Annotated in this window: 101 protein-coding genes, 9 tRNA genes, 1 other RNA gene and 1 pseudogene (2 of these 112 running past the window's edge); 61 read left to right on the top strand and 51 right to left on the bottom strand. The window is 71.9% G+C overall.

What is annotated here, in order from left to right; all coding sequences use genetic code 11:
* The 3 genes in view from purL to purS are tightly spaced (each overlapping or abutting the next) and all read right to left on the bottom strand, a layout consistent with a single transcriptional unit that may run on beyond the window.
* Positions 1 to 1916 carry the 5' portion of a phosphoribosylformylglycinamidine synthase subunit PurL gene (gene purL, locus ACFVTC_RS23905; RefSeq protein ID WP_390130114.1) on the bottom strand. Its footprint begins 361 nt before the window's first position, so 1916 of the gene's 2277 nt are visible here — the first part of the coding sequence; it begins with the start codon at positions 1914 to 1916; its stop codon lies beyond the left edge, outside the window.
* Positions 1913 to 2593: a phosphoribosylformylglycinamidine synthase subunit PurQ gene (gene purQ / locus ACFVTC_RS23900; protein WP_390130111.1), complete on the bottom strand. Its 681-nt coding sequence runs from the start codon at positions 2591 to 2593 to the stop codon at positions 1913 to 1915. Before purQ ends, purL begins: the two co-directional genes overlap by 4 nt.
* Positions 2590 to 2856: a phosphoribosylformylglycinamidine synthase subunit PurS gene (gene purS / locus ACFVTC_RS23895; RefSeq protein ID WP_153289764.1), complete on the bottom strand. Its 267-nt coding sequence runs from the start codon at positions 2854 to 2856 to the stop codon at positions 2590 to 2592. The genes purQ and purS overlap by 4 nt, the downstream gene beginning before the upstream one ends.
* A 361-nt stretch (positions 2857 to 3217) precedes the next feature.
* Between purS and ACFVTC_RS23890 the strand changes: the two genes are divergently transcribed.
* The 8 genes from ACFVTC_RS23890 to ACFVTC_RS23855 all read left to right on the top strand — a co-directional run bounded on the left by ACFVTC_RS23890 (position 3218) and on the right by ACFVTC_RS23855 (position 8103).
* Entirely contained in the window at positions 3218 to 3535 is a 318-nt protein-coding gene (locus ACFVTC_RS23890; RefSeq protein ID WP_266700146.1) for an Lsr2 family protein, read from the top strand.
* 167 nt (positions 3536 to 3702) lie between these two features.
* Positions 3703 to 3774, top strand: a tRNA-Gly gene (locus ACFVTC_RS23885).
* A gap of 67 nt (positions 3775 to 3841) precedes the next feature.
* Positions 3842 to 3917: transfer RNA gene (locus ACFVTC_RS23880), tRNA-Gly, on the top strand.
* A 237-nt stretch (positions 3918 to 4154) separates the two neighbouring features.
* Complete coding sequence (locus ACFVTC_RS23875; protein WP_390130108.1) at positions 4155 to 5159, top strand: ABC transporter ATP-binding protein; 1005 nt, start codon at positions 4155 to 4157, stop codon at positions 5157 to 5159.
* Positions 5156 to 5953 (top strand): ABC transporter permease, encoded by a 798-nt coding sequence (locus tag ACFVTC_RS23870; protein WP_390130106.1) that lies wholly within the window; start codon positions 5156 to 5158, stop codon positions 5951 to 5953. The genes ACFVTC_RS23875 and ACFVTC_RS23870 overlap by 4 nt, the downstream gene beginning before the upstream one ends.
* Before the next feature lie 22 nt (positions 5954 to 5975).
* The gene (locus ACFVTC_RS23865; protein ID WP_390130104.1) at positions 5976 to 7334 is read left to right on the top strand and encodes a sensor histidine kinase; all 1359 of its coding nucleotides are present in this window, start codon (positions 5976 to 5978) and stop codon (positions 7332 to 7334) included.
* On the top strand, positions 7331 to 8005 hold the full coding sequence (locus ACFVTC_RS23860) for a response regulator (protein WP_390130101.1): 675 nt from the start codon (positions 7331 to 7333) through the stop codon (positions 8003 to 8005). Before ACFVTC_RS23865 ends, ACFVTC_RS23860 begins: the two co-directional genes overlap by 4 nt.
* Positions 8006 to 8027: 22 nt before the next feature.
* Positions 8028 to 8103, top strand: a tRNA-Gly gene (locus ACFVTC_RS23855).
* 55 nt (positions 8104 to 8158) lie between these two features.
* Here the strand turns inward: ACFVTC_RS23855 and ACFVTC_RS23850 are convergent.
* The 6 genes from ACFVTC_RS23850 to ffs form a co-directional block, all read right to left on the bottom strand.
* Positions 8159 to 9058 carry a phosphoribosylaminoimidazolesuccinocarboxamide synthase gene (locus ACFVTC_RS23850; protein WP_390130099.1) on the bottom strand — a complete coding sequence of 300 codons (900 nt, stop codon included), beginning with the start codon at positions 9056 to 9058 and terminating at the stop codon, positions 8159 to 8161.
* A 134-nt stretch (positions 9059 to 9192) separates the two neighbouring features.
* Entirely contained in the window at positions 9193 to 10701 is a 1509-nt protein-coding gene (locus ACFVTC_RS23845; RefSeq protein WP_390130096.1) for a N,N-dimethylformamidase beta subunit family domain-containing protein, read from the bottom strand.
* 257 nt (positions 10702 to 10958) lie between these two features.
* On the bottom strand, positions 10959 to 12809 hold the full coding sequence (locus ACFVTC_RS23840) for a hypothetical protein (RefSeq protein ID WP_390130181.1): 1851 nt from the start codon (positions 12807 to 12809) through the stop codon (positions 10959 to 10961).
* Positions 12810 to 13118: 309 nt separating this feature from the next.
* Entirely contained in the window at positions 13119 to 14396 is a 1278-nt protein-coding gene (gene purD, locus ACFVTC_RS23835; protein WP_390130094.1) for a phosphoribosylamine--glycine ligase, read from the bottom strand.
* A gap of 200 nt (positions 14397 to 14596) precedes the next feature.
* A complete protein-coding gene (locus ACFVTC_RS23830) occupies positions 14597 to 16972 on the bottom strand; it encodes a DNA polymerase III subunit gamma and tau (RefSeq protein ID WP_390130092.1) in 2376 nt (791 codons plus the stop codon).
* Positions 16973 to 17075: 103 nt separating this feature from the next.
* Positions 17076 to 17174, bottom strand: an RNA gene (gene ffs / locus ACFVTC_RS23825) — signal recognition particle sRNA small type.
* Between the two features lie 71 nt (positions 17175 to 17245).
* On the opposite strand from ffs, the gene ACFVTC_RS23820 reads away from it, so the two are divergent.
* From ACFVTC_RS23820 to ACFVTC_RS23805, 4 genes and pseudogenes are all read left to right on the top strand, one after another.
* Positions 17246 to 17333: transfer RNA gene (locus tag ACFVTC_RS23820), tRNA-Ser, on the top strand.
* Between the two features lie 336 nt (positions 17334 to 17669).
* A complete protein-coding gene (locus ACFVTC_RS23815) occupies positions 17670 to 19091 on the top strand; it encodes an ATP-binding protein (protein WP_390130090.1) in 1422 nt (473 codons plus the stop codon).
* A gap of 338 nt (positions 19092 to 19429) precedes the next feature.
* Entirely contained in the window at positions 19430 to 20119 is a 690-nt protein-coding gene (locus ACFVTC_RS23810; RefSeq protein WP_390130088.1) for an LAETG motif-containing sortase-dependent surface protein, read from the top strand.
* A gap of 158 nt (positions 20120 to 20277) precedes the next feature.
* Positions 20278 to 20505, top strand: a pseudogene (locus tag ACFVTC_RS23805) (VapC toxin family PIN domain ribonuclease); the annotation flags it as partial.
* 144 nt (positions 20506 to 20649) lie between these two features.
* Here the strand turns inward: ACFVTC_RS23805 and ACFVTC_RS23800 are convergent.
* A complete protein-coding gene (locus ACFVTC_RS23800) occupies positions 20650 to 21189 on the bottom strand; it encodes an HAD domain-containing protein (protein ID WP_390130085.1) in 540 nt (179 codons plus the stop codon).
* Positions 21190 to 21427: 238 nt separating this feature from the next.
* Here ACFVTC_RS23800 and ACFVTC_RS23795 point away from each other — a divergent pair, with 238 nt between their 5' ends.
* The 4 genes from ACFVTC_RS23795 to ACFVTC_RS23780 all read left to right on the top strand — a co-directional run bounded on the left by ACFVTC_RS23795 (position 21428) and on the right by ACFVTC_RS23780 (position 24847).
* Positions 21428 to 21595, top strand: a complete 168-nt coding sequence (locus ACFVTC_RS23795; RefSeq protein ID WP_390130179.1) for a hypothetical protein — start codon at positions 21428 to 21430, stop codon at positions 21593 to 21595.
* A gap of 262 nt (positions 21596 to 21857) precedes the next feature.
* Positions 21858 to 22259: a hypothetical protein gene (locus ACFVTC_RS23790; RefSeq protein WP_390130083.1), complete on the top strand. Its 402-nt coding sequence runs from the start codon at positions 21858 to 21860 to the stop codon at positions 22257 to 22259.
* 216 nt (positions 22260 to 22475) lie between these two features.
* Positions 22476 to 23930: a wax ester/triacylglycerol synthase domain-containing protein gene (locus ACFVTC_RS23785; RefSeq protein ID WP_390130081.1), complete on the top strand. Its 1455-nt coding sequence runs from the start codon at positions 22476 to 22478 to the stop codon at positions 23928 to 23930.
* Positions 23927 to 24847, top strand: a complete 921-nt coding sequence (locus ACFVTC_RS23780) for an SDR family NAD(P)-dependent oxidoreductase (protein ID WP_390130079.1) — start codon at positions 23927 to 23929, stop codon at positions 24845 to 24847. Before ACFVTC_RS23785 ends, ACFVTC_RS23780 begins: the two co-directional genes overlap by 4 nt.
* Here the strand turns inward: ACFVTC_RS23780 and ACFVTC_RS23775 are convergent.
* Positions 24776 to 25996 (bottom strand): beta-ketoacyl-[acyl-carrier-protein] synthase family protein, encoded by a 1221-nt coding sequence (locus ACFVTC_RS23775; protein WP_390130077.1) that lies wholly within the window; start codon positions 25994 to 25996, stop codon positions 24776 to 24778. The genes ACFVTC_RS23780 and ACFVTC_RS23775 overlap by 72 nt on opposite strands.
* 7 nt (positions 25997 to 26003) lie before the next feature.
* Positions 26004 to 26222, bottom strand: a complete 219-nt coding sequence (locus ACFVTC_RS23770; RefSeq protein WP_168528911.1) for an acyl carrier protein — start codon at positions 26220 to 26222, stop codon at positions 26004 to 26006.
* 111 nt (positions 26223 to 26333) lie between these two features.
* On the opposite strand from ACFVTC_RS23770, the gene ACFVTC_RS23765 reads away from it, so the two are divergent.
* Positions 26334 to 27665, top strand: coding sequence for an aminotransferase class I/II-fold pyridoxal phosphate-dependent enzyme (locus ACFVTC_RS23765; RefSeq protein ID WP_390130075.1), 1332 nt, complete (start codon positions 26334 to 26336; stop codon positions 27663 to 27665).
* Between the two features lie 37 nt (positions 27666 to 27702).
* Here ACFVTC_RS23765 and ACFVTC_RS23760 read toward each other — a convergent pair whose 3' ends face one another.
* The 3 genes from ACFVTC_RS23760 to ACFVTC_RS23750 all read right to left on the bottom strand — a co-directional run bounded on the left by ACFVTC_RS23760 (position 27703) and on the right by ACFVTC_RS23750 (position 32715).
* On the bottom strand, positions 27703 to 29649 hold the full coding sequence (locus ACFVTC_RS23760; protein ID WP_390130073.1) for a copper resistance CopC/CopD family protein: 1947 nt from the start codon (positions 29647 to 29649) through the stop codon (positions 27703 to 27705).
* An 80-nt stretch (positions 29650 to 29729) separates the two neighbouring features.
* Entirely contained in the window at positions 29730 to 30398 is a 669-nt protein-coding gene (locus ACFVTC_RS23755; protein ID WP_390130071.1) for a GNAT family N-acetyltransferase, read from the bottom strand.
* On the bottom strand, positions 30388 to 32715 hold the full coding sequence (locus ACFVTC_RS23750) for a penicillin acylase family protein (RefSeq protein ID WP_390130176.1): 2328 nt from the start codon (positions 32713 to 32715) through the stop codon (positions 30388 to 30390). Before ACFVTC_RS23750 ends, ACFVTC_RS23755 begins: the two co-directional genes overlap by 11 nt.
* 77 nt (positions 32716 to 32792) lie before the next feature.
* Here ACFVTC_RS23750 and ACFVTC_RS23745 point away from each other — a divergent pair, with 77 nt between their 5' ends.
* From ACFVTC_RS23745 to ACFVTC_RS23730, 4 genes are all read left to right on the top strand, one after another.
* Complete coding sequence (locus ACFVTC_RS23745; protein WP_390130069.1) at positions 32793 to 33521, top strand: siderophore-interacting protein; 729 nt, start codon at positions 32793 to 32795, stop codon at positions 33519 to 33521.
* Between the two features lie 71 nt (positions 33522 to 33592).
* The gene (locus tag ACFVTC_RS23740; protein ID WP_390130067.1) at positions 33593 to 34177 is read left to right on the top strand and encodes an HhH-GPD-type base excision DNA repair protein; all 585 of its coding nucleotides are present in this window, start codon (positions 33593 to 33595) and stop codon (positions 34175 to 34177) included.
* Between the two features lie 737 nt (positions 34178 to 34914).
* The gene (locus ACFVTC_RS23735; protein ID WP_390130066.1) at positions 34915 to 35265 is read left to right on the top strand and encodes a hypothetical protein; all 351 of its coding nucleotides are present in this window, start codon (positions 34915 to 34917) and stop codon (positions 35263 to 35265) included.
* 51 nt (positions 35266 to 35316) lie between these two features.
* Positions 35317 to 35496, top strand: coding sequence for a hypothetical protein (locus tag ACFVTC_RS23730; protein WP_390130183.1), 180 nt, complete (start codon positions 35317 to 35319; stop codon positions 35494 to 35496).
* An 85-nt stretch (positions 35497 to 35581) separates the two neighbouring features.
* Here the strand turns inward: ACFVTC_RS23730 and ACFVTC_RS23725 are convergent, their stop codons facing one another.
* Complete coding sequence (locus ACFVTC_RS23725) at positions 35582 to 37225, bottom strand: helicase HerA-like domain-containing protein (RefSeq protein WP_390130064.1); 1644 nt, start codon at positions 37223 to 37225, stop codon at positions 35582 to 35584.
* Between the two features lie 162 nt (positions 37226 to 37387).
* Here ACFVTC_RS23725 and ACFVTC_RS23720 point away from each other — a divergent pair, with 162 nt between their 5' ends.
* Positions 37388 to 37684 (top strand): type II toxin-antitoxin system VapB family antitoxin, encoded by a 297-nt coding sequence (locus ACFVTC_RS23720; protein ID WP_003955420.1) that lies wholly within the window; start codon positions 37388 to 37390, stop codon positions 37682 to 37684.
* A gap of 122 nt (positions 37685 to 37806) precedes the next feature.
* Positions 37807 to 38472: a LytR C-terminal domain-containing protein gene (locus tag ACFVTC_RS23715; RefSeq protein WP_390130062.1), complete on the top strand. Its 666-nt coding sequence runs from the start codon at positions 37807 to 37809 to the stop codon at positions 38470 to 38472.
* A gap of 286 nt (positions 38473 to 38758) precedes the next feature.
* Here ACFVTC_RS23715 and upp read toward each other — a convergent pair whose 3' ends face one another.
* The gene (gene upp / locus ACFVTC_RS23710; protein ID WP_390130060.1) at positions 38759 to 39394 is read right to left on the bottom strand and encodes a uracil phosphoribosyltransferase; all 636 of its coding nucleotides are present in this window, start codon (positions 39392 to 39394) and stop codon (positions 38759 to 38761) included.
* A gap of 132 nt (positions 39395 to 39526) precedes the next feature.
* Between upp and ACFVTC_RS23705 the strand changes: the two genes are divergently transcribed.
* The 9 genes from ACFVTC_RS23705 (at position 39527) to ACFVTC_RS23665 (ending at position 45284) form a co-directional block, all read left to right on the top strand.
* Positions 39527 to 39775: a hypothetical protein gene (locus ACFVTC_RS23705; RefSeq protein ID WP_390130174.1), complete on the top strand. Its 249-nt coding sequence runs from the start codon at positions 39527 to 39529 to the stop codon at positions 39773 to 39775.
* A 238-nt stretch (positions 39776 to 40013) separates the two neighbouring features.
* Entirely contained in the window at positions 40014 to 40559 is a 546-nt protein-coding gene (locus tag ACFVTC_RS23700; RefSeq protein ID WP_390130172.1) for a hypothetical protein, read from the top strand.
* Positions 40560 to 40641: 82 nt separating this feature from the next.
* Entirely contained in the window at positions 40642 to 41073 is a 432-nt protein-coding gene (gene tadA, locus ACFVTC_RS23695; RefSeq protein WP_385437706.1) for a tRNA adenosine(34) deaminase TadA, read from the top strand.
* Between the two features lie 63 nt (positions 41074 to 41136).
* Positions 41137 to 41221, top strand: a tRNA-Ser gene (locus ACFVTC_RS23690).
* Between the two features lie 348 nt (positions 41222 to 41569).
* Positions 41570 to 41749, top strand: a complete 180-nt coding sequence (locus tag ACFVTC_RS23685; protein WP_153289734.1) for a hypothetical protein — start codon at positions 41570 to 41572, stop codon at positions 41747 to 41749.
* 34 nt (positions 41750 to 41783) lie between these two features.
* Positions 41784 to 42077 (top strand): Dabb family protein, encoded by a 294-nt coding sequence (locus ACFVTC_RS23680; protein ID WP_390130059.1) that lies wholly within the window; start codon positions 41784 to 41786, stop codon positions 42075 to 42077.
* A 172-nt stretch (positions 42078 to 42249) separates the two neighbouring features.
* Complete coding sequence (locus ACFVTC_RS23675; protein WP_390130058.1) at positions 42250 to 43275, top strand: SigB/SigF/SigG family RNA polymerase sigma factor; 1026 nt, start codon at positions 42250 to 42252, stop codon at positions 43273 to 43275.
* A gap of 244 nt (positions 43276 to 43519) precedes the next feature.
* Positions 43520 to 44449 (top strand): RNA polymerase sigma factor SigF, encoded by a 930-nt coding sequence (locus ACFVTC_RS23670; RefSeq protein ID WP_390130055.1) that lies wholly within the window; start codon positions 43520 to 43522, stop codon positions 44447 to 44449.
* A 118-nt stretch (positions 44450 to 44567) separates the two neighbouring features.
* Positions 44568 to 45284, top strand: a complete 717-nt coding sequence (locus ACFVTC_RS23665) for a hypothetical protein (RefSeq protein WP_390130053.1) — start codon at positions 44568 to 44570, stop codon at positions 45282 to 45284.
* A gap of 25 nt (positions 45285 to 45309) precedes the next feature.
* On the opposite strand, the gene ACFVTC_RS23660 is transcribed toward ACFVTC_RS23665, so the two are convergent.
* Complete coding sequence (locus ACFVTC_RS23660) at positions 45310 to 45510, bottom strand: hypothetical protein (RefSeq protein ID WP_153289730.1); 201 nt, start codon at positions 45508 to 45510, stop codon at positions 45310 to 45312.
* 226 nt (positions 45511 to 45736) lie between these two features.
* Between ACFVTC_RS23660 and ACFVTC_RS23655 the strand changes: the two genes are divergently transcribed.
* The 4 genes from ACFVTC_RS23655 to ACFVTC_RS23640 all read left to right on the top strand — a co-directional run bounded on the left by ACFVTC_RS23655 (position 45737) and on the right by ACFVTC_RS23640 (position 50247).
* Positions 45737 to 46246, top strand: a complete 510-nt coding sequence (locus tag ACFVTC_RS23655) for a MarR family winged helix-turn-helix transcriptional regulator (protein WP_390130051.1) — start codon at positions 45737 to 45739, stop codon at positions 46244 to 46246.
* Positions 46247 to 46274: 28 nt separating this feature from the next.
* Positions 46275 to 48806, top strand: coding sequence for an MFS transporter (locus ACFVTC_RS23650; RefSeq protein ID WP_390130050.1), 2532 nt, complete (start codon positions 46275 to 46277; stop codon positions 48804 to 48806).
* A gap of 90 nt (positions 48807 to 48896) precedes the next feature.
* Positions 48897 to 49718 (top strand): YceI family protein, encoded by an 822-nt coding sequence (locus ACFVTC_RS23645; protein WP_390130048.1) that lies wholly within the window; start codon positions 48897 to 48899, stop codon positions 49716 to 49718.
* A gap of 58 nt (positions 49719 to 49776) precedes the next feature.
* Positions 49777 to 50247, top strand: a complete 471-nt coding sequence (locus ACFVTC_RS23640; RefSeq protein ID WP_390130046.1) for a PPOX class F420-dependent oxidoreductase — start codon at positions 49777 to 49779, stop codon at positions 50245 to 50247.
* A 121-nt stretch (positions 50248 to 50368) separates the two neighbouring features.
* Here ACFVTC_RS23640 and ACFVTC_RS23635 read toward each other — a convergent pair whose 3' ends face one another.
* From ACFVTC_RS23635 to ACFVTC_RS23595, 9 genes are all read right to left on the bottom strand, one after another.
* A complete protein-coding gene (locus tag ACFVTC_RS23635; RefSeq protein ID WP_390130044.1) occupies positions 50369 to 51154 on the bottom strand; it encodes a TetR/AcrR family transcriptional regulator in 786 nt (261 codons plus the stop codon).
* Positions 51155 to 51440: 286 nt separating this feature from the next.
* Complete coding sequence (locus ACFVTC_RS23630; protein WP_390130041.1) at positions 51441 to 53714, bottom strand: ArnT family glycosyltransferase; 2274 nt, start codon at positions 53712 to 53714, stop codon at positions 51441 to 51443.
* Positions 53711 to 55282, bottom strand: a complete 1572-nt coding sequence (locus ACFVTC_RS23625) for a glycosyltransferase (protein ID WP_390130039.1) — start codon at positions 55280 to 55282, stop codon at positions 53711 to 53713. The genes ACFVTC_RS23630 and ACFVTC_RS23625 overlap by 4 nt, the downstream gene beginning before the upstream one ends.
* 14 nt (positions 55283 to 55296) lie before the next feature.
* The gene (locus tag ACFVTC_RS23620; protein ID WP_390130037.1) at positions 55297 to 56952 is read right to left on the bottom strand and encodes a sensor histidine kinase; all 1656 of its coding nucleotides are present in this window, start codon (positions 56950 to 56952) and stop codon (positions 55297 to 55299) included.
* Complete coding sequence (locus ACFVTC_RS23615) at positions 56949 to 57689, bottom strand: response regulator transcription factor (protein ID WP_390130035.1); 741 nt, start codon at positions 57687 to 57689, stop codon at positions 56949 to 56951. Before ACFVTC_RS23615 ends, ACFVTC_RS23620 begins: the two co-directional genes overlap by 4 nt.
* Positions 57690 to 57787: 98 nt before the next feature.
* Entirely contained in the window at positions 57788 to 58780 is a 993-nt protein-coding gene (locus ACFVTC_RS23610; protein ID WP_390130033.1) for an amidohydrolase family protein, read from the bottom strand.
* Positions 58781 to 58887: 107 nt separating this feature from the next.
* Positions 58888 to 59760, bottom strand: coding sequence for a DUF2797 domain-containing protein (locus ACFVTC_RS23605; RefSeq protein ID WP_390130032.1), 873 nt, complete (start codon positions 59758 to 59760; stop codon positions 58888 to 58890).
* Positions 59761 to 59878: 118 nt separating this feature from the next.
* Positions 59879 to 60703 carry a BRO family protein gene (locus tag ACFVTC_RS23600; RefSeq protein WP_390130029.1) on the bottom strand — a complete coding sequence of 275 codons (825 nt, stop codon included), beginning with the start codon at positions 60701 to 60703 and terminating at the stop codon, positions 59879 to 59881.
* Between the two features lie 224 nt (positions 60704 to 60927).
* Complete coding sequence (locus tag ACFVTC_RS23595) at positions 60928 to 61380, bottom strand: MarR family winged helix-turn-helix transcriptional regulator (RefSeq protein WP_390130027.1); 453 nt, start codon at positions 61378 to 61380, stop codon at positions 60928 to 60930.
* 96 nt (positions 61381 to 61476) lie between these two features.
* Here ACFVTC_RS23595 and ACFVTC_RS23590 point away from each other — a divergent pair, with 96 nt between their 5' ends.
* On the top strand, positions 61477 to 61890 hold the full coding sequence (locus ACFVTC_RS23590) for a DUF1398 family protein (RefSeq protein WP_390130025.1): 414 nt from the start codon (positions 61477 to 61479) through the stop codon (positions 61888 to 61890).
* A 151-nt stretch (positions 61891 to 62041) separates the two neighbouring features.
* Here ACFVTC_RS23590 and ACFVTC_RS23585 read toward each other — a convergent pair whose 3' ends face one another.
* On the bottom strand, positions 62042 to 62638 hold the full coding sequence (locus ACFVTC_RS23585; protein ID WP_390130022.1) for a TetR/AcrR family transcriptional regulator: 597 nt from the start codon (positions 62636 to 62638) through the stop codon (positions 62042 to 62044).
* Between the two features lie 174 nt (positions 62639 to 62812).
* Between ACFVTC_RS23585 and ACFVTC_RS23580 the strand changes: the two genes are divergently transcribed.
* Both ACFVTC_RS23580 and ACFVTC_RS23575 read left to right on the top strand, forming a co-directional pair.
* Positions 62813 to 63451 (top strand): RNA polymerase sigma factor, encoded by a 639-nt coding sequence (locus ACFVTC_RS23580; RefSeq protein ID WP_390130021.1) that lies wholly within the window; start codon positions 62813 to 62815, stop codon positions 63449 to 63451.
* Positions 63448 to 64509, top strand: coding sequence for a CU044_5270 family protein (locus tag ACFVTC_RS23575; protein ID WP_390130019.1), 1062 nt, complete (start codon positions 63448 to 63450; stop codon positions 64507 to 64509). Before ACFVTC_RS23580 ends, ACFVTC_RS23575 begins: the two co-directional genes overlap by 4 nt.
* A gap of 273 nt (positions 64510 to 64782) precedes the next feature.
* On the opposite strand, the gene ACFVTC_RS23570 is transcribed toward ACFVTC_RS23575, so the two are convergent.
* The 3 genes from ACFVTC_RS23570 to ACFVTC_RS23560 form a co-directional block, all read right to left on the bottom strand.
* Positions 64783 to 65280 carry a YcxB family protein gene (locus ACFVTC_RS23570; protein ID WP_390130018.1) on the bottom strand — a complete coding sequence of 166 codons (498 nt, stop codon included), beginning with the start codon at positions 65278 to 65280 and terminating at the stop codon, positions 64783 to 64785.
* Positions 65281 to 65573: 293 nt separating this feature from the next.
* Positions 65574 to 65646, bottom strand: a tRNA-Arg gene (locus ACFVTC_RS23565).
* 192 nt (positions 65647 to 65838) lie between these two features.
* A tRNA-Ser gene (locus ACFVTC_RS23560) sits at positions 65839 to 65929 on the bottom strand.
* A gap of 232 nt (positions 65930 to 66161) precedes the next feature.
* Here ACFVTC_RS23560 and ACFVTC_RS23555 point away from each other — a divergent pair.
* A complete protein-coding gene (locus ACFVTC_RS23555) occupies positions 66162 to 66791 on the top strand; it encodes an SSI family serine proteinase inhibitor (protein WP_390130015.1) in 630 nt (209 codons plus the stop codon).
* A gap of 250 nt (positions 66792 to 67041) precedes the next feature.
* Complete coding sequence (locus tag ACFVTC_RS23550) at positions 67042 to 71274, top strand: PAS domain-containing protein (RefSeq protein ID WP_390130013.1); 4233 nt, start codon at positions 67042 to 67044, stop codon at positions 71272 to 71274.
* A 129-nt stretch (positions 71275 to 71403) separates the two neighbouring features.
* Here the strand turns inward: ACFVTC_RS23550 and ACFVTC_RS23545 are convergent, their stop codons facing one another.
* The 8 genes from ACFVTC_RS23545 to ACFVTC_RS23510 form a co-directional block, all read right to left on the bottom strand.
* A complete protein-coding gene (locus ACFVTC_RS23545) occupies positions 71404 to 73080 on the bottom strand; it encodes a long-chain fatty acid--CoA ligase (protein ID WP_390130010.1) in 1677 nt (558 codons plus the stop codon).
* A 215-nt stretch (positions 73081 to 73295) separates the two neighbouring features.
* Entirely contained in the window at positions 73296 to 73859 is a 564-nt protein-coding gene (locus ACFVTC_RS23540; RefSeq protein ID WP_390130008.1) for a SigE family RNA polymerase sigma factor, read from the bottom strand.
* Positions 73860 to 74055: 196 nt separating this feature from the next.
* Positions 74056 to 75246 (bottom strand): lipid-transfer protein, encoded by a 1191-nt coding sequence (locus ACFVTC_RS23535; RefSeq protein ID WP_390130007.1) that lies wholly within the window; start codon positions 75244 to 75246, stop codon positions 74056 to 74058.
* On the bottom strand, positions 75243 to 75746 hold the full coding sequence (locus ACFVTC_RS23530) for a MaoC family dehydratase (protein WP_390130005.1): 504 nt from the start codon (positions 75744 to 75746) through the stop codon (positions 75243 to 75245). The genes ACFVTC_RS23535 and ACFVTC_RS23530 overlap by 4 nt, the downstream gene beginning before the upstream one ends.
* Entirely contained in the window at positions 75743 to 76816 is a 1074-nt protein-coding gene (locus ACFVTC_RS23525; RefSeq protein ID WP_390130004.1) for an acyl-CoA dehydrogenase family protein, read from the bottom strand. Before ACFVTC_RS23525 ends, ACFVTC_RS23530 begins: the two co-directional genes overlap by 4 nt.
* 1 nt (position 76817) lies before the next feature.
* A complete protein-coding gene (locus ACFVTC_RS23520) occupies positions 76818 to 77735 on the bottom strand; it encodes a bifunctional MaoC family dehydratase N-terminal/OB-fold nucleic acid binding domain-containing protein (protein ID WP_390130003.1) in 918 nt (305 codons plus the stop codon).
* Positions 77732 to 78895: an acyl-CoA dehydrogenase family protein gene (locus ACFVTC_RS23515; protein ID WP_390130002.1), complete on the bottom strand. Its 1164-nt coding sequence runs from the start codon at positions 78893 to 78895 to the stop codon at positions 77732 to 77734. The genes ACFVTC_RS23520 and ACFVTC_RS23515 overlap by 4 nt, the downstream gene beginning before the upstream one ends.
* Before the next feature lie 319 nt (positions 78896 to 79214).
* A complete protein-coding gene (locus ACFVTC_RS23510; protein ID WP_390130000.1) occupies positions 79215 to 79520 on the bottom strand; it encodes a hypothetical protein in 306 nt (101 codons plus the stop codon).
* Between the two features lie 372 nt (positions 79521 to 79892).
* Here ACFVTC_RS23510 and ACFVTC_RS23505 point away from each other — a divergent pair, with 372 nt between their 5' ends.
* Positions 79893 to 80792 carry a bifunctional DNA primase/polymerase gene (locus ACFVTC_RS23505; RefSeq protein ID WP_390129998.1) on the top strand — a complete coding sequence of 300 codons (900 nt, stop codon included), beginning with the start codon at positions 79893 to 79895 and terminating at the stop codon, positions 80790 to 80792.
* Positions 80793 to 80936: 144 nt separating this feature from the next.
* Here the strand turns inward: ACFVTC_RS23505 and ACFVTC_RS23500 are convergent, their stop codons facing one another.
* The 3 genes from ACFVTC_RS23500 to ACFVTC_RS23490 form a co-directional block, all read right to left on the bottom strand.
* Positions 80937 to 81443 carry a hypothetical protein gene (locus tag ACFVTC_RS23500; protein ID WP_390129997.1) on the bottom strand — a complete coding sequence of 169 codons (507 nt, stop codon included), beginning with the start codon at positions 81441 to 81443 and terminating at the stop codon, positions 80937 to 80939.
* Positions 81444 to 81631: 188 nt separating this feature from the next.
* Positions 81632 to 81718: transfer RNA gene (locus tag ACFVTC_RS23495), tRNA-Ser, on the bottom strand.
* A 235-nt stretch (positions 81719 to 81953) separates the two neighbouring features.
* Complete coding sequence (locus ACFVTC_RS23490; protein ID WP_390129996.1) at positions 81954 to 83459, bottom strand: trypsin-like peptidase domain-containing protein; 1506 nt, start codon at positions 83457 to 83459, stop codon at positions 81954 to 81956.
* Positions 83460 to 83727: 268 nt separating this feature from the next.
* Here ACFVTC_RS23490 and ACFVTC_RS23485 point away from each other — a divergent pair, with 268 nt between their 5' ends.
* From ACFVTC_RS23485 to ACFVTC_RS23475, 3 genes are all read left to right on the top strand, one after another.
* Positions 83728 to 84537 carry a glycerophosphodiester phosphodiesterase gene (locus ACFVTC_RS23485; RefSeq protein ID WP_390129994.1) on the top strand — a complete coding sequence of 270 codons (810 nt, stop codon included), beginning with the start codon at positions 83728 to 83730 and terminating at the stop codon, positions 84535 to 84537.
* Positions 84538 to 84653: 116 nt separating this feature from the next.
* Positions 84654 to 85292: an ATP-binding protein gene (locus tag ACFVTC_RS23480; protein WP_390129992.1), complete on the top strand. Its 639-nt coding sequence runs from the start codon at positions 84654 to 84656 to the stop codon at positions 85290 to 85292.
* 125 nt (positions 85293 to 85417) lie between these two features.
* The gene (locus ACFVTC_RS23475; RefSeq protein WP_390129991.1) at positions 85418 to 86383 is read left to right on the top strand and encodes a DUF5926 family protein; all 966 of its coding nucleotides are present in this window, start codon (positions 85418 to 85420) and stop codon (positions 86381 to 86383) included.
* A gap of 250 nt (positions 86384 to 86633) precedes the next feature.
* On the opposite strand, the gene ACFVTC_RS23470 is transcribed toward ACFVTC_RS23475, so the two are convergent.
* The gene (locus tag ACFVTC_RS23470; protein WP_390129989.1) at positions 86634 to 87227 is read right to left on the bottom strand and encodes a hypothetical protein; all 594 of its coding nucleotides are present in this window, start codon (positions 87225 to 87227) and stop codon (positions 86634 to 86636) included.
* A gap of 56 nt (positions 87228 to 87283) precedes the next feature.
* Complete coding sequence (locus tag ACFVTC_RS23465; RefSeq protein WP_390129987.1) at positions 87284 to 87949, bottom strand: bifunctional DNA primase/polymerase; 666 nt, start codon at positions 87947 to 87949, stop codon at positions 87284 to 87286.
* Positions 87950 to 88430: 481 nt separating this feature from the next.
* Between ACFVTC_RS23465 and ACFVTC_RS23460 the strand changes: the two genes are divergently transcribed.
* The 4 genes from ACFVTC_RS23460 to ACFVTC_RS23445 all read left to right on the top strand — a co-directional run bounded on the left by ACFVTC_RS23460 (position 88431) and on the right by ACFVTC_RS23445 (position 94901).
* Positions 88431 to 90002 carry a PP2C family protein-serine/threonine phosphatase gene (locus tag ACFVTC_RS23460; RefSeq protein ID WP_390130170.1) on the top strand — a complete coding sequence of 524 codons (1572 nt, stop codon included), beginning with the start codon at positions 88431 to 88433 and terminating at the stop codon, positions 90000 to 90002.
* A 240-nt stretch (positions 90003 to 90242) separates the two neighbouring features.
* Positions 90243 to 91730 (top strand): aminopeptidase P family protein, encoded by a 1488-nt coding sequence (locus ACFVTC_RS23455; RefSeq protein WP_390129985.1) that lies wholly within the window; start codon positions 90243 to 90245, stop codon positions 91728 to 91730.
* A 192-nt stretch (positions 91731 to 91922) separates the two neighbouring features.
* On the top strand, positions 91923 to 93296 hold the full coding sequence (locus ACFVTC_RS23450; RefSeq protein WP_390129983.1) for a PLP-dependent aminotransferase family protein: 1374 nt from the start codon (positions 91923 to 91925) through the stop codon (positions 93294 to 93296).
* 300 nt (positions 93297 to 93596) lie between these two features.
* Positions 93597 to 94901, top strand: coding sequence for an MFS transporter (locus tag ACFVTC_RS23445; RefSeq protein WP_390129982.1), 1305 nt, complete (start codon positions 93597 to 93599; stop codon positions 94899 to 94901).
* On the opposite strand, the gene ACFVTC_RS23440 is transcribed toward ACFVTC_RS23445, so the two are convergent.
* Complete coding sequence (locus ACFVTC_RS23440; RefSeq protein ID WP_356273479.1) at positions 94864 to 95319, bottom strand: ATP-binding protein; 456 nt, start codon at positions 95317 to 95319, stop codon at positions 94864 to 94866. The genes ACFVTC_RS23445 and ACFVTC_RS23440 overlap by 38 nt on opposite strands.
* A 233-nt stretch (positions 95320 to 95552) precedes the next feature.
* Here ACFVTC_RS23440 and ACFVTC_RS23435 point away from each other — a divergent pair, with 233 nt between their 5' ends.
* The 9 genes from ACFVTC_RS23435 (at position 95553) to ACFVTC_RS23395 (ending at position 105677) form a co-directional block, all read left to right on the top strand.
* Positions 95553 to 96431, top strand: a complete 879-nt coding sequence (locus tag ACFVTC_RS23435) for a hypothetical protein (RefSeq protein WP_390129980.1) — start codon at positions 95553 to 95555, stop codon at positions 96429 to 96431.
* A 146-nt stretch (positions 96432 to 96577) separates the two neighbouring features.
* Positions 96578 to 97312, top strand: a complete 735-nt coding sequence (locus ACFVTC_RS23430; RefSeq protein ID WP_390129978.1) for a YcnI family protein — start codon at positions 96578 to 96580, stop codon at positions 97310 to 97312.
* A 106-nt stretch (positions 97313 to 97418) separates the two neighbouring features.
* Positions 97419 to 98072 (top strand): SCO family protein, encoded by a 654-nt coding sequence (locus ACFVTC_RS23425; protein ID WP_390129976.1) that lies wholly within the window; start codon positions 97419 to 97421, stop codon positions 98070 to 98072.
* Positions 98069 to 98539 (top strand): copper chaperone PCu(A)C, encoded by a 471-nt coding sequence (locus ACFVTC_RS23420; RefSeq protein ID WP_390129974.1) that lies wholly within the window; start codon positions 98069 to 98071, stop codon positions 98537 to 98539. Before ACFVTC_RS23425 ends, ACFVTC_RS23420 begins: the two co-directional genes overlap by 4 nt.
* A 13-nt stretch (positions 98540 to 98552) precedes the next feature.
* A complete protein-coding gene (locus ACFVTC_RS23415) occupies positions 98553 to 100673 on the top strand; it encodes a copper resistance CopC/CopD family protein (RefSeq protein ID WP_390129972.1) in 2121 nt (706 codons plus the stop codon).
* A gap of 8 nt (positions 100674 to 100681) precedes the next feature.
* Positions 100682 to 101995: an iron uptake transporter deferrochelatase/peroxidase subunit gene (gene efeB, locus ACFVTC_RS23410; protein WP_390129970.1), complete on the top strand. Its 1314-nt coding sequence runs from the start codon at positions 100682 to 100684 to the stop codon at positions 101993 to 101995.
* A gap of 68 nt (positions 101996 to 102063) precedes the next feature.
* Entirely contained in the window at positions 102064 to 102996 is a 933-nt protein-coding gene (pheA, locus tag ACFVTC_RS23405) for a prephenate dehydratase (RefSeq protein WP_390129968.1), read from the top strand.
* A gap of 573 nt (positions 102997 to 103569) precedes the next feature.
* Positions 103570 to 104847, top strand: coding sequence for a serine--tRNA ligase (serS, locus tag ACFVTC_RS23400; protein WP_390129966.1), 1278 nt, complete (start codon positions 103570 to 103572; stop codon positions 104845 to 104847).
* Positions 104844 to 105677, top strand: coding sequence for an HAD family hydrolase (locus tag ACFVTC_RS23395; RefSeq protein WP_390129964.1), 834 nt, complete (start codon positions 104844 to 104846; stop codon positions 105675 to 105677). The genes serS and ACFVTC_RS23395 overlap by 4 nt, the downstream gene beginning before the upstream one ends.
* 85 nt (positions 105678 to 105762) lie before the next feature.
* Here ACFVTC_RS23395 and ACFVTC_RS23390 read toward each other — a convergent pair.
* The 6 genes from ACFVTC_RS23390 to ACFVTC_RS23365 all read right to left on the bottom strand — a co-directional run bounded on the left by ACFVTC_RS23390 (position 105763) and on the right by ACFVTC_RS23365 (position 110104).
* Positions 105763 to 105850, bottom strand: a tRNA-Ser gene (locus ACFVTC_RS23390).
* 379 nt (positions 105851 to 106229) lie between these two features.
* On the bottom strand, positions 106230 to 106493 hold the full coding sequence (locus ACFVTC_RS23385) for a hypothetical protein (RefSeq protein ID WP_390129962.1): 264 nt from the start codon (positions 106491 to 106493) through the stop codon (positions 106230 to 106232).
* Between the two features lie 103 nt (positions 106494 to 106596).
* Complete coding sequence (locus ACFVTC_RS23380; protein WP_390129960.1) at positions 106597 to 107316, bottom strand: ABC transporter permease; 720 nt, start codon at positions 107314 to 107316, stop codon at positions 106597 to 106599.
* A gap of 10 nt (positions 107317 to 107326) precedes the next feature.
* Positions 107327 to 108238 (bottom strand): ABC transporter ATP-binding protein, encoded by a 912-nt coding sequence (locus ACFVTC_RS23375; RefSeq protein ID WP_168528977.1) that lies wholly within the window; start codon positions 108236 to 108238, stop codon positions 107327 to 107329.
* Complete coding sequence (locus tag ACFVTC_RS23370) at positions 108235 to 109140, bottom strand: ABC transporter permease (protein WP_168528978.1); 906 nt, start codon at positions 109138 to 109140, stop codon at positions 108235 to 108237. The genes ACFVTC_RS23375 and ACFVTC_RS23370 overlap by 4 nt, the downstream gene beginning before the upstream one ends.
* Positions 109130 to 110104: an ABC transporter ATP-binding protein gene (locus ACFVTC_RS23365; protein WP_390130167.1), complete on the bottom strand. Its 975-nt coding sequence runs from the start codon at positions 110102 to 110104 to the stop codon at positions 109130 to 109132. The genes ACFVTC_RS23370 and ACFVTC_RS23365 overlap by 11 nt, the downstream gene beginning before the upstream one ends.
* 258 nt (positions 110105 to 110362) lie before the next feature.
* Here ACFVTC_RS23365 and ACFVTC_RS23360 point away from each other — a divergent pair, with 258 nt between their 5' ends.
* The 3 genes in view from ACFVTC_RS23360 to ACFVTC_RS23350 are tightly spaced (each overlapping or abutting the next) and all read left to right on the top strand, a layout consistent with a single transcriptional unit that may run on beyond the window.
* On the top strand, positions 110363 to 111205 hold the full coding sequence (locus ACFVTC_RS23360; protein ID WP_390129957.1) for a M24 family metallopeptidase: 843 nt from the start codon (positions 110363 to 110365) through the stop codon (positions 111203 to 111205).
* Positions 111202 to 112962, top strand: coding sequence for an SDR family oxidoreductase (locus ACFVTC_RS23355; protein WP_390129955.1), 1761 nt, complete (start codon positions 111202 to 111204; stop codon positions 112960 to 112962). Before ACFVTC_RS23360 ends, ACFVTC_RS23355 begins: the two co-directional genes overlap by 4 nt.
* Positions 112959 to 113736, top strand: the 5' portion of a protein-coding gene (locus ACFVTC_RS23350) for a metal-dependent hydrolase (RefSeq protein ID WP_390129953.1). The gene runs 125 nt beyond the window's last position; the window shows 778 of its 903 coding nt (coding positions 1–778); it begins with the start codon at positions 112959 to 112961; the stop codon falls past the right edge of the window. The genes ACFVTC_RS23355 and ACFVTC_RS23350 overlap by 4 nt, the downstream gene beginning before the upstream one ends.

The following is a 113736-nucleotide window of genomic DNA, read 5'->3' as shown; positions in this document are numbered from 1 at the left end:
GAGGCGGAGATGAGGATCTCGCCGAGCAGCCGCTCGCGCTCCAGGTCGACCCGCGGAGGCAGCCCGCCGAGGTGGTCGTGAATGACCTGCGACCAGGCCGAACCGCCGAATTCCTCACGGGTGTCGCCGAGCAGGTAGAGGAGCTGTCCCTCTTCCTGGAAGGCGACCGGCGTGCGGCGGGCGACGTCGTCGATGACGCCCAGCACGGCCACGACCGGGGTCGGGTGGATGGCGGCCTCGCCCGTCTGGTTGTAGAGCGAGACGTTGCCGCCGGTCACCGGGGTGCCCAGCTGCAGGCAGCCGTCGGCGAGACCGCGGACGGCCTCGGCGAACTGCCACATGACGGCCGGGTCCTCCGGCGAGCCGAAGTTCAGGCAGTCGGAGACGGCGAGCGGCTTCGCACCGGTCGTCGCGACGTTGCGGTAGGCCTCGGCGAGCGCGAGCTGCGCACCCGTGTACGGGTCGAGCTTCGCGTACCTGCCGTTGCCGTCCGTGGCGATGGCGACGCCGAGTCCGGTCTCCTCGTCGACGCGGATCATGCCCGAGTCCTCGGGCTGCGCCAGCACCGTGTTGCCCTGCACGAAGTGGTCGTACTGCGAGGTGATCCAGGACTTGGAGGCCTGGTTGGGGGAGCTCACGAGCTTGAGGACCTGGTCCTTGAGCTCCTCGCCGGTCGCCGGACGCGGCAGCTTGTTCGCGTCGTCGGCCTGGAGGGCGTCCTGCCACTCGGGGCGGGCGTAGGGGCGCTCGTAGACCGGGCCGTCGTGCGCGACCGTGCGCGGGTCTACGTCGACGATCTTGCCGCCGTGCCAGTAGATCTCCAGCCGGTCGCCGTCGGTGACCTCACCGATGACGGTGGCGATGACGTCCCACTTGTCGCAGATCTCCAGGAACCGGGCGACCTTCTCCGGTTCGACGACCGCGCACATGCGCTCCTGCGACTCGCTCATGAGGATTTCCTCGGGAGAGAGCGTCGAGTCCCGCAGGGGTACGTCGTCCAGGGTCACGCGCATGCCGCCGGAGCCGTTCGAGGCGAGCTCGGAGGTGGCGCAGGACAGTCCGGCCGCGCCGAGGTCCTGGATGCCGACGACCAGCTTCTCGGCGAAGGCCTCCAGGGTGCACTCGATGAGGAGCTTCTCCTGGAAGGGGTCGCCGACCTGGACGGCCGGGCGCTTCGAGGGCTTGGCGTCGTCGAAGGTCTCGGAGGCCAGGATGGAGGCGCCGCCGATGCCGTCGCCGCCGGTGCGGGCCCCGTAGAGGATGACCTTGTTGCCCGCGCCGGACGCCTTGGCGAGGTGGATGTCCTCGTGCCGCATGACGCCGATGGCACCCGCGTTGACGAGGGGGTTGCCCTGGTAGCAGGAGTCGAAGACGACCTCGCCGCCGATGTTCGGCAGGCCCAGGCAGTTGCCGTAGCCGCCGATGCCCGCGACGACGCCCGGCAGGACGCGCTTGGTGTCGGGGTGGTCGGCCGCGCCGAACCGCAGCGGGTCGACGACGGCGACCGGGCGGGCGCCCATCGCGATGATGTCGCGCACGATGCCGCCGACGCCGGTGGCCGCGCCCTGGTAGGGCTCGACGTACGACGGGTGGTTGTGCGACTCGACCTTGAAGGTGACGGCGTAGCCCTGGCCGACGTCGACGACACCGGCGTTCTCGCCGATGCCCACGAGGAGCGCGTCGGACTGCGGGGCCTTCTCGCCGAACTGGCGCAGGTGCACCTTCGAGGACTTGTACGAGCAGTGCTCGGACCACATCACGGAGTACATGGCCAGCTCGGCGCCGGTCGGGCGGCGGCCGAGGATCTCGACGACGCGCTCGTACTCGTCCTTCTTCAGGCCCAGTTCGGCCCAGGGCAGCTCGACGTCGGGGGTCGCGGCCGCGTTCTCGACCGTGTCCAGAGGCGTGCGGCTCATGCGGTGACCAGCTTCTTGAGGATCGAGGTGAAGAAGGGGAGGCCGTCGGTGCGGCCGGAGCCGACGAGGGGCTCGACGGCGTGCTCCGGGTGCGGCATCAGACCGACGACGTTGCCCGCCTCGTTCGTGATGCCGGCGATGTCGCGCTGCGAGCCGTTCGGGTTGACGTCCACGTAGCGGAACGCGACCCGGCCCTCCGCCTCCAGCATGTCGAGCGTGCGCTCGTCGGCGACGTACCGCCCGTCCATGTTCTTCAGCGGGATGTGGATCTCCTGGCCGGACGCGTAGTCGGCGGTCCAGGAGGTCTCCGCGTTCTCCACCCGCAGCTTCTGGTCACGGCAGATGAAGTGGAGGTGGTTGTTGCCGAGCATCGCGCCGGGGAGCAGGTGCGCCTCGGTGAGGACCTGGAAGCCGTTGCAGATGCCGAGAACCGGCATTCCGGCCTTGGCCTGCCCGATCACGGTCTCCATCACGGGCGAGAAGCGCGAGATGGCGCCGGCCCGCAGATAGTCCCCGTACGAGAAACCGCCGGGCAGCACCACGGCGTCGACCTGCTTGAGGTCCTTGTCCTTGTGCCAGAGGGCGACGGGTTCGGCGCCCGCGAGCCGGATGGCGCGCTGGGTGTCACGGTCGTCGAGGCTGCCCGGAAAAGTGACGACTCCAATACGAGCGGTCACTTTCCTGCCTCCACCTTCTCGTCCTCCACCTTCACGGTGAAGTCCTCGATCACGGTGTTGGCGAGGAAGGATTCCGCCAGTTCGTGGATGCGGGCGAGCGCGGCGTCGTCGACCGGTCCGTCCACTTCCAGTTCGAATCGCTTTCCCTGACGTACGTCGGAGACGCCTTCGAAACCGAGACGCGGCAGTGCACGCTGCACCGCCTGGCCCTGGGGGTCGAGGATCTCCGGCTTGAGCATGACGTCGACTACGACGCGTGCCACTGGCACTCCCGGTGTGTGGTGCTGAGCAGGTCCCTTCAGACTACCCGTACAAAATTTCTACCCGCGTAGATTTGTAGAATCCTACGTGACCCCGATCACGATCCCGCATCGACGCGGGGGCCTGCACGGAAAATCCTGGGAAAAACCGCAGAAGAACGGTGGGACCCCATTGCCTCCTGACACGCGGAAGGATTTAGTCGGGCTTCACAATGCAATGCCCGGCACTGTACAAAGGAATTGGCAATAGCCGATACTTTGCCCAATAACAGCCGGACAGTCGGCATCTCCCCGACAACTCCGTGACGTCCGCGCACGTCATGGGGTGTGATCGCAGAGGTGCCGCGCGAAGGGACCGATATTCGTGGCGCAGCGTGTCGTGGTCACTCTCTTCGACGACATCGACGGCTCGGAAGCGGCGGAAACGATCGCCTTCGGACTCGACGGCAAGTCGTACGAGATCGACCTCAATCCAACCAATGCCAAGAAACTGCGTAAGGTCCTCGCCCCCTACGTCGAGGCCGGCCGCAAGCAGTCGAAGTCCGGGAAGGCCTACACGCACACCGCGTTGACGCCCGACCCGGCCGCCGTCCGCGCCTGGGCACGCTCCAACAAGCTGGACGTGCCGCCGCGCGGCCGCATCCCGAAGAAGGTCTACGAGGCCTTCGCCGAAGCGCACTGAGGCCCGCGCTCGCCTCCGCTCCGGGGCGCCCCCACCGCCGGGGGCGCCCGCGAGGGGCCGTCAGCGGGCCTTGGCGTCAACCGACTTGCGCAGACCCCCAGGAGATCAGCTAGAGTCTGGAACACGCCGAGGGGCAAGGCCGAAAGGCCCGAACCCCGAGGAGTCACGCGGGTGTAGTTCAGTAGCAGAACATCCCCCTTCCAGGGGGAAGGCGCAGTGTGCAATTCCTGTCACCCGCTCTGCAGCCCTTACCGATCAGGTAAGGTGGTGCTCGCACCGATCGGTGAAAGCCGGTCGGGGGCAAATGCGGACGTAGCTCAGTTGGTAGAGCGCAACCTTGCCAAGGTTGAGGTCGCCAGTTCGAACCTGGTCGTCCGCTCCAGCAGGCAAAGGCCCCGGTCAGTCGACCGGGGCCTTTCTCGTATGCCCACGCTCGTATCCCGTCCCGCCCGCCTCTCCACCCCGCTCGTGGTCCGTCGCACCACTGACGCACGTGCCGAAGGCGTGTGTCGGTTGACCCCGGCGGGAACGCACCGGCACGCGGGCGTCTGACATTTGTCATGCGGAGTCATGACACCGCGCACTGCTGCCGCGTCCGGTCCCCGGGGACGCTGATTCCATGAACACGAACGAGCACGATGACGTGATTGAGGTCACCGATCTGCGGCGCGTGTACGGGGGAGATTTCGAAGCCGTGCGCGGAGTCACCTTCTCCGTGGGCCGCGGTGAGCTCTTCGCCCTGCTGGGAACGAACGGCGCGGGCAAGACCTCCACGGTCGAGCTGCTCGAAGGCCTCGCCCCGCCGGCCGGCGGACGCGTCCGGGTCCTCGGGCACGATCCCTACCAGGAGCGCGCCGCCGTCCGGCCCCGGATCGGCGTGATGCTGCAGGAAGGCGGCTTCCCCTCCGAACTGACGGTCGCGGAGACCGTACGGATGTGGGCGGGCTGCACCAGCGGAGCCCGGCCCACGGCCGAGGCACTGGACCTGGTGGGGCTCACCCGGCGGTCCCGCGTACGGGTGAAGCAGCTGTCCGGAGGCGAGAAGCGGCGCCTGGACCTGGCGCTCGCCCTCCTCGGCCGCCCCGAGGTCCTCTTCCTCGACGAACCGACGACCGGGCTGGACGCCGAAGGACGCCGGGAGACCTGGGAGTTGGTAAGGGAACTGCGCGAAACCGGCACGACCGTCCTGCTGACCACGCACTACCTCGAGGAGGCGGAGCAACTGGCCGACCGGCTCGCGGTCCTCCACGAAGGACGCATCGCGGCCTCCGGCACCCCCGCCGAGGTGACCGCGTCCCAGCCGTCCCGGATCTCCTTCGAACTGCCCGCCGGCTACTTCCCCGGGGACCTCCCACCGCTCGCCGCGCTCGGCGTGAGCGGCCACGAGACGGTGGGCCGCACCGTGAGGCTGCGTACCGCCGAACTCCAGCGGACCGCGACCGGGCTGCTGCTGTGGGCCCGGGACGAACAGGTCGAACTGCGGGCACTCGACGTGCGGTCGGCCTCACTGGAGGAGGCGTTCCTGCGGATCGCGCGGGACGCCGCCGGTGCCGACGCGGACTCCGGGGCCGGTTCCGGTGACCGTGCAACGGGGACGACGACGGAGAAGGAGGCCGTGGCATGAGCGCGACGACCGTGACCGGCCCCCGTACGGGCACCACCGCGGCGGGACGGATGGCGGCGCTGGCGCGCGCCGAGCTGACCCTCCTGAGCCGTACGAAGGCGACGCTCGCCGCCGCCGTGTTCGTGCCGCTGGCCCTGCCGTTCAGCCTGCGCTCGACCGTCGGCCAGATGGATCTGAAGGGCACCGGACTCTCGGCCGGCTCGGTCGTCCTGCCGTCCTCCGTCGGCTTCTCCCTCCTCTTCGCGGTCTACAGCTCGCTGGTGAGCGTGTACGCGGCACGCCGCGAGGAGCTCGTCCTCAAGCGGCTGCGCACCGGGGAGCCGCGGGACGCGGAGATCCTCGCGGGCGCGGCCCTGCCCTCGGTCGCGATCGGTCTCGTACAGTGCCTGGCCCTGACCGTCGCGTGTACCGCCCTGCTGGACGTCGGGGCACCCCAAGCCCCCCATCTCGCCGTCCTCGGCCTGCTCCTGGGCCTGGCCATGTGGCCTCCGCTCGCGGCCGTCACCGCGAGCCTCAGCAGGAGTGTGGAAGGCGCCCAGGTGGCCGCCATGCCCCTGATGCTGCTGTCCCTGCTCGGTTCGGGCACCTTCGTTCCCCTCCAGGTGATGCCCGGCGCGCTGGCCTCGGCCTGTGAACTGCTGCCCCTCACCCCGGTGATCACCCTGGTCCGCGGCGGCTGGACCGGCGGCCTGTCCGCGCACGACACCGTGGGCGCCGTCGGGACGGCGGTGGCCTGGATCGTGTTCGCGGTGTTTGCTGTACGGCGGTGGTTCCGCTGGGAGCCGCGGCGGTGACCACGGACCTGCGGAGGTCGGCATGAGCAGGCCGGGTGGCTGGTGGCGGGGCAAGAGCACGCCGGCGAAGGTCGAGACCTACACGCGGTGGTCGTTCCACTTCTTCGCCCTGATCGAGATCGCCACGATCGGACTGCCCCTGTTCGCGAACGTGCCCGACACGCTGTCCTGGTGCCTGTTCCCGCTGGTGTGCGGGCACTCCGCGCTCTGCGCGGTGACCGCGTCGAGGACGCTGGACTGGACCCGCGGCACCCGTGACCGCCCCCGGCGGATGCTGACCGCGCTGGCGGTCACCACCGCTCTGGTGGCCGTGGTCGCCCTCACCCTCTCGGGCACGGACTGGCGTCCGGCGACCGACGACGAGGTGCGCCTGGGCGCCTCGATGTTCGTCGGCGTCATCGCCTTCGGCACCGGGACTCTCGCCCTCGGCACGCGGGACCGACGCCGGATGGCGCACGTGGTGGTCGGCGCGACGGTGGGTGCCGGAGCGGCGTCGTTCCCGCTGGGCTTCCCCGGCCCCGCCACGCTGATCATCACCGGCACGGTCCTGCTCACCGCCGGATTCCTCGCCTTCACGGCCGCCTTCTCCGTCTGGCTGCTCAACGCCGTGTACGAACTCGACGCGGCCCGCGAGACCCGGGCCCGCCTCGCGGTCGCCGAGGAACGGCTGCGCTTCGGACGCGATCTGCACGACGTGATGGGCCGGAACCTCGCGGTGATCGCGCTGAAGAGCGAACTCGCCGTCCAGCTGGCCCGGCGCGGGCGGCCCGAGGCCGTGGACCAGATGACCGAGGTGCAGCGGATCGCCCGGGAATCCCAGCGCGAGGTGCGCGAGGTCGTACGCGGCTACCGCGAGGCCGACCTCACCGTCGAACTCGCGGGCGCCCAGGGTGTGCTGACGGCCGCCGGCATCGCCTGCGAGGTGACCGGTTCCGCGCCGGGACTTCCCGCGCGGGTTCAGTCGGCGCTCGGCTGGGTCGTACGGGAAGCGACCACGAACGTGCTGCGGCACGGGGACGCGCGGCGGTGCGGGGTCTCCCTGCGGGTGGCGGACGGGAAGGTCACCCTCACGGTGGAGAACGACGGGGTACCGGACACGGTCGCCGCCGGCCCCGGAGCGGGAAAAGGCTCCGGGCCGGGCGGGGGCACCGGGCTCGTGGGCCTGCGGGAGCGGCTGGCCCAACTGGACGGCACCTTGCTGGCCGGACCGGCCGACGGCGGCACGTTCCGTCTGACGGCCGAGATACCGATGCCGGAGCGGCCGATGGCGGAGCGGCCGGTGCCGCATCCGTCGGAGGCCGATCCCCTGCAGGCGGATCCGTCCGAGCCGTATCCGTCGGCGGTACCCGTGCCGCCTGGAGCGAACGAGGTCAGACCATGACGCACGTACCTTCCCCCTCACCCGCATCACCCGTACCGCCCGCACCACCCGCACCACCCGCACCACCCGTGCGTCTGCTGCTCGCCGACGACGAGCATCTGATCCGGGGAGCGCTCGCCGCGCTGCTGGCGCTGGAGGACGATCTCGTGGTGGTCGCCGAGGCGGCGACCGGACCCGAGGCGCTGGCGATGGCACGGGCGCACGCTCCCGACGTCGCCGTGCTCGATCTCCAGATGCCAGGGGCCGACGGTGTGAGCGTGGCCACATCGCTGCGCGCCGAACTGCCCGGCTGCCGGGTGCTGATCGTGACGAGTCACGGGCGGCCCGGCCATCTGAAGCGGGCGCTCGCGGCAGGTGTACGCGGCTTTGTCCCGAAGACGGTCAGCGCGCGACGGCTCGCCGAGATCATCCGCACCGTGCACGCGGGAAACCGTTACGTTGACCCGGAGTTGGCCGCCGACGCGATCTCCGCCGGGGACTCCCCGCTGACCGCGCGGGAGGCCGAGGTCCTCGAGTTCGCCGCCGACGGGGCGCCCGTCGCGGAGATCGCGGAGCGGGCCGCGCTGTCACAGGGGACGGTACGGAACTATCTGTCGTCCGCCGTCTCCAAACTCGGCGCGGAGAACCGCCACGCGGCGGTGCGTCTCGCACGGCAGCGAGGTTGGGTATAGTTGCTCTCGCACCACAGCGCGTGCGGACGTAGCTCAGTTGGTAGAGCGCAACCTTGCCAAGGTTGAGGTCGCCAGTTCGAACCTGGTCGTCCGCTCCAGTGAAGAAGCCCCCGGCCTCAGGCCGGGGGCTTCTTCGTGTGCTCGTCGGCGCCTTCAGCTCCAGCTGGTACCGGTCAGCCGCTCGAACGCCTCGATGTACTTGGCGCTGGTCGCCTCCACGACATGCGCCGGGAGCGCGGGCGGCGGCTGTTCGCTCCTGCGGTCCCAGCCCGACTCGCCGGACGTCAGCCAGTCGCGGACGAACTGCTTGTCGAAGGACGGCTGGGCACGGCCCGGCTCCCACGCGTCGGCCGGCCAGAAACGGGACGAGTCCGGGGTCAGCACCTCGTCGGCCAGGACGAGGGTCCCGTCCTCGTAGCCGAACTCGAACTTGGTGTCGGCGAGGATGATCCCGCGTTCACGCGCGATGTCGCGGGCGCGGCCGTAGACGGCGAGGGTCGTCTGGCGCAGCCGGGCCGCGGCCTCGGCGCCCACCTGGCGGGCGACCTCCTCGTAGGAGACGTTCTCGTCGTGCTCACCGACCTCGGCCTTGGCGGCGGGCGTGAAGATCGGCGCGGGGAGTTCCGAGCCGTCGACGAGCCCCTCCGGGAGGGCGAGACCGCAGACCGTGCGGGAGGCCTCGTACTCCACCAGTCCGGAACCGGTGAGGTAACCGCGTGCGACGCACTCGACCGGGACCATCCGCAGCGACTTGCAGATCAGGGTGCGGCCGGCCCAGTCGGCGGGGGCACCGGGCGGGAGTTCGGTGCTCAGGACGTGATGAGGGACCAGGTCGGCGAGCTTGTCGAACCACCACAGGGAGAGCTGGGTGAGGACCCGGCCCTTGTCGGGGATCTCGGTGGGCAGCACCCAGTCGTAGGCGGAAAGTCGGTCACTGGCGATCATCACGAGGTCGCCCGCCTCGTTCCGGTACAGGTCGCGCACCTTGCCGGTGTGCAGGTGCACCAGACCCGGAACCTGGAGGGGCTCGGGCTTTTCGACGAATCCGGACACGGTTCCTCCCCGTATTTCTGTCCAAGTGGCTCGATTCTCCCGTATGCGGGGAGCGGCTCCGGCCACGGGGTGCCCGGACGGGCGCGGGGAGGTACCGCACGGGGTGCGCGGCGGGTGCGCGCCGAGCCGCCTGCTCAGTCGCGTTTGCAGATGCGGTCGAGCAGGTTGGCCGTGGCCCGCTGGACACGGGTGTCGACGTGGCCCGGCCGGTCCAGGGCCGGGGACCAGGCGAACGTCCCGGATGCGAAGACCAGCGCGCCGGAGGGCGCCCGGTAGAGGGAGGTCTCCTGGTGGCGGACGGCGCCCTCGCTGTCCCGGTACGGGGAGTGGGCGAGAAGGATGCGGCCGTGGTGCTCCGGCAGCGGGGCCCGGGGGAAGTAGCGGTCGGCCTCGCCCGCGACCATGCCCTCGAGTTCGTCGCCCTCGTGCGCGCCGGTGGCGTCCCACAGCCAGTGGTCGGAGTTGCGCACGACCAGGGGGTGGGGGTCGGGGACCCGGCCCGCGTACTGGATGCCGATGAGCTGCTGCTCGGGCCGGTCGATCTCCCGCCACAGCGACGGCTTTCCGGGGCCCCTGCGTTTGCGGCAGGTCAGCAGACGGTCCGCGACACCGGACGGTGAGGGACCCAACTCGACCTGCCAGTACATGGTGTTGGCGGAGAGGAAGACCAGCGAGGTGCCGTGTGCGCTGGCGAGTTCCGCGGTGCGGCGCATGGCCGGCGACCAGTATTCGTCGTGGCCCGGGAAGACCAGGCCGCGGTATCGGGTGGGGTCGACGCGGCCGGCGTGCAGGTCGCGGGCGTCGGCGTAGGCGAGGTCGTAGCCGTAGCGCTCGGCCCAGCGGATGAAGTCGTAGGCGTGGCCGACGTGCAGGGGGAGGCCCGCGCCGGCGTACGGGCGGTCGAAGGAGACCGTCGTCGCCGCGTCCGCCTCGCCGAGGAGCCGGCCGCTCTCGTCCCACGCGTGATACAGGCTGGCGCCCGTTCGGCCGTCCTCCGGGTAGAGGTTGTACGCCTGCCAGGTGACGTCCGGGAGCAGGAGCAGCAGGTCGGCGGGGTGGTTGTCGCGGACCGTGAAGGGGACGTGGGAGCGGTAGCCGTCGGCGGTGGTCAGTACGGCCACGTACGCGCCGATGTTCCAGTAGCTCGGGATCTGCAGGCGCCAGGACAGCCACCAGTGGTGGCAGGAAACGGTTCTGTCGGCGGTGAGCGGCGGGGGCTGGACGATCCCGGAGAGGCGGGGGCTGGTGGTGATCTTGCTGGCGCCGTCGCCTCCGTAGTGCCCGATGCGGTAGATGTCGACGCTGAATTCCTGCGGCGGGTCGACGGTGACGTGGAAGTCGATGGCCTCGCCCGGGGCGGCCGCGCCGTTGGAGGCGAAGCCCTTGATCTGCCGGTGCACGTCGTCCGCGGAGCGGGGACCGCCGATCCTGGGCTGCGGAATGGCACCCTTCACCGGCTTCGAGGCGTCCCGCAGGAGGGTGGCGCCCGGAGCGTGGTCGATGTACCAGGGGACGACGTGCCCGGTGTCGTCGAAGTACTGCTCGTCGCCGCGGAGCCAGGGAACGGGCCCCTGTCCGAAGGGGTCCGTCACGGCGTGCGCGAGAGCTCCCGACTCCCAGCGGCGGATCTGCTCCGATCCCATGCCTGCTCCCCTCCCTCGGTGCCCCCGTCGGTTCTGTAAGTCCCTGTTCTGCGCGCGAGCCTCTGCCCTGCGCGCGATCGGTCCCAGCACATCACATTACGCACGCACTCCGTCACCGTTCGTCGCGAATTGACGTGAACGGAACGGAGGAATCCGGACCCGGGCGGAAGAATCCGGACCGGGGTGAATGGGAAGGGTCCCACCCACCCCGCGCCGGGCCCGGTACTCGGCTCGGCACCGGCGCGTCGCCGTCGTGCTCAGACCAGCCGGACCGGCTTCTCCGGGCGGACCCCGAGGCGGCGGAGCCAGTCCCGGAGAGGAGCCGGGTCCCCGTCCTCGACCAGGGTCAGGACGCGCGGGCCGAGATCCGCGGCGCGCTCGCCGCCGACCAGGAGGGACGGTCCGTCGAGCCAGTCGAGCCCCGGCGCCGCGCCCGCGGTGTCCATCGCGGCGCAGCAGACCATCGCGGTGACGTGGTCGGCCAGCAGCTCGCGTCCGGTGCGCGGCGGCTGGAGCGGGAAGAGCGGCAGCATCCCGTCCTCCCAGAACGCCAGGTCGGGACCCGGCTGCTCCGCGCCGCCACTCGGTACGAAGACCGGCACCGACGCCTCGTCCCGGGCCAGCTCCGCGCTGAGCCCGGCCGCGAGCGCCGCCGTCCGTTCGCTGCCGAGGCCCAGGGCGCCGTCGTCCTCGTCGGCGCCCATCCGTTCGTACGCTCCGCACCGCTTGGCGACGAAGGGGACGGGATCCGGCTCCGGGGCCGCCCCGGAGGCGGCGCGTGTACCGGCGCCGGTGGCTGTGTCGGCGCCGGCTTCGGTTTCGGTCGGCGGCGCGGTCAGATGGTCCAGGACGCGTGCCAGTGTCGGGCCGCCACGGTCGGGCACCGTCGGGTCCGGGGAGTGGCGGACGCCCAGCGCGTCCAGGACCCGGTGCAGGCGGGCCGCGTCGGCCCGCCAGGTCCGGTCGACGACCTCGTCCGGGTACTCCTGCCAGTCCACCGGAGCCCAGTCGGGCCCGGTCTCCGCGGGCCCGCCGTGGAAGAGCCGGGCGGCGAGCAGCGAGGCCGCCTCGTCCACCGTGCCGGGCTCTTCGAGCAGGTCGCAGGCGGGGCGCTCACCGAGGCGCGAGGTGAAGCCCTCGGCCAGCCGGTCGCGGCGGGAGAGCTCGGTGAGGGCCGCGACGACCCCCGCGTCCAGCCGGGACGGCCAGCGGCCCATCCGCCAGGCGGGCAGCGCGACCCGGTTCAGCAGCCGGTCCCAGCCCGCGTAGGCCAGGCCCACCTGTTCCTGGGCGACGATCCGCAGACCGTAGTCCACGGCCTGCGCGCGCTCGGCCGCGGCGGCCGCCACTCCCCGCTCCATCTCGGCCGCGTGCCCCCGGCAGCTGCGCAGCAGCAGGCGGGTCACCCAGCCGACACCGGTCAGCACCGTGCGGACCACCGGGCCGTGGGCGGGCGCCGAGGTCACGGCCACGGCCGCGTCCAGCCCCCGTACGAAACGGCGGGCGGCGGCTATGTCGGGGTGCGCGGAGGGACCCGTACCGGCGACGACCGGGGCGAGGACCGCGCGCAGCTCGCCGACGCGCATCCACCACAGGAAGGGCGAGCCGATGACGAGGACCGGAGCGGCGGAGGCCCGGCGGACGTGCGCCGAGGACCCTCGGACACCCGCTATCTCGTCCCTGGCCTCGGTCGGCGGGGGGCCGTGCGCGGGGTGCGTACGGTCCTCCAGCCAGCTGTCGCAGTCCGGGGTGAGCGCTATCGCGGAGGGGGGCGGGACGTCGAGGCGGTCGGCCAGGTCCCGGACCATGCGGTACAGGTCGGGGGCGGACTCCTCCGCGATCGGGACCGTGGGGCTCACGGCGGGCCGGGCGCGGGCGACCACGAGGGCGATACCCGCGGCCGCGAGGAGGACGAGGCCGGCGAGGACCGTCACGACCCAGCATGTGACGGGCCAGGGTCCGCCGGTGATGTGACCGGTCGAGCCGCCGACCAGCAGCACGACGGCGACAGCCGCGGGCAGCAGGGCTACGGCCAGCGCCCGGCTGCGGATCCGCAGCACGGCGAGAGCCCGGGAACGCGCGGCCTGCGCGCCCACCTCCACACCCATACCGGTCACGACCGGAGGTCACCCCCTACTGTCCGCTCGTACGGGGCTGTTCTACAGCCCGCGCCCGCGGATGCCCTGGCTTTGCTCACTCCCCCACTGTGGCACCCGCCACCGACATCGCAATGCCGGTGGGCCAAGTGCCGGAATGCTTTCGCCGCACCCTAGTTGGGGCCTCGGTCCCCGTCAGGCGGTTGGGGCATCGCTCACTCGATGGAATGGCTTTGGGGAAAGGTGGATGACCGTGGGCAATGATCAGGCCCCGGATTCCGTACAGAATCCGGGGCCCGGGGGCAGGTCGTGGACCGGGTTCTACGCCGTCGCCGCGGCTCCCGCCGAGGAGTCCGCCGCGGCCTTCGCGGCGATGTCCGTGCGGTGCTGGGAACCGTCGAGGCCGATACGGGCGACCGCCGTGTACGCGCGGGCACGCGCCTCGGTGAGGCCGGTGCCGGTCGCCGTGACGGACAGCACGCGGCCCCCGGCGCTCACGACCGCGTCACCGTCGTGCTTCGTCCCGGCGTGCAGGACGTACGCGTGCGGGGCGTCCTGGGCCGCCACCTCGTCGAGCCCGGTGATGGGATCGCCGGTTCGCGGGGTGTCCGGGTAGTTGTGCGAGGCCACGACCACGGTGACCGCCGCGTCGTCGCTCCAGCGCAGCGGCGGCAGGTCGATGAGGGTGCCGTCGGCGGCGGCGAGCAGGACGCCGGCCAGCGGGGTCCTCAGACGGGCGAGGACCACCTGTGTCTCGGGGTCGCCGAAGCGGGCGTTGAACTCGATCACCCGTACGCCGCGGCTGGTGATCGCCAGGCCCGCGTAGAGAAGGCCGGAGAACGGGGTGCCGCGGCGGCGCAGTTCGTCGACGGTGGGCTGGAGAACGGTCTCCATGACCTCCTCCACGAGCTTGGGGTCCGCCCACGGGAGGGGCGAGTACGCGCCCATGCCGCCGGTGTTCGGGCCCTGGTCGCCGTCGAGCGCGCGCTTGAAGTCCTGGGCGGGCTGCAGCGGGACGACCGTCACGCCGTCGGTGATCGCGAAGAGGGAGACCTCGGGGCCGTCGAGGAACTCCTCGATGACGACGCGTTCGCAGGCGTTTGCGTGCTCCCGGGCCTTCGCGAGGTCGTCGGTCACCACGACGCCCTTGCCCGCCGCGAGGCCGTCGTCCTTCACCACGTAGGGGGCACCGAAGGCGTCCAGCGCCTCTTCGACCTCTTCGGGGGTCGTGCAGACGTAGGAGCGGGCGGTCGGAACGCCCGCTCTGGCCATCACGTCCTTGGCGAAGGCCTTGGAGCCCTCCAGCTGCGCGGCCTCCTCGGAGGGGCCGAAGCAGGGGATGCCCGCGGCGCGCACGGCATCGGCGACCCCGGCGACGAGCGGTGCCTCCGGGCCCACGACGACCAGCTCGGCACCGAGCTCCGTGGCCAGCGCGGCCACCGCGGCGCCGTCGAGCGCGTCGACCGCGCGCAGCTCGGCCACGTCCGCGATGCCTGCGTTCCCGGGGGCGCAGTGCAGGGCGGTGACGGCGGGATCGAGGGACAGGGAACGGCACAGGGCGTGTTCGCGGGCGCCGCCGCCGATGACAAGGACCTTCACGGGGTCAGCCTAACCGCCGGAGGCGAGTGCCTTTGTGGGGGCTTCCGAAGCGGGGGGCCGGCGGAGTTGGTGGGATCCTCCAAGCGGCTTGGGGTGCAGGTTGCTCGGGCGCCGGTTCCTCAGGGCCGGTTCCTCCGGGCCGGTTCCTCCGGGCCGGTTCCTCCGGCACCCACCGGTTCCTCAGGCGCCGGAGGCCCGGACTACTCGTTCGAGAACTCCTCGACCACCGTCGCGCCCAGTTCGCGGACGATCAGGTCGTGGCCCGAGAGGGCGGACTCGTCGAGGTCGGGGTCGTCGTCCTCGGGAATGTCGTCCTCGGGGGCCACGGGGGGCGGCGGCTCGGGCGCGGGAGGTCCGCCGGGTCTCGACGCGGGCGCGGACGGTCCCTGGCCCGCGGACGCCCCCTGCGGCGCGGCGGGGCGCGAAGCCGGGGCCGGCGACTGCGGGGCCGCGGGACGCGGTGCGGCCGGCGCCCCGCCGTATCCGGCACCGCCACCGCCACCGCCGTACCCGCCACCGCCGCCGTATCCGCCGCCCGCACCGCCACCGCCGCCGAACCCGGGGCCGGGTGCCGTCATCGGTGGCGGTGCCGAGCCGCCCGAGGTGTCGACGATCGCCTCGATCTTCCACTGGATGTTGAACTGCTCGGCCAGAGCCTGCTTGAGAACGTCCTCGCTGCCGCTGCTCGCGAAGTTGTCCCGCGCGCCCGCGTTGACGAAGCCGATCTGCAGCGTCGTGCCGTCGTACCCGGTCACCTGGGCGTTCTGGCTGAGCAGGATCCAGGTGAAGCGGCGGCGGTTCTTGACCGCCTCCAGGATGTTCGGCCACAGCACGCGCGGGTCGGGGCCGCCGGCGGCGGGCGCCTGCACCGGTGCGGCGGCGGGTGCCGCCGGGGTGGCGGGGGTGGCGGGAGCCGAAGGCGTCCGGGGTGCCGCGGGCGCGGCCGGGGCCTGCCCGCCGCCCGCGGAAGCCGGCGTCGGCCAGCCGCCGGGCCGCCTGCCGCTGCCGGCGGCCGTCGCGGCGGGCCACGCACCGGGCGCGGGCTCCGACGGGGGAGCCGGCGCGGCGGCCGGAGCCGGCGCGGGCTCGGCCGCCTGGGCGAGGGCCGTCGGTACGGGGGCCGGGAGCGCCGGGGACGCGGCGGCGGGTGCGGCCGGGGCGGGAGCACCCACACCCTGCACCGGAGCACCGGCACCAGCACCAGCACCAGCACCAGCACCAGCGGTGTCGTACCCCCCGTACCCCTCGGCGCCGGCGCCACCGGGACCCTGCGCCCGTACGGCGGCCCGTGCCGCGGCGGGTCCGCCGCCCGGCGGGACCCCGGGGCCACCGGGGGCCGGAGCCGCCGCGGCCGCTCCGTGCACTTCGGGACCGGGCACGTATCCCATGGCCGGGGCGCCACCACCGCCGGAGAAGTTCACCCCGCGCTCGATACGGTCCAGCCGGGCCATGAGGGCCCGCTCGTCCCCGTAGGCGGCGGGCAGGAGCACGCGCGCGCAGATGAGTTCGAGCTGGAGCCGCGGCGAGGTGGCGCCGCGCATCTCCGTCAGCCCCTCGTTGACGAGATCGGCGGCGCGGCTGAGCTCGGCGGCGCCGAAGACTCCGGCCTGGGCCTGCATACGCTCCACCACATCGGACGGCGCGTCGATGAGTCCCTTCTCGGCGGCGTCGGGCACGGCCGCCAGGATCACCAGGTCACGCAGCCGCTCCAGCAGGTCGGCGACGAACCGCCGCGGATCGTTGCCCCCTTCGATCACGCGGTCCACGACCTCGAAGGCCGCGGCGCCGTCCCCCGAGGCGAATGCCTCGACCGTCGAGTCGAGCAGCGACCCGTCCGTGTAGCCCAGGAGCGAGGTGGCCATGGCGTATGTCACACCGGCGTCGGCCGCTCCCGCGAGGAGCTGGTCCATGACGGACATGGAGTCACGCACGGACCCCGCGCCGGAGCGCACGACCAGCGGCAGCACGCCGTCCTCGATGGGAATGCCCTCGCGCCCGCAGACCTCTCCGAGGTACTCGCGCAGGGTCCCCGGGGGGACCAGCCGGAACGGGTAGTGGTGCGTACGGGACCGGATCGTCCCGATGACCTTCTCGGGCTCGGTGGTGGCGAAGATGAACTTGAGGTGCTCCGGCGGCTCCTCGACGACCTTCAGCAGCGCGTTGAATCCCGCCGGCGTGACCATGTGGGCCTCGTCGATGATGTAGATCTTGTAGCGGCTGCTCGCGGGGCCGAAGAACGCCTTCTCTCGCAGGTCACGGGCGTCGTCGACGCCACCGTGCGAAGCGGCGTCGATCTCGATGACGTCGATGGATCCCGGGCCGTTGCGTGCGAGGTCCCGACAGGACTGGCACTCCCCGCAGGGCGTCGGCGTGGGTCCCTGCTCGCAGTTGAGACACCTGGCCAGGATGCGCGCGCTGGTGGTCTTGCCGCACCCGCGCGGACCGCTGAACAGGTACGCGTGATTGACCCGGTTGTTCCGCAGCGCCTGCTGCAACGGGTCGGTGACATGCTCCTGCCCGATGACCTCGGCGAACGACTCCGGGCGATAGCGGCGGTACAGCGCGAGAGACGACACACATACGAGGTTATAGGCGCCCACTGACAACAAGGACCGCCCGCGATGACAGTGCGATGACGACGGACGGCGACGGGGACGGCTCACTCTCACATCCCCGGCAGACGCAAGCGCCCCCCACGCACCCGCCAGAGCCGACCTACCCTTGCTGCCTTCCGGCCCTGGGGGAGTTCAGTCAGATAGCGCCACGTGAGGGGCTGCGCTCACAGTACCCGATCCCGGCGGGGGGAACGAGTTCGCGAGCACTCCTCAACGTCTTGTATTGTTTGCCGCGGAGGATTCGCCTAGAGGCCTAGGGCGCACGCTTGGAAAGCGTGTTGGGGGCAACCCCTCACGAGTTCGAATCTCGTATCCTCCGCCAGTGCCTCACCGGGCACGACTCGAAGGGCCCCACCGCGAGGTGGGGCCCTTCGACGTTGTCCTAAGCCCGGATGTCCGGACCGGCGCCGGGCTCACTTGTCATGCGGCCCGTTCAGGACGTGGGACCGCTGACCTCCCCCTCTTGTTGCACTGCCGCGTCGTCCGGCTCGGGGCGAACCGCGTCGTCGAGTCGCCGCCGCCTCCGGAGACCGGACCGCGCACACCCTCAGCCGCCGCGCACTCGCCCCGCCCTGCCCTGCCCTGCCCGAAGGGAGGGAAAGATGGTATCGGGCAAGATACTATCTTCATCGATACCATCTTCGGCGGGAGGCTTACCGTGCGTCGCTTCATCGGACGGGACCACGAGCTGAACGTGCTCAGCAACGAATTGCGGGCGGTTCATGACGCCGTCGGGTCGGCGAAACCGGGCCGGTGCGTCCTCGTGCGCGGTCGGCGGCGGGTCGGCAAGTCCAGCCTCGTCGAGGAATTTCTCCGGCGCGCGGAGACGCCGTCCCTCTTCTTCACCGCAGCGGGCGGCACGGCGGACGACGAGCTGACGGAGTTGCTCGACGCCGTCGCCCGATCAACCCTCCCGGAGCGGCAACTGTTCTCGGAGGAGACCCCGGGGCAGTGGAATGCCGCGTTCAGGCTGCTTGCGGAGATCCTGCCCGACGACAGTCCGAGCGTGGTCGTCATCGATGAGGTTCCGTATCTCATGGACCGCCTCGACGCATTCGAGGGCATGCTCCAGCGGGCATGGGACCGCCTGCTCAGCCGCAAGCCCGTACTCCTCCTCCTGGTCGGATCCGACCTGTCGATGATGGAGGCGCTGAACAGCTACGACCGCCCCTTCCACCAGCGCGGCCGGGAAATGGTCGTGGGGCCGCTGAACGCGGCCGACATCGGGGAGATGCTCGGCCTTCCGTCGGCGGCCGCCTTCGATGCCGCGCTGATCACGGGCGGTCTCCCGCTGATCTGTGCGGAGTGGCGGCCCGGAGCGGATGTCTGGGAATTTCTCCGCGACTCACTCGACAACCCGATCTCGGCGCTGCTGGTCTCCGCCGAACGCTCACTGGCCGCGGAGTTCCCACCGCAGGCGATGAGCGGGGAAGTCCTGCGGGCCATCGGAAGCGGGGAGCGAACCTTCACCAACATCGCGCGCGCCGCCGGCGGCATCGCCCACACCACCCTCACCCGAGCCACGGATGTCCTGACCCGGAAACGGGTGGTGGCAGCCGAACTGCCCCTCTCCCTGCGGCCGTCGAAGGAACGCCGCTACCGAGTGGCAGACCCCTACCTGCGGTTCTGGCTCGCGTTTCTGGATCCGCACATGGCGGAGATCGAGCGGATGCGAGGAGATCTCACTCTGGGCCGGATCAAGGAACGGTGGACGAGCTGGCGGGGCCGCGCGATCGAGCCCCTCGTCCGGGAATCCCTCGCCCGCCTCCTGCCGGACGGGCTCCTGCCCGCCACCGCGGCGATCGGCGGGTACTGGACCCGGAGCAACGACGTCGAAATCGACCTGGTGGGCGCCGACAGGCAGCCTGTGGCCAAGCAGTTGCTCTTCCTCGGCTCGGTCAAGTGGCTGGAGAACTCCGCGTTCGACAGCCACGACCTCGCCGCGCTGCAGAAGCACCGGGCGGCGATCACCGACGAGCCGCTACCGCTCGTGGCGGTCTCCCGCAGCGGGACCAGTTGTTCCGGCCTGCAGGCGGCGTACGGCCCCGAGGAACTGCTCGCCGCCTGGCGCCGACCGTGAACAGGCACGAACCCCGAGCGACAGGAGTCGCGGCGATCGCCGACGGCAGCCCTGATCCGATCGATCAGCCGACCGGCCTGCTTCGCATCTCGTATCCTCCGCAATGCCCTGTCACCACTCGTTCCGGAACGCCGGGGACCCCGACGGCCCGTACGACCATCCCTTGACCGATCGCAGGCACGGTCATGACCACCCATTCATCGCGTCTTCACCTGTGGTGAAGCGTCTTTGACAGGATTCTCAACGGGCTTGTGGACGTTGGGGGTTTCGAGCTTCCGGGCTCGCTCGCCGACCCAGCGGATCCACATCGCCTCCCCCATCGACCGAAAAGGACACGAGTGTTCCCCTCCCGTCACACCGGCAGAGCGGCACGCCTCATGGGCACCCTGGGCGCCGCGGCCGCACTTTCCCTCGGTATCGCCGGCACGGCGTCGGCGTGCAGTATCCGCGACTTCTCGGCAGCGGCCGTCTGCGACGCGAGCGGCAACGGTGTCATCCGCGTCACCGACAAGGACGCGTCCGGCACCCCGGCCACCGTCAAGCTGTACCTGCAGCTCAACATGCCCGGCGGTGAAAGGCTCGTCGACACGAAGACGATCGAGCACCCGACCGCGCAGGGCGTATCCGTCGATCTCGTTCCCGGGAGCTGGGCCCCGGGACACGCCTTTCGGGTTCACGTCACGGCAAGCGACAAGGTCGACGACGACATCCAGCCGATGACCGTCATACCCGATGAAACCTGCGCGCCCTCCACCCCTTCCTCCTCGGCGCCCGCCACTTCGCCCGCGCATCCCTCCTCGCCGTCCTCCGCCACCCCGACCACGACACCGAGCCCGGCACAGAGCAGCAGCGCGGCCGCCGCACCCGGTGCGAGCAGCGCCCCGACCCCCGCGGGCGGCAGCAGCCACCTCGCCGAGACCGGCGCGGGCAACGGCACCACCGTGATCGCCGGCACCGCCGCGGCCCTGGTCGTGACCGGCGGCGGCATGGTCGTCGCGCTGCGCCGCCGAGCGGCACACCGCTCCTGACACCGACAGTGGACCGGCGGAGCCGGAACCCGCGTCGGGGCAACCCCTCACAAGAGCTCGAATCTCGTCTCCTCCGCCGGTGCCTCACCGGGCACGACTCGAAGGGCCCCACCGTTCGCGGCGGGGCCCCCGCGCCTCCCGCCCCTGAGCACTGCGAGCTGTTCTCCTGGGCACCGGTCGACGACCGCGCCTACGACCGCGCCTGGGAGGTCCAGGACGCACTGACCTCGCGAGGCCGGCATCGCAGCGCCGGAGCCGTCGATCTGGTCGTTGCCGCCACGGCGGAGCTCCAGGGTCTGACCCTGCCGCACCGTGACCAGGCTTTCGAGTGCATTGCGGCGGTCACCGGTCAGGCACTTCAGTTGTTCGGGCCGGTCACTGGCAAGCGACCGGCTCCGGTCTCCACCGGGTTCCGGTTAACCGTTGTCCGCCGAAGTCCGCGATCTCCGCAGGCCGCCCCTTCGCCCCCGGTCAGGACCTTCCCGAACGTACGGGAACCGTGGAATTCCGCGTTGCGGCTCCCTGCATCCCTAGCCGGGCGTTCCAGAGGCGAGGTCCGGCACTTCAGTACGTAGCCACCGCCCGAGCGCGGAGAAGTCCCCGTCCGTGAGGCCCTCGGCAGGATCGACACGGTGGAGCAGTGCGGGTTCCCGGTGCTGCGCGGCGACCCACAGTCGGTCCACGGCGTCGATCTCGTCGTCGACCCAGATGAAGGGGCGGTGGCCGGCCCACTCCACGAGGGGGCGCGTCTTCCAGTGCAGGCCGCGCGGGCCGTCGGCCGCGGAGACCTCGGGCCACTCCACCACCGGCAGCCTGGGCAGCCCGATCCGCGGGGCGACGCACTCGTTGGCCTCCTCCATCCATGTCGAGGCCCACACCAGTTCGCACCCGAGCTCCATCAGACGCGGCCCGACCGCGCGGTCGAGCCGTCCGAGCAACGGGTTTCCCACGTCGGGGAACACTCCGGAGCGGGAAGCGGGTGCCTGAAACCGACCGGGCGCCGGTCCGAAGGGGATGAGCGGTCCGTCGACGTCGAGGAAGAGGATGGGGCGCTCCACCGAGTGGGTCACGGCGGCACGATAGCCCCGCGTCGCGATGATTTCCGCCGCCGCACTACGCTCTCCGTCACGTCGCACCCCGCCGGCGGCTACGACCTGCTGAAACTCTTCGAGACGTCGCCGGCCAACGCCCGGCCCGCGCCCCAGAGCCAGATCCGCACCGAGCTGACCAAGCTGGCGGACGCCGGCCTGATCTCGGTGGCGGCCGAGGGTCCCCGGGGCCGCAAGGGAACACCCTCACCGCCCAGGGATCGAGCGGGCCGACGAGGGTCACCAGGGTCTGCGTCAGCTGGAGGAGTCCATCGACTGGACCGACGACAACCTCGCGGTCTACGGCCGGATCGCTCTGGAATACGGCCTGCGGCTCCACACCATGCACCGCGAGTGGGCCGAGTGGGCGTCCGGCCGGATCACCTGACAGCCGGTCGGCCGAAGGGAGTTCAGGGGAGACTCCCCCGGAGGAGTCCCGCGGAGGATTTCCCCCGCGAACTTCCAGGAGGAACCCGCCTCCCGTCAACTCCCTGCCCCGCGAGCGCATCCGCGGTGCCCCTCGGCGGCGAAAGAGCCCGAGCACGTATGTGCTCGCGTCCGTCCCGACCACGAGAACGGCCCGCTCACTCAGCCATGTACGACGAGAACACGCGCCAACTGTCCGTGACCTGGCCGCCGGGGGCGCCTCGATGAAGGAGATCGTCCGCGGCTACTGGTGCGAGTGCCGGACCGAGGACCTCGCCGGGGGCGGTCCGCCGGCGCTGCTCGCGTCGATGGACGCGTACTCGGCCGCACAGGCCGACCGGTGGATAGCGGTCGCCCTGCGCACCATCACACCGGCGCTCGGCCCCACCGCGGCGGACGAGGCCTGGGACTGGCTGTACGACGGCCGCATCGAGATGAGACAGGCCCTGCTGCGCTCGGAACCGTGTTCGGTGTCGGTCGACAACAAGACCACCCGGCTCACCTGGACCGCCCGCCCCGTCCTCTTCCTGCCCCTCGCGCGCCGGGAGGACGCCGGCCCGCCCGACTGCGCGGACAGGGGCATCCCCGGCACCGGCCGTCCCCGTCCCCGTCCCCATCCCCTGTGAGGGACCTGTCTTGAAGGACCCATAAGGACCGGTAGGGACCGGTAGGGACCCGTAGAGACCTGTGAGGACCGCCCCCGCGCGGGACCGGCACCGTCGGGTACGCGCAGGGCACGCGTGACCTTTCCGGCGCGTGCCCTGTTAGCGACTCTGCCCGCCGCCCATCTGCGCCAGGGAAGCCCTCATGACGATGACCAGGCCGCGTCCGGCGGTGCACCCGTGACCACGACGGTTCCGAACCCCAACGCGGTCGACGGCTGCTTCCTCGCCTACGAGCGGGACGAGCCCCGGTTCCGGCCCTATGTCGGAGCGGTCCTGGAGGTGACCGGCTCCTGCCCGGGTCCGGGTCCGGTGCGCGAGCAGATCGCCGACCGTGTGGCCCGCATGCCGAGCCTCGCCTGCACGGTGACCCGGCAGGGCCGCCGGACGGTCTGGGAGCTCGATCCCGCCTTCGACCCGCGCCGCCATGTGCACGAGATCCCCGTGCAGGACGGCCGGGCCTCGCTCGACCGGGCCGTGGACGCGCTGCTCGGCGAACCGATCGGCGCCGGCGCGCCACGCTGGGGGGTCTGGCTCATCCACGGCTACTCCCCCGACAGGTACGCGCTGTTCTACCGCGCCCACCACGCCGCCCAGGACGGGCAGGCGGTGCTGGACGCCCTCACGGCGCTGTTCGGGGTGGGTCCCGCCGTTCCTCCCCGGCAGGCCGCGGAGGAAGCACCCGGCGCCCGTGACACCGGCGGGGACCGGGATCCGCTCACGTGGGTGCGGAACATCCCGGCGCGGGCACTCGCGCAGAACGCGGCCGACACCGTACGCGGCCTGCGGTCCACCCTGACCTGGACACCGCACCGCCCCCTCACCGGCCGGACGCGGCTGCTGTCGGCGGCCGTGCCGGTGGCCTGGCCCCGGGATGTCGCGAAGGCCCTCGGGGCCACGCCCAACGACGTCTGCCTGGCCGCGCTGGCGGAGGCGGTACGGGACTGGGTGCCCGCGGAGTGGCGGGCCCGCCCCGGACGCGGGCGGGAGCTGCACGTGGGACTGCCGGTCAGTCTCCGTCTTCCGGAGGAGCGGTTCGCGGTGGGCAACAGGGTCTCGGCCGTGCGCGTCCCGCTGTCCTACTGGACGAAGTCCCCGGCCGGGCGGGTGGCGGCCGTCGCCCGCGCGACCCGCCGGGTCAGGACCGAGGGGATGCGCCGGGTGCTGCGGGCGCAGCTGGAGTGCCTTCCGGAGTGGCTGGTCTACCGCTTCGTCCGGCAGTCCTGCGCGGCGAGCAGCGCGGTGGACACCTCCGGACTGCTGCGTGTTCCCCGCCGGCTGGCGGTCGGGGCCGATCCGGTCGAGCGGGTCGTGCCCACGTTGTTCCTGCACGGCGACCACCTCTTCGCGGTGTCGTTCCTCTCCTACCAGGGACAGGTGCGGGTGAGCTTCACCGTCGACCGGGCGCTGGACGACGTCGGTGATCTCGCCGCCCTGTGGGCCGATGCCGTCGAGCGGCTGTGGCGCGGCATCACCCCCCTCAGCCCCGCCAGCCCTGCCAGCACCGCCAGCCCTGCCAGCACCGCCAGCACCGTCAGCACCGCCAGCACCGCCAGCCCTGCCAGCACCGCCAGCACCGTCAGCACCGCCAGCACCAGAGATTCGCACGCGTCCCGTTCCGGGGAGAACTCATGAGCACGACCGGCCCGGAAGGGTCCACCGCCCTGATCACGGGAGCCAGTTACGGCATCGGCGCCGACATCGCCCGCGCCCTCGCCGCCCGCGGCCACCACCTCGTCCTGGTGGCCCGTAGCGCCGAGCCGCTGGACCGGCTCGCGGCCGCCCTGGAAGCCGAGTACGGGATCAGCGCCCGCCCGCTGGCCGCCGACCTGAGCACCGAGGCCGGCATGGATTCGGCCGCCGCGCGCGCGTGCGACGCCGACATCCTCGTCAACAACGCCGGTGCCGGACTCGGTCTGTCCTTCGAGCGCACGGCGTGGGAGGAGGAGCGGCGGATGCTCGCCCTCAACGTCGTCGCTCCCTCCCGGCTCGTCCACGCGGCGCTGCCCGGAATGCTCCGCCGGGGCCGCGGGCGCATCCTGAACGTCTCCTCGGTGGCCGCCACCGCGCCGGTCTGGCAGGGCACTTCGTACGGCGCCTCGAAGGCGTACGCCCTGGCGCTGACCGAGTCGCTGGCCCACACGCGCCGTGTCCGCACCTCACCCGTCGCGCTGACCGCCCTCGTACTGGGGCACACCGTCTCGGAGTTCCACGAGCGGGCCGGCATCCCGCCGTCCCCTCCGTCGCTCACCCTCGCGTCGCCGTACGTCGCCGAGCGGGCGGTGCGGGCCATCCTCCGGCGCCGCCCGCCCGTCGTCTGCGTACCGAGCGTCCGCTACAAACTGCTGGCCGGGCTGCTGCGCCATCTCCCGCACCGGGTCGCCGCCCTGCCCTTCCTCGCCGACGACTTCACCCTCACCTCGTACGAGGCGCCACGGCCGCCGTACGGAGCCGGGGTGCCGGGGACCGGCGGGCGGGAGTCAGTCGGGAGTGACGGCCAGGACGGCGTTCTGCCCGCCGAAGCCCATGGACAGCGAGAGCGCCAGCCCTAGCTTGCCCCGGCGGCTCTCGGCCGGGATGTCGAGGTCGATCGCCGGATCGGTTTCCTCGAGGTTGGCGGTGGGCGGAACGAGCCCCTGCTCGACGGCGAGGACGGTGAACGCCGCCTCCACCGCGCCCGCCGCTCCCAGCAGGTGCCCGGTCACCGGCTTGGTGGACGTCACCGGCGGGCGGTGCGGGAAGAGCCCGGCCAGCACCGCGGCCTCCGCCCGGTCGCCGGCCGGGGTCCCGGTGCCGTGGGCGTTGACGTGGGTCACGTCGCGCGCGCTCGCGCCGGCCTGCGCGAGCGCCTCGCGGACGGCCGTGCCGAGCCCGGTGCCGTCCGGGTGGGGGCGCACCACATGGTGCGCGTCCGAGGAGGCTCCGAAGCCACTGATCCGTGCGCGGGTGCGGGCGCCACGGGCACGGGCGTCGGCACCGCGCTCCAGGACCAGCATCCCGGCCCCCTCGCCGATGACGAAGCCGTCCCGACGCCGGTCGAAGGCGCGCGGCGCTCCGGTGGGGTCGTCGAAGCGGTGGGACAGCGCGCCGATCCGGTCGAACCCGGCGACGTAGAACGGTGTGATGGCGGCGTCCGCGCCACCGGCCAGCGCGATGTCGCACCGGTCCAGGGCCAGCAGGTCCCGTGCCATGCCCAGGGCGGTCGCGCCCGACGCGCAGGCGGTGTTGACCGTGCAACTGGCGCCCGAGACACCGAACTCGATGGTCAGCTGGGCGGCCAGGGAGTTGCCCAGCGCGGCGGGCACCGCGTACGGCGACATGTCCTGCGGGCCGGCCGTCAGCAGCGCGCGGTGCTCGGATTCCAGGGTCTGGGCACCGCCGGTGCCGGAACCCACGATCACCGCGACGCGCGCGCCGTCCCACCGTGCCGGGTCCAGGCGCGCGTCGGCCAGCGCCTCCCGCGCGGCGAGCAGCGCCAGTTGCGCACTGCGGTCGGGTCTGCGCGCCCGCGCCCCGCCGAGCCGGGCCGGGTCGAAGCCGCCCACCCGGCAGGCCAGGTGCGCCGGAACCGTCTCCTGCTCCCACGCCAGTACAGCGGTGGGCAGCCCCTTGCAGACGCGCTCCCAGCCGGGGGCCCAGCCGTCACCGGCCGGGGTCACCAGTCCGAGGCCCGTGACGCAGACGTCCTGTCGGCCGGTCATACGGAGGTCACCTGGCTCCGACGAGGGCGGCCACGTCCGCGACGGTGAGGGTGGCGCCGATCTCCTCCTCCGTCACCGCCACCCCTTTCTCGCGGCGCAGGACCAGGGCCAGTTCGACGACGGCGATGGAGTCCAGGCCCGCTTCCTCGCGCGTGGCGTCCGGGCTGATGTCATCCTCGGAAAGCCCAAGAGAAACAAGAACGTTTTTGAGTTCTTCGTATGACACTTTTTCTCCGTCGCATGGATAGCAGGGCAGACACCTCAAAGTACCATCTCCAAGGGAACCGAATTCTCCGAGAGAATTAATGCGACAGGCGAGCGATGGGCGAACGCGGGCATGGATATTCTGGAAAAGTGCCGGCCGTGGACCGCGGAGCATCTGCGGGCGACGGGACGGGACTGCTACTTCCGGGCGATCGGCGATACGTTCGACGGCACGGAGGCCGATTTCGAGGGCCGTCGGGTGGTGGTCGCCGCCTCCCACGACTACCTGGGCCTCTCCGCGGAACCACGGGTGCGTGAGGCCGCCGTCGCCGCGGTACGGCGCTTCGGCACCTCGCTGGGAGGGTCCCGGGCGGTGAGCGGCTCGCTGGAACTGCACGAGGAGCTGGAGAACGGGCTGGCTGCGTTCCTGGGCCACGAGGCGGCCGCCGTTCTTCCCTCCGGATATCAGGCGAATTTGATGCTCGCCCCGCTCCTCGGTGACGGGGACATGGTATTCAGCGACTTTTCCAATCATGTTTCACTGGAAGAGGCCGTCCGTCTCGGCAGGGCGAAGGAACGTAAATTCCTGCACGGCAACCTTGATCACCTCGAGGAATTGCTCCGCGGCGCCGACGGAAACGGAATCGGAGGCGACGGGACCCGTACCGGCGGAAAGCTGATCCTCACGGACGGGGTCTTCTCGGTGGACGGGGACGTCTGCGACCTTCCCGGCCTCATGGAGCTGGCGGGCGCGCACGGGGCGCGGGTCGTCGTCGACAGTTCGCACGACCTCGGAGTGCTCGGCCCGACCGGAGCGGGCGCCGGCGAGCACTTCGGACTGCGTCCCGACCTCGTCACCAGCGCCCTGTCCAAGAGCCTGGCCTCGGTGGGCGGGGTGATCGCCGGTCCCGCCGAAGTGATCCGCTATCTGCGGTTCCACGCGCGGACGTCGCTGTTCACCGCGGCCGCCTCACCGGCCAACGTCGCCGCCGCGCTGGCCGCGCTGCGGATCCTGCGCGCCGAACCCGAACGGCGCGTACGGGTCCTGGATCTCGCCGAGCGGCTGCACAACGGCCTGCGCGCGCTCGGCTTCGACACCGGGGCGTCCGTCACGCCGGTGGTGCCGGTGCTGGTCACGGGACGCGAGCGGTGCATGCGCGTGTGGCGGGAGCTGTTCGAGGCGGGAGTGTTCGCCGCGCCCATGGTCCACCCGGTCGTCAGGACCGGCCGCGAGGTGCTGCGCGTCACTCTCACCGCCGCCCACACCGATGCCCAACTGGATCGGGTCCTGGCCGCGTTCGAGCACGTGGGCCGCGCCGAGGGGGTCATCCCCGGCTCCGCGCCGGCCGTGCACACCCCGGTACGGATCGCCCGCCCGCGCGGCCCCCTGACCGCCGCGCACGACGGCGGGTCCAGCGGTGCGGGAAGGCGGCGGGCCACCGCTCAGGGCCGGGGCCGTACCTGACCGGGACCGTGTCCCGTGCTGCTCCCGGTGCCGCGGATCAGCCGATCCTCACGGTCTTCGAGACCGTGACCTGGTCGATGTCGGTGGTGCGGACCGTCGCCTTCATCGTCCAGGTGCCGGCCACCGGGAGGGTGACGCCGTCGGCCCCCCAGTAGCCGCCCCGGTTCGCCAGCTCCGCGTCGATCGGGCCGATCCGCTGGGACTCCAGGGTGAAGGTGAGGCGTAGTTCGGGCACGGTCGCGATCCCTCCGTCGGGGCCGAAGATCACGGCCTGCACGGAGTTCTCGCCCACCCGGCCCGGCGTCAGTTCGACCTGTACCTTGCCGTGACCGCCCGGTGTGCCCACGTCGAACGGGATGATCGTCGTGGACCCCGCCTGCTGCCCCGCGGCCGCGGACGCGGAGGCCGCGGCGGCCTCGGTGGCCGCACGGCCCGGCTGGGTCCCGGTGAGCAGGGTGGTGATCACCAGGACGACGATGCCGACGGTGACCTCGGCCAGCACCGAGCCCCGCAGGGCCCGCCGGTAGCGGGCGGTCTCGTCGGAAGGAGGCGGGTCCGCGTCCGGGCCCGAACCGCCGCCGGAGATGTCGGAGGCCGACGCGGACGCACCGGCCGAATCGGCGTCATCGGCGTCATCGGCAGACGGGTCACCCGTCGTCGAAGCACCGGACACGACCCCGGAGACGGCCCCGCTCCTGTCCACGACGGCCGGTGTCCCGCCCACGACCGCCGCCGCCGCGACGGGCTGCGGCACGCGCTCCGCCACCGCCACCGCGGCGCGCTCCTGCGCCGCCACCATCAGCCGCCCCGCCCAGCGTCGCGAGTACGCCGCCCCCGCGAGCAGGCACAGCACCGCGATCAGCTTGGCGAGGAGGAGGCGTCCGTACGCGGTCGAGGTGAGGGCGTCCCAGGAGCCGAGGCCGCGCCAGGACTGGTAGACGCCGGTGACGACCAGGACGGCGACGGAGGCGAGGGCGAGCCGGGAGAAACGGTTGACGGTGGCCGCGGGGAGCGGTTCGGCCGACCGGTACAGCGCGGTCAGCAGCGCCGTCAGTCCGCCCAGCCACACCGCCATGGACAGCAGGTGCAGGACGGAGGACGCCATCGCGACGGGTACCTGGATACCGGCGGACGCGTGCTCGGCGGCGGCCCAGGTGACGGCGAGGGAGACGGTGAGCAGCGCGCCGAGCGCGAGGACGGCGCGCTCCCGCCGGTCCGCGCGCACCGGGTAGAAGGCCACCGCCGCCAGCAGCACCAGCCGGGCCAGCAGGGTGAGGCCCGGCCGGCCGGCCAGTGTCTCGTTCAGGACGGACGGGTCGAGGGCGTCCGCGGGGCCGCTGCCGCGTTCGTAGGGTCCCCGCAACAGGAGCAGTGCGAAGGTCGACAGGAACAGCGTCCACCAGCCCGCGAGGAGCAGTCGCCGTACCGGGCCCGGGAATCCGCAGACCAGGACGAAGGCGGCGGTCCCGATGAGCAGGGCGAGACCGCCGTACGCGACGTAGCGCGCGATGTCGTAGAGCGTGGCGGAGACGGTGTCCCCGGCGGGGTCGACCGGGACCGGCGCGACGGACGCGGAGGGCTTGCCGATGGAGAAGGTGAAGGCGCCGGAGACCGGGTGGCTGTCCGCCGAGACGACCCGCCAGGCCACGGTGAAGGTGCCGGTGCCGAGGCCCTTGGGCAGGGTCACGCTGGCGGTGTCGGACCGTCCGTCCGCGTGCCCCGGCTCGCCGGTGTGAACACGCCGGTTGCCCGGGTCGAGCACACGGAAGGAGTCGTCGAGGAGCCCGATCGACTCGGTGAACGTCAGGGTCACCTGGCGGGGAGCCGTCTTCAGCACGCTGCCGTCCTGGGGATCGGCGCCGGTCAGTGCCGCGTGGGCGGACGCGCCGCCCACACCGCCGAAGAGGACCAGCACCAGCACCGTGCCCAGCAGGGCCAGGCCCCGGGCCACGCGCCGCCGCTCCCGCTGGCTTCGTCCGCTCACACGCCGTCTCCGTCTCCGTGTTTCCAGAGTCTCCGCGTTTCCAGAGTCACGGATACGTACGGACGAATCCGGCGCCGTGCTCACTCCACCGGTGAAGCGCGCGGTGCGGCCGGGGCGCCCGGGGTGCCGGGCGCACCGGTCCCGAACACCGCCTCCCGGCTCAGGAAGGCGAGTCGGGCGCGCTTCTCGGGCAAGTAGACCCCGGGAAGGTCGATTTCGGGAAGCACGATCTCCGGGCCCGGTTCGAAGCCCTGCCGGACCAGGCGGGAGAGCGCCTTCGCGTTGCGTGCGTCGGGTTCGACCACCACCCGTCGCCGGTCGAGGCCGATCAGCACGTAGGTGGTGAACGCGGTCAGCAGCTTCGAGGACCAGCCGGGCCGGGGGCCCTCGGCTCCCGCGGGGCCGATCAGCAGATGGACCCCGATGTCGCCGGGCTCGGCCGCGTAGCACTCGCTGACCCGGTCGGCCTCGGGTTCGTACGTCTGGAAGAGCGCGGCGGGCTCGCCGTCCTTGACCACGAGGAAGGCGTGGTGGGTGTCGAGCGAGTCGAGATGGAGGTAGGTCTCCAGGACCTGTTCCCTGGTGAACCCGGTCATGCCCCAGAAGCCGGCGCGCTCCTGTGTCACCCATCGGTGGATGACGTCCAGATCGGCGCCAGGGTCGACGGGCAGGACCCGGACGGTGCCGAAGCCGGCGATCTCCTGTTCGTGGACGGCCTCACGGTCGGGGGCGTACGGCTCAGTGGTCATGGTTCTCCTCCTTGTTCCGGTCATCCCGGTCGTTCCGGTCTTTCCAGTTGTTTCGGTTGTTCCGGTCGTTCCGGTTGTTCCGGCTTTCCCGGTTGTTCCGCTTGTTTCGGTTGTTCCGGATGTCCGGGGTGTCCCGGACGGATTCCGGGCTGTCCCGGACGGAATCCGCGGTGTCGTGCGTGGCCGCTTCCGGCTCCTCGGTCAGCCGGTTCCAGTCGGTGCGGACGGGGACCAGCCGTCCCTCGAGCCACAGGGGGAGTTGGTCGCGGTGATGGGCCGAGCCGGGAACCCCGGAGGCGCCGAACGGCACCACCCAGAGGCTGTTGTCGCGATCGGCGAGGTCCCAGACGTAGCGGGCGGCCGGACCGCGCGCGCTCAGGTCGGTGAGGCCGGGGACGGCCGAGGTGCACAGCACGCAGTCGTGGTCGCCGGCGAGCCCCGGTTCGTCGTACGCGTCGCCGGCCAGCGCCCGCCAGGGCGCGAGGCGGTGGCCGTCGCCCCAGACGCCGGGCGGCCGCGCGGCCGCCTCCTCGACGGCCGCGCGCACGAGCCCGGTGCGGTCGATGCCGTACAACTCCTCGGCCCTGAGCAGGTTTTCGAGGGCGAGGCCGATGCGGGGGAGGAGGGCGAGCCAGGGACGGAGGACCTCGGGGTACTCGGGCGGGTCGGCCAGTGCGGCGAAGACGGGGTGGGCGGCGAGGCGTCGTGCGACTCCGCCGCGGACCGCCGCGTAGGCAGCCGCCTCCGTGCTGTCGGCCTCCATGCGGCGGTCCCAGAGCAGCAGCCGGTCACGCAGGGCCGCCGCCCGCGGAGTCAGTCCGTCCAGGGTGGCGAGGTGGTCCAACAGGGGTGCGGCCGAGGCGAGATGGGTGTCCATGTGGACGGCCGCCATGTCCGCGGCCGGCCAGGCCGTCCTGGAGACGAGCAGGTCGCGGATGCGCGCGGCGCGGTGCGGCGGGGCGAACTCGACGCCGAGCGGGGTCGCGGGGCCGCGCTGGTTGGCCATCACGGCGATGCCGTCCTCGACGGTTCCGTACGGCATCTCGTGCCAGCCCCGCCACTCGTGTCCGGGCTCCCAGGCGGCGACGATCCGGGTGCGGTTGTCCTCGCCGCGGACCGGGACCCGGCCCGCGACCCGGTGCAGCACCCCGCCCGCGGTGTCGGCGGCCTGGACGACGTTGACGGGCTCGGCCCAGAGGTCGAACGCCCGTTCCACGTCCGCGACTTCGCGGGCGCGCAGCAGCGGGAGCAGGGCGCTGAAGCCGAGGTCGCCGGTGACGCGGGGCGGGTAGCGGAGGCTGATGGGGCCGACCGCGCCGCGGCCGTCCGGGTCCTCTTCGCCCTCCCCGGCTCCCGCGTCGCGCCCTTCGGCCGTGCCGTGGTCCGTGTCGCTGCCTCCTATGACGACCGGTCCCCGCGCGGTCTCGATCACCTCGACCTCGACCGGGGTGCCGCCCGCGACCTCGACCGTCTCCACGTGCCGGGTCGCCGCGCGCCACCGACCGTCCGGGTCCAGTGCCTCCAGGGACTCCCCTCCCTCCCCGGTCCGGCGCAGCCGCTCCCGGTACAGGTCCTGGTAGTCGGCCATCGCGTTGGTGATGGCCCAGGCGACGGTGCCGGTGTGGGCGAAGTGGGCGATGCCCGGGACGCCGGGGACGGCGAGGCCGACGACGTCGAACTCGTGGCAGGCGAGGTGGATCTGCTGGTAGACGCCGGGGTCCTCGATGAAGCGGTGGGGGTCGCCCGCGATGACCGGCCGGCCGGTGACGGTCCGTTCGCCGGTGACGAGCCAGCCGTTGCTGCCGGAGGTGCCCGGTCCGTCGGTGGCGAAGAGCCCCACGGCGTCGGCGCCCAGCCGCCGGACGACCTCCTCGCGCCAGAGTTTCGCGGGGAAACCGGCGAACAGGATGTGGGTGGTCAGCCAGACTCCGAGCGGGGTCCAGGGCTCCCAACGGCCCGGCACGAGTCCGGACCGGGCGAACTCCGGTGTGCGGCGGGCGCCTTCGGCGAGCCCGTCGTTGACTCCGTCGACGTACGAGACGACCCACTCGGCGGTCTCCGGGTCCTTGCCCTCCAGGGCGGCGAAGCAACGTCTCGCGGTGTCGTCGAGCCGGGCCCGGCGGGCGAACACGTCCCAGGCGGCCTCCCCTGCGCCGAGGAACGCGGCGGAAGTGCCCTGCGAGCGGTGCCGTTCGACCTCCAGCTGCCACGCGCGGTCGACGGCGGTGGTACGGCCCTGGGCGCGGGCGAGTTCCAGTGCGCTCCCGGCGCGCAGATGGGGGATCCCCCAGGGGTCACGGTAGAGCTCGGCGGTCACGGCCATCCCCACTTTCCTCAGGTTAGGCTAACCTAACTTCAGTTGGGGCGAAATCGTACGCGAGGGGTGGAGACAGGATGGGTCAGGGGCACGGCTGGGAGGGCGCGGTACTCAAGCTGCTGCGCGGCAAGGACTTCACGTTCACCGTGACCCGGGCCGAGGACGTGACCCCGCACTACCGGCGGCTGCGGTTCACCGACGGCGGCATGCTCGCGGCGACCGGGGTGCACCCCACGCTGTGGGTCCGGCTGTGGTTCGACAACGCGGGCAAGCCGCATCAGCGGGCGTACACGCTGGTCGACCCCGATCCGGCGGCCGGCACCTTCGGCCTGGAGTTCGCGCTGCACGAGGGCCGCGCCTCGGAGTGGGCACGGGCGGCCGGTCCCGGGGACACCATCGAGGCCACGGTCCACGGCACCGCGTTCACCGATCCGGACCCGGCCCCCTCCCATGTCTTCGCCGTCGCCGACCCGGCCTCGCTCCCCGCCCTCAACTCCCTCCTGGACGCGATGGGGCAGGCTCCGGCGACGATCTGGTTCGAGACGGAACACGGCGTGGACGGACTCCCCTTCCGCACCGCTTCCGCCCGCCACAGCGTGCGCCCGGTGCCCCGCCGCGACCAGGGCGCCCACCTCGTCACCGAGGTCAAGGCGGACCTCCCCGGCCTGCTGGAGGGCGAGTCGGACCCTTACGTCTGGATCGCCTGCGACACCGCCACGACCCGCTCCCTGACGACGTACGTCCGTAAGGAGCTCGCCCTCCCGAAGCAGCGGGTCAACGCCATGGGCTACTGGCGTACGACCTGACCGGTGTCCCCCACGACGACCGTGCCCCGTGCGAAGAGGCGGCGGGGCCGTCCGCGCCGGATCATCTACGCATGGACATCAGCCTTCACATCGCCCAGGATCCCGACGCCGACGAACTGCTCGGCCGCAGCCCGCTCGCCGCCCTGGTCGGGATGCTGCTCGACCAGCAGGTACCGATGGAATGGGCGTTCAAGGGACCCCGCACGATCGCCGAGCGCCTCGGCACGGACGACCTGGACGCGCACGAGATCGCGGCGTACGACCCGGAGAAGTTCACCGCGCTGCTCTCCGCGAAACCGGCCGTGCACCGTTACCCCGGCTCGATGGCCAAGCGGATCCAGCAGCTGTGCCAGTACCTCGTGGAGCACTACAGCGGAGACGCCGCCGCCGTCTGGAAGGACACCGGCACGGGCGCGGAGCTCCTCCGGCGCCTCGACGAGCTGCCCGGTTTCGGCGCCCAGAAGGCCCAGATCTTCCTCGCCCTCCTCGGCAAGCAGTTCGGGGTGCGCCCCAAGGGCTGGCGCGAGGCGGCGGGCGCCTACGGCGAACCGAAGGCGTTCCGCTCGGTCGCCGACATCACCGGCCCCGAGTCCCTGGCGAAGGTCCGGGCCCACAAACAGGAACTCAAGGCCGCCGCCAAGGCCTCCGGCAGGTGACCGGTACGCCGCGGTCGGCCCGCGCCGCCTCCCCGGGGGCTGCCGCCCCCGGACCCCCGCTTTCGGCCTGAACGGCCTCGTCCTCAAACGCCGGACGGGCTGAAGGACATGCCCCCGCCCGGAACCACCCAGAGCCGACCGACGCAAGCCCGCACCCCTCCGGCGCGGGCCCGCACCCCTCCAGCCCGTCCCCGACCCTCCGGCACGGCCCGCATCTCCAGCCCCTCCGCACCCCTCCGGCGCGGGCCCGCGCCTCCACCCCGTCCGCAACCCTCCGGCCCGTCCGCAACCCTCCAGCGCGGGCCCCCCTCTCCAGCCCGTCCGCAACCCTCCGGCACGGCCCGCATCTCCAGCCCGTCCCCGACCCTCCGGCGCGGGCCCGCATATCCAGCCCCTCCCCAACCTTCCAGCGCGGGCCCGCATATCCAGCCCGTCCCCGACCCTCCAGCGCAGGCCCCCATCTCCAGCCCGTCCGGCGTTTGAGGACGAGCCCTTCGGGCGATGCGGGGGTCCAGGGGGCGCAGCCCCTTGGCGGGGGCCGGGGCGGAGCCCCGGGAACGGGGTCCGCCGGGTGGGCCACCCGGCTGGCGGGGTGGCCCCTACAGCCGAAGCATGAAACACGGCCGCGGCACCCCACACCGCCCCCACCGTCAACCACACGCCCCATCCGTACGCCATGAGGGCGGATCTCCCCGCCCCCCGATGAACACCCTCCCGCTGAGGGGACATGACCTGACATGAGTCCCGCCCCACCGCACCCCGCCCCGCACCCGCGGAGCCGGCACGCGTGGATGCGGGTACTGGCCCTGCTCGTCGTCGCGCTCCTCGCCGCGGGCGCGCAGGCCGAGGCACTCGCCGCCGCGGCCCCCACGACGGTCGCCGACGCCCCGAGCCACGGCGCCGAACACGACGTACTCGACACAGCACTCCGACCGCCCGGCCGCCCCGCACACGGCCACGTCGCCCACCCCCGCCCCGCGCCCCACAGCGCCCCCGGACACCCGGACCCCGCGTCCCGGCTCCACGCCGCGGCGACCTCGCCCTCCCCCGCCCCGGACACCCCGCGCTCGGTGGTCCTGCGCTGCTGACGGATCCGGTCGATCACCGGACCAGGTACCAGCGAACGCAAGGACACAGTCATGCCCAACGACCCGTACGCGGTCCTGCGCGCCCTGCTGCGCGCGGAAGGCGCACGCAACGCGCCCAAGCCGAACCCGGACGCCGTCCGGCCGCCCGGACCGGACGAGGGCCGGGACACCGCGTCCTCCTCGGCCCTGACATCCCCGGCGGTCGCACCGAGGAGGCGCGAGCGCGGCTAGGCGCCCACGGGGACGAGGCGGCCGTCCCGCACCGGGACGGCCGCCTCGGGACGCGCGGCGGACGGCGCGAAGGGGCGGACACGTCCTACCGTCTGCGGCGGGCCGTCCCGAAGAGTGAGCGGGTGATCTCCCGCCCGATCTGCGTCCCCACCGACCGCGCCAGGGACTTGAACACACCGCTGGCGAAGACCTGCTGGACGACCGACGTCTCCTCCTCGGGACGGCCCTTCGCGGGCGTCCTCCCCGGCGAGGGCTCGGCTTCCCCGGCAGCCCTCGCGCGCGCCGCCTCCTGAGCGGTGAGCCTCTCGTACGCGGACTCGCGATCGACCGCCTGCGCGTACCGCCCGTACAGCGAGGACGCCCGCACCGCCCGGTCCAGCGCGTCCGCGTCGACCGGACCCATCAGGGACCCCGGCGCCCGCAGCCGGGTCACCGCGACCGGTGTCGGCGCGCCCTTCTCGCTCAGCACGGTCACCACGGCCTCACCGATGCCGAGCGCGGTGAGGACCTCCTCCAGGTCGTACCCGGAGTCCGGGAAGGTCCTCACCGTCGCCTTCAGCGCCTTCTGGTCGTCCGGTGTGAAGGCGCGCAGCGCGTGCTGGACACGGTTGCCGAGCTGCGCGAGGACATCGGCCGGCACGTCCTTCGGGGTCTGGGTCACGAAGAAGACGCCGACCCCTTTCGAGCGAATGAGACGGACCGTCTGCGTGATGGACTCCAGGAAGGCCTTCGACGCGCCGGTGAAGAGCAGATGGGCCTCGTCGAAGAAGAAGACCAGCTTCGGCCTGTCGGCGTCGCCGACCTCCGGGAGGTCGTGGAAGAGGTCCGCGAGCATCCACATCAGGAAGGTCGAGAAGAGCTGCGGTCTGTCCTGGACCTCGGGGAGTTCGAGGACGGAGACCAGGCCGCGCCCGTCCGGCGCCGTCCGCAGCAGCTCGCCGGTGTCGAACTCCGGTTCCCCGAAGAACGGGCTCATGCCCTGCGCCTCGAACGCGGTGAGGGAGCGCAGGATCACCCCGGCCGTCGCCGACGAGAGCCCGCCGATCCCCTTCAGCTCCTGTTTGCCCTCGTCCGAGCTCAGGAACGCGACGACCGCGCGCAGGTCCTTGAGGTCGACCAGTTCGAGGCCCTTCTGGTCGGCGTAGTGGAAGATCAGGCCGAGGGACTGCTCCTGGGTCTGGTTGAGCCGGAGCACCTTCGACAGCAGTACCGGGCCGAAGCTGGTGACCGTGGCCCGTACGGGGATGCCGTGACCCAGACCCCCCAGCGCCAGGAACTCGGCCGGGCAGCCGGCCGGCGTCCACGTCTGCTGGACCTCCTCGGCCCGCGCCCGCACCTTCTCCCGCTCCGCGCCGGGCTCCGAGATCCCGGACATGTCGCCCTTGACGTCGGCCAGGAACACGGGCACGCCCTGGGCGGACAGCTGTTCGGCGATCAGCTGCAGCGTCTTGGTCTTGCCGGTACCGGTGGCACCCGCGACCAGTCCGTGCCGGTTGAGCATGGGCAGCGGGATACGGATCTGCGCGTCCGGCAGACACCGCCCGTCCCACAGCAGGGCGCCCAGGTCGAGAGCGGGTCCGGCGAAGGCGTATCCGGCGGCGATCCTCAGGGCCTCGGCGGGCAGCGCGGCTCCCCCGCTCACCGCTTCCGGCCCGGTGGCCGCTTCGCCGCTCACCCGTTCAGGTGCGGCTGTCGGAGGCGTCCCCGACCCGGTGTCACTGTCACTCATGTCAGGCCCCTGTTCCCCGTTGCTCGCCGGTCCGGGTGTGCCCGGCAGGTTCCGGGCGGACAGGGAGAGTTACCGGTTCGCCCGGATTTACAACGTCTTTTCCAGCGTCGCACTCCGTCGCCATGGCTGCGCCCGGAAGGTCTGGGCCGGTAGGCTTTCCGTGTGATCTTCAAGCGCATCGGCAACGGCCGGCCATACCCCGACCACGGCCGGGAAAGCACCCGGCAGTGGGCGGACGTCGCACCGCGCCCGGTCCGCCTCGATCAGCTCGTGACGACCAAGGGCCAGCTGGATCTGGAGACCCTCCTCGCGGAGGACTCCACCTTCTACGGCGACCTCTTCGCGCACGTCGTGAAGTGGCAGGGCGATCTGTACCTCGAGGACGGTCTGCACCGCGCCGTCCGCGCCGCGCTGCAGCAGCGCCAGGTGCTCCACGCCCGCGTCCTCGAGCTGGGCTAGCACCCTCCGGACCGGGGTCCCGCCCGCTCGAGCGGGGGAAGGTTGACCCTTTTGGGTTGGACTGGGTGCGGGTCAATGATCATTTAGTAGGCATCGCCGCCGCGGCACACTACGCTGCGCCCATGAGCATGCTCACTCCCCCTGGCATGGGCGGCCAGTACCGGATCACGGGGGACAAGTACCCACGGATGCGCCGGCCCCGAGGGCGCCGCAGGCTCGTGTTCCTGGTCGTCGTCTGCGTCACCGCGCTCGGGCTGATCGGGTGGGGAACCCTGCAGCTCATCGACGTCTTCACGGGCGGCGGTGACAAGGCGACGGCGGCCGGCACCAAGGCGCACTGCGCGACCGGTCCCGGTCCGTCGGCCAAGGCGTCCACGGCCGCGGTGTCCACCGCCGTCGGCGCCCTGCCCCAGCCCGGCAAGATCACGGTCAACGTCCTGAACGCCACGCCCCGCAGCGGGCTCGCCAAGGACACCGCCGACGAGCTGAAGAAGCGCGGATTCCGCATCGGTGACGTGGGCAACGCGCCGAAGGCGTACGACAAGAAGGTCGCCGGCCCCGGGCTGCTCCTCGGCTCCACGGCGGCCGTCAAGGCCGCGCTGCCGGTCCTGGGCACCCAGCTCTCCGGCGCCCAGCTGAAGGCCGACGGCCGGACGCAGGCGGACCGGGTCGACCTCATCATCGGCACCGGCTTCACGTCGCTCACGAAGAAGGAGGACGCCGACAAGGCGCTGGCCGTGCTGGCCGAGCCGAAACCGGACTCCTCCACCGAGCCGAAGAACTGCTGACCGCCGGACGGCGCGACACGCGCCGCCGACGGAACCGCACACCCGAACACACCGAGCACCCCGCACGAACCGAAGGTCCCGCGCCGGACGCGGGACCTTCGACGACTTCTCGGGCCGGTGGGTGCGCGGACTCAGGCCGTCCCCGGGGCCTTGCCCTGCCGTCGGTACCGGGCCGAGGCAGCGTCCTGGGGCGGGCACCGTCGCACCCGCGCGGGGCGGCGAGCGGTCCGGCGGACGCGGCAGACCGCGCCTGCGGCGGACCGGCCGACCGGCCGACCGGCAGGTCCTACTCGGCGGCCCCGTACATCCGGTCGCCGGCGTCGCCCAGGCCGGGCACGATGTAGCCGCTCTCGTTCAGACGTTCGTCGACCGACGCCGTGACGACGGTGACGGGCGTCCCCGCGAGCTCGCGCTCCATTACCTCGACGCCCTCAGGGGCGGCGAGCAGCACGACGGCGGTGACGTCGTCGGCGCCGCGCTTGATCAGTTCCTGGATCGCCGCGACGAGCGTGCCGCCGGTGGCCAGCATCGGGTCCAGGACGTAGACCTGGCGCCCGGAGAGGTCGTCCGGCATCCGGGTCGCGTACGTGGACGCCTGGAGGGTCTCCTCGTCGCGCACCATGCCCAGGAAGCCCACCTCGGCGGTCGGCAGCAGCCGCACCATGCCGTCGAGCATGCCGAGACCCGCGCGCAGGATCGGCACGACCAGCGGGCGCGGATAGGACAGCTTGACGCCCGTCGTGGAGGCCACCGGGGTCACGATGTCGACCCGCTCGGTGCGCACGTCCCTGGTGGCCTCGTAGGCGAGCAGGGTGACCAGCTCGTCGGCGAGCCGCCGGAAGGTCGCGGAGTCGGTGCGCCGGTCGCGCAGGGTGGTGAGCTTATGGGCGACCAGGGGGTGGTCGACGACGTGGAGACGCATGCCGACAACAGTAGCCGGGCCCCCGTGTCGCTCGCGCTGGCATCAAACCGGCCGTCCGAGGGAAGGCGGGAAGGACGAACCTGGGGTGGTGTGCGTATGCCGGACCGGGAAGAGAAGTCCCCGGAGCAGTCCATGCAGCCGAAGCAGCCGAAACGCCCGGCGCGATCCGATCGGACCGAGCGGCCCGAGCCGCCGGCGCGGTGGCCGGAGCGGCCCGTCCAGCGGCCGGAGCAGGAGACGGACGCCCAGCGCAGGCGGCGCCGGGCCCAGTTCCTCCGTGAACTCACCGAGGCGCGCGAACTGCGCGACCGCGTCCAGCCACGCCGCGCCAAGGTCGCCCGCCTGCGCCACGCCATGCGCATGCGCACCTTCCGCTGGTAGCTCGCGGGGATCGCCCACGCCGTGAGGGCGTAGACATGCACGCGCGACGCCAAGGGCCGCGTACGATCCGCTGGTAGCGATCAAAAGAGGCAGACACAGCAGGCCGAAGACATCCCCTGAGCGCTCTGTTTCTGCCACGATTCCGAGTGGGTGGGGTCTCGGAGCAGCACTCCCCGCCCATCAACCTCCGCCGGGGGGACCCCCAACCGGCACGCCTATGACCAGTGGGAGAGTCACGGTGTACTTCGCCGCACTGCTCGCGCGCACCGAAGACGGGTGGGAAGCGAGCGACACAGAGCTCGACGATGTGGAGACCCTGTCGGATCTGACCGACCTGGCCCGTGAAGCCTCGGAGGAGGACACGGTGCTCGTACTCATCGAGCAGGAGGACGCGTGGTTCGGCGTCGTCCGCGTGGACGGCGAGGAGGACCCTCGTATCTACGTATCGGACGCCGCAGCCGCCGCCCGCAGCTCGTACGGCGAGATCCTGCTCACGGACGAACTACTAGGACGGGATCCGGGCGACGACGACGCCGACCTGGACTCCCTCGACCTGGACGGCACCGAGGACGGTGAGCCCGACGACGCACACGACTCCGACGACGACGACGAGGACGAGACCGTGGCCGGCGAGGCCGTCTCGCACAGCCCCGTCGGGGACCGCGAGATCCTCGCCGACCTCGGGGTGAGCGAGAAGGAACTGCTCGCCCTGGACGAAGGCGACGCGCTCAGCACGATCGCCGACGCCCTGGGGGCGGCGGAGGTCCTGGAGACCGTCCGCTAGTTCCCCGGGTTAGGTTTCCCGGGTGAGCGGCACGACAGAGACCTTTCCACAAGATCCGGTACGCGACCGCTGGCGGGCCGCGATGCGGCTCGCCCTGGACGAGGCCGACCGGGCCGTCCAGGGCGGGGACGTCCCCGTCGGCGCCGTCGTGCTGTCCACGGACGGTACGACGGTGCTCGCCGCCGGACACAACGAGCGTGAGGCGACCGGTGATCCGACGGCGCACGCCGAGGTGCTCGCGATCCGCGGGGCCGCCCAGCGGCTCGGCGAGTGGCGGCTGTCCGGCTGCACGCTCGTCGTCACTCTGGAGCCCTGCGCGATGTGCGCGGGGGCGCTGGTGCAGTCCCGGGTGGACCGGGTGGTCTTCGGTGCCCGGGACGAGAAGGCGGGCGCGGTCGGCTCCGTCTGGGACCTCGTACGCGACCGCCGGCTCAACCACCGGCCCGAGGTGATCGGCGGTGTGCTCGACGAGGAGTGCGGCCGTCTCCTCACCGGATTCTTCCGCTCCCGCTGACCCCCCGGGGGGTGCGGGAAACGGATTTCGGACCACGGCCCACCTTGGGGTAGGGTCTCTCTCGGTAGCGTGTCCGAGCGGCCGAAGGAGCTCGCCTCGAAAGCGAGTGTGGCGCAAGTCACCGAGGGTTCAAATCCCTCCGCTACCGCTTGATGAGGGCCCCGTCGAAAGACGGGGCCCTTTGTGCGTGTCCCGCCACTGGGGGCCGGGGGAAGCGACGTGCGGGACACGCCGCCGCCCCGGCGGGGGCGGGCCTCAAGCCCGCGCCGCGGGTTCGGAGGAATCCCGTGGCGTGGACCCCGCAGTGAGGTCCGTCCCCGGCCCTGCGGGCTCCCGACCGCCGGGCTCGGCTCCATCGTGCGCCTGGGCGGCCGTGTGCGGGACCGGCAAAAGGCCCCGGTCAGCAGGCCGTTGGTCCATAAAAAGGGCGTGAAGGTTACACTCACCGCCGGCAACAGGGGGCCCACCGGGCGCAGCAGTCACAGGGGAGGCCGCGATGGCGGTGAATTCGAAGAAGATCGCCGTCTATGTGCTCGTGGTCTTCGCGCTGTACGTGATCATCACGGATCCGGCGAAGGCGGCCGACTACGTCCAGATAGGGTTTGAGGGCATTTCGACCGCCGCTCGGTCCGTCGGCGACTTCATGACGTGGATCGCCGACGGAGCGAAGAACTGAGCGGAGACCCGCGCCGCACCACCAGGGAGTGTCCGTGATCCGCCATCTGGTCCTCTTCAAGCTCAACGAGGGCGTCGAGCGCGACGACCCGCGGGTCGTCGAGGGTGTGGCCGCCTTCCGCGCGCTCGGCGGCCTGATCCCCGATCTGCGGTTCTGGGAATGCGACTGGAACATCACCGACCGGCCCATCGCGTACGACTTCGCGATCAACTCCGCGGTCGACGACGCGGACGCCCTGCAGCGGTACTTGGAGCATCCGGCGCATCAGGCCGGCGTCGCGCTGTGGCGCGAGTTCGCGACCTGGGTGATCGCCGACTACCCGTTCTGAGCCACGCGCCCCGGAGCCCCTCGCCGGCGACCGGCGGGGGGCTTCTCCGCGTCACGGGCCCCCAACTCTCCACAATTCCCGCTCAACACGGCTTTATGCGGTGCTTGCACACAGTGCACATGTCTTGTGATGCTATGACCGCTTTTGACGGATGAGTTGACGGATCTGACGGATGATAGAGGTGGAGTTGACCGTGCCGGCCAGTACTGCGCCTCAAGCACCGCCCCAGGAACCGACGGCGCCCGTGGAGCGGGCTCCGCTCCACGAACAGGCGGCTCCCCAGGAGCGGGCCCCCCTCCAGGAACAGCCGGCACCTCCCCAGGAGCGGGCCCAGGTCCTGGAACAGCCGTCACCACCCCAGGACCGGCCCCCGGAGCAGGAGCGCGCCCCTGAGGAGGAGCAGACGCCGTTCCCGGCAGCCGCCCCCGAGCGCCGCCGCGGTGCCGACACGCGGGCCCTCACCCAGGTGCTCTTCGGCCGCCTCAAGACGCTGGAGCCGGGCACCGCGGAGCACGACCGCGTACGCGGGGCACTCATCGAGGCGAACCTCCCGCTCGTCCGTTACGCCGCCGCCCGCTTCCGCAGCCGCAACGAACCCATGGAGGACGTGGTCCAGGTCGGGACCATCGGCCTGATCAACGCGATCGACCGCTTCGACCCGGAGCGGGGTGTGCAGTTCCCGACCTTCGCGATGCCGACGGTCGTCGGCGAGATCAAGCGGTACTTCCGCGACAACGTCCGCACCGTCCACGTGCCCCGTCGGCTGCACGAGCTGTGGGTGCAGGTGAACAGCGCCACCGAGGACCTGACGACGGCCTTCGGGCGCACGCCCACGACCGCCGAGATCGCCGAGCGGCTGCGCATCACCGAGGAGGAGGTGCTGTCCTGCATCGAGGCCGGGCGCTCGTACCACGCGACCTCCCTGGAGGCGGCCCAGGAGGGCGACGGACTGCCGGGACTGCTCGACCGGCTCGGCTACGAGGACCCCGCGCTCGACGGGGTGGAACACCGCGACCTCGTACGCCACCTGCTCGTGCAACTGCCCGAACGCGAACAGCGGATCCTTCTGCTGCGCTACTACAGCAACCTGACGCAGTCACAGATCAGCGCCGAGCTGGGTGTTTCCCAGATGCATGTGTCAAGACTCCTCGCCCGCAGCTTCGCACGACTTCGATCCGCAAACAGGATCGAGGCGTAACCGGAAAGAGCGAATCGCTCAGAGGTTCTTTTTCCGTCAGTTCAGCCGTGAAAAGCCGTCAGACCCCCTTTTTCCAGGGCCTATTCACCCTCTCCATGTCGACATGTCACTACAGCGTGTTGCCGACATGTGACATTCTGCCGGAAGCGCGTTTGCCGCGGCCTCCCGACCGGTATTCAGGTGGAGGCTGCGTTCCTCCGACGGGAGCGTCCGCCGCGACCGTCCGCGACCCAAAGGGGGTGGCATGTCCGCAGACCAGGGCAGCTCGAAGGTGCTCACGCTCACGAAGAGCGACTCGGAGCCCGACGCGCTTCACGCAGTCGACGTCGTCGACATGGTCGACGTATCGGCCCTTCCGGCCCCGGACGCCGTCCCGGCCGCTCCGGCCGCCCAGGCCGCTCCGACCTCGGAAGCCATCGACACCCGCACCCTGTCCCGCTCCCTGTTCCTGCGGCTCGCCGCACTCGGTGAGAACAGCCCGGAGCGCGGCTACGTACGGGACACACTCATCGAGCTGAACCTCCCGCTCGTCCGGTACGCGGCGGCCCGCTTCCGCTCCCGCAACGAGCCGATGGAGGACATCGTCCAGGTCGGCACCATCGGCCTGATCAAGGCGATCGACCGCTTCGACTGCGAACGCGGGGTGGAGTTCCCGACGTTCGCGATGCCCACCGTCGTGGGCGAGATCAAGCGCTTCTTCCGCGACACGTCGTGGTCGGTCCGGGTGCCGCGCCGCCTCCAGGAGCTGCGGCTCGCCCTCACCAAGGCCAGCGACGAGCTCTCCCAGAAGCTCGACCGCTCCCCGACGGTCGCCGAACTCGCCTCCGTACTGGGCGTGTCCGAGGAGGACGTGGTCGACGGCCTGGCCGTGGGCAACGCGTACACGGCGTCCTCGCTGGACTCGCCGGCCCCCGAGGACGACGGCGGCGAGGGCTCCCTCGCGGACCGCCTCGGCTACGAGGACACGGCCCTGGAGGGCGTCGAGTACCGCGAGTCGCTGAAGCCGCTGCTCGCCAAGCTCCCGCCCCGCGAGCGCCGCATCATCATGCTGCGCTTCTTCGCGAACATGACCCAGTCGCAGATCGGCGAGGAGGTCGGCATCTCCCAGATGCACGTCTCCCGGCTGCTCACCCGGACCCTCGCCCAGCTGCGCGAAGGACTCATCTCCGACTGAGGCGCCGGCACGGGAGAACGACCTCCCGAGCCTTCATAATTGACGCACCGTCAGTCACACTGGCGCGATGCGTCGAGCGGGTCGAGCGACTTGTAATCCTGGCCGTCGAGGCGCCCTGGTGGGCGCCTCGACGGCTTTGGTGTGTCTGGGCGCCGTGCTGACCGCCTGCGGGAGCGGCGGGGGCGGCGGCCGTGTCGCGGCGGGAGTGCCCGGGGCGTCCGGGAGAGCCGTGGCCCCCACCGGGGACGTCTCCCTGGCCCCACTGGCCGGGGAGGGCGCTCCGCACCCCGGGAAGGGCCCCCGCGACGGCACCGGGGCGGCCGGCGACCCGACTGCCCCGGCCGCCGGGGGTCCGGGTTCGCCGGCACCGTCCTCGGGCCTCGCGGGAAAGGACCCGGGCGGTGGCGCCGGGGACGGCGGACCTCCGGCACCTCCCTCCGCGGGGGGCGGTCCGGGGCACGCAGGGGCGAGTGCCGGCAGCACGCCGACGCCCGCCCCGCCGACACGCTCGGCACCGTCCACGCCGGCGCCCGCCGCCGTCGAGGTGGACGCGCCCGAGCGGGAGGCCACCGGTCAGCGCTGGTGCGAGAAGGTGACCCTCTCCTTCCGCAACACCGGCGGCACCGCGGTGCGTTCGGGCACGGTGACCCTCGGGACGCACATCATCGGGGCGCTCGGGATCGACTGGGCCACCATCGGGTCGACCCGGGACCTTCCCGCGCCGATCGCCCCGGGAGCGGGCACCAGGAAGTCCTGGACGGTGTGCGTCGACGCGTGGCGTGTGCCGTGGGGCATGCACATCGAGACGCGGGACGTGTCCGTCCAGTGGAAGTGACCCCGCCGCTACCGGCGGGGCGTGCTCACGACAGAGCGAGCCATGCCACGGCGGCCACGACCGCCACGGCGACGACGATGCCGATGATGAGGCCGATGCGGGGACCCGCCGGGGCGGCCACCTGCTGCTGCTGACGGGCCTGGGGGCCCTCGTCGACGAAAGCGCGGAACATCTGGGTGCTACCCGCGGGGTCGTAGTTGCCCTCGGGGCCCTGGGTGTTTGCCATGGCCCAGGACCCTAGCGAATAGCCGCGGCCCGCCCAAGTGCGGGGCCCCTCCGGTACGCGACCGGGCCTCACAGCCGACTCTCAGTCTGGCACCGCCCTCACCAGCAAGTTTACTTTCGCCAATACGTGCCTTTGCCATGTTTTTATCCCAGCGGGGACCACTTCGTTTGCCTGCAGCAACCAACTGGATTTATGGTTGCCCCAAGCAACGAATAACGGAGGGGCGATGGCCGAGCGGGCGCAGTACGAGGAGTTGGCTCGTCAGCTCAGTGCCATCGGCGCCGTGAAGAGGGAGCTGGCGCGGATCCTGCCGCACGACTGCCCGGCGGGTTCCGCCGCCGTGCTGACGCTGCTGGGCCGCCACGGCGACATGCGGATGAGCAGGCTCGCCGAGCTGCTCGCCGTGGACATGTCCGTGACCAGCCGCCATGTCGCGCACGTCGCCGACCGGGGCTGGATCGAACGCCTCCCCGACCCGGCCGACAAGCGCTCGCGCATCCTGCGTCTCACCGGCGCCGGGCTCGCGCGGCTCGACGAGCTCTCCCAGCGCTCCTCGCAGCTCTTCGCCGACCGGCTCAGCGACTGGTCCGACCAGGAGGTCGGGCTGCTCAGCCACCTGATGGGCCGGCTGCGCGAGAGCTTCGGCGACTGCCGCGCCACCCAGCGGCCGCCCGGTCCCCCCGAAGCACAGGCAGTTCACGCAACAGAACCGACCACCACCCGTACACCCGCGTAAGCACACGCAGCACTAGAGAAGGAAGCCCATGGCAACGACCACACCAGCCGGTGTGCGGGCTCACGCCAAGCACGGAGGTGGGTCCTCCGACGGCGCTCCGATGACACACCGGCAGATCATGGAGGCGCTCTCCGGGCTGCTCCTGGGCATGTTCGTCGCGATCCTGTCGTCGACGATCGTCACCAACGCCCTGCCCGAGATCGTCGGCGACCTGGGCGGCGGCCAGTCCGCCTACACCTGGGTCGTCACCGCCGCGCTGCTCTCCATGACCGCGGCCACGCCCCTGTGGGGCAAGCTCTCCGACCTGTACAGCAAGAAGGCGCTCGTACAGATAGCGCTGGTCATCTACGTCCTCGGGTCCGCCGCCGCGGGTCTGTCGCAGAACGCCGGCATGCTGATCGCCTGCCGTGTGGTCCAGGGCGTCGGCGTCGGCGGTCTGTCCGCCCTCGCCCAGATCGTCATGGCGGCGATGATCTCCCCGCGCGAGCGCGGCCGCTACTCCGGCTACCTCGGCGCGACCTTCGCCGTCGCAACCGTCGGCGGTCCGCTGCTCGGCGGCGTCATCACCGACACCTCGTGGCTCGGCTGGCGCTGGTGCTTCTACGTCGGTGTGCCCTTCGCGGTCATCGCGCTCATCGTGCTGCAGAAGACCCTGCACCTGCCCGTCGTGAAGCGGGAAGTGAAGGTGGACTGGGGCGGCGCGTTCTTCATCTCGGCCGCGGTCTCGCTGCTGCTGGTCTGGGTCACCTTCGCCGGTGACAAGTACGACTGGATGTCGTGGCAGACCGCCGCCATGATCGGCGGCGCGGTCCTGCTCGGCGCGGTCTTCGTGCTCGTCGAGTCCAAGGCGAGCGAGCCGATCATCCCGCTGCGGCTGTTCCGCAACCGCACCATCACCCTCTCCTCCCTCGCCTCGCTCTTCGTGGGCGTCGCGATGTTCACCGGCACGGTCTTCTTCAGCCAGTACTTCCAGCTGGCCCGTGACAAGTCCCCGACGATGTCGGGCGTCATGACCATCCCGATGATCGGCGGCCTGTTCGTCGCCTCCACGGTCTCCGGCCAGGTCATCACCAAGACCGGCCGGTGGAAGTACTGGCTGGTCAGCGGCGGCGCCCTGATCACCGCGGGCCTGGGCCTGCTGGGCACCATCCGCTACGACACGACCTACTGGCACGTCGCGATCTTCATGGCACTGCTGGGCCTCGGCATCGGCATGACGATGCAGAACCTGGTGCTGTCCACGCAGAACCAGGTGGCACCGTCCGACCTCGGCTCCGCCAGCTCCACGGTGACGTTCTTCCGTTCCCTCGGCGGCGCGATCGGCGTCTCCGCGCTGGGCGCGATCATGTCCACCCGGATCACCGACTACGTCAAGGACGGCCTCGCCGGCCTCGACCCCAAGTACGCGGCCGCGGCGGCCTCTTCCGGCACCGGCACCATCCCGGACATGGATGCCCTGCCCGCCCCGCTGCGCACCCTCCTGGAGAGCGCGTACGGCCACGGCATCGCGGACGTCTTCATGATCGCCTCCGCGCTGGCGCTGCTCGCCTTCTTCGTCATGCTGTTCATCAAGGAGGTCCCGCTGCGGACCTCGGGCGCGCTGGCACAGGCGGCCCAGGCCGCGCAGGCCGACGCGGGGGTTCCCGCCGTCGCCGCCGAGGAGGAGGCCCCGGGCCGGGCCGTCCCCGCGACGAGCGCCCTGACGAACACCTCGACGGACACCGAGTCCGCGCCGGAGGGCACCCAGCGACTCGCCGCCGTCGCCACGGCGACGAGGGAGAACGCCCCGGCGCCCGCCGGCGGGATCCCGGTCCGCGGTCACGTCCGCGGCGCCGAGAGCGCGCCGGTGCCGCGGGCCGCGGTCACGCTGATCTCGCTCGCGGGACGGCAGCTGGGCCGGTCGGTCGCACAGGCCGACGGCTCCTACGCGGTGGACGCGCCCGGCACGGGTTCGTACGTCCTGATCGCCTCCGCCGACGGCTTCCAGCCGCAGGCCTCGACGATCGTCGTGAACGGCGAGCCGGTGGAGTACGACATCCTGCTGAGCGGCACGAGCGGGCTGAGCGGGCTCGTGCGGGCCGCCGGCACCGGGACCCCGGTCAAGGACGCCATGGTCATCGTGACCGATGTGCGCGGCGACGTGCTGGCCACCGGGACCACCGGTGAGCAGGGCGAGTTCGCCTTCGCCGAGCTGGTGCCCGGACCGGTGACCGTCGCCGTGAACACGGCGGGTCACCGTCCGCAGGCGCTGCCCGTCGAGGTCGGCGGCGCCGGGGTCACCCGGGTCGAGGTCGAACTCCGCGCGGGCGCCGAGCTCCAGGGTGTCGTGAGGGCGCCCGGCGGCCCGCTGCCGGACGCGCGGGTCACGCTGGTCGACGCGGCCGGCAACGTGATCGGTACGGCGCGCACCGGCACGGACGGCGCGTACGCCTTCGCCGACCTGGACGGCGGCGAGTACACGGTCATCGCGACGGGCTACCCGCCGGTGGCCACCGCGCTGACCGTCGGCGGGCGCGGTGTCGACGACCACGACATCGAACTCGCCCACCCCGGCGAGTAACAGGAAACCCCGGCCCGTGGGACGCGCGCTCCGAGCGGAGGCCGTGCTCCCACGGGCCGGTTCATGTGCAAGACAGGCAGGAGAAACGGGATGGGACTGACCGCACGGATCCGTACGCGGGACGGATGGGCCGTGTCGCACGCGGTCGTCACGGTGACCGACATGACCGGGACACAGGTGCTGCGGGCGGAGGCGGACGCCGAGGGCGCCGTACGGGACGCGGGTGCGCTGACGCCCGGCGCGTACACCGTGATCGTCACCGCGGTCGGGTACGCGCCCGCCGCCTCCAGCGCGATCGTCACGGCCGGCGGACGGGCCGAGGTCGGCACCGTGGTCCTCGCCCGGCAGGGCGGCACCGAGCTGCCGCCGCCCGGCCCGTGGACCGTCGACCCCGCCCATTCCTCGGTGGGGGCCGTCGCCCAGCACCTGGGAATCTCCAGCGTGCACGGCCGGTTCACCGACTTCTCGGCCACCATCGAGATCGCCCCGGACGAGGTGGCCGAGTCCCGGGTGGAGGCGGTGATCCAGGCGGCCTCCATCGACACCGGCAACGGGATGCGCGACGGCCATCTGAGGTCCCCCGACTTCCTGGACGTCGAGACGTACCCGCTGATCACCTACCGGTCCACCGGCCTGACCCCGGCCGGCTCCGACCGCTGGACCGTCCACGGCGAACTCACCCTGCACGGCGTCGTGCGCCCGGTGGACCTGGACCTCGCCTACCTGGGCACGGGCGCGGACCCGTGGGGCGGCACCCGCGCGGCCTTCCGGGCGACGGCACAACTCCACCGCGAGGACTTCGCGATGAACTACAACCAGGTCGTCCAGGCGGGCATCTCCGCGATCGGCACCACGCTGAAGGTGGAGCTGGACGTGCAGGCGGTACAGGGCGGGACGCTGCCCCAGATGTGAGGTGACACCCCCCGCGGCGCCCCGTTCCCGGGCGCGGGACAGCCCTTAGGCTGCCCCCATGGCACCGAACATCGCGACGAACACCTCCGTATCCCGCGACGAACTGCTCGACTTCGTCCGCCCCCGCCACCGCGCCGTCCTGCTCACCCGACGGGCCGACGGCAGCCCCCAGGGCTCGCCGTTGACCTGCGGGGTCGACGACGCGGGCCGCGTAGTCGTCTCGACGTACCCCGAGCGCGCCAAGACCCGCAACGCCAAGCGGGACGAGCGGGTCAGCCTGATCGTGCTGAGCGACGAGTGGGACGGGCCGTGGGTCCAGATCGACGGCACCGCCGAGGTCATCGGCCCGCCGGACTCAGTGGAACCGCTCGTCGAGTACTACCGGAACATCGCGGGCGAGCACCCGGACTGGGACGAGTACCGCGCGGCGATGCTCAAGCAGGGGAAGTCGATCATCCGGATCACCCCCGAGAAGTGGGGCCCGGTCGCGACGGGCGGTTTCCCGGCGCGTCTCGCGTCCCCGGAGTAGCCGGGGAGCGCCCCCGGGCCACCGGGGCCGCCGGGGCCGCGGCGGGCGACATCCGCCCCGGACGGAACGACCAGGGTGTGTTGCGGAAGTCGCGAGGCAGACGCGGCTTTCGCAACACGCCCTACGGCGTGTCCGCGCCGCGGGCCACCATGGTCTCGATGCCCGCGATCAGTGTCTCCAGGGCGAACGTGAAGTCCCGTTCGCGCATCTCCTCGACCGTGTCACCGCCGCGGGCCTCCATCAGGTCCGCGGCGCTCTCGAGGTTGACCGAGAACTGCGGCTGTTCGCTGATCGTGCTCATGGCCTGGCGGAAGTACTCCTCCTGGCTCATGCCCGCCGAGGCGCAGCGCTGCACGAAGTGGCCCTCGATGGTGCCGAAGCCGTACACGAACTGGAAGACCGCCGAGAGCGCGCCCATCTGCCCGTGCGGGGGCAGGCCCGTACTGCGGACCACCTTCTGGACGCAGAGCGAGAAGGCCATGGAGTGCGGGCCGATGTTCAGGAACGTGCCGATGAGCGGTGACACCCAGGGGTGCCGGACCAGCAGCGCGCGGTAGCCGGTGGCCACGGACCGCAGCTGGTCGCGCCAGTCCTCGCCCGACTCGGCGTCGGGCAGGTCGAGTTCACCGAATACCGCGTCGAGGGCGAGTTCGAGCAGGTCGTCCTTGGTGTCCACGTACCAGTACACGGACATCGCGGTGACGTTCAGTTCGGCGGCCAGCCGTCGCATGGAGAACCGCGCCATCCCCTCGGCGTCCAGCAGCCCTACCGTGACCTCGGTGATCCGGTCCCGGTCGAGCCCCGAGGGCTGACCACCGCCGCGTGCCGCCCCGCCCCGGGGGGCCTTTCCCTCCAGCCAGACACTGGTCCGCGCCGGACGCTCGGCCCGGCCGGCTGCCCTCACCATGGCGTACCTTCCTCGGAGCGGGGGACTGCGGTCACTCGCGACGGAGGGCCGGAACGTTCCGGTCCGTCCTCCCCGATGCTAAGCGCGCGTCACGCGGAAACCGCCCTCGCGGAGTCCGCCCTCTCCGCACGTCGTGGCAACGCCGCGGCCGGGCGGTCCGCCGATCCCCGTGCCGTCGGCGCGGCGAGGCACGCAACGGCGTGGAACCGCGGGGAAGGGAACGGACGGTGGCCCGGAGCTCGATCGCTCCGGGCCACCGCCCGGTCAGGGCCTCGGGGTCGGTCCGTCAGCCCGTCGGCCGCGTCAGGTCGTAGAAGGTGGCCGAACCGACGCTCACCTTCTTGAAGTTGGCCGTGACCCACGAGCTGATCCGGGAGGAGGCGGAGGCGTTGCCCGAGGCGCCGCCGCCCATACCGCCGCCCGAGATGAAGTAGTGGATCCTGCCGTCGGCCACGTATTTCTTGAACTGGGCCAGAGTGGGGGACGGGTCGGTGCCGTTGAAGCCTCCGATCGCCATCACGGGTTTCCCGGTGGCCAGTTGGTAGCTCGCCGAGTTCTGGGAGCCGACGGCCGCGGCCGCCCAGGTGTAGTCGTCGGCGTTCTTCGACAGCAGCGTCCTGGCCGCGGAGCCGACGGTCGCGCCGTTCAGCAGACCGCCGGCGCCGCCTGCGCCCATGCGGCCGTCACCCGCGCCGGCGCCGGGCATGCCGCCCTGCCGGTTCTGGCCCTGGGTACCGCCATTGCCCTGGGTGTTCCCGTTGCCCTGCTGGTTCCCGCCGGGGAAGCCACCGGTGCCGCCCGTCGGGGGACCGCCCGTGCCACCGCCCTGCTGCCCGTTCTGCTGGGTGCCGTTGCCGTTCGGCTGGTTCCGGCCGCCGCCGGGGAAGCCGCCCCGCACACCGCCGCCGGGACCACCGCGACCGCCCATCGTGCTCGCCCCGGACGGACCGGCCGTCACGATCGAGCCGGAGTGCCCGGCGTCCACCGTGGAGAGCGTGTACGCCGTCGGGCCCGCGACCGCGGCCGCGAAGCCCAACCCCGCGGCCGCGAGCGCCAGATGGCGGCCGAGCCGGGTCACGAAGATCAGGCCGAGCGCGCCCGTCAGACCGCCGAGGAGGACCAGCCACTTGAGCCAGGGCAGGTAGTCGGGGGTGCGGTTGAGGAGGACGTACCCCCAGACCGCGGACGCGGTGACCGCGCCGGCCAGGGTGAGCGACGCCCACACCTTGCCCCGCTCCTCCCACAGCACCGTCGCGCCCATGCCGACGACGGCCGCGATGTAGGGGGCCAGGGCCACCGTGTAGTACTGGTGGAAGATCCCGGCCATGTAGCTGAAGACGGCCATGGTCATCAACAGCGATCCGCCCCAGGCCAGGAACGAGCCGCGGGTCAGGTCGGTCCGGCCCGCCTTCCGGGTGAGGACGAGGCCGGCCACCAGCAGGATCAGGGCCGCCGGGAGCAGCCACGAGATCTGGCCGCCGATCTCGGAGTCGAACATCCGGTTCCAGCCGGTCTCGCCCCACATCCCGGTGCCACCGCCGCCACCTCCACCTCCACCGCCGACGCTGCCGGTCTCGTCGCCGTTGATGCGGCCGAGACCGTTGTAGCCGAAGGTCAGCTCCAGGAACGAGTTGTTCTGCGAGCCGCCGATGTACGGGCGCGAGGACGCGGGCCACAGCTCGACGATCGCGACCCACCAACCGCCTGCGACGAGCATCGCCCCCGCCGAGAGGCCGATCTGCGCGCACCTCTTCCGCACGCCCACCGGCGCGCAGACCGCGTACAGCACGGCCAGCGGCGGCAGGATCAGGAACGCCTGGAGCGTCTTGGCGAGGAACGCGAAGCCCACCGCGACGCCCGCCCACACGAGCCACTTCGTCCGGCCGTCCTCCAGAGCGCGGATCACGCAGTAGACCGTGACGGTCATCAGCAGCGCGAGCATCGCGTCCGGGTTGTTGAACCGGAACATCAGCGCGGCGACGGGGGTCAGCGCGCAGACCGCGCCCGCGATCAGGCCGGCCGCCGGGCCGAACCGGCGGCGCAGGGCCGCGTACAGGACACCGACCGTGGCGACGCCCATGAGCGCTTGGGGGACGAGGATCGCCCACGAGCCGAGGCCGAAGATCCGCACCGACAGGGCCATCGGCCACAGCGAGGCCGGGGGCTTGTCGACGGTGATGGCGTTGGCCGAGTCGAGCGAGCCGAAGAAAAAGGCCTTCCAGCTCTGGCTGCCGGCCTGGACGGCCGCCGAATAGAAGGAGTTGGCGTAGCCGGAGGCGCTCAGGCCGTAGAGGTAGAGCAGCGTGGTGGCGACGAGCAGTCCGGCGAAGGCGGGGCGCACCCAGCGCGGGTCCTCGGGCCGACCTCGCCGGACGCGGTGGAGGAAGGGCCGCCGGGGTTCACCGGGCCAGGCAAGGGCGCCGGGCGCGGAGGGCTCTCGCGGAGGCGTATCACCCTGGCCGGTCGGCGGACGCGGCACGGGAGCCGGCTCCGCGGAGGGATGCGCGTCGGGCTGACGGCTCGTGTCGGGCTGACGGCTCATGTCGGGCTGAGTGGTCATCGTGCGTCCCTCGGGTCGTGATCGTGCGGGCGCACCGGTTGCAGTCGCATGGTGGCGTCCCCCCGGGCGCGGTCCGCGGCGTCACGGGCGCGGAACTCGTCGGTGTCCCGGGTGTTGTCGTGGGTGTCGTTGTCGTAGGCGTTGCCGTACGCGCCGTCGTGCGCGCTGCCGTACGCGTTGCCGTGCCGGGGTCGCGTCGCCGCCGGGAGAGGGGACCCCTGTGGACGCCGGGGGCCCTGCCGGGCGGGGGCCGTCGCGTACGGGGGCGGGGCCGGGGCCGGGGTGTGCGACGCCACCACCGTGGACGACGTACCGTCGCTCGCGCCGTCGCGCCGGTCCGGGAAGACCCAGGCGCGGAAGAGCAGGAACCGCAGCACGGTGGCCGCCAGGTTCGCGGCGATCAGTACCGCCAGCTCGGTGGAGTGCGCCGGGCTGCTCGTGGCCGCGTTCAGAGCGGCGAGCGATCCGCTGGTGAGCGCGAGGCCGATCCCGAAGACGACCAGGCCCTGCGCCTGGTGGCGGACCGCGCCGCCACGGCCGCGGACCCCGAAGGTCAGCCGCCGGTTGGCGGCGGTGTTGGCGACCGCCGAGACCAGCAGGGCGAGCGCGTTGGCGGCCTGTGAGCCGCAGAAGGACCGGAAGCCGCTGTAGAGCAACAGGTAGAAGAGCGTCGACAGGGCGCCCACCACACAGAAGCCGACCAGTTGGCGGGCGAGGCCCCCCGGCACGTCGGTGAGGTCGCGGTCGCGCGGGTCGTCCCCGAAGGGCCGCGCGAGCCGGTCCAGCGGCAGCGATCCGGTGCCGAGGGCGCGCCCCACGCGCCACACGCCCTTCAGGTCGTCGGTCGCCGTCCGCACGATGCGCACCGTCGAGTCCGGGTCGTCGACCCAGTCGACCGGCACCTCGTGGATACGCAGTCCGGCACGCTCGGCGAGCACCAGCATCTCGGTGTCGAAGAACCAGCCGGTGTCCTCGACCAGCGGCAGCAGCACCTGCGCGACATCACGGCGGATCGCCTTGAACCCGCACTGCGCGTCCGAGAAGCGGGCCTGCAGCGAGCCGCGCAGGATCAGGTTGTAGCCGCGGCTGATGAACTCCCGCTTGGCGCCGCGCACCACGCGTGAACTCCGGGCGAGCCGGGAGCCGATGGCGAGGTCGGAGTGGCCCGAGATCAGCGGGGCCACCAGCGGCAGCAGGGCGTTGAGATCGGTGGACAGGTCCACGTCCATGTAGGCGAGGACCGGGGCGTCCGAGGCCGACCACACGGTGTGCAGCGCGCGTCCTCGGCCCTTCTGTTCGAGCCGGCGGGACCGGACCTCCGGTATCCGTGACTCCAGGCGGGCGGCCACCCGGGGAGTGGTGTCCGTCGACGCGTTGTCCGCGACCGTGATGCGGAACGGGTACGGGAAGGTGCGCTCGAGATGCTCGTGGAGTCTCATCACACACCGCTGGAGGTCCTTCTCCTCGTTGTAGACGGGGATCACTACGTCCAGGACAGGCGTACCGGCGGACCCGGCCGGGAGGTGCTCCCGCGCCGGCAGGGTGCCGGGAGAAGAGTCGGTTCGCATGGGAACGACTCTGGTCAGACGCCCTGTCGCACCCATGTGGTGGCGCTGTGCTGTGGCTGTGAGTGCCGTCGCGCCTTTGTCTCCACGGTTGTTCGCGGGGTCGTTGCCGCGATCGGGTCGTCGGTGAGCGCCGGCAGGTGCAGGGTGAACACCGTCCTGCCCGGCACGCTGTCGACGGTGACGGCGCCCCCGTGCGCGGAGGCGACGGCCTGCACGATGGCGAGCCCGAGACCGGTCGAGCCGGAGGCGCGGGAGCGCGAGGAGTCGCCGCGCGCGAAGCGTTCGAAGACGCGGGGCAGCAGTCCGGGCGGGATGCCGGGTCCGTCGTCCTGGACGTCCACGCACAGCCACGGTCCGTGCCGGTGCACGCGTGCGGTCACGGTCGTACCGGGCGGGGTGTGCGTTCTGGCGTTCGCGAACAGGTTGACCATGACCTGTTGCAGACGGGCGGCGTCCGCGAGGACCAGCGCGGGCTCCTCCGGAAGTTCGAGCCGCCAGTCGTGGTCGCGGCCGGCCGCCCGTGCGTCGCTCACGGCGTCGATGACGAGCGGTACGAGGTCGGTGCCGTCGTACTGGAGCGGGCGTCCGGCGTCGAGGCGTGCGAGCAGCAGCAGGTCCTCCACCAGTCCCGTCATCCGGCCGGCCTCGGACTCGATCCGGCCGAGGGCGTGCCGGGTGTCGGGCCCGGTCTCCTCGCGGCCGCGTCTGGTCAGCTCGGCGTAACCCCGGATCGACGCCAGCGGTGTACGCAGCTCATGACTCGCGTCCGCGACGAACTGCCTGACGCGCGTCTCGCTCTGCTGACGTGCGTGCAGGGCGCTGTGGATGTGGTCGAGCATGCGGTTGAGCGCGGCGCCGACCTGCCCGACCTCGGTGTGCGGGTCGGCCTCCGACTCCGGGACCCGTTCGTAGAGGGTGACCTCGCCTGTGTGCAGGGGGAGTTCGGAGACGCGGGTGGCGGTGGAGGCGACCTTGCGCAGGGGGCGCAGGGCGAGCCCGACGAGGACGCTGCCGGCGATACCCGCGGCGATGAGACCGGCGGCGGTGACGCTGACCTCGACGAGGATCAGGGTGTTGACGGTGTTGGTGACGGTCCTTGTGGGGATGGCGACGTAGTAGGCGCCCCGGGGGCCTTCCTGGTACTTGACGCGGTACTCGCCGAGGCCCGGGACGTCCACGTTGTGCGTGCCGGTCCTCGGCGCGGTGGCGAGCGCGGCCTTCTGGGCGGCGCCGAGATCCTTGGTGTCCATGCCCGGGACGCTGCCGACGGTGGTGGTGTCCTGCTGCTCGGAGACGACCGCCCGGGTGATCACGCCGTTCGACACGGCGGCACCGATGGTGTCCTCCTGGTTCGGCCCCCTGGTGAGGAAGTCGAAGACGTCGGTCGACACGGTGCCGGCGCCGTCGGACCGGGCGTTCGGGGGTATCCCGGTGCCATCGGCCTGGTTCCCGCCCCCCGGTTTGAACGGGCCGGTGGCTCGCTTGCCGACCTCCCCCAGCGTGTCGTCCAACTGCTGGTAGAGATAAGAGCGCAGGGCGAGGGTCGTCACCGTACCGATCACCGCGCACACCACCGCGATCAACGTCACCGCGGAGACGACGAGCCGCGTCCGCAGGGTGCGCGGCTGTCGTCCCCGCACCTGCGCACGCGGCCGTCGTCGTCCGCTCATGACACCGCGGGCTTGATCAGGTAACCGGCTCCGCGCCGGGTGTGGATCATCGGCTCGCGCCCCGCGTCTATCTTGCGGCGCAGATACGAGATGTACAGCTCGACGACGTTGGCCTGGCCACCGAAGTCGTAGGACCACACGCGGTCGAGTATCTGCGCCTTGCTGAGCACGCGCCGGGGGTTGCGCATGAGGAAACGGAGCAGTTCGAACTCGGTCGCGGTGAGGTGGATGCCGTCCCCGGCCCGGAACACCTCGTGGCTGTCCTCGTCCAGGGTGAGATCCCCGACGACCAGCGTCGAGTCGGAGCGCCGGTCGGCGGCACCGGAGCGGCGGATCAGTCCGCGCAGCCTCGCCACGACCTCTTCCAGGCTGAACGGCTTGGTGACGTAGTCGTCACCGCCGGCCGTCAGACCGGCGATGCGGTCCTCGACGGCGTCCTTCGCGGTGAGGAAGAGGACGGGCACGTCCGGCAGTTCACGGCGCAGCCGCCCCAGGACCGCGAGCCCGTCCATGTCGGGCAGCATCATGTCCAGCACCACGGCGTCGGGGCGGAACTCGCGCGCGCTCTGCACCGCGCCCTGTCCGTCACCCGCGCTGCGGATCTGCCACCCTTCGTAACGAAGGGCCATGGACAGGAGTTCGGTGATCGACAGCTCGTCGTCCACCACCAGGACTCGGACGGGGCTCCCGTCCGGCCTCAGCAGTTCGGTACGCCCCTGGGGCGAGGTCGTGGTCATAGCGGACACCTTGCTGGGCGCCGCTGAGAACATCCTTTCGGAGACCTGTGATTTTTCTGAGAAACACACAGGTGCCTCTCAGGGAACCCCTGAGGGGATCACGCGGTTCCCGGGGCGCCCGCGGACGGGGGTGCGATGCCGTCCGCGCGCGGGGGCGCGATCCCGAAGAGACGCGCCCCGTTCTCGTAGCAGACCGCCCGCAGCCAGTCGTCCCCCAGCTCGAGCCGTTCCAGGGCGTGCAGTTGATGGGCGTAGGGATGCGGGATGTTCGGGAAGTCGGTCCCGAGCAGGATCCGGTCGCCGAGGGCGGCGAGCAGGGCCGACGCCTCCCGTGGGAACGGCGCGAGCCGCTCGCTGAAGTCCGTGAACGCCATCGTCGTGTCGAACCGCACCTCGGCGTACCGCTCGGCGAGACGGAGGAACTCCTCGTACTCGGGCATCCCCAGGTGCGCGACGATCAGCCGCAGCCGGGGGTGCCGGGCGAGGACCCGGCCGGCCGGCTCGGGCCCGGTGTACTTGCCGGGTGCGGGTCCGGACCCGCAGTGCATCACCACGGGGATCCCGGCCTCGGCGAGCAGCCCCCAACTGGAGTCGAGGAGCGGGTCGGCCGGGTCGTACGCGCCCACCTGGACGTGTGCCTTGAAGACGCGGGCGCCCTGTTCCACCGCCTCCCGCACGTACGCCTCGGCGTCCGGCTCGGGGAAGAGGGTGGAGGTGTGGAGGCAGTCGGGCGTGCGGCGCGCGAAGCCGACGGCCCAGGAGTTGAGCCATCGCGCCATGCCGGGCTTGTGCGGATAGAGCATCGCGGTGAAGGCCCGTACACCGAACTCCCGGATCAGCGCCAGCCGTTCGTCCTCGTCGCCGCGGTAGGTGATGGGCCATTCGATGCCGCCGGTCAGCGGGCCGAGCCCGTCGAAGTAGTCCCACACCTTGCGCAGGACCCGCTCGGGCATGAAATGGGTGTGGACGTCGACGAGACCCGGGAGACCGAGCCGCTCCCAGAACCTCCGTACGTCCTCCCCGTCAGCCGTGCGCAGGTCGGACCCCCCGCCGCGCTGGACGTCCACCGGTGTCCGGGGTTGATCGCTCATGTCACCCACCATGGTCGTCGGTGTCACCGCCGGTCCACCCCCTTTCCCAAAAGAACCCCGAGGAGGCCGGCTCCTGGCCTCACGCTCCCGGCCGCCCGAGCGCCCTCTCAGAACAGGCCGTCCTGCACCACGGCGGCCTCCGCCTCTCGGAACTCCCGTACGGGTACGGTGAATCCGCCCGCCCCCGCGGCCAGGTCCCACCCGGTCATGAGCCGGGTGTCGAGTACGACCACTCCCCTCGCGGTCGCCAGATGCAGATCGGGGCCGGCGGCGGCCACCAGCTCACCGCTCACCGCGCCGCCTCCGGTCAGCTCGCTCACCGCGCCCACGGCTGCCGGGACTCCGTCGAGCCCGAACACCTCCACGTGGTCGACTGCCCGGAACGGCGCCCGATCCAGGGAGTCGGGCCAGCCGTCGAGCTCCGCGACGCGCGCGTGCAGTTCCCGGATCTCCTCCAGCCGCCCAGCCGCGTCCGGCAGCGCCGCCCGCGCCCTTCGCTTGTCGGCGTACCGGATCCGGTCCGGCACCCCCAGCGCGGCCCGCAGCAACTCCTCGGTCCGCCGCGCGGCCATCAACGGTCCCTCTCCCAGCCAGCTGAAACAGAGGGCTCCCTGCTCCAGCAGCCGCGCCGATCCGCGTGCCGAGCCGGTGATGCCGACCTTCACCATCCCCGGTCCGAACCAGGCGAGATACACGCGGTACGGACGCGGGTCGTCGGCCATCGTGTCGGCCGCCACCGAGTGCGCACGGTCCAGGCGCGCGCACTCCTCGCACCGCGCCCCCGTACTCCGCCCCGGCACGGCCGCCCGCACGGGGCACGCGTTGCCCCGGGCCCCCACGCACGTCCGCCCGCCGCCGCCCGCCACCGTGAAGGCGACACTCCTGCCCGTGGTCAGCGCACTCTCCCGCCCGCCACCCCACACCAGCACGGGACCGGCCGCCGACCACCGCAGACCCGAACATCTCCACGTCTGTGCCATCACTGACGAGCCTAGGCGCTGCCACTGACAACGCGCCCGGTCCACCCGCGCCGCGCCCGCCCACGCCCACGCCCACCCTCGAACGCCTCCGCGCGTACGCACCGCTCCCGCGGAGTCGTCACCGGCGGCTTCTCGCCCCGGCCCCCGCCCCCATCCGCCCGGCGATCCGGTCCAACGACTCGGCCATGCGTCCCAGGGCGGCCGCCATCACGTCCTGGCTCCGGGCGATCATCTCCTGTCTGCGCCTGATCACCTCCTGGCTTCGCGCGAGCGCGTCCTGGCCCCGGGCCACCGCACGCCGGCCACGGCCGGACTCCCGCGGCGGCCGGTTCGGCTCCGCCGCCGGCCGCTCACGCCGGGCCGCCGGCCGGTCGCCCTCGGCCGGCGCCGCCGCGCGCCCGGTCACCAGGGCGTCGCGCGCCGCCGCCCGCGCCGCGAGTACCTCGTCCGCCAGGATGTTCCGCTCCTCGAACCGTACGAGGGCATCGGCGACCTGTTGAGGCACTGCGTAGGCGACGCCCCCGTCGGAGGCGGGTTGCACGGGCGCCGGTTCGAGGGCGTAGCAGCCGTCGCGCTGGATGCTCACGACGGCCTCGGCCGCCCACGCCTTGAAGGGATCGCACTCGGGCTTGGCACACCCGTTGACGAGCCTGACGAGCCCCTGCAGATTCACCATCGTCATCGACTTCTTGAATCTGTGACCCGCGATCCCGCTGAAGGCGTCCGCGCCGCGGACGCTTCGCGCGAGATCCTCCAGACTCTGCCGGCACTCTGCCGCGACATGCCGGAGAAGGGCCTGGCGGGTGTTCGTGTACCCGAGGACCCTGGCCACGTCCGCCGCCGGAAACCAGTGCTCCCCGTCCGGCAACGTCACCCTCCGGACCCGCGCCCCGGTCGCCGCGAACACGAAGTCGTTGATGTCGATCGCGTCCTGCTCGTACATCGAGCATCACCTCCACGCCGGAAATTAGGCGAGGAAGCATGCAACTCCCGTAGAAATCAATGACGTTCACCCGATAGGCGACAGAAGGATCGATTCGTCGCAAGTACCCCACCCCGAAGACCCGCCGACCGGACCGGGCCGGCGCGCCGGGTGGGCCGGGTGGGCCGGAGACCCCGGCCGGGCGGCAGGGGTCCGAGGCCGGACGTCACGTCCGAGGCCGGACGTCACGCACCCGGCGCCCGGCCGCCGGCTTCGTGTCGGCGCACCTGCTCGATGAGACGGCGCAGCGACGCGCGGGCACCGGCGATCTCTCCCGGCGGAATGTCGGCGGCGAGTGTGCGGTGGACCTCGTCGGCGCGGGCCGTGATCCCGTCCAGCACGCGACGGCCGTCGGGCGTGAGGGCGAGGAGCGGCGAACCGCGGTGATCGGGATTGGGCCCGAAGGCTGCGAGGCCCTCGGCCACCAGATCGTTCGCGACGCGCTGGACCCCTTGCCGGGTGACGCCGAGGCGGCGGGCCGCTTGTGCCACGGTCTGCGAACTCCCGGAGACAGCGCTCAGGAGCTGCCAGCGGGCTTGCGTCTGCCCCTCGGTCGCGGCGATCGCCTCACCTGACCTGCGCAGGAGTCCGGCCGCCTCGAACACGTCCGCCACCAGCAACGCGATCTCGTCCGGCATGCCACACCCTCCTCAATTGACAACATGTTGTCACTCTGTGAACTTACTGTCAGTATAGGAAGCGAAAGCCCGCCGATCACCCTCCCCGGAGACGCCATGAACACCGCGACCGACCGCCTGCGGGCCGCCCTGGACCGCGCCGCCGCCATCCGCCCCGAGGAGGGCGGGTTCCCTTACCTCGCGGAAGCCCTTCGGCAGGCCGGGGTCACCCACTGCCGGATGACCGTGCCGTCGAACACCATGCTCTACCTCACCGACGCCGGAGCCGTCGCCGTCCAGAGCGAGCCCCTGGTCGCCGGCATGGTCGACGTCACGCCGTTCGACCGCCCGGCGCTCCTCGCCGCACTCCGTGCCGATCAGGCGGGCGACAGCACGTTTCCCGAGTTCGTCCAGGGCTGCTGGAAGGCCGGCGTCGTCCGGTACGACGTCGACCTCGACGCGCGACGGTGCGTCTACTACGGAGCCGACGGCGACAGCTACACCGAGACCTACCCGGCCGTCGAGATCTGACGGGCCGCGTCCCGGACGCCCCCGTCCGTACGGCCCGGAAGTATCCGTACGGCCCGCACAGGTGAGAGGCCCCGGATCGCTCCGGGGCCTCTCACCTGTGCGCACTCGGCAGGATTCGAGCCCACGGCCCTCTGATCCGCAGGACCGACCGTCAGTCCGTGGGGCGGGGCAGTACGGCGAGGGCGGTGCTGGCGATGTCCGTCAGCGTCTCCTCGTCGGTCCCGGCCTTGCCCAGTGCTTCGATGCCGCGCAGTACGGCGAGCACCAGCGCGGCCAGCTTTCCGGGGTCCGCGTCCGGGGCGAGGTCGCCGTTGCGCTGGCAGGCGGCGATGTCGTCCTCCAGCAGCGCGCTCAGTGCCTCGACGGCCGCGTGTGCCCGCTCGGCCACGGTCTTGTCGTGTTCGGCCAGCTCGGCGGTGCCCTTGGCCAGCAGGCACCCGCGCTGGGCGGTGTCCGCGGCCGTGGCCGCGGCCACCGCGTGGAGGTGCGCGGACAGCCGTGCGTACGCGTGCTCGTCGTCGCCGCGCAGCTGCTGGGCGGTGGCATCGACGACCGACCTGCAGTAGTCGTCGAACACGCGGTGGAAGAGATCCTGCTTGCCGCCGAACGCGCCGTACAGGCTGCCCTTGCCGAGGCCCGTCGCCGCCGCGATGTCGTCCATGCGCGTGGCGGCGTATCCACCCGCCCAGAACTGCTCCCGGGCCGTGTCCAGTACCTGCTGCTCGTCGAACTTCCGAGGTCGCCCCATGGTGGCGAGCATACGCTTACTTGACCCATTCGTCCATAAAGGCTAACTTTGTTGACGAAAGAGTCAAGAACTGAGACCGAGGGTCGGTTCACCAGCCTCTCCCGCTCCAGCCGCGGTCCCGTCCGAGTGACCTACCTCACGGGAACTGCCCCGGTTCACCTGACAGGTACCCGTGTGAAGCAATCCTTGCGAGCTCGCCTGCGAGCCGGCGATCCAGAAGCCTTCCGCCAGCTGTACCAGGATCTGGGCCAGGCGATCTACGCGCACGCCTACCGCGCCACGGGCGACTGGTCGGCCGCCGAGGACGCCGTGTCACTGACGTTCCTGGAAGTGTGGCGGCTGCGGGAGCGACTGCGGGACGGTGACGAGAGCGTCCGCCCCTGGGTCTACGGCATCGCCACCAACGTCCTGCGCAACCGCGGCCGTGCAGCGCGCAGACACCAGCAGACCCTGGCCCGCTTCCCGGCATCCGAGACGGTCCCGGACTTCGCCGACGAGGTCGCCGAGCGCATCGACGACAGCGAAAGGCTCGCGGCCGCCCGAGCGGCGGTGGGCAGGCTGCGCCGCGGGGACCGCGACGTGTTCATGCTGTGCGTCTGGTCCGACCTCAGCTACAACGCGGCCGCCGAGGCCCTGGGCATCCCGGTCGGCACCGTCCGCTCCCGTCTGTCACGCGCACGGGGGCGTCTGCTCAAACTGACCGAGCAGGAACTGAAGCGCGTGAAAAAGACAGTGGAACCCCCTGCGCCCGTCCGACAGATACAGGGCGACCGCACACCCGCGGTCCGGTCGATACAGGAGAAAGCCCGATGAACGCTCCGACGCATGGTGACGAGGTCGAACGCCAGGAGCTGTCGCACCTGCTGCCGCGCCCCGGCACGCCTGGCCTCTCTCCCGCCCGGTCTCAACGTCTCGAGGAATATCTGATGCAGGAAGTCACCCGGACCGGCACGCAGGTACAGCCGTCTCCCGCCGCGAAGCGCGGCATGCCGCGCTGGACCCTGATCGCCGCGCCTGCCGCCGCACTGGCGGTCGCCGCGGCCGTCGCGGTCAGCGTCACCGGCTCCGGCACGGGGACCGCTGATGACAGTGTGGCGATGGCGTCGGTCATCACCGTGCAGCCCGCCTCGGCCCACGGCGCCACGGCTTTCCTGAGCCAGGTCGCGGACGCGGCGAGCAAGCAGAAGACCCCGTCCGTGGGCGCCCACCAGTTCATCTACGTCAAGAGCAAGGTCGGTTTCACCCACCAGGTCAAGCAGCGCACCATCGGCGGCGCGGCCAAGCTCGACGCCGTCCACCAGCGCCAGGTGTGGCTGGCCGCCGACCCCTCCAAGAACGGCCTCATCCACGAGGGCGGCCAGAACATCACGATCCACAACAGCGGCGCGGGCGTGGTCAACCCCGGCGCGGCGTCCGAGCCCCCGAGGCCGGGCACCGTCCCCCAGATCGCCTCGCTGTCCACCGACCCCGACACCCTGCTGAAGCAGATCTACTCCGCCACCCGCGGCCAGGCCCCCGGCAAGGACGCGGCCGCGTTCAACTGGGTCGGCGACACCGTGTCCGAGTCGATCGTCCCCGCGAACACGACCGCCGCCATCTGGCGGGCCGCCGCGAAGATCCCCGGCGTCGTCCTCGTCAAGGACGCCACCGACGCGGCCGGCCGGCACGGCGAGGCCATCGCCCACGTCTCCGGCGGCGAACGCACCGAGTACATCTTCGACCGCGACACCCACCTGTTCCTCGGCGAGCGCAGCTACCTCGTCAAGGACACCCCGATGGGCAAGGCGGGCATGCTCACCGGCACCAGCGCGGTCCTCTCCCGCGCCGTCGTGAACAAGATGGGCGACCTCCCCGCAGGCGCCCGCGCCTGACCCCCGCACCGACCAACCGCCCGGCCGCTGCCCCTCACCCAGCAGCCGGGCGGACGCGTCCCCCGTCCGGAGCCATTGCGGGCGACTGCCCGAGAGCCACGCCTCCCGTTCCGCGGCGCCTCCCTGCTCATCTCCGCCACCGACCACGGACATCCGCACCTCCGTCCGCCTCGACTCGCGGCACTCGGCGTTCGGTCGAGTCGGGGATGCGCTGAGGGGTGACGGCCACGGCCCGGACGATGATGAACGTACGGCCGGTGTCCATGCCGCCGTCTAAAGCCGTTTCAGGTTCCGGTCCAAGATCGCCCGAAGCCGGTCCACGTCCGCGTGCTCCCGGGCCCCCCTCTTGGGCAGCACCGCGACACCGGCCGCGCGGTCACCGCCCAGCAGCACAAAGAGTCCGGGCGTCTCCAGATACTCCCGGAACACCGTCCAGTCCACAGTGAAGGACGCTCGCTCACCGGTGCTGACCGCGCCGCGCTCGTCGGCCACCATGCGGCACCGCCCGTACGGCTCCACGACACTGAACATCCGCCGTGCCATGGTCCGCAGCCCTCGTACAGTGCCCCAGCACGCGGCCGTCACGGAGAGCACCAGCGAGATGATCCACACCGGCAGCGGGGCGTCCTGGAGGACGGAGAAGACGGTCACGGCGGCTGCCGCCACCAGCGGTGCCGTGAGCGCCTGCGCCCGGCCCGCCGTCGACCGACGGGCCCGCGCGCGGAGCGCCTCCTCGAAGTCCCCGGCCGTCGGCCGGTAGATGAGCTCCACGGCCGCACTACGGTCCGTTTCCTGATCCGAAGAATCCCCGCCCCTGGTGTCCATGAGCCGGATCCTAATCAGCGGGTCTCAGGCAGATCAGGGGCGTCATAACAAGATCCACCAGACACCGACGATCCACGCCGGAGCCCGGTCGCCGTCCATCGGCAGGCGGGGCGAACGCGTCCTTGTGGACCCGAAGTGCCGCCTGTATGAACGTCATTGACCGATCCGTCCAGAGCCCTGTCGTCAAAGCAAAAAGCCAGAGGCCCTGCGGATCTCTCCACAGGGCCTCTGGTCTGCTGTGCACTCGGCAGGATTCGAACCTGCAACCTTCTGATCCGTAGTCAGATGCTCTATCCGTTAAGCTACGAGTGCTTGTTCTCTTGTTGTGCTGGTGTCTCGCTTCCGGGCTTTCGACCCGCTCGCGGCGACAGGAAGAACATTACATGACTGCCGCCGCCATGTGAAATCCATTGGCCGCACCCCTTGTGAGCTGGGCAAACGCACTTCTGTGGGCCGTAACGCCGAAGCCCCGGTCCAGAAGGACCGGGGCTTCGGATCTTGCTGCGGAGGCGGAGGGATTTGAACCCTCGATGGGCTTTAAGGCCCAAACCGCATTAGCAGTGCGGCGCCATAGACCGGACTAGGCGACGCCTCCAGCACTACCGCCCGCGCGAGCGCGAGTGGTGCGTTGCAGATGATGACACAGCCGGGTGGGCTGTCACCAATCGGCTCCTACGGTACTAGGCAGGCGGGCCGCAGAGCAAAGTCCCCCAAGCCCACGGGGCGTCGCGCAACCGCGTGGGGCGCGGGGCGTTAGTCAGGTCATGTCGCGTCGCTCCGCCCCCACCCCTCGGTCCTCTCCCGTCTCTCCTTCTTCCCTGTTCCCTGTGTTCTCTCTGTCCTCCCTGTTCCGCCTGTCTCCCCTGTCTCCCCTGTCCTCCTTCGCCTCTCTGTTCTCTCCCGGCCCTCCCTCCTCCTCTTCCGTCCCGCGGCCTCTCCTCACCTCCCGGCTCGCGCTGGCCACCGCCGTGTCCGTCTCCGCCGTGCTGTCCGCCGTGCCCGCCGCCGCGCACGCGGACGCCACGTCGGGAGAAGGCCCGCACACGGAGGCCACGCGCCCACAGGAACCGCGTACCGCCCTCGCCCCCGCCGTCCTGATGCCCCCGCCGGTCCGCGCGGAGGACTCCGGGGACCGGCTGACCGTCACCGTCCGCCACGTGGGAGACACCGGCGGCCGGACGTACGAGCTGCGGTGTCATCCGGCCGGGGGCAGTCACCCCACCCCCGAGCAGGCGTGCGAGGCGCTCGACCGGCGGACGACCTGGGGGAAGGACCCCTTCGCCCCCGTCGCGCCCGGCACCCTCTGCACGATGCTCTACGGCGGGCCGGCCACCGCCCATGTGACCGGGACCTGGGCCGGCCGGCCCGTCGACGCCCGGTTCGACCGCGCCGACGGATGCCAGATCGCCCGCTGGGACGCCCTGGTGCCGCTGCTGCCGGACACCGGCGGGCAGTGACACGGTGGCCGCTGCCGGACCGCACCGGCGCCCGGCGGCGGGGCACAGCGGGTTCATGGTCGGGGGAGGGCGAAATGCGCGCTCACAGGTTCTACGTCTCATCCGCGTCGGTTCTGCGTGCGACCTCCCTCTCATCCGGCATCGCGAGCGCAGCCTCTGCCCGTAGACTCCCTCGCGTGACACGCTGCGGGCAGGTTGGCAAGATGGCCCTCGCGGTCGGCAAGGTGCGGTAACAGGGAGGAAGCGTCTCGTGAGCAGCAGGCCATCCCGAGGCGCTGCTCGCCTCGCAGCCATACTGGACGCCCTGCCCGATGCGTTGGTGCTGGTCAACGCCAATGGGACCGTCGTCAACGCCAACACCATCGCCCTGGAGGCCTTCGAGGCCCCCGGCACCGCTCTGGTGGGACGGGGCCTGCTCGATCTGCTCCCGCAGTTCGACTCGCGGCTGATCCCCGGATCCATGCGCAGGCCCGACACCATCGACGAGCGCGGGCGGACCAAGCCGACCCGGATGGTCGCGCGGCGGACCGACGGGAGCGAGTTCCCGGTCGAGGTCACCAGCGCGAACCTCGAGAACGGCCAGCAGGCCTACGACAGTCACGGCTACACCGCCGACGAACTGCTCATGCTCGTCGTACGCGACCTCTCGGGCACCGTCGACACCGAGGCCGAACTCGCGCGCTCACAGCGCCAGACCGAGATGATCCTGCGGGCCGCGGCCGAGGGCGTCGTCGGGACGGACACGGACGGGCGGGTCGTCCTGGTCAATCCGGCGGCCGCCCAGATACTCGGATACCGGGCCAGCGACCTCGGCGGCAAGGACCTGCACTCCCTCATCCTGCACTCGCGCGCCGACGGTGAGACCTTCGCGTACGAGGAGTCCCCGCTCGCCGACACCCTGCGCTCCGGGCGCAAGCACCGGGTGCGCGGGCAGGTGCTGTGGTCCAAGTCCGGCGACAAGGTTCCGGTCGACCTCACGACCGCTCCGGTCCGGGACGGGGACCAGCTCGTCGGCGCCGTGATGACCTTCACCGACCGCCGGCCGTACGACACCCTCGTCGAGGAGAAGGACACCGAGGCCACCCGGCACGCCGAGGAGCTCGCACGGATCGGTGAGGAGCACGCCGAGGAACTCGACGCGCTGCGCGAGCGGCACGCGGCCGAGCTGGCCGAGGTGGGCGAGCGGCACGAGGAGGAACTCGCCGCGGGCGACGACCGGTACGCGGCGCTCGGTGAGCGCGAGAAGGACCGCTACGAGGCGCTGGCCGCCCGGCACGACCAGCTGCTCGCCGTGCTCGGGCAGTCCCTGCGCGGGCCGCTCGACCAGCTGCGCGGCGAGCTGTCGAAGCTCGCCGCCGACGACGCCGGTCAACTGTGGCCCGAGGCCAACCAGGTCCTGCACCACCTCGCCGCCGGCTACTCGCGGATCACGACACTGGTCGACAACGTGCTCGGCTACCAGCGGCTCGACTCCGGCGCCGAGCAGATCGTCCGTACGAACGTCATGCTCGACGCGGTCGTCGCGGCCGGTGTCGACGGCGCCGTCGAACTGATCGGGCCCGGCCGCGTGCAGTTCGCCGTGCACGCGCCTCCCATCGAGGCCCAGGTCGACGCCGGGCTGCTGGCGAGGGCCCTCGCGCACCTCGTCGCGGACGTCGCGGGCGTCGACGCGACCGGCAACACGCCGGTGTCCGCGGGCGGGTACATGGACAACACCGTCGTGGTCGCGGCGGCGCAGCGCGGCGAGGTCGTACGGATCGAGGTGCGCGGGCCGTACGCCGGGGGAGACCCGGTGCACGAGCCGATCGTGCGCGGGATCGTGCGCGCGCACGGCGGTGTGCTGCAGACGCACGAGGTGCCCGGCATGAGCGGCAGCGCGTTCGTACTGGAAGTGCCCATCGGCACCGGCGCCGGGTCGGTCGTGCCCCCCGTCACGGCGATGCCGCAGATCGAGGCCCCGGCCTCCACCGGCGCAGAGGTGGCGCTGCCCGAGCAGGCCTCGCACCAGGGTGGCGGCAGGCGGCGGGCCCGGCGGTCCTCCGTGGACGCCTTCCTGGAGAGCGAGGTCGCCGCCGCGGAGCCTGTGGCGCCCGAGAGCGGCGCGGTCGCGCCCACCGGACGGCGCCGTCGGCGCGCGGCCGGTGAGCAGGACACCGGCGAGGCGTCCGTGCCCGCGCAAGGGTCGGGCGCCGAGCTCTCCGGTGACGACGGCTCCGGTGGTACCGGCCGCCGGCGCGGGCGGCCGAGTGCCGTCGAGGACACGGGTGACGGCGGGACCGACGCCGTCTCCGAGGGCGCGGTCGTCATGGCGGGAGAGCACGGGGCGGGAACCGCGGCCGTGGGTACGGGGCTGGGCGGGACGGTGCCTCCGCGGGGAGTGCCTGTGCCGTCCGGGTCGTCCGGAGCCGGGTCGTCCGGGCGGCGTGCCCGGCGCGACGGCGAACAGCACGCGCTGCCGCCCGCGCTGCCCGTGGCCGCCGGCACCCCGGGCACGCAGGTCGCGACTAGCGCACCGGGCGCACCGGGCGCACCGGGCGACCAGGGGCTTCGCGAGGCCGGCGGGTCCGCCGAGGGTTCCGGTACGCAGGCCGGCGGGCGGCGCCGGCGCGCGCTGGCCGCCGCGGCCGAACGCGCCGCGGCCGCCCAGGAGACCGGTGCCCGTCCCGTGTTCGCGCTGCCGCCCGCGGACGCGGACCGCTCACCCGAGTACATCCAGGCCCAGCAGGCACAGCAGGCCCAACTCGCCCAGCAGCGGCTCCTGGAGCAGGGCGGCGACGCGGGCGCCGGGTACGACCACGGCGACGCAGGCCGTCACGACGTGATGTCCACCGGCTCCGCCGACGAGCACACCCCGCCCCAGCCGCATCCCCTTTCCGGACCGTCGGGCCGGCGCCACGCACAGCAGGCACCGGCTCAGGCTCAGGCTCAGCCGGGCACGATCCCGCCGGGTGCCATCCCGTCGCCGCAGGTCCAGCCCGCTCAGGTCCAGCGCGGTGCCGTCCCGCCCGGTCCGACGGGCGCACCCGCGCAAGGCGGCGTCCCGGTCCAGTCGCCCCCCGTGCCGGGATTCCCCGCGCAGGCCCGGCCCGCCGCTGCCGCCGCGCCCGCGGCCCCCCGAACCTGGCCGGCCCCGAACACCGAGGACACCTCCGGTGCCGGGATCCCCGCCGCCGTACAGCCGGGCGCCCCCGTGGCCCCCGTACCTCCCGCCGTGGCCGCCCCCCGGCCGGAGAGCCCCGCGCCGGGCACCCCCCTCCCGCCCGAACTGCCCGCGCAGCCCCAGGCCCAGCCTCCGCTGCGACCCCAGCCGCAGGCGCAGGCACGGATCGCCCAGCCGCTGCCCGCCGAGGCCGCCGCGCCCGTCGACCCCAACTCCACGCAGGGCCGGGCGATCAGCGTGCGGACGCTGGGGCAGGGTGTCCCGTTCGCCCGCCAGGCCGCCGCGAACGGAGCGCAGGCACCGGCGCAGGCGCAGTCCGCCACGCCTCCCCCGCACCAGACGAACGGCTCCGGCCGCCGCCGCAAGCTCGGCACGCCCCCGGAGCCCGTCGTCGAGCGCCCTGAGACCGCGGCCCGTGCGCACCCGACGGCCGGTCAGGCCCCCGGGGCCCGGCTGCCCGGCGCCACCGACGGTGCCGGACGTTCGTACGCCATAGGAGCGCCGGACAAGAACGCCGACGAGGGCCCCGAACCGCTGGACGGTCCCGGGGGCGCCGTCGAGGTCGCCGACCAGCCGCACCCGCGGCCCGTGGACGACGAGCTGCCGCCCGAGCCGCTGGACAATCCACGCCGGCTGCTCGTGTGGCCCGCGCCGGACGTGACGACCCAGCAGGCGCTCAGCGACCGCGGGTACCGGCCCGTCATCGTGCACTCGCGCGAGGAGGTCGACGCGCAGATCGCCGCGTTCCCGGCCGCGCTCTTCGTCGACCCGCTGACCGGTCCGATCACCCGCACGGCGCTCCAGTCGCTGCGCCAGGCCGCCGTCGCCGCCGAGGTGCCGGTGCTGGTGACGGCGGGTCTCGGGCAGGCGACACGCGAGGCGGCGTACGGCGCCGATCCCGCCGTGCTCCTGAAGGCGCTGGCGCCGCGCGACTCCGAGCAGCACCCGCCGCGTGTGCTGCTCATCGAGGAGCACGCGGAGATCGCGCTCGCGCTGACCTCGACCCTGGAGCGGCGCGGCATGCAGGTCGCGCGGGCGTCCACGGACGAGGACGCGGTGACGCTGGCCTCGCAGCTGCGGCCGAACCTGGTCGTGATGGACCTGATGCAGGTACGGCGCCGGCGTGCCGGGATCGTCGACTGGCTTCGGGCGAACGGGCAGTTGAACCGCACCCCGCTCGTCGTCTACACCGCCGCCGTCGACCAGGCCGAACTGCCGCGGCTCGCCGCGGGGGAGACGGTGCTGTTCCTCGCCGAGCGTTCGACCAGCGCCGAGGTCCAGGACCGGATCGTCGACCTGCTGGCCCGGATCGGCACCAACTGACCCCGCGCGCGGGGCTCCGGCGTCCGCGGGGGGCCGCCGCGTCCGTACCGGACCGCCGCGTCCGTACGGTGACGGCCGGTGCGTATGCCGGGCGGGGAGCCGTGCGGGCGCCCGGCATACGCACGGGGGTCAGAGCCTGGTCACGTCCAGCTCGCCCTCGGCGTACTGCCTGCGCAGCACCTTCTTGTCGAACTTGCCGACGCTCGTCTTGGGGACCGCCCCGATGATCGTCCAGCGCTCGGGGAGCTGCCACTTGGCGATCCTGCCCTCGGCGGCGAGGAAGGCGCGCAGCGTCGCGAAGTCGGCGGTGGAGCCCTCCCTGAGGACGACGGTGGCGAGGGGGCGCTCGCCCCACTTGTCGTCGGGGACGGCGACGACGGCGGCCTCGGCGACGTCCGGGTGGGACATCAGCGCGTTCTCCAGGTCGACCGACGAGATCCACTCGCCGCCCGACTTGATGACGTCCTTGGCCCGGTCGGTGAGGGTCAGGAAGCCGTCGTGGCTGATGGTGCCGACGTCACCGGTCTTGAGCCAGCCGTCCTCGCTGAACTTGTCGGCGGGCCGGAGAGGCTCGGTGCCCTGGCCGCCGTAGTACGCGCCGGCGATCCACGGACCGCGCACCTCCAGCTCACCCGCGGACTCGCCGTCCCAGGGCAGCCGTTCGCCGCCGGGGCCGGTGAGACGGGCCTCGACACCGGCCGGGAATCGGCCCTGGGTGAGGCGGTAGACCAACTCCTCCGCGGTGCCCACGGCACTGGCCGGCGGCCGGGCGACGGTGCCCAGCGGGGACGTCTCCGTCATGCCCCAGGCGTGGCAGACCCGCATCCCCAGCTTGTCGAAGGCATCCATGAGCGAGGGCGGACAGGCCGAGCCGCCGATCGTGACCTGGGTGAGGGAGGAGACGTCCCGGGGCTTGGCGATGAGTTCGCCGAGCAGTCCCTGCCAGATGGTGGGGACGGCCGCGGCGTGCGTCGGCCGCTCGGCCTCGATCATCTCGGCGAGCGGCGCGGGCTGCAGGAAGCGGTCCGGCATGAGGAGGTTCACGCCGGTCATGAACGTGGCGTGCGGCAGCCCCCACGCGTTGACGTGGAACTGCGGGACCACCACGAGCGAGGTGTCCTCGTCGGTGAGGCCCATCGACTGCGTCATGTTGACCTGCATGGAGTGCAGGTAGATCGAGCGGTGGGAGTAGACGACGCCCTTGGGGTCGCCGGTCGTGCCGGAGGTGTAGCACATGGCCGCGGCGGCTCGTTCGTCCAGTTCGGGCCAGTCGTACGCGGTCGGCTTCCCCGCGATGAGCTCCTCGTACTCGTGCACCCGCACGCTCGCTCCGGCGAGCAGGGAACGGTCGCCGGGACCCGACACGACGACGTGCTCCACCGTCGGCAGCTGGGGGAGCAGTGGTGCGAGCAGGGGCAGCAGGGAGCCGTTGGCGATGATCACGCGGTCGGCGGCGTGCTGGACGATGAACACCAACTGCTCGGCGGGGAGCCGGAGGTTGAGGGTGTGCAGGACCGCGCCCATGGAGGGGATCGCGAAGTACGCCTCGACATGTTCGGCGTTGTTCCACATGAGGGTCGCGACACGGTCGTCGTCCGCGACTGCGAGATCCTCGCGCAGCGCGTGCGCCAGCTGGGCCGCGCGGGCACCGATCTCGGCGTAGGAACGGCGCTGCGGCTCTCCCTCACCCGTCCAGGTGATCACCTGTGATGTGCCGTGGATGGCCGACCCGTGGGTCAGGATCCTCGAGATCAGCAGTGGTACGTCCTGCATCGTGCTCAGCACGGCGTCCTCCCGGGGCGACATTGCCTACGCGGTGGTAAGGGTTGCGCTGATTCTGCTCACATACCGCGTGGTATGTCACTAGGTCCGGGTGATCGATCAAGTCACAGGGGTCGGACGGCCGTGCAGACAGCCGCGAGGGGACCGCAGGAGGCACCGCAGGAGGCACCGCAGGAGGCACCGCAGGAGGGACCCGGAGGAGGTGTCGGAGGGGAGGACCGCAGAGCTGCGGTCCGGAGTCAGCGCACGGGCTCCAGTTCGGGATCCTCACGCAGCTTGCCCAGCGCCCGCGACACGGCCGACTTCACCGTCCCGATGGAGACGCCGAGCACCTCGGCCGTCTGTGCCTCGCTCAGGTCCTCGTAGTACCGCAGGACGACCATGGCCCGCTGCCGCGCCGGCAGCTTCATGATCGCGCGCCACATCGCGTCGCGCAGCGCCTGCTGCTCGGCGGGGTCCCCGGCCGGCACCCCCTCGGGCTCCGGCAGCTCGTCGCACGCGAACTCGTCGACCTTGCGCTTGCGCCACTGCGACGTACGCGTGTTCAGCAGCGCCCGCCGTACGTAACCGTCGAGCGCCCGGTGGTCCTCGATCCGCTCCCACGCGACATACGTCTTGGTCAGCGCGGTCTGCAGCAGATCCTCCGCGTCGCTCGGGTTGGGGGTCAGTGACCGGGCGGTACGCAGCAGCACCGGCTGACGAGCCTTCATGTACGACGCGAACGACGGGTAGGACGGGTACGACGGGTACGGGAAGGTCCGCGTCGCGACGTTCGCACCGCTGGTGCAGACGGGTGTGGTCATGACTCCACGCTAGGAGTGACCCCTACTCCTTCGGATCGGCCGGAGGTCCCGAAGCGATGTCCCCCTCAGGTTGTAGGAGGGGGGTCGGCTCCACCTCCTGAGGGTGGACGAGCGGCACCCACACCCTGAGGGTTCACCCCTGAGAGACCCGTACGGCGGTGGCACGGCGGCCGCCGCAGCGGCCTCCGCGGTGTCCTCACGCGACCCCGGGCGCCCGTTCCTCCCCGTCCGTCCCCAGGATCAGCCCCGAGGTGGGAACCCCCGTCCCCGCGGTGACCAGGGTGCGGCGGGCACCCCGTATCTGGTTCACGGACGTGCCCCGCAGCTGCCGCACCGCTTCCGCCACCCCGTTCATCCCGTGCAGATACGCCTCCCCGAGCTGCCCACCGTGGGTGTTCAGCGGCAGGCTCTCCGCGGCGACGAAGTCCGTGGCCTCCCCCGGTCCGCAGAACCCGAACTCCTCCAGCTGCATCAGCACGAACGGCGTGAAGTGGTCGTACAGGATCGCCACGTCGATGTCCGCGGGGGTCAGCCCCGAGGTCCGCCACAGCTGCCGGGCCACCACTCCCATCTCCGGAAGCCCGGTCAGATCGTCCCGGTAGAAGCTCGTCATCTGCTCCTGCGCCCGGCCGGCGCCCTGGGCGGCCGCCGTGATCACCGCGGGCGGGCGCGGCAGATCCCGGGCCCGCTCCACCGAGGTGACCACCAGCGCCTGCCCGCCGTCCGTCTCCTGGCAGCAGTCCAGCAGTCTCAGCGGCTCGACGATCCACCGCGAGGCGGCGTGCTCGGCGAGGGTGATCGGTCTGCCGTGGAAGTACGCCGCCGGGTTCGTCGCCGCGTACTTCCGGTCCACCACCGCGACCGGGCCGAAGGCCTCGGGTGTCAGCCCGTACCTGTGCAGATACCGCTGGGCCGCCATCGCCACCCAGGAGGCGGGGGTGAGCAGCCCGAACGGGAGGGCCCAGCCGAGCGCCACCCCCTCGGCCGACGGCTCCCGCTGCCGCACACCGGCGCCGAATCTCCGTCCCGACCGTTCGTTGAACGCCCGGTAGCAGACCACCACCTCGGCCACGCCCGCCGCCACCGCGAGCGCCGCCTGCTGGACGGTCGCGCAGGCCGCGCCGCCCCCGTAGTGGATCCGTGAGAAGAAGGACAGCTCGCCGATCCCGGCCGCCTGGGCGACGGTGATCTCCGGGCTGGTGTCCATCGTGAACGTCACCATCCCGTCCACGTCCGCGGGCGTCAGACCCGCGTCGTCGAGCGCCGCCCGCACCGCCTCCACGGCGAGCCGCAGCTCGCTGCGCCCGGAGTCCTTGGAGAACTCGGTGGCCCCGATCCCGACGATCGCCGCCCGTCCGCCGAGGCGGTCCCTCGTCCGTACGCTCATGCCGCGCCCCCGGCCGGGAGGGTGACCGTCACCGTCGCGGTCACATGTCTGCCGATGCCGTTCGCACCGACGACCCGGACCGTCGCCGTGTCGCCCGAGACCTCCTCGACCGTGCCGGTCAACACCATGGTGTCGCCCGGGTAGTTGGGGGCTCCGAGCCGTATGGCGACCTTGCGCAGGACGGCGCGCGGTCCGAAGTGGTCCGTGATGTACCTGCCGACCAGGCCGTTGGTGGTCAGGATGTTCATGAAGATGTCGGGGGATCCCTTCCGCCGCGCCAGCTCCGGGTCGTGGTGCACGTCCTGGTAGTCCCGCGAGGCGATGGCGCCGGCCACGATCAGCGTGCGCGTGACCTCGATCTCCAGCGGCGGCAGTTCGTCACCGGGCTTCGTTCCCGGCAGTTCGTCATCGGGCTCGGTCGTCGGCAGATCACCACCGGGCTTCGCCCTCGGTGCTTCGTCGGCGCGCTCCGTCCTGGGCGCGTCCTCGTCGGCCGTCATGCCCCTCCCTCGTCGCGCACGAGCAACTCCCCCAGTTCCTGGAGCACTTCGTCCCCGCATCCCAGACAGGCGTCCAGTTGCCGGCCCCACAGGAAGTGCCGGTGCACGGGGTGCTCCAGATCGGCTCCGGTGCCGCCGTGCAGATGCTGACCCGTGTGCACCACCCGTCGCCCCGCCTCGGAGGCCCACCATGCGGCCGTCAGGGCGTGCGTCACGTAGGGCAGCCCCTCGTCACGCCGCCAGGCCGCCTCGTACGCCGTCACCCGGATCGCCTCGGTGTCCAAGTACGCGTCGGCCGACCTGAGTTGCACCGCCTGGTTGGTGGCGAGCGGGCGCCCGAACTGCTCGCGCGTGTTCGTGTGCTCCACCGCGCGCGCCAGCGACCCCGCGCACACTCCGGCCTGCAGCCCGGCGAAGGCGGTCCGGGCGGTGGCGAGCACGTCCGCGTGGACGCGCTCGGCGTACCCGTCCCGTTCCCGTACCGTCCCTGCGCCCGGCCGCTCGCCCAGCCGCTCGGCCGGCGTGCCGTCGAGGGTGAGCCGTCCCGCCGACCAGGGCGCCGTCAGCTCGACCGGCTCGCACCGCGCGTCGGCGGTCCGCACCAGCCACAGCCGACGGCGGTCGTCGGCGACGAGCGCATGGGCGGCGTCCCGCAACCACGGCACCACCGGGACGGCGCCGCTCAGCCGCCCCGAATCCGTCGCGCGGACCGGTGACGGCGGAAAGACCGCGCCGCACACCACCACCGTCCCGTCCGCGATCCCGGGCAGCAGCCGCTCCCGCTGCTCCGGCGAACCGTGCGCCGCCACCGCCAGCAGTCCGTACACACAGCTCGCCGCGAACGGCACCTGGGCCGTGGTCCGCCCCTGCTCCTCCAGAAGGAGCACCAGACCGAGGAGCCCGGTCTCCGCCACGGCGCCCACCAGTCCGGCCGCGCACAGCGCTTTCCACAACTCGGCGTCGCTGCCGGTCCCGGCGGCGGACAGCCGCTGGTGCGTGGCGAGGTCCCCGAAGATCCGGGCGGCCAGGTCGCGAGCCGCCGCCTGCTCCTGCGTGGGCGTGAAGTCCATGTCAGCGCCCGCCCCCCGCGGTGTCGTCCGCGGCCCGGAAGACGGGCAGGACCACCTCCTCGTCGTACCGCTCGAACCCCAGGCGCACCGGCATCCCGATCCGCACCTTGTCGTACGGCACCCCCGTCACGTTGCTCACGATCCGCACGCCCTCGGACAGCTCGATCAGACCGACCGCGTAGGGCGGATCGAAGGCCGGGAAGGGCGGGTGGTGCATGACGACGTACGAGTAAACGGTCCCCTCACCGCTCGCCCCGACGGTGTCCCACTCCGGGCAGCCGCAGGCACCGCACCCCGGCAGCCAGGGGAGGCGCAGCGTCCCGCAGGCGGCGCACCGCTGGATCAGCAGCTCGTGCCGGTTCACGCCTTCCCAGAACCCGGCGTTGTCCCGGTTGACGACCGGTCGTGGTCGGGCGCTCCTCGGCCCGCTCCCCGCCGGGGCGTACTTGAGGATCCGGAAGCGGTGCGTGCCCACGAGTTCGCCGGCCGACCGCACCTCCATCCGGGTCGTGACGAAGTACCCCGTGCCGAGCCGGGTCTTCTTACGTTCGGAGACGGTTTCGATGACGGTGTCGTAGGTGATCTCGTCCCCGGGCCGCAGCGGCCGCAGGTACTCCTGCTCGCAGTCGGTGGCGACCACCGAGGTGCACCCGGCGTCGTCGAGCAGTCCGAGCAGATCGTCGAACGGGCCCGCGCGCCTCACCTGTCCGGAGAGGCCCCCCATCGTCCACGCCTGGAGCATCGTGGGCGGAGCGATGGCGTCGGGTCCCTCGTACGCCGGATTGGTGTCGTCCATCGCCTCGCACCAGTGCCGGATCATCGGCCGGTTGACCGGGTCCCTGCCGACGCCCGCGACGGTGGCCACCCGGCCCTCGTACTCCTTGAGCCGCGCCGTCGGCCCGGCCGGTGCGCCGCTCACCGCCGCCCCCTCGTCATCCCCAGCCGCATGGTCGCCACGATCTCCCGCTGCACCTCGCTCACCCCGCCCCCGAACGTGTTGATCTGCGCCGCTCTGTTCATCCGCTCCAGCTCGCCGTCCCCGAACACCCCCGGTGAACCGGAACGCACCAGGGCGTCGGCACCCACGATGTGCTGACATATGCGATACGTCTCGACGGCCGATTCCGTTCCCGCGACCTTCACGCCGGCGGCGTCGCCCGGCGCCAGGCGACCGGCCCCCACATCCGCCACCAGCCGCCAGCTGAGCAGGCGCGACGCCGCCAGCCGCGCGTGCGCCTCGGCCAGCCGCGAACGCACCCAGGGCTCGTCGGTCCGACGCCGCCCCGTCACCGGATCGGGTGTGCGCGCCGCTTCCAGCGCGGCCGTGTAGAAGTCCTCGGCCTGCATGCCGATGGCGGCGAGGGCGACGCGCTCGTGGTTGAGCTGGTTGGTGATCAGCTGCCAGCCGCGGTTCTCCTCGCCGACGAGCCGGGAGGCGGGGACGCGGATGCCGTCGTAGTACGTGGCCGTGGTGGTCAGGCCGCCGACCGTCTCGATCGGCGTCCAGGAGAACCCGGGATCGTCCGTGGGGACGAGGAGGATGGAGATGCCCCGGTGCCGGGGCGCGTCGGGGTCGGTGCGGCAGGCGAGCCAGATCCAGTCGGCGTGCTGGGCGTTGGAGGTGAAGATCTTCTGCCCGTGGACCAGGAAGTCCGTGCCGTCCCGCCGCGCGCGCGTGCGCAGCGCGGCCAGGTCCGTTCCGGCCGAGGGCTCCGAGTAGCCGATCGCGAAGACGAGGTCGCCGCTCAGGATGCGCGGCAGGAAGTACTTCTTCTGCTCCTCGTCGCCGTACTTGATGAGGGTCGGACCGACGGTGTTCAGCGTGACCATCGACACCGGCGCGCCGGCCCGGTACGCCTCGTCGAAGAACACGAACTGCTCGTCGGCGCCGCGCCCTTGTCCCCCGTACGCGGTCGGCCAGCCGATGCCGAGCAGTCCGTCGGCACCGATGCGGCGCAGCAGCGCGCGCTGCCGGTCGGGCTCGCACGCGGGCGGGGGCCCGTCGGGCATCAGGTCCCGGAAGTACGCGCGCAGCTCGGCGCGCAGCCGTCGCTGGCGCTCGGTGGGGGCGAGGTGCACGGCGGCGGCCCTCCCGGACCTCGTACGGACAGGGGTTTCTGACTGTCCGTCAGATGCAGCGCGCTGTCAAGGTCGACGGAAGGGGAGGCCGTCCGGCCCGCGGGAGCCGTCCGCCGGACGCGCGCCGTCCGTGCGCGACGCGCGCGCGGGACGTGCCGCGAGGTGAGGGGACGGAGGTGACGGACGTGCGCGGGAACGCCGAAACGCCCGCGCGACGGCGCCGAAGCACCGTCGCGCAGACGCGTTACGACCCCAGGAAGCACGCCCCCGCGAGGGGAGGCCGGACCGATGAGCTCGACAGGGGCTCATCGGCCGGCGCTCACCAGAGCTTGGTGAAGTGGACGACGGTGGGCGACTGATTGACGGCTGTGAACGCGGAGCCGTTGACCTGCGCGGTATTGCTCTGGTTCGAGGCGCCGGAGCCCACCGCCTGTTGCTGGGTCGTCGAGTTGTTTCCACTGTTGTCGCGTCCGACCCCGCTGCCGCTGACGGTTGCCACGCCGGCGTTCGATCCGTTGTCCGAGATCGCGCCGTTGTCCGCCGCCGCGACACCCGTGAACAGGGCGGCGACGAGGGGCAGGGCCGAGACGGCGGCGAGAACGCGGGCGGTGCGGATGCTTGCCATGTGAGTTCCTCCATGAACCGGATGTACGGACCGGCGGTGAGCCGGGTGGTACGTGGGATACGGCTTGCTCCGAGGTGGCCGGCCGACCGCCCCGTCGCTGTTCACGACGTCGCGAGTCCAGAGTTGCCCACCGAATCCGCGGCGAACCACCCCGGAAGCCGCTATTCCCCCTCAAGCGTGAGGACAAGTCGATAAACCCTCTTCACGACATCAAAGCCGCAGCTCAGCGTGGATCGGACGACTCGAAACCGGGCGCCGCAAGGGCTGAAGCGTTTCGCCACATTTCCACCCCAGGCCGCCCAGAAGCTCCACTCCGCACTCCCCGGCGGGCGCGCTCTTCCCTTTTTCGAACACTCGTACGAACATGGAGCCATGGCCACCATCGACCGGCAGGCCACGACCGTGGCCCTGGCCCATGCCCTGTCCGCCGCCGAGCGCGGCCTCGCGGTGATCCCGCTGTCCCGCACGAAACTCCCGGCCCTGCGCTCACCCCACCGCGCCGACCCCGACCCCGACCCCGACCCGACGATCCCGCCCTGCCACGGCGAATGCGGCCGCTTCGGGCACGGCGTGTACGACGCCTCCACCGACCCCCGACGCATCCGCGCGCTCTTCGCCGCCGCCCCCTGGTCCACCGGCTACGGCATCGCCTGCGGCCTCGAACCGCACCACCTCATCGGCATCGACCTCGACACCAAGGCCGGCACGGACTCCTCCACCGCCCTGCGTGAACTGGCCCTGCGCCACCTGTTCACCATCCCCGACACCGTCGTCGTCGTGACCCCGAGCGGCGGCCGCCACATCTGGCTGACCGGGCCACCGGACGTGGTCGTCCCCAACTCGGCGAGCCGGCTGGCTCCCGGCATCGACATCCGCGGCGCCGGCGGCTACCTGGTCGGCCCCGGCTCACGCACCGAACACGGCGTGTACGGCACGGCGCCGGGCACCGCCCACCTCGCGCCCGCGCCCTGCCCGGGTGAACTCCTGCGCCTGCTCACGCCCCCACCCCGTACGCGCCACCGCGCGCCTCCCGCAACCGGCCATCAGGGCGAGGGGCTGGTCCAGTTCGTCCTCGCCGCCCACGCGGGCCAGCGCAACACCCGCCTGTTCTGGGCCGCTTGCCGGGCCTACGAGAACGGCATCGGTCCCGACCTGACCCCCGCCCTCGTGGAGGCCGCCGTCCGCACCGGCCTCACCGCACGCGAGGCCCGCTCGACGATCGCGTCGGCGTCCCGGATGTCGTTCCGGCAACCCGGGCTCCCACGGAACTGAGACGCGCGCCAGGGATCACGCGTCCCTGGGGCGCCGTCGCGCCGGCGTGGAGGTGACATCGCCGCCACGACGGTTTTCAAGACCTCCCAGCGATCGTGACGGACGGCATCTCCCCTGCAGGTCAGACGGACACGGGCACACGAGTCAGCCCTCGAAGACCCCGCCGGACCAAGACCATCGCTTGATGATCGTTGGCGCAGACTCCGGGGCCGCCCACACCTGGATACGGATCTTCTCGATGGTCTCGGGGCTCTCGTCGGAGTCGACGTCGGCCTGGGCCGCCCGCGCCAGGTCGCCCCGGGACACGCGGACGCGGTTCCAGCCCGACGCGACCTCGAACGTAGCCGCATCGGGGGCGTAATCCGTGCAGCCCAGGACCACCAGGCGACCCGACGGCACATCGAGGCCGGCCTCAACAACGTGATCGAATTCCGAGCTGTCGTCACTCGGCTCCTGAGGCAGGACGATCACGGTGACGGATACGTTGACGTTGACCACCGTGCCGATACCCAGCGCATCCGGTGCAACCGCGAGGTGGTCGGAAACGGCCTGGTCCGTCCACGCGTCGCTCAGATCGCCGTCCGAATCCGCATCGGACACGTGTATCTGGAAGTAGTCGGCGAAGAGGGTGAGCTCCGTCGTTGTCGCCATGGCGGCAGAGTGCCATGCGGCACCGACAGCCGAAGACGCGACAGCCGCCCGCGCAACGCATCGAACGGCGCCCGTGCCCCGGCGTGCCCGATCGAGCGGGGAGCACCGGGGAATCACGGTCACCCACGGGCAGCGCGCATGACGAAGGCCCCCGACCGATGTTCCTGGTCGGGGGCCTTCAACCTGCGCGGTGGGTGTGGGATTTGAACCCACGGTGACATCGCTGCCACGACGGTTTTCAAGACCGTTCCCTTAGGCCGCTCGGGCAACCCACCTGCGCCCCGGCCCACCTGGGGCGAGGCGGCTACAGCCTACCCGGCCCCGGGAGTCTCGCGAGGGCAGGTCCACACGGCGTACGGAAGCCTGGAACCCCGGTGCCGCAGAAGAACCGCGACAGAGCCGGATCGAGGTGGGACGGACCCCATGCGGAAGGGGTGCCCCTCGATGAGAGGCACCCCTTCCGTACAGAACGTCCACGGTCGTCGGTGGCGCGGGGACAAGGCCGATCGGTCAGCTGTCGCCGTCGCGCTGGCCCAGGGTGACGTCGGTGGTGCGGACCTTGCCGTCACGCGTGTACGTGAGCTTGACGGTGTCGCCGGGCTGGTGGGTCCAGATCTCGCCGATGAGGGTCGGACCGCTGTCGATCACCTGGTCGTCGAGCTTGGTGATGACGTCGCCGGGCTTGAGGCCGGCCTTGTCGGCGGGGCCGCCCGAGGTCACCGCCGCGGAGCCGCTCGCACCCTGCTCGGTGATCTTCGCGCCGCTGGTGCCCTCTTCCAGGGAGACGGACGCGCCGATCACCGGGTAGACCGGCTTGCCGGTCTTGATGAGCTGCTGGGCGACGTGCTTCGCCTGGTTGATCGGGATCGCGAAGCCGAGACCGATGGAACCGGACTGGCTGCTGCCGCCCAGGCCCCCGCCGCTCGTCGACTGGATCGCGGAGTTGATGCCGATGACGGAGCCCTGGGCGTCCAGAAGCGGACCGCCGGAGTTGCCCGGGTTGATCGAGGCGTCCGTCTGCAGGGCGCTCATGTAGGAGGCCTTGCTGCTGGAGCTGCCGTCGCTGGAGGCCACCGGGCGGTTCTTGGCGCTGATGATGCCCGTGGTCACCGTGTTGGACAGCCCGAAGGGGGCGCCGATCGCGATCGTCGAGTCGCCGACGGCCACCTTGTCGGAGTTGCCGAGGGCCAGCGGCTGGAGGTCGGACGGCGCGTTCTTGAGCTTGATGACCGCGACGTCGTAACCCTGGGCGTGGCCGACCACCTCGGCGTTGTACTTCTTGCCGTCGGGGAAGGTCGCGGTGAGCTTGCCGCCGTCGACCGCGTCCGCCACGACGTGGTTGTTGGTGAGGATGTGGCCCTGCTTGTCGAAGACGAAGCCCGTGCCGGTGCCGCCCTCGCCGTTGGTGCTCTCGGCCTCGATGGTGACGGTGCTCGGCAGCGCCTTGGCCGCCACACCCGCGACCGTGCCCGAGGCGCGCTTGACGTCGCCGCTGTTGCTCGGGGCGGAGACCGTCGTCGAGCCGGTGGAGCTGTCGTTGCCCCTGGCCAGCGAGTAACCGATACCGCCGCCGACTCCGCCCGCGACGAGCGCGGCCACCAGGATGGCGGCGACCAGGCCGCCACGTCCGTTCTTCGGCTTCGGCGCGGGCTGCCCGTAGCTGGAACCCCATCCGCCGGCGCCGCCACCGTCCGCGTACGCGGGGGTGGCGGGCGGCGGGGGCGGCCAGCCCGCCTCGGCCGCGGGGACGGCCCCCGGGGTCCCGGAACCGTAGCCCGGCGCACCGGGGGTCCCCGCGCCGTGCCCGTACGGGTCGGGCGTCCCGGGACTCATGGACGCGTACGCCGGTGACTGCTCCGGTGCGCCGGGAGCGCCCGGAGGCACCGACGGGATCTGAGCGGTCGGCGCGCCCCCCTCGGGCGCAGCGTTCTGCGCGGAAGCAGCGGGAGATTCCACCGGCACGGGAGGTGCGGACGGGGCCGGGGGTACTGCGGTGCCCTCGTTCTCGGTGCTCACAGCTCTTCTCCTCGATCCACGGCTGTTGTTCTCGGTCGCACTCGGTCACGCTCGCTCATGCTCGTCGACGCGTCCGGCACGATTCAGCTGTGCTGGTGTGCATGTGCTTTTTTGTACGCCGTCAGCTTTTCCCACAGGACGTCAGAGCACCATAAGCGGTGGCTGTGGGTCCAGGTCCATTCTTTACATAGGTCTTTTCTGGCGCAATGGTTTCATTTGTGGCGTATCCGACCCGGCGGCCGCCCCGCAGCGGTGGCACCATGACGCGGTGACCCACGCACGACAGCACCCGATCCAGGTCGTCGCCCATCGCGGAGCCTCCGAAGAGGCCCCCGAGCACACCCTGGCCGCTTACAAGAAGGCGATCGAGGACGGTGCCGACGCCCTCGAGTGCGATGTACGGCTGACCGCGGACGGACATCTCGTCTGCGTCCACGACCGTCGCGTCAACCGTACGTCCAACGGCCGCGGGGCGGTCTCCGCCCTGGAACTCGCCGAACTGGCCGCACTGGACTTCGGCGCCTGGAGGAACCGCGACGAGTCCCCCGACTGGGAGTACGGCCCCGGGGACCCGCAGGACACGTCCGTCCTCACCCTGGAGCGACTGCTCGAACTCGTCGCCGACGCGGGCCGCCGCGTGGAGCTGGCCATCGAGACCAAGCACCCCACACGCTGGGCCGGACAGGTCGAGGACCGGCTGCTGCTGCTCCTGAAGCGTTTCGGGCTGGACTCCCCGGCGGGCGCCACGACCTCACCCGTCCGCGTCATGAGCTTCTCGGCCCGCTCCCTGCACCGCGTCCGGGCCGCCTCCCCGACCATGCCGACGGTCTATCTGCTGCAGTTCGTCTCGCCCCGGCTGCGCGACGGACGGCTGCCCGCCGGTGTCCGGATCGCAGGCCCCTCGATGCGGATCGTACGCAGCCACCCCGGCTACATCGAACGGCTGAAACGAGCCGGGCACCAGGTGCACGTCTGGACGGTGAACGAGCCCGAGGACGTCGACCTCTGCGCTGAGCTGGGCATTGACGCCATCATCACCAACCGGCCGCGCGCGGTCCTGCGCCAGCTCGGCCGCTGACCTCGCGCGCACCACTCCGGAAGGCACCGCTCGAACCCCCGAAATCGCCGTCGAGATCCAGCCACGCGGTGACAGGGAGTGCACCGGCGCGTTCTTTCCGTATTCGATCGTTACGAGTGCGTCAGCAGACGTGGATTGGCCGGTTTCCGGCTCAGTCCAGTGGGGCATCCACACCGTGGCGTGGGGCAAAGGAGGTCTCGGGGGTGGCGTTGGTGGTGGCACGGGAAGTGCCCACGTCGTCGAGCATGGCCGTTCCCCACGGTCCTGCGGGCGTCGGGAAGGCAAGACGTCGGATGCGCGATCAGCTGCGCACGGACGGAATGGCGGAATCGGTCGTCGACGACGCCGTACTGATCCTTTCCGAACTGCTGAGCAACGCGTGCCGGCACGGCAGGCCGCTCGGCGAGGCCCTGTCGGGAGACGGCGACGTGCGCGCCGCGTGGCGCGTCGACGCGTCCGGAAGGCTCACCGTCGAGGTGACGGACGGCGGCGGTCCCACCCGCCCGGTACCGGCCACCCCCTCGGTCACGGCACACGGCGGCCGCGGGCTGAACATCATCAGGGCGCTGGCGAAGGACTGGGGCGTCCGCGACGACGCGCGCGGGGAGGTCACGGTGTGGGTCGTCGTCCAGGAGGACGTCGCCGACGCGACCACCGGGCACCGGCGCGACGACTTCGCTACGCGCGTCGCGTCACCGGCTGTGTCCGCGATACCCGAGCTGGACTTCGCGGACGCCTTCGACGACCTGGACTGAAACCCCCCGCCCCTCCGGAAGGACCCGGTGCGTGGTCGACGTCGTCCACAGGGTTCCTTCGGCCGTCGCACGAACGGCTAGGCTCGCGCCCGTACGAGTCGAGCCGTGATCGGGAGACACCCACGATGGCCAAGAAGCGACCCCAGACGAAGGCCCAGCGGCCTCAACTGCAAGACGGGGAGATCCCGGTTGTCGGCGCTCGCGAACCCTGCCCCTGCGGCAGCGGCCGCCGCTACAAGGCCTGCCACGGCCGGGCGGCCGCGCACGCGGTGACCGAACTGGTGCAGCGCCCCTTCGAGGGCCTGCCGAACGAGGGCGACTGGGTCGCGCTGCGCGAGCTGGTGCCCGCCGCGACCGCCGAACTGAAGCTCAAGGAGAGCCTCCCCGAGGACGTCCCCTCGGTGACGCTCGCCACCGTCCTGCCGATGGCCTGGCCCGCGCTGCGCCGCGACGACGGCTCGGTCCTGCTCGGCCTGCAGAACGACACGGCGTCCGGCGACATCAGCCGCGACCTCGCCGACACCCTGCGGCGCGCCCTCACCGCGGAGCCCGGCACACCGGTCCCGGGCCGCCGCGCCCCGGCCGACGGCCCGCGGCTGCAGGAACTGCTCGACCCCGAAGGCACCTTCGAGCCAGTTGTGCACACGGGCTTCGAGTTCTGGGTCCCTGACGCGGAGAACTCGACGCCGGATGTGGCCGCCTCGCTGGAGCGGGCCAACGCCGCCGCCGTCCCCACCGTGAAGCTCTCCGGCGTCGACGCCGCGTACTGGTGCGAGACCCCCGACAAGAACCACCTGCGCTGGGTCATGCCGCACCCCGAGGAACAGCTTCTGGACGCGCTCGCGCGGCTGCACTCGGCCGGCCGGTCGAGTCTCGGCGAGGGCACCCGGCTCGTCGGCTCCTTCCGCGCGCACGGGCTCACGGTGCCGGTCTGGGACCTGCCGAGCGGTGTCACGGCCGACGACATCGAGAAGCCGGCGGCCGAATTCGCCGAACGCCTGGCGACCGCGCTGGCCTCGGACGCGCCGCTCACCACGGACGAGCGCCGGGCGCGCGGCGGACTCACCAACCGACAGGTCACGCTGAGCTGATCCCCGGTCGCGGCACTGACCGACCGGTCAGCTGGTCCAGGCCCTTGAGGGCAGGTGACTCCTGTCACAACTCCCGGTTGTGACAGCGGAATCCGTGTCCGAATAGCCGAGATCGAATTTGCGAACCGCCGATCTCTTGTTACCGTTCGAGTAGCCCGGTTGCTGGTGCATCCCCCGTCGCCAGCAACCGGGTCTTTTTCATGTCCGCAACCTCGTGCGACGTCAACGCCCTTGCCACAGAGGCAAGTTGCTACGAACCCGTACTGCTGCCGGAGCGCAGCAGCAGCGGCCCGTCACCGGCGCCCTGCGCGAACTCCGCGACCGCCGTGTAGGCGCCCGCCCCGCCCGCCGTGCGCTCCCTGGGCGTCTCGCACGCTCCCGGATCGTCCTCCGCGTCCACCACGCACCTCATCTGAACGGTGTGGCCGGCGGGCCCCATGAGGCTCAGTACGGAACTCAGCTCGTCACCGGTCGCGTTGCGGTAGTACGTGCGCGCCCAGGTGTCCGCCCCCCGGGTCAGGACACAGGTCTGCGCCTCGATGCCGTCCGGCGAGGAGAGTTCGGGGCCGCACCGGGCGGCGGTGGCCGGGCCCGTCCCCAGCAGCCCTGACGCGGGCGCCGAAAGGCCCCCGGAGCCGGGCGCACGCCCCTTGGCGTCGACGCGCCCGGAGGCACCGACGACCGCGGGACCCTCGTCCCCGACGGGCCCCGCGGACGCCACGGTCAGCGGCAGAGCGACGATGAGCGCCACGGCGGCGGTCAACGCCCCCAGACGAACGCTTCGGGGGCCCGGCCCGCCGCGCAGCGGCAAGGTGTCTCTGTGTCGGCCAAGATGACGCTGCATACCACGGAAGATAACGAGCCGGGGTGGGCGCGCGGCTCGCCGCGCGCCCAAGCGCCCTACAACTCGGGCGCGCTCACACCCGTACGAGTGAGCGCCTCCACCACGGCGTCCACCACGGCCTCCACCCCGGGCACCCAGGGCGCGGCCGAGCCGGGCAACGGGGCCCGCTCCCAGCGGATCCGTCCCTGGCCGGTCTCGGACGGGGGCAGCGCGATGTAACCGCCCTCGCCGTGGAAGCGCAGGGAACCCGGTACGAAGTCCTGGGCGTAGAGCAGCTCGCCGAGCTGCTCCATGGAGTACGGCGCGACGAGGATCGCCCACCGTGTGGGGGCCGCGACGACCGGGCCGAGGCGCATGCCCTCGCGGTCGAGCGCGTCGAGCGCGCGGGCCGCCGCGGGGGCGGGCAGGCTCACCGCGCAGGGCGCCCCGCCTCCGGTGGCCAGCACGATGGGTGCCGACGGCCGGTTGGTCCACCACCAGCGCACCATGCGCTCGTCGGCGGTGGCCGCGAGGAGGCCGGGGTCGAAGGGGTGGGCGCCGGGCACCGTGCACTCCGGGTCCGGGCAGCCGCAGCGGGCACGCCCCTGCGGATCCGGTGCCACACCCGGCAGTACGGGCCAGCGCCAATCGGCCGCGAAGGTCAGGGCCGCGCTGAGCATCTCAGAGCTCCCGTTGTTCCGCCTGGACAGGAGCCTGCGTCGCCTTCCGAGGATCTCGCGCATGAGCGCTCGTTCCTTTCCGTTGCACGCCTGGCAACACCGTGGATCACATCACGTCATGTGTCGATCACTTCACTGTGCGTACCTGCTGGCGCATCACACCCCTGCGCAAGGCAAGGGGAACCCATCTGGGCCGAGCATTGGCTGCGTCCGCGTCCATACTGCGTCTGTCTGAAGCACGGGCATGGCGTGGGGTGGCGGCGCCTGGCGTTTTACTGTCGCGCGTACTGCTTGCCGCCTCCGCCACGGGAGGATGGGGCACGGTCATCGGTAGTTAAGACGCCCGGGTCCGATTCCAGGTTCCGGGCGATCCCGATCGCCCCTGGCCTTCACCGAGTACGTACCCACCACGACCGCTGTGACGCTCCGTCGAACGAGGCCAGTCGACCTCAATAACGTGTTACCCGAGTCAGTTTTAAGCCAACTTTGCTTTCCCGCAAGGGTTACCGACGGTCTCATGGACACCAGGAATCCCAGCAGGACAATGCTGGACATCCCCTCACGAGTGCGTGTACATGTGGAGACTCTGCCAGCGGCGCAGAACGACATGGGGGTTTGCGATGCTATTGAGCAATACGCACAGGTCGGAAAGCCGGACGCCATGAACGCCCCTCACCTTCCGAAAGTGGCCGGAATCGATTCAACGGTTCCCGCACCCGCACACACTGTCGCGCCTACATCCTCCGCCCCGGGCGCCACTTCGGCCACTCCGGCCGCTCCGGCCACCGGCCCCGGGCTCGTCCTCCAGGACCGGCTCGCCGGCTGGGTCTCCGATCTCACGACGCTCCACGAACTCACCGAGCGCCTGGCGCGCACCGCGGCGCTGAGCGAGGCACTGCAGGAACTCCTGCGCGCCGGAGCCTCCCTCGTGGGCGCGCGGCGCGGTCTCGTCGTCCTGGAGCCCTGCGACGGACTCGGCCCGGACACCACCGTCGGCCTGGGTCTGGGGCGCGCCGATCTCGGCCACATCGAGACCGTTCCGCGCAGCTCCATGTCGTACGGGCGGATTCTGGACGGTCTGCCCGGCGGCGATGCCGAGATCGCGCAGCCCGATCTGCTCTCCGAGGACGGGCTCGACCCTCGCCACCGCGAGGTGGCCGCCCGGCTCGGCTACGCCGCGAGCTACACGCTGCCGCTGTCCACCAGGGCGACGGGCCGGCTGGGCGCCGCCGTATGGCTCTACGACGAGCCCGCCGAACCGGTGGAGCGCCGGCGCCACCTCGTCGGCCTCTACGCCCGGTACGCGAGCGAGCACCTGGCACGGCTGGTGGAACTGGAGCGCACCCGCGCGTGCGTGGCGACCGTCTCCGAGGAGCTGCTTCCCCCACGGCTTCCCCGGGTCCCCGGTATCCAGCTGGCCGCCCGTCATCGCACGGGTCCGCGCGGTGGCGGCGACTGGTACGACGCGCTGCCCCTGCCCGACGCCGCGCTCGGCCTCTCGGTCGGATCCGTCACCGGTTCCGGACCCAGCGCGATCGCCGCCATGGGCCGGCTGCGGGCCTCCCTGCGGGCGTACGCCGTGATGGAGGGCGAGGACCCGGTCGCCGTCCTGTCCGACCTCGAACTGCTGCTGCGGCTGACCGAGCCCGCCCGCTCGGCGACCGCCCTCTTCGCCTACTGCGAGCCCGCGCTGCGCAGGATCACCCTCGCCGGAGCGGGTCACAGCCCGCCGCTGCTCATCGGCGCACGGCGCACGGAGTTCGTGGAGACCTCGCTGTCCGCGCCGCTGGGGATGCTCGCCTGCTGGGAGGCGCCGAGTGTCGAGCTGACCGCCGAGGCCGGCGAGACCGTGCTGCTCTACACCGACGGCCTGCTGCACCGCACCGGCGACCCCATGGACCGAGCCTTCGCCCGGCTGCACGCGGCGGCGGCGAGCGTGCCGAGGTCGCTGCGCGAGGACCCCGGCGCCATCGCCGACCACGTCCTGCGGACCGTGCTCCCGGACGAGTGCGGGTCCGCAGTCGCCGGGTCCGGGGTGCCTGTCGGCCCGAAGAGACCCGGGCCGGGGGGCGACAGCGACGAGGACGTGGTGCTGCTGGCGGCCCGCTTCGAGTGACCTCCGCGCGGGACTGCCGCGCGGGACTTGCGCGGGACTGCCGAGTCCCCCGGGCACTCACCGTGAACCGCGACGCACACACGGTGCGCTCCGGCGTGCGCGCGGTGCGCCGTCCCGCACGCGCGGTGAGCTCCCCCGCACACGCGGTGAGCTCTCGGCGTAAAGCCGTTCCGGCCCCGGGACCGCTCCCGTACGACCGTACGATGGAGGCGGTTCAGAGTCGTATCTAGGAGGCAGACCGTGTCGGAGGCGCTCAACCCGGAGACCCCGGAAGCCGTGCTCGACGATGCCGCTGACGAAGCGGTCGAAGAAGAGCCGATCAAGCAGCGCAAGAACGGCCTGTACCCGGGCGTGTCCGACGAGCTCGCCGAGAGCATGAAGTCCGGCTGGGCCGACACCGAGCTGCACGGCCTGGAGCCGATCGCACAGGCCGAGTACACCGCGGCCCGCCGCGCCGCGCTCTCCGCGCGTTTCCCGGGCGACCGGCTGGTGGTTCCCGCCGGCAACCTGAAGACCCGGTCGAACGACACGGAGTACCCCTTCCGTGCCTCGGTCGAGTACGCGTACCTGACGGGCAACCTGACCGAGGACGGCGTCCTGGTCATGGAGCCGACGTCGGACGGCCACAAGGCGACGATCTACCTGCTGCCCCGCTCCGACCGGGAGAACGGCGAGTTCTGGCTGTCCGGCCAGGGCGAACTGTGGGTCGGCCGCCGCCACTCCCTCACCGAGGCCGAGCAGCTGTACGGCATCCCGGCTTCGGACGTCCGCGAACTGGCCGCGGCGCTGAAGGAGGCCACCGGTCCCGTCCGTGTCGTGCGCGGCTATGACGCCGGCGTCGAGGCGGCCCTGACCGACAAGGTCACCGCGGAGCGCGACGACGAGCTGCGGGTCTTCCTCTCCGAGGCGCGGCTGGTCAAGGACGAGTTCGAGGCCGGCGAGCTGCAGAAGGCCGTCGACTCGACGGTCCGCGGCTTCGAGGACGTCGTGAAGATCCTGGACAAGGCCGAGGCGACCAGCGAGCGCTACATCGAGGGCACCTTCTTCCTGCGCGCACGCGTGGAGGGCAACGACATCGGCTACGGCTCCATCTGCGCCGCCGGCCCGCACGCCTGCACGCTGCACTGGGTGCGCAACGACGGACCGGTCCGCTCCGGCGACCTGCTCCTGCTGGACGCGGGGGTCGAGACGCACACCCTCTACACCGCCGACGTCACGCGCACGCTGCCCGTCGACGGCACGTACACCGAGATCCAGAAGAAGATCTACGACGCCGTGTACGAGGCCCAGGAGGCCGGTATCGCGGCCGTGCAGCCGGGCGCCAAGTACCGCGACTTCCACGACGCGGCACAGCGTGTGCTGGCCGAGAAGGTCGTCGAGTGGGGTCTGGTCGAGGGCCCGGTCGAGCGCGTCCTGGAACTCGGTCTGCAGCGTCGCTGGACCCTGCACGGCACCGGCCACATGCTCGGCATGGACGTCCACGACTGCGCGGCCGCGCGGACCGAGACGTACGTCGAGGGCACGCTGGAGCCGGGCATGTGCCTGACCGTCGAGCCGGGTCTGTACTTCCAGGCCGACGACCTGACCGTCCCCGAGGAGTACCGCGGCATCGGCGTCCGCATCGAGGACGACATCCTGGTCACACGGGACGGCAACCGGAACCTGTCGGAAGGACTGCCGCGGCGCTCCGACGAGGTCGAGGCGTGGATGGCCGCGCTGAAGGGCTGATCCGGAACAGGACGGCCGGGTACCCCCACGGGTGCCCGGCCGTTTTCGGTTCACGGGGGGGTGACCCGCGCCCGCCCCGCCTGGCAGGGTGCCTCGGGCTCAGTCGACCGGGCGGTGCGCCTCCCCCGTCGGTGCTCGCGCGGCTGCCGCGTTCCCTTCGGGCGCGGTACTCAGGGGGAGGGGCCCGGTTCCATGGACGACTTCTGGTCCGGCGTCGGTGTGGATCTGCATCTGGAGCCGGACGTCGCGGCGGGCCGGCGGGCGGGGCTCGAGCGCGCGCTGCGGGACGCGGTGCGCGAGGGACGGCTCGCGCCGGGTACCCGGTTGCCCGCGACCCGGCGACTGGCGGTCGAGCTGGGCATCTCACGCGGCACCGCGAAGGGTGCGTACGACCAGCTGGTCGCCGAGGGATATCTGACGGCGCGGCAGGGGTCGGGCACCGAGGTGGCGCTGTTGCCGGCCGCCTCTCCGCGAGCGTCCGAGGAACCGGCACGCGCGCGTGCCCCTCGTCTCGATCTGCGGCCGGGCAGCCCGGACGTCGGCTCGTTCCCGGCCGCCGCCTGGCTGCGGGCGCTGCGCCGCGCGATCGCGACGGCACCCTCCTCCGCGTACGGCTACGGGGACCCGCGCGGCCGGATCGAACTGCGTACGGCGCTGTCCGGCTATCTGGGACGGGCCCGGGGGGTGATCGCGCCGCCCGAGCGCATCGTGATCACTTCGGGGTACGTACAGGGACTCGCGCTCCTCACCCGCGTACTGGGCGGCGGGGTGCTCGCGATGGAGGACCCCGGGCTGCCCTTCCACCGGGACGTGGTGCGGCGGGGCGGCGGAACGGTGGTTCCGTTGCCGGTCGACGAACGGGGCGCCCGGCCCCAGGAGTTGGCGTCCGGCGGAACCGGTGCGGCCGTCGTCACGCCCGCGCACCAGTACCCGACCGGGGTGACGTTGCATCCGCGGCGCCGGCGGGCGCTGACCGACTGGGCCCGCGCGCACGGCGCGTTGATCGTCGAGGACGACTACGACGGGGAGTTCCGCTACGACCGGCAGCCCGTCGGCGCCCTCCAGGGGATGGCACCGGGCCAGGTCGCGTATCTCGGCACGGCCTCCAAGACGCTCGGGCCCGCGCTGCGGCTCGGCTGGATGGTCCTGCCACCGCACCTGGTCGACGTGGTGACGGACGCGAAGCTGCACAGTGACCATCACACCGAGGTCATCGGCCAGTTGGCGCTGGCCGACATGATCACCGGCCACGCGTACGACCGCCATGTGCGCGCCTGCCGCCTCCGCTACCGGCGGCGCAGGGACCAGCTCCTGCACCGGCTCGGAGCATCCCGGAGCGTGCGCGGAATCGCGGCCGGGCTGCACGCGCTGGTGGAGGTCGCCGACGAGGCGGAGACGGTGGCACGGGCGCAGGCGCTGGGGCTCGCGGTCGGGCGGCTCGGGGACCACTGGCACACGCCCGGGGCGGGTCGGCCGCAGGGGCTGGTCGTGGGGTACGGGACGCCACGGGAGCAGGTGTTCCCGGAAGCGCTGGAGGTGTTGGGGCGGGTGCTGGACGGGACTTGACCGGCGGGCGGGGGCACGGTCGACGCCCGTCCCGCGAGGGCCGCGAGGGCCGCGAGGGCCGCGAGGGCCGCGAGGGCCGCGAGGGCCGCGAGGGCCGCGAGGGCCGCGAGGGCCGCGAGGGCCGCGAAGAGCTGCGAAGAGCTGCGAAGAGCTGCGAAGAGCTGCGAAGAGCTGCGAAGAGCTGCGAAGGGCGCAAGGAGCGCGAGGGCCGCGAAGGGCGCGAGGGTGACCGATTGGGTCATGAATCGGCGCTGTGATTGGGCCTGCCCAGGGGTCCACCGCGCTTCTAGGGTCGTCGTCATGACGAACCCCCTCGTCCCGCCCGCGGGCCCCCGGCGCGTCCTCGCCCTGGCGCAGTTGGCCAACTCCGTCGGTGACGGCGCCTATTACGTGACCTCGGCGCTCTACTTCACGCACGTCGTCGGCCTCGCCCCCGCGCGCGTGGGCCTCGGGCTGACCCTCGCCTGGGCGGTCGGCTCCCTGGTGGGAGTGCCGCTGGGGCGTCTCGCGGACCGGCGCGGCCCGCGCGGCACGGCGGTGCTGCTGGCGCTCGCGACCGGGCTCGCGGTGGCCTCGTTCCTCGTCGTACGCGGCTTCGTCCCCTTCGTCGCGGCGGCCTGCGCGTACGCCGCCGCGCAGTCGGGGCTGGCGGCGGCGCGGCAGGCACTGCTCGCCGGGCTGGTCCCCGCCGGGGAGCGGACCGGGCTGCTCGCGCACCTCCAGTCGACGCTGAACGCCGGTCTGGCCGTCGGCGCGGGCCTCGGCGGACTCGCCCTGCACGCCGGGACACGGGCCGCGTATCTGGGGGTGTTCGCGCTGGACGCGGTGAGCTTCCTGCTCTGTGCGGCGCTGCTGCTGCGGCTGCCGTCCCCGCCGGCGGCCGGTGTGACGCGACGGCACGGGACCGGTGTCCTGCGCGACCGCCCCTACGTCGTCGTCACCCTGCTGAACACCGTGCTGCTGCTGCGGATGCCGCTGCTCAGTCTGGGCGTCCCGTTGTGGATCACGGAGCGGACGTCGGCGCCCGCCTGGCTGGTCTCCGCGCTGTTCGTCCTCAACACCGCTGTGGTGATGGTCTTCCAGGTGCGGATGGCCCGTGGTGTCACGGGCCTCGCCTCGGCCACGCGCGCGATCCGCCGCTCGGGGCTCGTCATGCTCGCGTCCTGCGCGGTGTTCGCCCTGTCGTCCGGCACCCCGCCGTGGGTCGCGGCCGGGATCCTCGTGGCCGGCGCGGTGCTCCAGGTCGTCGCCGAGATGCAGCAGTCGGCGGGATCCTGGCAACTGGGGCTCGACCTCGCCCCGGCCGACCGCGTGGGCGAGTACCAGGGATTCTTCGGCACCGGCGTCACGGTGGCCCGCACCATGGGCCCGCTGGTCCTGACGGCCCTGCTGGTGGGCTGGGGGACGCCGGGATGGCTGCTGCTCGGGGTCCTGATGCTGGGCGCGTCGTACGGGACGGGGCCGGCGGCGCGCTGGGCCGCCGCGCGTACGGCGGACGGGAACACGGGACGCGGCCGTGCGCGGGGCGAAGATTCCCGGACGGCCGTCGTCGCGGAGAACCGCCCGGTCAGACGGCCATCAAAGGCGCGTCTTCCCGCCACTTGAGAACCTTGTCGAAGCTGACCACCGCCCCGCCCCGCCCCGGCTCGTTGTCGAACCGGACGTGGTCGGCGAGCTCCTGGATCAGGCACAGCCCCCGGCCGTGCTCGGCGTCGGCGCGGGCCGGGCGGAGCGGGGGGCGGGCGCGTCCGGAGGGGAATCCCGGGCCGGAGTCGGCGACCTCGATGCGGCACTTCTCGCCGTCGAGGTATGCGGTGACCCGGTAGGCCTCGGTGGCCGCGCCGTGCGCGGTGTCGCCGCCGTGCTCGACGGCGTTCGCGCAGGCCTCCGTGAGCGCCACGGAGAGGTCGTACGAGATGTCGGGGTCGACGCCCGCCGTCTCCATCGTGCCGAGCAGCAGCCGTCTGGCGAGCGGAACGCTCGCAGCCTCGCGCCGCAGATGGAGTGACCACCAGATGCTCATGCTCCAGCCTCCAGGCCGCGGCTCGACATACCGTTACGTATTACCGCGAGTACCCGTGTGCAATCGCCCGGACGACGTGATGCCGCCCATACGGCGGATGCGTGCGCGTCAGGGAGGGTGTATGTGCGGACGATTTCGCCCATATGGCCACATTCCATGCGGCACCTCGCGCCACGTCACGTTGCGGACCTGCCGTGGGGCGCGGGGGTGGCCAGTGCGATGATGGGGCCGCCATGACTGCCCCCCACTCACGCAGGGCGCGCTCCGGACAAGAGCTCCGGATTCTGCGGGCCGCGGTGTTCGCCGCGGTCTGCGTCGTGCTGGCCGCGGCCGGTCATGGAATCGCCTCCTGTACGACCGTCCCGCTGTGGACCCTGGGCGCGGGCTTCCTCGCCGTCTTCGCCGTCGCCGCCCCGCTCGCGGGACGCGAGCGGGCGCTGCCGGGCATCGCGGCGGTTCTCGCCGTGGGGCAGACCGCGCTGCACACACTCTTCGGACTCGGCGTGTCCGGTTCCATGGCAACGGGCTCCGGCTCCGGCTCCGGCTCCGGCTCCGGCTCCATGACGATGGCCGACGCGTCGCTCGTCCAGCGAGCCGCCCACATCGTGTGCGGCACGGCCGCGGCGGCGATCAGCCCCGCACAGGCCCAGAAAATCCTGGCCGACGCGCGGCTCGACACGGGCATGACGCAGTCCATGCCCATGTCGTCGATGTCGTCGATGCCCTCGATGTACGCGCATCACCCCGCGGACGCCGTGTCGTCCGCCGCGGGCTCCTCGATGGGGTTGCTGCCCTCGCTTCCCATGCTGCTCGGCCATGTCCTCGCGGCCGTCGCCGCCGGATGGGTGCTGCGCCACGGTGACCTGGCGCTGCTGCGGCTCATGCGGCTGTCCGCGCACGGGGTCGCGGAAGGCGCGCTCGTACGGTCGTTGCGCGCCGCGCTCGCGCTCGTACGCGCTCTGCGCGCGGGACTCCCCGGGACTTCGGGCGCGGCACCGCGCACTCCGCGCACCGCGCCGCGCGCCGCGCGCAAGCCGCGCGCCATCGCCCTTCAGCACTCCGTCGTCCGGCGCGGACCGCCACGCTCCAGCGCTCTCGTCCTCGCTGCCTGACACGACGCACCGCTTCACGATCACGAAGGGGCCGCGCCGTGCGGCACGCGCGCGTGCCCGACGACGCCTCGCACGGGGTGCCGCTCCGCGGCCGTCGGCACGCACACCCCCTTCCTCATCGGACTGAAAGTGGAGTGTCCTCTTCCATGAAGGCTTCCCGTATCGCCGCCGCCGGTGGCGTCGCCGCCTCGGCCGTTCTCGCCCTGTCCGTCCCCGCCTTCGCGCACGTCAGCGTCCAGCCGGAAGGCACGGCCGCCAAGGGCGCGTACGCCGTCGTCGACTTCAAGGTCCCCAACGAACGTGACGACTCGGCGACCACCAAGGTGGAGGTGAACCTCCCCACCGACCACCCGCTCGCGTCCGTCATGCCGCAGCCTCTCGACGGCTGGTCCGTGAAGGTCACCAAGAGCAAGCTGGCCAAGCCGCTCACCCTGCACGGCGAGCAGATCTCCGAGGCCGTCTCCAAGGTGACCTGGACCGCCACCGGCAAGGGCATCGAGCCGGGCTTCTTCCAGAAGTTCCCGCTCTCCATCGGCCAGCTGCCCGAGGACGCCGACGAGTTGGTCTTCAAGGCGATCCAGACGTACGACAACAAGGAGGTCGTGCGCTGGATCGAGCCGCAGAAGGAGGGCGCGGAGGAGCCCGAGAACCCGGCTCCGGTCCTCGCGCTCTCCGCCGCGTCCGCGGACGGCCACCACGGTTCCGCCGCCGAGGACGCCTCCGACACCTCCACCCCGGCCGCCAAGGACACCTCCGCCGCCGCCTCCTCCTCATCCGACACGGACACCACGGCCCGTGTCCTGGGCATCGTGGGCATCGTCGTCGGTGCGGCGGGCGTGGCGTACGGCGTTCTGGCCGGCCGCCGGCGCGTCGACGCCTGAGGCCCACAGCACCCCTCCGTCGTGCACCGGCAGGTCGTACGCCCCCGTCAACGGCGGCGTACGACCCCGGTGCACACCGGAGCCCTCACATCTGGGACATTTTTCTATGCGCAAGAAGACGTATGCCACCGCCGCCCTGTTCGCCGCCGCCGCACTGGCCCTTTCCGCCTGCGGCAGCGGTGACGACGGCGGCAAGCCGATCGCCGACGTGTCCGCCGAGGCCGGATCGGAACGGGCCGCGACGGTCCTCGACCAGCCGTTCGAGAAGCCTGATCTCGTCCTCACCGACACGCACGGCAAGAAGTACGACCTGCTCGCGGAGACCAAGGGTCGCCCGACGCTGGTCTACTTCGGCTACACCCACTGCCCCGACGTCTGCCCCACGACGATGAGCAACCTCGCCGTCGCCAAGAAGCAGCTGCCCGAGGCCGAGCGGGACAAGCTCCGCGTCGTGTTCGTCACCACCGACCCGGGACGCGACACCCCCGCCGCGCTCGGCAAGTGGCTCAAGGGAATCGACCCCGCCTTCATCGGCCTGACCGGCGACTTCGCCACCGTCCAGGCCGGCGCCCGGACCCTCGGCATCACCATCGAGCCGACCACGAAGGACAAGAACGGCAAGCTCGTCTCCGTGCACGGCACCCAGGTCATCGCGTTCTCGCCGAAGACCGACGCGGGCTATGTGCTGTACAGCGAGGCGGCCACCGTCGACGACTACACCAAGGACCTCCCCAAGCTGATCAAGGGGGAGAACCCGTGAGGCGCTCCATCGCAGCCGCGGCGGTCACGGCCGCGGCACTGGCGCTGACACTGGCGGGCTGCGGCTCGGACGACTCCGCGTCCTCCGCGTCCGCCAAGCCCGAACTGAAGGTCAGCGGGGTCTACATGCCCGCCCCCGTGACGGACACCATGGCGGCCGGGTTCTTCACCGTCACCAACTCCGGCGGCACCGACACGCTCACCTCGGTCACCAGCGACCTCTCCGACGACGTCACGCTGCACTCCACCAAGGGCGGCGCGATGGAGGAGGAGAAGTCGTTCGCCATACCCGCGGACGGCACACTCGCCTTCGCGAGCGGCGGCAACCACCTCATGTTCGAAAAGCTCACCCACAGACCCCGCGAGGGCGAGAAGGTGTCGCTGACGCTCCACTTCGCCAGGACCGGCACGGTGAAGGTCTCCATGCCGGTGAAGTCCGCGACATACAACCCGACGACCGGGCACTGAGGGAGGGATCACCGTGACGCAGACCACCGTTCCCCGCCGCGCCGCCGTCCGTGGCTCGGTCCGTGGCGCCACCACCGCCGCTTTCCGCATACGGACACTGCTGCTGCTGTTCCTCGCCGTCACCGGCGCGGTCCTCGCCGGCGCCGCCCCCGTCTCCGCGCACGCCGCGCTGACCGGGAGCAACCCGCAGCAGGGAGCGGTGGTCACACAGGCACCCGACCAGGTCTCGCTCACCTTCTCCGAGAAGGTGGCGATGTCCGACGGCGCCGTGCGCGTGCTCGACCCCAAGGGCAAGCGCGTCGACACCGGCAAGCCGTTCGAGACGGGCGGCACCACGTACGGCGTGAAGCTGCACGCGGGACTGCCCGACGGGACGTTCACCGTCACCTACCAGGTGGTCTCGGCCGACAGCCATCCCGTGTCGGGCGCGTTCACCTTCTCCATCGGCGCGCCCTCGCAGACCTCCGTGGCCCTGTCCGACACGGCGGTCGGCGGCGGAGTCGTCGGAACGCTCTACGGCATCGGACGTTATGTCTCGTACGCCGGTTTCATCCTTCTGGTCGGCGGCGCGGCCTTCGTGCTCGCCTGCTGGCAGCGGGGCGCCGGGGTCCGCGCGGTCCAGCGGCTCGTGGTCTCCGGATGGCTCGCGCTGACCGGTGCCACGCTCGCGCTGCTGCTCCTGCGCGGCTCCTACGTCGGCTCCGGCAGGATCGGCGACATCTTCGACCTGTCGCTGCTCGCCGAAGTGCTGCAGACGAAGTCGGGCGCGGCGCTGGTCTCCCGGCTGCTGCTGCTCGCCGCGGCGGCGCTGTTCATCGCGGTGCTCTTCGGCGCGTACGCGCGGCGGGACGAAGAGGTCGAAGGCATCGACGCGCGCAGCGACGAAGACGCGGCCCAGGACGCCACGGGTGACACGGTCTACGAGGCCGGGGTATCGGGCGCCGGCAGCGCGGACGACGGCGCAGGCACCGACACCGGCGCCTGCGATCGTGCCGATGGTGCGGGCCGTTCGGTGGGCGCGGGCGGCACCAGGGATCTCGCGGGGGCCGATAGGAAGGACCTCACCTTCGGGCTCGCGATCGGCGGCACCGTCGTCGCGGCGGGCCTGGCCGCGAGCTGGGCGATGGCCGAGCACGCCTCGACCGGCATCCAGGCGGGACTCGCGATGCCCGTCGACGTCCTGCACCTGCTGGCGGTCGCCGTCTGGCTGGGCGGGCTGTCGACGCTGCTCGTGGCCCTGTTCCGGGCGCCCGCCGGGGAACCGATCGAGGCGGCGGCCGTACGCCGCTTCTCCCGTGTCGCGTTCGGCGGGGTGACCGTGCTGGCCGCGACCGGCATCTACCAGTCGTGGCGCCAGGTCGGATCCTGGTCGGCGCTCACCGGCACCTCGTACGGACAGCTGCTGCTCGTCAAGGTCGCCCTGGTGGCGGTACTCGTCGGCATCGCCTGGATCTCGCGCCGCTGGACGGCCCAGCTGTCCGAGGCACCGGCCGTGGTGGCCCGGCTGGTGGAGCAGCGCACCGCGGAGAAGGAGCCCGCCACGGTGGCCGCCGGCTCCGGGGACGCGCGCCGTGCCGCACAACTGGCCCGGCAGCGGGCCGCCGTGGCCACCACACGGGAGAAGCGCGTCCGCGACGCCGACCCGGTCCGTACGGGTCTGCGCCGCTCGGTGCTCGCCGAGGCGGGCGTCGCGATCGTGCTGCTGGCGGTGACGACCGTGCTGACGTCCACCGAGCCGGGCCGTACGGAGGAGGAGGCCAGGGGAGCCACCGCGGCCGCCTCCCAGCGGTCCGGGTCGCTTTCCCTGAAGCTCCCGTTCGACACCGGCGGCGAGGACGGCAAGGGCACCGTGGAGGTCACCCTCGACCCGGCCCGCGTCGGCGGCAACGAGATGCACGTCTTCGTGGTCCGGCCGAACGGCAAGGCCTTCGACGTCCCCGAGGTCAAGGTCGCCTTCACCCTGGAGGCGCAGAAGATCGGCCCGCTGCCCGTGACCCCCGATCGCATCGCCACCGGCCACTGGTCGGCGATCGGTGTGCAGATCCCCATGGCGGGCGACTGGAAGATCGCGGTGACCGTGCGCACCTCGGACATCGACCAGGCGACCGTGAACAAGAACGCGAAGATCGGCTGAACCACACCATGGCTGACCAGTCCAAAGCCTCTGCCGCGGAGGGCACTCCCGCTCGGCGGGACACCGCCGGGGAATCCCCTCAGCCCCCTCTCCAAGGAGGAAAGGGGGCCTTCTCCCGGCGCCGGCTGCTCGGCACCGCCGGTGCCGGCGGTCTCGCGCTGGGCGCGGCGGGCGGTGCCGCCGGGTACGCGGTGGCGCCCGCGGCCGACCGGTCCGCGCCCCTGAGCTCGCTGGGCGCGGGCACGGTGATGTTTCACGGGAAACATCAGCCCGGCATCACCACGCCGCTACAGGCCCGCGGCCATCTCGTCGCCTTCGACCTGGTTCCCGGCGCGGGCCGCAAGGAGGCCGCCGCGCTGTTGCGACGCTGGTCGACGACGGCCCGGCTGCTGATGGCGGGCGAGGCGGCGGCGCACGACGACACGGATGTCGCCCGTGACGCCGGGCCGTCGTCCCTGACGGTCACCTTCGGCTTCGGCCACAGCTTCTTCGCGCGCACGGGTCTGGAGAAGCAGCGTCCGGTCGCCCTCGACCCGCTGCCCGACTTCTCCTCCGACCACCTGGACAGGTCACGCAGCAACGGCGACCTGTGGGTGCAGATCGGTTCGGACGACGCCCTGGTCGCCTTCCACGCCCTGCGCGCGGTCCAGAAGGACGCGGGCGGCGCGGCCCGGGTGCGCTGGCAGATGAACGGCTTCAACCGCTCACCCGGAGCCACTTCCCGACCCATGACGGCCCGCAATCTGATGGGCCAGATCGACGGCACGCGCAATCCGAAACCGTCCGAGCCCGACTTCGGCCGGCGCGTCTTCGTGCCCGCCTCCGGCGATCCGGCCTGGATGGCCGACGGCTCGTACGCCGTCGTACGCCGGATCCGCATGCTCCTCGACGACTGGGAGAAGCTCTCCGTCGCGGCCCAGGAGAACGTCATCGGACGGAAGAAGGCGACCGGCGCGCCGCTGTCCGGGGGCACCGAGACCACCGCGATGGACCTCGACAAGACCGACGCCGCCGGTGACCTGGTCGTCCCGATCAACGCGCACGCCCGCATCACCCGGCCCGACCAGAACGGTGGCGCCGCGCTGCTGCGCCGCCCGTTCTCCTTCCACGACGGTGTCGACCCGGAGGGTGTGCCCGACGCGGGCCTGCTGTTCGTCTGCTGGCAGGCCGATCCGCTGCGCGGCTTCGTCCCGGTGCAGCGCAAGCTCGACCGGGGCGACGCCCTGTCCGCGTTCATCCGCCACGAGGCGAGCGGACTGTTCGCGGTGCCGGGCGGGGCGGCACCCGGGCAGTACGTGGGGCAGCGGCTGCTGGAGGGCTGAGGGGCCTCCTTCGGGTGCTGTTTCCGCAGCCGCGAGCCGGTTCGCACAAGGCCCATTAGGGTGAGGTCATGCCAGCCAGCTATGCGTATCTCGGTCCTGAAGGCACCTTCACCGAAGTCGCCCTGCGCACTCTCCCGGAGACCGCCACCCGCGAGCTCGTCCCGATGGTGTCGGTCCCCGCCGCGCTGGACGCGGTGCGCAACGGCGAGGCGGAGGCCGCCTTCGTCCCGATCGAGAACTCGGTGGAGGGCGGCATCACCACGACCCTCGACGAGCTGGTCGCGGGCAGGCCGCTGATGATCTACCGCGAGGTGCTGCTGTCGATCACCTTCGCCCTGCTGGTCAGGCCCGGCACCAAGCTGTCGGAGATCAAGACGGTGACCGCGCACCCCGCCGCGCAGCCGCAGGTGCGCAACTGGCTGAGGAACAACCTGCCGGACGTCCTCTGGGAGTCCGCGGCCTCGAACGCGGACGGCGCGCGTCTCGTGCAGGAGGGCCGTTACGACGCCGCCTTCGCGGGTGAGTTCGCGGCGGCCAAATACGGCCTCGAAGCGCTGGAGACCGAGATCCACGACGCGGAGAACGCGCAGACGCGCTTCGTGCTGGTGGGCCGGCCGGCCCGGCCCGCGGCGCCGACCGGAGCGGACAAGACGTCGGTGGTCATCTGGCAGCACGACGACCATCCGGGTGCGCTCCTCGAACTGCTCCAGGAGTTCGCGGTGCGCGGGGTCAACCTGATGCTGCTGCAGTCCCGGCCGACCGGGGAGGGCATCGGCAATTACTGCTTCGCCATCGACGCCGAGGGGCACATCTCGGACCGCCGGGTGGGCGAGGCGCTCATGGGGCTCAAGCGGGTCTGCCCGGAGGTCCGTTTCCTCGGTTCGTACCCGCGTGCGGAAGTCGACCCCAAGGATGTGCGCGCGCCCCGGGCGGGCACGTCGGACGGTGAGTTCTCCGCCGCGTCGGACTGGCTGGCGCGTTGCCAGGACGGCCGGTTCTGAGCCGCTCGCCAGGCCGCCGGCACGGTCCTTCCTGGCCGGTCCTACCTGCAGATTTTCGTCATCCACAGATGTTATCCACAGGTGCGCTTCTCGACCTGGGGACAAGTCGACAACGAAGCACTACATCGTCGACAAATCGGCCTACAGGCCCTCACTTCGTCCACAGACCCCCACGTCACCCCTCGTCCACTCTTTTCCCTTGATCAATCCTTTGGGGCGAAGCATTTCCACTCGAACGTGGGTGCAGAGGTGGTTTGACCCGGGAATTCCCTGCCCGGCATGCGGCTTTCGGAACGATCACCTCCGCAGTCCACAGATCTTCCACACAGCCTGTGGATAACTTTGCGAAGGAGGGTTGCCTGTGGACAACCCTTTCTCAAATCCCAGCCCCCGCAAGGGAGTCCGGTCAACCGGCGCGCCGCCGTCTGCCCCGTTTCAGGGAGTGGAGTCCCTTTTATTGACGGCAATGGATGATCAAGGGATTCGGTCCGTCATTTCACTCATAACGTGACACACGTAACGGACTGGAATATCGGGTCGATGGCCGGAAGCGCGCACCGGTAGCCTTGTGGGGTGATTGACCTTCGCCTGCTCCGTGAGGACCCCGACCGTGTGCGTGCGTCGCAGCGCGCCCGTGGAGAGGACGTCGCGCTCGTCGACTCCCTCCTCTCCGCCGACGAGCGGCGCAGGTCGTCCGGCGTCCGCTTCGACGAACTCCGTTCCGAGCAGAAGGCGCTCGGCAAGCTGATCCCCAAGGCCTCCGGCGACGAGAAGGCCGAGCTGCTGAAGAAGGCCGGTGAACTCGCCGCCGCGGTCAAGGCCGCCGACGCCGAGCAGCACGAGACGGACGAGGAGACCAAGCGGCTCCTCCTCCAGCTCGGCAACCTGGTCCACCCGGACGTCCCGGTCGGCGGCGAGGAGGACTTCGTCGTCCTCGAGACGCACGGCACGATCCGCGACTTCGGCGCCGAGGGCTTCGAGCCCAAGGACCACCTGGAGCTCGGCGAGGCGCTCGGCGCCATCGACGTGGAGCGGGGCGCCAAGGTGTCCGGCTCCCGCTTCTACTACCTGACGGGCGTCGGCGCCCTCCTGGAGCTCGCTCTCGTCAACGCGGCGATCGCGCAGGCCACCGAGGCCGGCTTCGTCCCGATGCTGACCCCGGCGCTGGTCCGTCCGCGCGCCATGGAGGGCACCGGCTTCCTCGGCCAGGCCGCGGAGAACGTGTACCACCTGGAGAAGGACGACTACTACCTGGTCGGCACCTCCGAGGTCCCGCTCGCGGCGTACCACATGGACGAGATCCTCGACGCGGACCAACTGCCCATGCGCTACGCGGGCTTCTCGCCGTGCTTCCGCCGCGAGGCCGGCACCTACGGCAAGGACACCCGCGGCATCTTCCGCGTGCACCAGTTCGACAAGGTCGAGATGTTCTCCTACGTGGCCCCCGAGGACGCGGAGAACGAGCACCAGCGGCTCCTGGAGTGGGAGAAGCAGTGGCTGACCAGCCTCGAACTGCCCTTCCAGGTGATCGACGTGGCCTCGGGCGACCTCGGCTCCTCCGCCTCCCGCAAGTTCGACTGCGAGGCGTGGATCCCGACCCAGGGCAAGTACCGCGAGCTGACCTCGGCCTCGAACTGCGACGGCTTCCAGGCCCGCCGGCTGTCCGTCCGTATGCGCGACGGCAAGAAGGTGCAGCCGCTCGCCACGCTGAACGGCACCCTGTGCGCCGTACCGCGCACGATCGTGGCGATCCTGGAGAACCACCAGCTGTCCGACGGCTCCGTGCGGGTACCCGAGGTGCTGCGCCCCTACCTGGGCGGCCGTGAGGTCCTGGAGCCGATCTCCAAGTGACCGGCACCACCGGATCGACCGGGTCCGCCGGGCCGTTCCCCTACCAGCTCGTCGCGACCGACCTCGACGGGACGCTGCTGCGCTCCGACGGGACGGTCTCGGCGCGGACGCGTGAGGCGCTCGCCGCGGCCACCGCGGCGGGCGCGGCCCACATCGTCGTCACCGGGCGCGCCGTGCCCTGGACCCGGCACATCCTCGACGACCTCGGCTACGAGGGGCTCGCGGTGTGCGGTCAGGGGGCACAGGTCTACCACGCGGGGGAGCACCGGCTGCTGACCTCGGTGACGCTGGACCGGCAGCTGGCCGGTCTGGCGCTCGCCAAGATCGAGGCGGAGGTCGGCCCCCTGCTGCTCGCGGCGAGTCGTGACGGGCTCGACGGCGAGGTGCTGGTCGGCCCCGGCTACCGGACGCAGGACGGCCCGCTCCCGGTGGTACCGATCAAGGACGTGGCGGACCTCTGGTCGGCGCCGCTGAACAAGGTGTACGTCCAGCACCCGACGCTCTCCGACGACGCGCTCGCCGCGGTGGCCGCGCAGGTCGCCGGTGGTCTGGTCGGCGTCACGATGGCGGGCGCGGGCATCGTGGAGCTCCTCCCCCTCGGCCTCTCCAAGGCCACGGGGCTGTCCCTGGCCGCCCGGCGCCTGGGCGCGCGGGCCGCGGACACCATCGCCTTCGGCGACATGCCCAACGACATCCCGATGTTCGCCTGGGCAGCGCGCGGGGTGGCGATGGCGGGCGCCCACGAGGAACTCAAGGCGGTCGCCGACGAGGTGACGTCCTCGAACGACGAGGACGGCATCGCGGTGGTGCTCGAACGGTTGCTGGGCTAGGGCGTGTTGGCCGGGATCGTCGGGCCCTGATCGTCGGGCCCGGCCAACAGGGCCCGCGGTGCACAAGCCCGGTCACGGTGTCTCGCGGAGGATGCGCGGATCGAACGCGCGCGGGGTTTCCAGCCCCGACCACGGCTTAGCAAGCCGGTGCCTTTCCACTCGGCCAATCCTCCGGGTGGGCGGCCCGCGCGAGATGCGCGCTCGAAGCGGCCGCCCCGGGCAGCCCCCCGTGCGGAGCGGGTTCGACGGAGAGGTGACTACTCCGGAACCCGCCGCGGGCTGCCCTGTCGGGAGCTCGACGAACTGCTCCTGATGAACATCGTCGCGCTCCTCTCCCAGAATGCGGCGCCGGCCGGGTGCGGCGGCGTGGACACAACCACTGTGCCCGTACGCCGCTTTGGGCGCCACTGATTAAGACCGTGCGGCGGCCGAGGGTGGCGGGGGCCGAAGGCCGCGGGCGGCGGGGGCCGAAGGCCGCGGGCGGCGGGGGCCGAAGGCCGCGGCCGGCGGGGGCCGAAGGCCGCGGCCGGAAGCCGTGACCGGAAGCCGTGGCTACTTGCGGCGCCACCTGCGACGGCGGGCCTTGCTGAAGAACCACCCCGCGGGCGGCTCGTCGGAGCGCCAGGGCTGCGGATCCGGTCCCCCCTCGCGCCAGCGGGCGGCGAGCATACGGGAGCGGGCGGAGGGCTCGGCCGTCTCCGCGGACCGTATGAAGTCCTCGTCGAGTACGACGTCGTCCCAGAGGTCCCCGGCCCCCCGCTGTCCCTCACTCCGCTGTCCTTCGCCCCGCTCTCCCTCACCCTGCGGTTCCGTCATCCCCGTTCCTCCTGGCCGCGCGTCCCCTGCTGCCCAGTGTGCCCGGACAGATGTGAAGCGGATGTCAAGAAAACGGGGCTCCACGCACGCGTGGAGCCCCGGCTCACTCCTCGCCGGCCAGCGTCAGCGACCGCAGCCGCTGTCCGGCGTACCAGGTGGCGAGGACGGTGACGGCGGCCAGCAGCACCGTCGCCGTGGTCAGTCCGACGTCCGAGGTGACGAGGTCCCCGCCGGTGACCTTGTGGGCCACCGCGAGCGCCCACTGCTGGACGCTGAGCGTGCGCGCGCCGGACACCAGCGACCCGAAGAGGGCCTCCCAGACCAGCGCGTAGACGAGGCCGAAGACGACCGCGTGCCGGGTCACCGTTCCCAGCAGCAGGAACAGCGCCGCGTACGCGATCGAGGCGACCAGCGCGGCCACGGTGTAGGCGACGGCGATCTGCTGGCCGTTGCCGTTCAGGATCATGCCGGCGATGAAGGTCGGCACCGCCGAGAACGCCATCGTGACGGCGACCGCGACGATCAGCTTGGTGAAGATGATCGTCGACCGCTTGAGGGGCTTGGCCAGCAGATACACCACCGAGCCGTCGTCGATCTCGGGCCCGATCGCGCCCGTTCCCGCGATGACCCCGATGATCGGGACCATGGTGGCGAGCCCGAACCCGCCCAGCAGGTCCGATGCCACCTGGTCGTCGGCTCCGGAGAAGCCGCGTACGGCCACCGAGATCACGATGAGCAGGGCGGGCAGCACGCAGAGGATGAGGGCCCGACGGCGGCCGAGCAGGCCCCGGTAGGTGAGTCGGGCGACTGTGGGGTCGTACATGGTGGGCCTCCTACGCCGCGACGAGATACGAGAAGACGGACTCGAGGGACTCGTCGGACGGCGAGACCGTGAGCAGTCGGATGCCGTGTTCGCGTGCGACGCGCGGCAGCAGGGTGGTGAACCGGCCGAAGTCGACCGCCTGGACGCGGAGCGCGCCCTCGGCCAGGTCCACCTCGATGCCCGATGTCGACGGGTCGGCGATCAGCGCGGCGGCCAGCGTCCGGTCGTCGCTGGAGCGGACGAGGTAGCGGTGCGGGCGGTCGGTCATCAGCCGTCGGATGCGCCGGAAGTCGCCGCTCGCCGCGTGCCGGCCGGCGACGATCACCTCGATGTGGGCGGCGAGCTGCTCGACCTCTTCGAGGATGTGGGACGAGAACAGCACCGTGCGGCCCTCGTCCCCCATGCGGCGCAGCAGGTCCATGAGCTGCATGCGCTGGCGCGGGTCCATGCCGTTGAAGGGCTCGTCGAGCAGCAGCAGGGACGGTTCGTGGACGAGGGCGGAGGCCATCTTCACGCGCTGCCGCATGCCCTTGGAGTACGTCGAGATCTTGCGGTCCTGCGCGTACTCCATCTCGACGGTCGCGAGGGCCCGTTGGGCGGCCTTCGCGCCGAGCCCGTGGAGTTCGGCGTTGGCGACGACGAACTCGCGTCCGGTGAGGAAGTCGTACATCGCCTCGCGTTCGGGGACGATGCCGATGTGCTTGTAGATCTCCTCGTTGCGCCAGACCTGTCGGCCGTCGAGGGTGACGGTGCCCGTGGAGGGGGCGAGGAAGCCGCCCATCATGTTGATGAGGGTGGACTTCCCGGCGCCGTTCGGGCCGAGCAGGCCGGTGACGCCGGGGCCGATCGTCATCGTGATGTCGTTGACCGCCACCACGTTGCCGAACCAGCGGGAGACGTGGTCGATGTTGAGCGTGGTCACAGCCCGACCTTTCGGTAGCGGCGCATCAGGAGGCCGTAGCAGCCGGCGATGAGGCCCAGGACGACGACGAGGTAGACGACACCCTGACCGGCCGAGGGGCCCTCCCCGCCGGGGAAGGCGGAGGTGGCGCCGAGGAAGGCCGTCTGCACACCGTCGATGAGGGTGATCGGCGAGAAGAGACCGAGCCACGGGACCGCTCCCGTGCTGGACTGGTTGAAGGCGATCGCCTGGACGGTGGAGACCGCCCCGTAGGAGATGGTCAGGGCGGCGATGACGGCCGCGATGCCGAAGCCGCGGCGCGGGGTGATCGCCGAGATCACCAGGCCGATGCCGGCGAAGAGCACCGAGAGCAGTGCGACCGAGACCAGTCCCTGTCCGAAGCCCTTGGACTGGTCGGCGAAGTCGAGCTTCGCCAGCAGTGCCCCTACGTAGAGCACGATCAGCGGCGCGGCGGTGAGCACGAACAGCGCCGATGCGAGCGCCGCGTACTTGGCGCGTACGTAGTCGACGGTCTCGATGGGACGCGAGAAGTACAGCGGTACGGTCTTGAAGCGCAGGTCGCGCGAGACGGACTGCGGTCCCTGGGAGGCGACGTACAGGCCGATGACGGCCTGCATGATGATCGCGTAGCGGGTGTAGTCGACGGGCAGGTCCTTCGCCTTGGTGGCGACCGCGACCGCCACCATGATGAGCGCGGGCACGCACATCACCACGAAGAGCAGCATCGGCAGCACCTTGGACTTGACCGAGCGACCGAGTCCGTAGGAGCCGCGCAGCGACTGCGAGTACAGGGAGCGGCGGGCGTACGCGCGGCCCAGGCGGGGGCCGTCGTAGTGGCGGTAGCCGATGTTGTGGATCCGGGTCTGCTCGCCGTTCTGGGCGAGGGGCTGCTCAACCGCCATGGCCGACCGCCTCCTTCCGCTGCTCGTCGCTCTGCGTGCCGCTGTCCTTGAAGACCTCGGCGATGTGGTGCCTGCGCTGCTCCATGCGGACCAGGCCGAGGCCGAGGTCGGCGACGACGTCGCGGACGAGGTCGTAGGTGTCCTCCCCCTCGGCGGTCAGCAGCAGGACGTGTCCCGCGCCGGGCAGCCCGCTGCCGTCGTGCGTCTCCACCCCGCGCGCCTGGAGCACGTCGCGCACCGCGCGGGTGCCGTCCGGGTGCTCGTCGGTGTCGGTGACCTCGATGGCGAGGGTCGTCGTGTTCTGGGTGAAGTCCGTGGTGGAGCTGGACCGCAGCAGTTTGCCGCCGTCGACGACCACGACGTGGTCGCAGGTCCGCTCCAGTTCGCCCAGCAGATGGGAGGTGACCAGGACCGAGATCCCGAAGTCGGTGTGGATACGGCGGATCAGGCCGAGCATCTCGTCGCGGCCGACCGGGTCGAGGCCGTTGGTCGGCTCGTCGAGGAACACCAGCTGGGGGTCGTGGACGAGGGCCTGCGCGAGCTTGACGCGCTGCTTCATGCCCGTCGAGTAGCCACCGATGGGGCGGTAGCGCTCCTCGTAGAGGCCGACGTGGCGCAGGGTGTCCGCGGTGCGTTCGCGTGCGGCGGCGGGCGGGAGACCGGACATGCGCGCCATGTGCACGACGAACTCGGTGGCCGAGACGTCGGGAGGCAGGCAGTCGTGCTCCGGCATGTACCCGACCCGCTCACGGATGGCGCCGCCCTCGGTGGCGACGTCCAGGCCGAGCACCCGGGCGCTGCCCTCGGTGGCGGGGGAGAGACCCAGGAGGATCTTGATCAGTGTGGACTTGCCGGCTCCGTTGGCTCCGACGAGTCCGGTCACACCGGGTCCGACGTCCACGGAGAGCCGGTCAAGAGCGGTCACCCGTGGGTACCGCTTGCTCAGGCTTTCGGTCGCGATCACAGTCACGTTGTCGAAGGTAGTGGCGCACACCACAGGGGTCGTCAACCCGTGGAGCTGTATCGGCGTCCGTCTCGGGTCGTACGAGCCCGTAGGGGTCCCCCTGAGGTCGAACAACCGATGGGTGTGTTGTCCACATCGGGCCGGTCGTCCACAGGCGTCAGACGGTCCTATTGACCCGGCCTCTAACAACTGTCACATTCACCAGTGTCAAGTTACGGGCACGTACCGCAGTCGACGGGGACAAGGTGGGACGGTGGCATGACGACGGCAGTGGCGGGCGGGCTCTCGGCGGAGCTGCGGGGGTTCCGGGAGGTCCAGCGCCTCGCTTACGACTGCGCGGAAGCGGTCGCCGCGCAGCTGAGACCGGGCGTGACCGAGCGCGAGGCGGCGCGCATGCAGCGCGACTGGCTGCGCGAGCGCGGGGTGCGTGACTGGTTCCATCTGCCCTTCGCCTGGTTCGGGGACCGTACGGCGTTCGTGGGCTTCCGCGTCCCGCTGCAGTTCTTCCCCACCGGGCGGCGTCTGGAGCCGGGGATGCCGTTCATCCTCGATCTGGCCCCGGTCCACGGGGGTTTCACGGCAGACATCGGATACTCCGGCTCACTGGGTCTCAACCCCCTGCAGGACAGGCTGCTCGCCGACCTGGAGGCGCACCGCGAGCTGATCCTGCGCGAGGTCCGCGAGCGCAGACCGCTGCGCGAGATCTACCAGGACGTGGACCGGCTCATGGTCCGCCAGGGATACGCGAACCGGCACCGCGCGTACCCGTTCGGGGTGATCGCGCACAAGGTCGACCGGGTGAGGGAGCGCTCCTGGTCGCCCCGGCTGTTCGGATTCGGCGCGCAGTCCCTGAAGGGGCTCGCGGGCGACGCGCTCCACGGACACCGCGACGGCTGGTCGCCGCTGTGGTCGCCGTACCGGTTCTCCGACCATCCGCCCCGACCGGGGCTGTGGGCGGTCGAACCGCACCTCGGTTTCCGGGGCACGGGTGCGAAGTTCGAGGAGATCCTGGTCGTCACCGACTCCAGGGATCCGGAGCAGAGCGCCTTCTGGCTGGACGACGATCTGCCGCACGTGCGGCGCTGGGCGGAGGAGAAGTGAGTCTCGACGGGGCGCGCGAGCGCCGGGTGCGGACGGGCGGGATCGAGCTGTGCGTCGCCGAGCTGGGTGACCCGGCACAGCCCACGGTGGTGCTCGTGCACGGCTATCCGGACTCGAAGGAGGTGTGGTCCGAGGTCGCGTCGCGCCTCGCCGAGCGCTTTCACGTCGTGCTGTACGACGTCCGCGGACACGGCGCGTCGACGGCCCCGCGGCCGCTGCGGGGCGGGTTCACGCTGGAGAAGCTGACGGACGACTTCCTGGCGGTCGTGGACGCGGTCAGCCCGGACCGCCCGGTGCACCTGGTGGGGCACGACTGGGGTTCGGTGCAGTCCTGGGAGTTCGTCACGGTCGCGCGCACGGAGGGTCGGATCGCCTCCTTCACCTCGATGTCGGGGCCGTCCCTGGACCACTTCGGGCACTGGATCGAGCAGCGGGTCAGGCGCCCCACTCCGCGCAGGGTGGGCCAGCTCCTCGGCCAGGGCGCGAAGTCCTGGTACGTGTACCTGCTGCACACCCCGGTGCTGCCCGAGCTCGCCTGGCGCGGTCCTCTCGGCAGGCGGTGGCCGGAGATCCTGCGGCGGATCGAGCGGGTGCCCCCGGGCGACTACCCGACCCCGTCACTGCCCGCGGACGCGGCGCACGGCGCCTGGCTGTACCGCGACAACGTCCGGGCCCGGCTGAGCCACCCGCGCCCGGACGCCTACGCGCATGTGCCCGTCCAGCTCATCACGCCGCTGGGGGACGCGTTCCTCTCCGAGAGGCTCTACGACGAGCTGGAGCGGTGGGCCCCGGAGCTGGTGCGCCGCACACTCCCGGCCAAGCACTGGATTCCGCGGACCCGGCCCGATCAGGTGGCCGCCTGGATCACGGAGTTCGTGCACACCAACGAGGACGGGGTGCCCGTGCGGGACACCGTGGCCACCGGCAGGTACGCGGAGCGCTTCGGCGGGCAGCTGGTGCTGGTCACCGGCGCGGGCAGCGGCATCGGCCGGGCCACCGCGTTCGCGTTCGCCGAGGCCGGCGCGCGTGTGGTGGCCGTCGACCGGGACGCCGAGGGCGCCGCGCGCACGGCCGAGATGTCCCGGCTGATCGGCTCCCCGGACGCCTGGGCCGAGACGGTCGACGTCTCGGACGAGCAGGCCATGGAGAAGCTCGCCGAGAAGGTCGCCGGCGAGTACGGCGTGGTGGACGTGCTGGTGAACAACGCGGGGATCGGACTGTCGGGATCCTTCTTCGACACGACCCCGGAGGACTGGAAGAAGGTCCTCGACGCCAACCTGTGGGGCGTCATCCACGGTTGCCGGCTCTTCGGGAGGCAGATGGCCGAGCGTGGCCAGGGCGGTCACATCGTCAACACCGCGTCGGCGGCGGCGTACCAGCCCTCGAAGGCGCTGCCCGCCTACAGCACCTCCAAGGCGGCCGTCCTGATGCTCAGCGAGTGCCTGCGCGCGGAGCTGGCCGGCCAGGGCATCGGGGTGTCCGCGATCTGCCCCGGCTTCGTCAACACGAACATCACCTCGACCGCGCACTTCGCGGGGGTCGACGCCACCGAGGAGAAGCGCCGGCGGAAGAGGGCGGCGCGGCTCTACGGACTGCGCAACTATCCGCCGGAGAAGGTGGCCGACGCGATCCTGCGCGCGGTGGTCCGCAACCAGGCGGTCGTTCCCGTCACCCCGGAGGCGCGCGGCGCCCGCCTGATGGCCCGGTTCACTCCGAGGGCGCTGCGCGCGGTCGCGCGAATGGAGCCGCCGCTGTGAGCGGGCGGCACACGATCACCCCGCGCCGGCTCTCCTTCGACTGGGAGCGGACCCCGCTGCACTGGATACCGGACGAGCCGACCGCCACCCACGTCATCAACGTGCTGCACCTGCTGCTGCCGGCCGGGGAGCGGTGGTTCGTGAAGGTCCTCAAGGAGGGGCTGCCGCTGATCGGGGACCCCGAACTCCTGCGGGACGTGAAGGGGTTCATGGGGCAGGAGGCGACGCACAGCGTGCAGCACGCCTACGTGCTCGACCATCTGGCGGCCCAGCATCTCGCCACGGGGGACTTCACCCGGCACGTCGACTTCCTCTTCGAGAAGGTGCTCGGTGAGCGCCCGCCCCTGGGCGTGCCGCTGCCCGGCCGGGAGTGGCTGCGCTTGCGGCTGTCGGTGGTCGCCGCGATCGAGCAGTTCACGGCGGTGCTCGGTGACTGGGTGCTGGCCGCCGAGGGCCTGGACCGCGCCGGGTCCGACGAGGTCATGCTCGACCTGCTGCGCTGGCACGGCGCGGAGGAGGTCGAGCACCGCGCGGTCGCCTTCGACATGTACCAGCACTGCGGCGGCGAGGGCCTGCCCCGATATGCCCGCCGGATCGCGGGCATGGCGGTCACCGCGCCGATGATGCTCTACCTCTGGGCATGGGGCGCCGCCTATCTCGTACGTCACGACCCACAGCTCGCGGGGCGGGCGCGGTATTCGCTCGCGGCCCACAACAGGGCCGTGCGCAAAGGTCTGTTGCCCTCCTGGAAGGAGCTCGGCGCGGCCGTACCGC

This window comes from Streptomyces sp. NPDC057950 (genome assembly GCF_042887295.1).
GTDB lineage: Bacteria > Actinomycetota > Actinomycetes > Streptomycetales > Streptomycetaceae > Streptomyces > Streptomyces kaempferi.
This window is presented reverse-complemented; position numbering and strand designations above follow the sequence as displayed.

Coding starts and splice junctions, on each gene's coding strand:
- ACFVTC_RS23845 (WP_390130096.1), bottom strand. CDS start 10,701: ATGGGATCGGAGCAGATCCGCCGCTGGGAGTCGGGAGCTCTCGCGCAC.
- ACFVTC_RS23425 (WP_390129976.1), top strand. CDS start 97,419: ATGCGCAAGAAGACGTATGCCACCGCCGCCCTGTTCGCCGCCGCCGCA.
- ACFVTC_RS23500 (WP_390129997.1), bottom strand. CDS start 81,443: ATGGCGACAACGACGGAGCTCACCCTCTTCGCCGACTACTTCCAGATA.
- ACFVTC_RS23840 (WP_390130181.1), bottom strand. CDS start 12,809: ATGGGTGTGGAGGTGGGCGCGCAGGCCGCGCGTTCCCGGGCTCTCGCC.
- ACFVTC_RS23630 (WP_390130041.1), bottom strand. CDS start 53,714: ATGACCACTCAGCCCGACATGAGCCGTCAGCCCGACACGAGCCGTCAG.
- ACFVTC_RS23705 (WP_390130174.1), top strand. CDS start 39,527: ATGCAGCCGAAGCAGCCGAAACGCCCGGCGCGATCCGATCGGACCGAG.
- ACFVTC_RS23870 (WP_390130106.1), top strand. CDS start 5,156: ATGAGCGCGACGACCGTGACCGGCCCCCGTACGGGCACCACCGCGGCG.
- ACFVTC_RS23635 (WP_390130044.1), bottom strand. CDS start 51,154: ATGGTGAGGGCAGCCGGCCGGGCCGAGCGTCCGGCGCGGACCAGTGTC.
- ACFVTC_RS23430 (WP_390129978.1), top strand. CDS start 96,578: ATGAAGGCTTCCCGTATCGCCGCCGCCGGTGGCGTCGCCGCCTCGGCC.
- ACFVTC_RS23505 (WP_390129998.1), top strand. CDS start 79,893: ATGGCCACCATCGACCGGCAGGCCACGACCGTGGCCCTGGCCCATGCC.
- ACFVTC_RS23470 (WP_390129989.1), bottom strand. CDS start 87,227: ATGCAGCGTCATCTTGGCCGACACAGAGACACCTTGCCGCTGCGCGGC.
- ACFVTC_RS23460 (WP_390130170.1), top strand. CDS start 88,431: ATGCTGGACATCCCCTCACGAGTGCGTGTACATGTGGAGACTCTGCCA.
- ACFVTC_RS23535 (WP_390130007.1), bottom strand. CDS start 75,246: ATGAGCGTACGGACGAGGGACCGCCTCGGCGGACGGGCGGCGATCGTC.
- ACFVTC_RS23685 (WP_153289734.1), top strand. CDS start 41,570: ATGGCGGTGAATTCGAAGAAGATCGCCGTCTATGTGCTCGTGGTCTTC.
- ACFVTC_RS23730 (WP_390130183.1), top strand. CDS start 35,317: ATGCCCAACGACCCGTACGCGGTCCTGCGCGCCCTGCTGCGCGCGGAA.
- ACFVTC_RS23670 (WP_390130055.1), top strand. CDS start 43,520: ATGTCCGCAGACCAGGGCAGCTCGAAGGTGCTCACGCTCACGAAGAGC.
- ACFVTC_RS23380 (WP_390129960.1), bottom strand. CDS start 107,316: ATGTACGACCCCACAGTCGCCCGACTCACCTACCGGGGCCTGCTCGGC.
- ACFVTC_RS23765 (WP_390130075.1), top strand. CDS start 26,334: ATGGATATTCTGGAAAAGTGCCGGCCGTGGACCGCGGAGCATCTGCGG.
- ACFVTC_RS23655 (WP_390130051.1), top strand. CDS start 45,737: ATGGCCGAGCGGGCGCAGTACGAGGAGTTGGCTCGTCAGCTCAGTGCC.
- efeB (WP_390129970.1), top strand. CDS start 100,682: ATGGCTGACCAGTCCAAAGCCTCTGCCGCGGAGGGCACTCCCGCTCGG.
- ACFVTC_RS23540 (WP_390130008.1), bottom strand. CDS start 73,859: ATGACCACACCCGTCTGCACCAGCGGTGCGAACGTCGCGACGCGGACC.
- ACFVTC_RS23600 (WP_390130029.1), bottom strand. CDS start 60,703: ATGTACGAGCAGGACGCGATCGACATCAACGACTTCGTGTTCGCGGCG.
- ACFVTC_RS23585 (WP_390130022.1), bottom strand. CDS start 62,638: ATGGGGCGACCTCGGAAGTTCGACGAGCAGCAGGTACTGGACACGGCC.
- ACFVTC_RS23745 (WP_390130069.1), top strand. CDS start 32,793: ATGGGTCAGGGGCACGGCTGGGAGGGCGCGGTACTCAAGCTGCTGCGC.
- ACFVTC_RS23740 (WP_390130067.1), top strand. CDS start 33,593: ATGGACATCAGCCTTCACATCGCCCAGGATCCCGACGCCGACGAACTG.
- ACFVTC_RS23385 (WP_390129962.1), bottom strand. CDS start 106,493: ATGACGGAACCGCAGGGTGAGGGAGAGCGGGGCGAAGGACAGCGGAGT.
- ACFVTC_RS23865 (WP_390130104.1), top strand. CDS start 5,976: ATGAGCAGGCCGGGTGGCTGGTGGCGGGGCAAGAGCACGCCGGCGAAG.
- ACFVTC_RS23660 (WP_153289730.1), bottom strand. CDS start 45,510: ATGGCAAACACCCAGGGCCCCGAGGGCAACTACGACCCCGCGGGTAGC.
- ACFVTC_RS23650 (WP_390130050.1), top strand. CDS start 46,275: ATGGCAACGACCACACCAGCCGGTGTGCGGGCTCACGCCAAGCACGGA.
- ACFVTC_RS23715 (WP_390130062.1), top strand. CDS start 37,807: ATGAGCATGCTCACTCCCCCTGGCATGGGCGGCCAGTACCGGATCACG.
- ACFVTC_RS23605 (WP_390130032.1), bottom strand. CDS start 59,760: ATGGCACAGACGTGGAGATGTTCGGGTCTGCGGTGGTCGGCGGCCGGT.
- ACFVTC_RS23645 (WP_390130048.1), top strand. CDS start 48,897: ATGGGACTGACCGCACGGATCCGTACGCGGGACGGATGGGCCGTGTCG.
- ACFVTC_RS23575 (WP_390130019.1), top strand. CDS start 63,448: ATGAACGCTCCGACGCATGGTGACGAGGTCGAACGCCAGGAGCTGTCG.
- ACFVTC_RS23465 (WP_390129987.1), bottom strand. CDS start 87,949: ATGCGCGAGATCCTCGGAAGGCGACGCAGGCTCCTGTCCAGGCGGAAC.
- ACFVTC_RS23790 (WP_390130083.1), top strand. CDS start 21,858: ATGAAGGAGATCGTCCGCGGCTACTGGTGCGAGTGCCGGACCGAGGAC.
- ACFVTC_RS23370 (WP_168528978.1), bottom strand. CDS start 109,140: ATGGCGGTTGAGCAGCCCCTCGCCCAGAACGGCGAGCAGACCCGGATC.
- ACFVTC_RS23675 (WP_390130058.1), top strand. CDS start 42,250: ATGATAGAGGTGGAGTTGACCGTGCCGGCCAGTACTGCGCCTCAAGCA.
- upp (WP_390130060.1), bottom strand. CDS start 39,394: ATGCGTCTCCACGTCGTCGACCACCCCCTGGTCGCCCATAAGCTCACC.
- ACFVTC_RS23450 (WP_390129983.1), top strand. CDS start 91,923: ATGGACGACTTCTGGTCCGGCGTCGGTGTGGATCTGCATCTGGAGCCG.
- ACFVTC_RS23475 (WP_390129991.1), top strand. CDS start 85,418: ATGGCCAAGAAGCGACCCCAGACGAAGGCCCAGCGGCCTCAACTGCAA.
- ACFVTC_RS23640 (WP_390130046.1), top strand. CDS start 49,777: ATGGCACCGAACATCGCGACGAACACCTCCGTATCCCGCGACGAACTG.
- ACFVTC_RS23525 (WP_390130004.1), bottom strand. CDS start 76,816: ATGGACTTCACGCCCACGCAGGAGCAGGCGGCGGCTCGCGACCTGGCC.
- ACFVTC_RS23615 (WP_390130035.1), bottom strand. CDS start 57,689: ATGACCACGACCTCGCCCCAGGGGCGTACCGAACTGCTGAGGCCGGAC.
- tadA (WP_385437706.1), top strand. CDS start 40,642: ATGCGGCTCGCCCTGGACGAGGCCGACCGGGCCGTCCAGGGCGGGGAC.
- ACFVTC_RS23545 (WP_390130010.1), bottom strand. CDS start 73,080: ATGTCGCCCCGGGAGGACGCCGTGCTGAGCACGATGCAGGACGTACCA.
- ACFVTC_RS23775 (WP_390130077.1), bottom strand. CDS start 25,996: ATGACCGGCCGACAGGACGTCTGCGTCACGGGCCTCGGACTGGTGACC.
- ACFVTC_RS23610 (WP_390130033.1), bottom strand. CDS start 58,780: ATGAGCGATCAACCCCGGACACCGGTGGACGTCCAGCGCGGCGGGGGG.
- ACFVTC_RS23780 (WP_390130079.1), top strand. CDS start 23,927: ATGAGCACGACCGGCCCGGAAGGGTCCACCGCCCTGATCACGGGAGCC.
- ACFVTC_RS23625 (WP_390130039.1), bottom strand. CDS start 55,282: ATGCGAACCGACTCTTCTCCCGGCACCCTGCCGGCGCGGGAGCACCTC.
- ACFVTC_RS23860 (WP_390130101.1), top strand. CDS start 7,331: ATGACGCACGTACCTTCCCCCTCACCCGCATCACCCGTACCGCCCGCA.
- ACFVTC_RS23445 (WP_390129982.1), top strand. CDS start 93,597: ATGACGAACCCCCTCGTCCCGCCCGCGGGCCCCCGGCGCGTCCTCGCC.
- ACFVTC_RS23435 (WP_390129980.1), top strand. CDS start 95,553: ATGACTGCCCCCCACTCACGCAGGGCGCGCTCCGGACAAGAGCTCCGG.
- ACFVTC_RS23360 (WP_390129957.1), top strand. CDS start 110,363: ATGACGACGGCAGTGGCGGGCGGGCTCTCGGCGGAGCTGCGGGGGTTC.
- ACFVTC_RS23530 (WP_390130005.1), bottom strand. CDS start 75,746: ATGACGGCCGACGAGGACGCGCCCAGGACGGAGCGCGCCGACGAAGCA.
- ACFVTC_RS23725 (WP_390130064.1), bottom strand. CDS start 37,225: ATGAGTGACAGTGACACCGGGTCGGGGACGCCTCCGACAGCCGCACCT.
- ACFVTC_RS23755 (WP_390130071.1), bottom strand. CDS start 30,398: ATGACCACTGAGCCGTACGCCCCCGACCGTGAGGCCGTCCACGAACAG.
- ACFVTC_RS23595 (WP_390130027.1), bottom strand. CDS start 61,380: ATGCCGGACGAGATCGCGTTGCTGGTGGCGGACGTGTTCGAGGCGGCC.
- ACFVTC_RS23875 (WP_390130108.1), top strand. CDS start 4,155: ATGAACACGAACGAGCACGATGACGTGATTGAGGTCACCGATCTGCGG.
- ACFVTC_RS23440 (WP_356273479.1), bottom strand. CDS start 95,319: ATGAGCATCTGGTGGTCACTCCATCTGCGGCGCGAGGCTGCGAGCGTT.
- pheA (WP_390129968.1), top strand. CDS start 102,064: ATGCCAGCCAGCTATGCGTATCTCGGTCCTGAAGGCACCTTCACCGAA.
- ACFVTC_RS23735 (WP_390130066.1), top strand. CDS start 34,915: ATGAGTCCCGCCCCACCGCACCCCGCCCCGCACCCGCGGAGCCGGCAC.
- ACFVTC_RS23620 (WP_390130037.1), bottom strand. CDS start 56,952: ATGAGCGGACGACGACGGCCGCGTGCGCAGGTGCGGGGACGACAGCCG.
- ACFVTC_RS23590 (WP_390130025.1), top strand. CDS start 61,477: ATGAACACCGCGACCGACCGCCTGCGGGCCGCCCTGGACCGCGCCGCC.
- ACFVTC_RS23510 (WP_390130000.1), bottom strand. CDS start 79,520: ATGGCAAGCATCCGCACCGCCCGCGTTCTCGCCGCCGTCTCGGCCCTG.